Annotated in this window: 117 protein-coding genes and 3 pseudogenes (2 of these 120 running past the window's edge); 69 read left to right on the top strand and 51 right to left on the bottom strand. The window is 52.3% G+C overall.

What is annotated here, in order from left to right; all coding sequences use genetic code 11:
- The 3 genes from yicI to KWG64_RS16020 all read right to left on the bottom strand — a co-directional run.
- Positions 1–781: the 5' end (the start) of an alpha-xylosidase gene (yicI, locus tag KWG64_RS16030; RefSeq protein ID WP_218522434.1), read on the bottom strand. 1,544 nt of this gene lie to the left of the window's left edge; 781 of the gene's 2,325 nt are visible here — the first part of the coding sequence; its start codon is at positions 779–781; the stop codon falls past the left edge of the window.
- Between the two features lie 34 nt (positions 782–815).
- Entirely contained in the window at positions 816–2,183 is a 1,368-nt protein-coding gene (locus KWG64_RS16025; protein ID WP_195814624.1) for a glycoside-pentoside-hexuronide family transporter, read from the bottom strand.
- A gap of 182 nt (positions 2,184–2,365) precedes the next feature.
- The gene (locus KWG64_RS16020) at positions 2,366–3,439 is read right to left on the bottom strand and encodes a sugar ABC transporter substrate-binding protein (RefSeq protein WP_218522433.1); all 1,074 of its coding nucleotides are present in this window, start codon (positions 3,437–3,439) and stop codon (positions 2,366–2,368) included.
- A 297-nt stretch (positions 3,440–3,736) separates the two neighbouring features.
- Here KWG64_RS16020 and KWG64_RS16015 point away from each other — a divergent pair, with 297 nt between their 5' ends.
- Positions 3,737–4,891 carry a PQQ-dependent sugar dehydrogenase gene (locus KWG64_RS16015; RefSeq protein WP_218522432.1) on the top strand — a complete coding sequence of 385 codons (1,155 nt, stop codon included), beginning with the start codon at positions 3,737–3,739 and terminating at the stop codon, positions 4,889–4,891.
- Positions 4,892–4,944: 53 nt separating this feature from the next.
- On the opposite strand, the gene KWG64_RS16010 is transcribed toward KWG64_RS16015, so the two are convergent.
- The 3 genes from KWG64_RS16010 to KWG64_RS16000 all read right to left on the bottom strand — a co-directional run bounded on the left by KWG64_RS16010 (position 4,945) and on the right by KWG64_RS16000 (position 8,415).
- On the bottom strand, positions 4,945–5,565 hold the full coding sequence (locus KWG64_RS16010; protein WP_218522431.1) for a glutathione S-transferase family protein: 621 nt from the start codon (positions 5,563–5,565) through the stop codon (positions 4,945–4,947).
- 148 nt (positions 5,566–5,713) lie between these two features.
- Entirely contained in the window at positions 5,714–6,997 is a 1,284-nt protein-coding gene (locus KWG64_RS16005) for an MFS transporter (protein ID WP_195823065.1), read from the bottom strand.
- A complete protein-coding gene (locus tag KWG64_RS16000; RefSeq protein WP_218522430.1) occupies positions 6,994–8,415 on the bottom strand; it encodes a M20 family metallopeptidase in 1,422 nt (473 codons plus the stop codon). The genes KWG64_RS16005 and KWG64_RS16000 overlap by 4 nt, the downstream gene beginning before the upstream one ends.
- Before the next feature lie 156 nt (positions 8,416–8,571).
- Here KWG64_RS16000 and KWG64_RS15995 point away from each other — a divergent pair, with 156 nt between their 5' ends.
- Positions 8,572–9,510 carry a LysR family transcriptional regulator gene (locus KWG64_RS15995; protein ID WP_195814630.1) on the top strand — a complete coding sequence of 313 codons (939 nt, stop codon included), beginning with the start codon at positions 8,572–8,574 and terminating at the stop codon, positions 9,508–9,510.
- A gap of 3 nt (positions 9,511–9,513) precedes the next feature.
- Here the strand turns inward: KWG64_RS15995 and KWG64_RS15990 are convergent, their stop codons facing one another.
- Positions 9,514–9,852, bottom strand: coding sequence for a GlpM family protein (locus KWG64_RS15990; RefSeq protein ID WP_152326945.1), 339 nt, complete (start codon positions 9,850–9,852; stop codon positions 9,514–9,516).
- A gap of 310 nt (positions 9,853–10,162) precedes the next feature.
- On the opposite strand from KWG64_RS15990, the gene KWG64_RS15985 reads away from it, so the two are divergent.
- Positions 10,163–11,374 carry a serine hydrolase gene (locus KWG64_RS15985; RefSeq protein WP_195814632.1) on the top strand — a complete coding sequence of 404 codons (1,212 nt, stop codon included), beginning with the start codon at positions 10,163–10,165 and terminating at the stop codon, positions 11,372–11,374.
- Between the two features lie 83 nt (positions 11,375–11,457).
- Here KWG64_RS15985 and ybjG read toward each other — a convergent pair whose 3' ends face one another.
- Both ybjG and KWG64_RS15975 read right to left on the bottom strand, forming a co-directional pair.
- The gene (gene ybjG, locus KWG64_RS15980) at positions 11,458–12,063 is read right to left on the bottom strand and encodes an undecaprenyl-diphosphate phosphatase (protein WP_195814633.1); all 606 of its coding nucleotides are present in this window, start codon (positions 12,061–12,063) and stop codon (positions 11,458–11,460) included.
- Positions 12,064–12,368: 305 nt separating this feature from the next.
- The gene (locus tag KWG64_RS15975) at positions 12,369–13,103 is read right to left on the bottom strand and encodes a bifunctional 2-polyprenyl-6-hydroxyphenol methylase/3-demethylubiquinol 3-O-methyltransferase UbiG (protein WP_218522429.1); all 735 of its coding nucleotides are present in this window, start codon (positions 13,101–13,103) and stop codon (positions 12,369–12,371) included.
- Between the two features lie 86 nt (positions 13,104–13,189).
- Here KWG64_RS15975 and KWG64_RS15970 point away from each other — a divergent pair, with 86 nt between their 5' ends.
- The 4 genes from KWG64_RS15970 to KWG64_RS15955 all read left to right on the top strand — a co-directional run bounded on the left by KWG64_RS15970 (position 13,190) and on the right by KWG64_RS15955 (position 16,129).
- Positions 13,190–13,705: a GNAT family N-acetyltransferase gene (locus tag KWG64_RS15970; RefSeq protein ID WP_152326949.1), complete on the top strand. Its 516-nt coding sequence runs from the start codon at positions 13,190–13,192 to the stop codon at positions 13,703–13,705.
- The gene (locus tag KWG64_RS15965) at positions 13,698–13,985 is read left to right on the top strand and encodes a hypothetical protein (RefSeq protein ID WP_152326950.1); all 288 of its coding nucleotides are present in this window, start codon (positions 13,698–13,700) and stop codon (positions 13,983–13,985) included. Before KWG64_RS15970 ends, KWG64_RS15965 begins: the two co-directional genes overlap by 8 nt.
- A gap of 498 nt (positions 13,986–14,483) precedes the next feature.
- The gene (gene ompC / locus KWG64_RS15960) at positions 14,484–15,593 is read left to right on the top strand and encodes a porin OmpC (RefSeq protein WP_218522487.1); all 1,110 of its coding nucleotides are present in this window, start codon (positions 14,484–14,486) and stop codon (positions 15,591–15,593) included.
- Positions 15,594–15,769: 176 nt separating this feature from the next.
- Positions 15,770–16,129 carry a bleomycin resistance protein gene (locus tag KWG64_RS15955; protein WP_218522428.1) on the top strand — a complete coding sequence of 120 codons (360 nt, stop codon included), beginning with the start codon at positions 15,770–15,772 and terminating at the stop codon, positions 16,127–16,129.
- 59 nt (positions 16,130–16,188) lie between these two features.
- Here KWG64_RS15955 and KWG64_RS15950 read toward each other — a convergent pair whose 3' ends face one another.
- The 4 genes from KWG64_RS15950 to KWG64_RS15935 form a co-directional block, all read right to left on the bottom strand.
- On the bottom strand, positions 16,189–17,139 hold the full coding sequence (locus tag KWG64_RS15950) for a helix-turn-helix domain-containing GNAT family N-acetyltransferase (RefSeq protein WP_218522427.1): 951 nt from the start codon (positions 17,137–17,139) through the stop codon (positions 16,189–16,191).
- Positions 17,140–17,325: 186 nt separating this feature from the next.
- Positions 17,326–18,381 (bottom strand): tyrosine-type recombinase/integrase, encoded by a 1,056-nt coding sequence (locus tag KWG64_RS15945; RefSeq protein ID WP_218522426.1) that lies wholly within the window; start codon positions 18,379–18,381, stop codon positions 17,326–17,328.
- 78 nt (positions 18,382–18,459) lie between these two features.
- On the bottom strand, positions 18,460–20,451 hold the full coding sequence (locus tag KWG64_RS15940; protein WP_218522425.1) for an AAA family ATPase: 1,992 nt from the start codon (positions 20,449–20,451) through the stop codon (positions 18,460–18,462).
- Between the two features lie 13 nt (positions 20,452–20,464).
- Positions 20,465–21,031, bottom strand: coding sequence for a phage repressor protein CI (locus tag KWG64_RS15935; protein WP_218522424.1), 567 nt, complete (start codon positions 21,029–21,031; stop codon positions 20,465–20,467).
- Positions 21,032–21,172: 141 nt separating this feature from the next.
- On the opposite strand from KWG64_RS15935, the gene KWG64_RS15930 reads away from it, so the two are divergent.
- The 8 genes from KWG64_RS15930 (at position 21,173) to KWG64_RS15895 (ending at position 25,721) form a co-directional block, all read left to right on the top strand.
- Complete coding sequence (locus KWG64_RS15930) at positions 21,173–21,394, top strand: hypothetical protein (protein WP_013575857.1); 222 nt, start codon at positions 21,173–21,175, stop codon at positions 21,392–21,394.
- A gap of 32 nt (positions 21,395–21,426) precedes the next feature.
- Positions 21,427–21,936, top strand: coding sequence for a phage regulatory CII family protein (locus tag KWG64_RS15925; protein WP_218522423.1), 510 nt, complete (start codon positions 21,427–21,429; stop codon positions 21,934–21,936).
- Between the two features lie 9 nt (positions 21,937–21,945).
- On the top strand, positions 21,946–22,149 hold the full coding sequence (locus KWG64_RS15920) for a phage filamentation protein Fil family protein (protein WP_218522422.1): 204 nt from the start codon (positions 21,946–21,948) through the stop codon (positions 22,147–22,149).
- 2 nt (positions 22,150–22,151) lie between these two features.
- Positions 22,152–22,478 (top strand): hypothetical protein, encoded by a 327-nt coding sequence (locus tag KWG64_RS15915; RefSeq protein ID WP_218522421.1) that lies wholly within the window; start codon positions 22,152–22,154, stop codon positions 22,476–22,478.
- On the top strand, positions 22,429–22,917 hold the full coding sequence (locus KWG64_RS15910; protein WP_370628692.1) for a hypothetical protein: 489 nt from the start codon (positions 22,429–22,431) through the stop codon (positions 22,915–22,917). The genes KWG64_RS15915 and KWG64_RS15910 overlap by 50 nt, the downstream gene beginning before the upstream one ends.
- A gap of 73 nt (positions 22,918–22,990) precedes the next feature.
- Positions 22,991–23,251, top strand: coding sequence for a DUF2732 family protein (locus tag KWG64_RS15905; RefSeq protein ID WP_218522420.1), 261 nt, complete (start codon positions 22,991–22,993; stop codon positions 23,249–23,251).
- Positions 23,251–25,413 carry a replication endonuclease gene (locus KWG64_RS15900; RefSeq protein WP_218522419.1) on the top strand — a complete coding sequence of 721 codons (2,163 nt, stop codon included), beginning with the start codon at positions 23,251–23,253 and terminating at the stop codon, positions 25,411–25,413. The genes KWG64_RS15905 and KWG64_RS15900 overlap by 1 nt, the downstream gene beginning before the upstream one ends.
- Positions 25,414–25,514: 101 nt before the next feature.
- Positions 25,515–25,721, top strand: coding sequence for a hypothetical protein (locus KWG64_RS15895; protein ID WP_218522418.1), 207 nt, complete (start codon positions 25,515–25,517; stop codon positions 25,719–25,721).
- Here the strand turns inward: KWG64_RS15895 and KWG64_RS15890 are convergent.
- From KWG64_RS15890 to KWG64_RS15880, 3 genes are read right to left on the bottom strand one after another with little or no spacing between them, the layout of a single operon-like run.
- Entirely contained in the window at positions 25,704–26,018 is a 315-nt protein-coding gene (locus tag KWG64_RS15890) for an ogr/Delta-like zinc finger family protein (RefSeq protein ID WP_218522417.1), read from the bottom strand. The genes KWG64_RS15895 and KWG64_RS15890 overlap by 18 nt on opposite strands.
- Complete coding sequence (locus tag KWG64_RS15885; RefSeq protein ID WP_218522416.1) at positions 26,015–27,046, bottom strand: phage portal protein; 1,032 nt, start codon at positions 27,044–27,046, stop codon at positions 26,015–26,017. The genes KWG64_RS15890 and KWG64_RS15885 overlap by 4 nt, the downstream gene beginning before the upstream one ends.
- Positions 27,043–28,830: a terminase large subunit domain-containing protein gene (locus KWG64_RS15880; RefSeq protein ID WP_218522415.1), complete on the bottom strand. Its 1,788-nt coding sequence runs from the start codon at positions 28,828–28,830 to the stop codon at positions 27,043–27,045. The genes KWG64_RS15885 and KWG64_RS15880 overlap by 4 nt, the downstream gene beginning before the upstream one ends.
- Before the next feature lie 150 nt (positions 28,831–28,980).
- Here KWG64_RS15880 and KWG64_RS15875 point away from each other — a divergent pair, with 150 nt between their 5' ends.
- The 22 genes and pseudogenes from KWG64_RS15875 (at position 28,981) to KWG64_RS15770 (ending at position 48,561) form a co-directional block, all read left to right on the top strand.
- Entirely contained in the window at positions 28,981–29,820 is an 840-nt protein-coding gene (locus KWG64_RS15875) for a GPO family capsid scaffolding protein (RefSeq protein ID WP_218522414.1), read from the top strand.
- A 66-nt stretch (positions 29,821–29,886) separates the two neighbouring features.
- Positions 29,887–30,924: a phage major capsid protein, P2 family gene (locus KWG64_RS15870; protein ID WP_131638226.1), complete on the top strand. Its 1,038-nt coding sequence runs from the start codon at positions 29,887–29,889 to the stop codon at positions 30,922–30,924.
- Positions 30,925–30,926: 2 nt separating this feature from the next.
- Positions 30,927–31,622 (top strand): phage terminase small subunit, encoded by a 696-nt coding sequence (gpM, locus tag KWG64_RS15865; RefSeq protein ID WP_218522413.1) that lies wholly within the window; start codon positions 30,927–30,929, stop codon positions 31,620–31,622.
- Positions 31,623–31,715: 93 nt separating this feature from the next.
- The gene (locus KWG64_RS15860) at positions 31,716–32,168 is read left to right on the top strand and encodes a head completion/stabilization protein (protein WP_218522412.1); all 453 of its coding nucleotides are present in this window, start codon (positions 31,716–31,718) and stop codon (positions 32,166–32,168) included.
- Positions 32,165–32,671 carry a phage tail protein gene (locus KWG64_RS15855; protein ID WP_218522411.1) on the top strand — a complete coding sequence of 169 codons (507 nt, stop codon included), beginning with the start codon at positions 32,165–32,167 and terminating at the stop codon, positions 32,669–32,671. Before KWG64_RS15860 ends, KWG64_RS15855 begins: the two co-directional genes overlap by 4 nt.
- Positions 32,668–33,357, top strand: coding sequence for a hypothetical protein (locus tag KWG64_RS15850; RefSeq protein ID WP_218522410.1), 690 nt, complete (start codon positions 32,668–32,670; stop codon positions 33,355–33,357). Before KWG64_RS15855 ends, KWG64_RS15850 begins: the two co-directional genes overlap by 4 nt.
- Before the next feature lie 9 nt (positions 33,358–33,366).
- Positions 33,367–34,494, top strand: coding sequence for a DUF2586 domain-containing protein (locus KWG64_RS15845; RefSeq protein WP_218522409.1), 1,128 nt, complete (start codon positions 33,367–33,369; stop codon positions 34,492–34,494).
- 2 nt (positions 34,495–34,496) lie between these two features.
- Positions 34,497–34,949 carry a phage protein gene (locus KWG64_RS15840; protein ID WP_218522408.1) on the top strand — a complete coding sequence of 151 codons (453 nt, stop codon included), beginning with the start codon at positions 34,497–34,499 and terminating at the stop codon, positions 34,947–34,949.
- A gap of 13 nt (positions 34,950–34,962) precedes the next feature.
- On the top strand, positions 34,963–35,259 hold the full coding sequence (locus tag KWG64_RS15835; RefSeq protein WP_129952933.1) for a phage holin family protein: 297 nt from the start codon (positions 34,963–34,965) through the stop codon (positions 35,257–35,259).
- The gene (locus tag KWG64_RS15830) at positions 35,256–35,597 is read left to right on the top strand and encodes a M15 family metallopeptidase (protein WP_218522407.1); all 342 of its coding nucleotides are present in this window, start codon (positions 35,256–35,258) and stop codon (positions 35,595–35,597) included. Before KWG64_RS15835 ends, KWG64_RS15830 begins: the two co-directional genes overlap by 4 nt.
- Positions 35,594–35,968, top strand: a complete 375-nt coding sequence (locus tag KWG64_RS15825) for a hypothetical protein (protein WP_218522406.1) — start codon at positions 35,594–35,596, stop codon at positions 35,966–35,968. The genes KWG64_RS15830 and KWG64_RS15825 overlap by 4 nt, the downstream gene beginning before the upstream one ends.
- 120 nt (positions 35,969–36,088) lie before the next feature.
- Positions 36,089–36,346: a putative phage tail assembly chaperone gene (locus KWG64_RS15820; RefSeq protein ID WP_013575834.1), complete on the top strand. Its 258-nt coding sequence runs from the start codon at positions 36,089–36,091 to the stop codon at positions 36,344–36,346.
- Positions 36,347–36,605: 259 nt separating this feature from the next.
- Complete coding sequence (locus KWG64_RS15815; protein WP_255562198.1) at positions 36,606–38,849, top strand: phage tail tape measure protein; 2,244 nt, start codon at positions 36,606–36,608, stop codon at positions 38,847–38,849.
- Positions 38,849–39,181 carry a DUF2590 family protein gene (locus tag KWG64_RS15810; RefSeq protein WP_218522404.1) on the top strand — a complete coding sequence of 111 codons (333 nt, stop codon included), beginning with the start codon at positions 38,849–38,851 and terminating at the stop codon, positions 39,179–39,181. Before KWG64_RS15815 ends, KWG64_RS15810 begins: the two co-directional genes overlap by 1 nt.
- A complete protein-coding gene (locus KWG64_RS15805) occupies positions 39,174–40,358 on the top strand; it encodes a baseplate J/gp47 family protein (protein WP_218522403.1) in 1,185 nt (394 codons plus the stop codon). The genes KWG64_RS15810 and KWG64_RS15805 overlap by 8 nt, the downstream gene beginning before the upstream one ends.
- A gap of 13 nt (positions 40,359–40,371) precedes the next feature.
- On the top strand, positions 40,372–40,938 hold the full coding sequence (locus tag KWG64_RS15800) for a hypothetical protein (protein ID WP_370628695.1): 567 nt from the start codon (positions 40,372–40,374) through the stop codon (positions 40,936–40,938).
- Positions 40,939–40,947: 9 nt separating this feature from the next.
- Positions 40,948–41,850: pseudogene (locus KWG64_RS15795) on the top strand (phage tail protein); the annotation flags it as partial.
- Positions 41,851–43,868: 2,018 nt separating this feature from the next.
- Entirely contained in the window at positions 43,869–44,315 is a 447-nt protein-coding gene (locus tag KWG64_RS15790) for a tail fiber assembly protein (RefSeq protein ID WP_218522401.1), read from the top strand.
- A 25-nt stretch (positions 44,316–44,340) separates the two neighbouring features.
- Complete coding sequence (locus tag KWG64_RS15785; protein ID WP_255562197.1) at positions 44,341–45,027, top strand: hypothetical protein; 687 nt, start codon at positions 44,341–44,343, stop codon at positions 45,025–45,027.
- Positions 45,002–45,541, top strand: a complete 540-nt coding sequence (locus tag KWG64_RS15780) for a hypothetical protein (protein WP_218522399.1) — start codon at positions 45,002–45,004, stop codon at positions 45,539–45,541. The genes KWG64_RS15785 and KWG64_RS15780 overlap by 26 nt, the downstream gene beginning before the upstream one ends.
- Before the next feature lie 4 nt (positions 45,542–45,545).
- On the top strand, positions 45,546–47,201 hold the full coding sequence (locus tag KWG64_RS15775) for a hypothetical protein (protein ID WP_218522398.1): 1,656 nt from the start codon (positions 45,546–45,548) through the stop codon (positions 47,199–47,201).
- A gap of 640 nt (positions 47,202–47,841) precedes the next feature.
- A complete protein-coding gene (locus KWG64_RS15770; protein ID WP_218522397.1) occupies positions 47,842–48,561 on the top strand; it encodes a hypothetical protein in 720 nt (239 codons plus the stop codon).
- A 46-nt stretch (positions 48,562–48,607) separates the two neighbouring features.
- Here KWG64_RS15770 and KWG64_RS15765 read toward each other — a convergent pair whose 3' ends face one another.
- Positions 48,608–48,994: a hypothetical protein gene (locus tag KWG64_RS15765; RefSeq protein ID WP_218522396.1), complete on the bottom strand. Its 387-nt coding sequence runs from the start codon at positions 48,992–48,994 to the stop codon at positions 48,608–48,610.
- A 447-nt stretch (positions 48,995–49,441) separates the two neighbouring features.
- Entirely contained in the window at positions 49,442–51,124 is a 1,683-nt protein-coding gene (locus tag KWG64_RS15760) for an aspartate:alanine antiporter (RefSeq protein WP_152326953.1), read from the bottom strand.
- Between the two features lie 328 nt (positions 51,125–51,452).
- Between KWG64_RS15760 and ybjM the strand changes: the two genes are divergently transcribed.
- Positions 51,453–51,827: an inner membrane protein YbjM gene (gene ybjM / locus KWG64_RS15755; RefSeq protein WP_195814639.1), complete on the top strand. Its 375-nt coding sequence runs from the start codon at positions 51,453–51,455 to the stop codon at positions 51,825–51,827.
- A 63-nt stretch (positions 51,828–51,890) separates the two neighbouring features.
- On the opposite strand, the gene KWG64_RS15750 is transcribed toward ybjM, so the two are convergent.
- A complete protein-coding gene (locus KWG64_RS15750; RefSeq protein ID WP_013575818.1) occupies positions 51,891–52,157 on the bottom strand; it encodes a GrxA family glutaredoxin in 267 nt (88 codons plus the stop codon).
- 285 nt (positions 52,158–52,442) lie between these two features.
- Here KWG64_RS15750 and nfsA point away from each other — a divergent pair, with 285 nt between their 5' ends.
- The 11 genes from nfsA to KWG64_RS15695 all read left to right on the top strand — a co-directional run bounded on the left by nfsA (position 52,443) and on the right by KWG64_RS15695 (position 63,751).
- Positions 52,443–53,165, top strand: a complete 723-nt coding sequence (gene nfsA, locus KWG64_RS15745; protein ID WP_218522395.1) for an oxygen-insensitive NADPH nitroreductase — start codon at positions 52,443–52,445, stop codon at positions 53,163–53,165.
- Positions 53,166–53,183: 18 nt separating this feature from the next.
- Positions 53,184–54,086 carry a 30S ribosomal protein S6--L-glutamate ligase gene (gene rimK, locus KWG64_RS15740; RefSeq protein WP_165057894.1) on the top strand — a complete coding sequence of 301 codons (903 nt, stop codon included), beginning with the start codon at positions 53,184–53,186 and terminating at the stop codon, positions 54,084–54,086.
- 148 nt (positions 54,087–54,234) lie between these two features.
- Positions 54,235–54,717 (top strand): YbjN domain-containing protein, encoded by a 483-nt coding sequence (locus KWG64_RS15735; RefSeq protein ID WP_152326957.1) that lies wholly within the window; start codon positions 54,235–54,237, stop codon positions 54,715–54,717.
- A 424-nt stretch (positions 54,718–55,141) separates the two neighbouring features.
- On the top strand, positions 55,142–56,251 hold the full coding sequence (potF, locus tag KWG64_RS15730; RefSeq protein ID WP_218522394.1) for a spermidine/putrescine ABC transporter substrate-binding protein PotF: 1,110 nt from the start codon (positions 55,142–55,144) through the stop codon (positions 56,249–56,251).
- A gap of 268 nt (positions 56,252–56,519) precedes the next feature.
- Positions 56,520–57,653 carry a putrescine ABC transporter ATP-binding subunit PotG gene (gene potG / locus KWG64_RS15725; protein ID WP_195814642.1) on the top strand — a complete coding sequence of 378 codons (1,134 nt, stop codon included), beginning with the start codon at positions 56,520–56,522 and terminating at the stop codon, positions 57,651–57,653.
- Positions 57,654–57,663: 10 nt separating this feature from the next.
- Positions 57,664–58,617 carry a putrescine ABC transporter permease PotH gene (gene potH, locus KWG64_RS15720; protein ID WP_195823098.1) on the top strand — a complete coding sequence of 318 codons (954 nt, stop codon included), beginning with the start codon at positions 57,664–57,666 and terminating at the stop codon, positions 58,615–58,617.
- A complete protein-coding gene (gene potI, locus KWG64_RS15715) occupies positions 58,614–59,459 on the top strand; it encodes a putrescine ABC transporter permease PotI (RefSeq protein ID WP_195823099.1) in 846 nt (281 codons plus the stop codon). Before potH ends, potI begins: the two co-directional genes overlap by 4 nt.
- A gap of 165 nt (positions 59,460–59,624) precedes the next feature.
- On the top strand, positions 59,625–60,071 hold the full coding sequence (locus KWG64_RS15710) for a YbjO family protein (RefSeq protein ID WP_195814644.1): 447 nt from the start codon (positions 59,625–59,627) through the stop codon (positions 60,069–60,071).
- 86 nt (positions 60,072–60,157) lie between these two features.
- Positions 60,158–61,291 carry a 23S rRNA (uracil(747)-C(5))-methyltransferase RlmC gene (gene rlmC, locus KWG64_RS15705; RefSeq protein WP_218522393.1) on the top strand — a complete coding sequence of 378 codons (1,134 nt, stop codon included), beginning with the start codon at positions 60,158–60,160 and terminating at the stop codon, positions 61,289–61,291.
- Between the two features lie 338 nt (positions 61,292–61,629).
- A complete protein-coding gene (locus KWG64_RS15700; protein ID WP_218522392.1) occupies positions 61,630–62,925 on the top strand; it encodes an OprD family outer membrane porin in 1,296 nt (431 codons plus the stop codon).
- Positions 62,926–62,950: 25 nt separating this feature from the next.
- Positions 62,951–63,751, top strand: a complete 801-nt coding sequence (locus KWG64_RS15695) for a histidine phosphatase family protein (protein WP_218522391.1) — start codon at positions 62,951–62,953, stop codon at positions 63,749–63,751.
- Here KWG64_RS15695 and fliR read toward each other — a convergent pair.
- The 13 genes from fliR to fliF all read right to left on the bottom strand — a co-directional run bounded on the left by fliR (position 63,748) and on the right by fliF (position 75,041).
- A complete protein-coding gene (gene fliR / locus KWG64_RS15690; protein ID WP_218522390.1) occupies positions 63,748–64,533 on the bottom strand; it encodes a flagellar biosynthetic protein FliR in 786 nt (261 codons plus the stop codon). The genes KWG64_RS15695 and fliR overlap by 4 nt on opposite strands.
- Before the next feature lie 3 nt (positions 64,534–64,536).
- Positions 64,537–64,806, bottom strand: a complete 270-nt coding sequence (gene fliQ / locus KWG64_RS15685; protein WP_104922231.1) for a flagellar biosynthesis protein FliQ — start codon at positions 64,804–64,806, stop codon at positions 64,537–64,539.
- A 160-nt stretch (positions 64,807–64,966) separates the two neighbouring features.
- On the bottom strand, positions 64,967–65,740 hold the full coding sequence (fliP, locus tag KWG64_RS15680; RefSeq protein ID WP_255562205.1) for a flagellar type III secretion system pore protein FliP: 774 nt from the start codon (positions 65,738–65,740) through the stop codon (positions 64,967–64,969).
- Positions 65,741–65,763: 23 nt separating this feature from the next.
- Positions 65,764–66,201: a flagellar biosynthetic protein FliO gene (gene fliO, locus KWG64_RS15675; RefSeq protein ID WP_218522389.1), complete on the bottom strand. Its 438-nt coding sequence runs from the start codon at positions 66,199–66,201 to the stop codon at positions 65,764–65,766.
- On the bottom strand, positions 66,201–66,617 hold the full coding sequence (gene fliN / locus KWG64_RS15670; protein ID WP_104922229.1) for a flagellar motor switch protein FliN: 417 nt from the start codon (positions 66,615–66,617) through the stop codon (positions 66,201–66,203). Before fliN ends, fliO begins: the two co-directional genes overlap by 1 nt.
- The gene (fliM, locus tag KWG64_RS15665; protein ID WP_152326967.1) at positions 66,610–67,626 is read right to left on the bottom strand and encodes a flagellar motor switch protein FliM; all 1,017 of its coding nucleotides are present in this window, start codon (positions 67,624–67,626) and stop codon (positions 66,610–66,612) included. Before fliM ends, fliN begins: the two co-directional genes overlap by 8 nt.
- A gap of 7 nt (positions 67,627–67,633) precedes the next feature.
- Positions 67,634–68,134 (bottom strand): flagellar basal body-associated protein FliL, encoded by a 501-nt coding sequence (gene fliL / locus KWG64_RS15660; protein ID WP_152326968.1) that lies wholly within the window; start codon positions 68,132–68,134, stop codon positions 67,634–67,636.
- A gap of 214 nt (positions 68,135–68,348) precedes the next feature.
- Positions 68,349–69,737 (bottom strand): flagellar hook-length control protein FliK, encoded by a 1,389-nt coding sequence (locus KWG64_RS15655; protein WP_218522388.1) that lies wholly within the window; start codon positions 69,735–69,737, stop codon positions 68,349–68,351.
- Positions 69,734–70,180, bottom strand: a complete 447-nt coding sequence (gene fliJ / locus KWG64_RS15650; protein ID WP_195814651.1) for a flagellar export protein FliJ — start codon at positions 70,178–70,180, stop codon at positions 69,734–69,736. The genes KWG64_RS15655 and fliJ overlap by 4 nt, the downstream gene beginning before the upstream one ends.
- Before the next feature lie 26 nt (positions 70,181–70,206).
- Positions 70,207–71,571 (bottom strand): flagellar protein export ATPase FliI, encoded by a 1,365-nt coding sequence (gene fliI, locus KWG64_RS15645; RefSeq protein WP_195814652.1) that lies wholly within the window; start codon positions 71,569–71,571, stop codon positions 70,207–70,209.
- Positions 71,571–72,326: a flagellar assembly protein FliH gene (fliH, locus tag KWG64_RS15640; RefSeq protein ID WP_218522484.1), complete on the bottom strand. Its 756-nt coding sequence runs from the start codon at positions 72,324–72,326 to the stop codon at positions 71,571–71,573. The genes fliI and fliH overlap by 1 nt, the downstream gene beginning before the upstream one ends.
- Before the next feature lie 7 nt (positions 72,327–72,333).
- Entirely contained in the window at positions 72,334–73,329 is a 996-nt protein-coding gene (fliG, locus tag KWG64_RS15635) for a flagellar motor switch protein FliG (RefSeq protein WP_193333183.1), read from the bottom strand.
- A complete protein-coding gene (fliF, locus tag KWG64_RS15630; RefSeq protein WP_218522387.1) occupies positions 73,323–75,041 on the bottom strand; it encodes a flagellar basal-body MS-ring/collar protein FliF in 1,719 nt (572 codons plus the stop codon). Before fliF ends, fliG begins: the two co-directional genes overlap by 7 nt.
- Before the next feature lie 282 nt (positions 75,042–75,323).
- Here fliF and fliE point away from each other — a divergent pair, with 282 nt between their 5' ends.
- The 3 genes from fliE to KWG64_RS15615 all read left to right on the top strand — a co-directional run bounded on the left by fliE (position 75,324) and on the right by KWG64_RS15615 (position 77,517).
- Entirely contained in the window at positions 75,324–75,638 is a 315-nt protein-coding gene (fliE, locus tag KWG64_RS15625) for a flagellar hook-basal body complex protein FliE (protein ID WP_152326975.1), read from the top strand.
- A 588-nt stretch (positions 75,639–76,226) separates the two neighbouring features.
- The gene (locus KWG64_RS15620) at positions 76,227–77,132 is read left to right on the top strand and encodes a bestrophin family protein (protein WP_195814654.1); all 906 of its coding nucleotides are present in this window, start codon (positions 76,227–76,229) and stop codon (positions 77,130–77,132) included.
- A gap of 145 nt (positions 77,133–77,277) precedes the next feature.
- Complete coding sequence (locus tag KWG64_RS15615; protein WP_195823109.1) at positions 77,278–77,517, top strand: hypothetical protein; 240 nt, start codon at positions 77,278–77,280, stop codon at positions 77,515–77,517.
- Positions 77,518–77,602: 85 nt separating this feature from the next.
- Here the strand turns inward: KWG64_RS15615 and KWG64_RS15610 are convergent, their stop codons facing one another.
- On the bottom strand, positions 77,603–78,082 hold the full coding sequence (locus tag KWG64_RS15610; protein ID WP_195814656.1) for a GNAT family N-acetyltransferase: 480 nt from the start codon (positions 78,080–78,082) through the stop codon (positions 77,603–77,605).
- A 331-nt stretch (positions 78,083–78,413) separates the two neighbouring features.
- Between KWG64_RS15610 and KWG64_RS15605 the strand changes: the two genes are divergently transcribed.
- Positions 78,414–78,587 carry a hypothetical protein gene (locus tag KWG64_RS15605; RefSeq protein WP_165057865.1) on the top strand — a complete coding sequence of 58 codons (174 nt, stop codon included), beginning with the start codon at positions 78,414–78,416 and terminating at the stop codon, positions 78,585–78,587.
- A 63-nt stretch (positions 78,588–78,650) separates the two neighbouring features.
- Here KWG64_RS15605 and KWG64_RS15600 read toward each other — a convergent pair whose 3' ends face one another.
- Entirely contained in the window at positions 78,651–78,851 is a 201-nt protein-coding gene (locus KWG64_RS15600; protein ID WP_218522386.1) for a hypothetical protein, read from the bottom strand.
- Between the two features lie 184 nt (positions 78,852–79,035).
- Here KWG64_RS15600 and KWG64_RS15595 point away from each other — a divergent pair, with 184 nt between their 5' ends.
- Positions 79,036–79,305 carry a hypothetical protein gene (locus KWG64_RS15595; protein ID WP_152326980.1) on the top strand — a complete coding sequence of 90 codons (270 nt, stop codon included), beginning with the start codon at positions 79,036–79,038 and terminating at the stop codon, positions 79,303–79,305.
- Positions 79,306–79,411: 106 nt separating this feature from the next.
- Here KWG64_RS15595 and KWG64_RS15590 read toward each other — a convergent pair whose 3' ends face one another.
- Together KWG64_RS15590 and KWG64_RS15585 are read right to left on the bottom strand one after the other, a co-directional pair.
- Positions 79,412–79,687 carry a hypothetical protein gene (locus tag KWG64_RS15590; protein WP_195814658.1) on the bottom strand — a complete coding sequence of 92 codons (276 nt, stop codon included), beginning with the start codon at positions 79,685–79,687 and terminating at the stop codon, positions 79,412–79,414.
- Positions 79,688–79,925: 238 nt separating this feature from the next.
- Positions 79,926–80,351 carry a DUF4186 domain-containing protein gene (locus KWG64_RS15585; protein WP_218522483.1) on the bottom strand — a complete coding sequence of 142 codons (426 nt, stop codon included), beginning with the start codon at positions 80,349–80,351 and terminating at the stop codon, positions 79,926–79,928.
- Positions 80,352–80,491: 140 nt separating this feature from the next.
- Here KWG64_RS15585 and KWG64_RS15580 point away from each other — a divergent pair, with 140 nt between their 5' ends.
- Both KWG64_RS15580 and KWG64_RS15575 read left to right on the top strand, forming a co-directional pair.
- The gene (locus tag KWG64_RS15580; RefSeq protein ID WP_195814660.1) at positions 80,492–80,746 is read left to right on the top strand and encodes a hypothetical protein; all 255 of its coding nucleotides are present in this window, start codon (positions 80,492–80,494) and stop codon (positions 80,744–80,746) included.
- A gap of 70 nt (positions 80,747–80,816) precedes the next feature.
- Positions 80,817–80,975: a YqaE/Pmp3 family membrane protein gene (locus tag KWG64_RS15575; RefSeq protein ID WP_152326983.1), complete on the top strand. Its 159-nt coding sequence runs from the start codon at positions 80,817–80,819 to the stop codon at positions 80,973–80,975.
- Between the two features lie 82 nt (positions 80,976–81,057).
- Here the strand turns inward: KWG64_RS15575 and KWG64_RS15570 are convergent, their stop codons facing one another.
- From KWG64_RS15570 to fliD, 5 genes are all read right to left on the bottom strand, one after another.
- Positions 81,058–81,234, bottom strand: a complete 177-nt coding sequence (locus tag KWG64_RS15570) for a GhoT/OrtT family toxin (RefSeq protein WP_095922224.1) — start codon at positions 81,232–81,234, stop codon at positions 81,058–81,060.
- Between the two features lie 111 nt (positions 81,235–81,345).
- Positions 81,346–82,083 carry an AraC family transcriptional regulator gene (locus KWG64_RS15565; RefSeq protein ID WP_255562195.1) on the bottom strand — a complete coding sequence of 246 codons (738 nt, stop codon included), beginning with the start codon at positions 82,081–82,083 and terminating at the stop codon, positions 81,346–81,348.
- Positions 82,084–82,411: 328 nt separating this feature from the next.
- Positions 82,412–82,774, bottom strand: coding sequence for a flagella biosynthesis regulatory protein FliT (gene fliT / locus KWG64_RS15560; RefSeq protein WP_152326985.1), 363 nt, complete (start codon positions 82,772–82,774; stop codon positions 82,412–82,414).
- Complete coding sequence (gene fliS, locus KWG64_RS15555; protein WP_152326986.1) at positions 82,749–83,186, bottom strand: flagellar export chaperone FliS; 438 nt, start codon at positions 83,184–83,186, stop codon at positions 82,749–82,751. The genes fliT and fliS overlap by 26 nt, the downstream gene beginning before the upstream one ends.
- Positions 83,187–83,200: 14 nt before the next feature.
- Positions 83,201–84,637 carry a flagellar filament capping protein FliD gene (gene fliD, locus KWG64_RS15550; RefSeq protein WP_218522385.1) on the bottom strand — a complete coding sequence of 479 codons (1,437 nt, stop codon included), beginning with the start codon at positions 84,635–84,637 and terminating at the stop codon, positions 83,201–83,203.
- Positions 84,638–85,014: 377 nt separating this feature from the next.
- Here fliD and KWG64_RS15545 point away from each other — a divergent pair, with 377 nt between their 5' ends.
- The 7 genes from KWG64_RS15545 (at position 85,015) to tcyN (ending at position 91,508) form a co-directional block, all read left to right on the top strand.
- The gene (locus tag KWG64_RS15545; protein WP_218522384.1) at positions 85,015–86,295 is read left to right on the top strand and encodes a FliC/FljB family flagellin; all 1,281 of its coding nucleotides are present in this window, start codon (positions 85,015–85,017) and stop codon (positions 86,293–86,295) included.
- 306 nt (positions 86,296–86,601) lie between these two features.
- Positions 86,602–87,324: an RNA polymerase sigma factor FliA gene (locus tag KWG64_RS15540; protein ID WP_195814664.1), complete on the top strand. Its 723-nt coding sequence runs from the start codon at positions 86,602–86,604 to the stop codon at positions 87,322–87,324.
- A gap of 54 nt (positions 87,325–87,378) precedes the next feature.
- Positions 87,379–87,885: a flagella biosynthesis regulatory protein FliZ gene (gene fliZ, locus KWG64_RS15535; protein ID WP_095922218.1), complete on the top strand. Its 507-nt coding sequence runs from the start codon at positions 87,379–87,381 to the stop codon at positions 87,883–87,885.
- Positions 87,886–88,073: 188 nt separating this feature from the next.
- Positions 88,074–89,084, top strand: a complete 1,011-nt coding sequence (locus KWG64_RS15530) for a D-cysteine desulfhydrase (protein ID WP_195823115.1) — start codon at positions 88,074–88,076, stop codon at positions 89,082–89,084.
- A 134-nt stretch (positions 89,085–89,218) separates the two neighbouring features.
- Complete coding sequence (tcyJ, locus tag KWG64_RS15525; protein WP_152326990.1) at positions 89,219–90,019, top strand: cystine ABC transporter substrate-binding protein; 801 nt, start codon at positions 89,219–89,221, stop codon at positions 90,017–90,019.
- 71 nt (positions 90,020–90,090) lie between these two features.
- On the top strand, positions 90,091–90,759 hold the full coding sequence (gene tcyL / locus KWG64_RS15520; protein ID WP_101076710.1) for a cystine ABC transporter permease: 669 nt from the start codon (positions 90,091–90,093) through the stop codon (positions 90,757–90,759).
- Positions 90,756–91,508 (top strand): L-cystine ABC transporter ATP-binding protein TcyN, encoded by a 753-nt coding sequence (gene tcyN / locus KWG64_RS15515; protein ID WP_195823117.1) that lies wholly within the window; start codon positions 90,756–90,758, stop codon positions 91,506–91,508. The genes tcyL and tcyN overlap by 4 nt, the downstream gene beginning before the upstream one ends.
- An 854-nt stretch (positions 91,509–92,362) precedes the next feature.
- On the opposite strand, the gene KWG64_RS15510 is transcribed toward tcyN, so the two are convergent.
- Positions 92,363–93,283 (bottom strand): L,D-transpeptidase family protein, encoded by a 921-nt coding sequence (locus KWG64_RS15510; RefSeq protein WP_152327030.1) that lies wholly within the window; start codon positions 93,281–93,283, stop codon positions 92,363–92,365.
- A 265-nt stretch (positions 93,284–93,548) separates the two neighbouring features.
- Positions 93,549–95,102: a DHA2 family efflux MFS transporter permease subunit gene (locus tag KWG64_RS15505; RefSeq protein ID WP_218522383.1), complete on the bottom strand. Its 1,554-nt coding sequence runs from the start codon at positions 95,100–95,102 to the stop codon at positions 93,549–93,551.
- 81 nt (positions 95,103–95,183) lie between these two features.
- Here KWG64_RS15505 and KWG64_RS15500 point away from each other — a divergent pair, with 81 nt between their 5' ends.
- Together KWG64_RS15500 and KWG64_RS15495 are read left to right on the top strand one after the other, a co-directional pair.
- Positions 95,184–96,308, top strand: coding sequence for an HlyD family secretion protein (locus KWG64_RS15500; RefSeq protein WP_218522382.1), 1,125 nt, complete (start codon positions 95,184–95,186; stop codon positions 96,306–96,308).
- A gap of 38 nt (positions 96,309–96,346) precedes the next feature.
- Positions 96,347–96,952, top strand: a complete 606-nt coding sequence (locus KWG64_RS15495) for a TetR/AcrR family transcriptional regulator (RefSeq protein ID WP_218522381.1) — start codon at positions 96,347–96,349, stop codon at positions 96,950–96,952.
- Positions 96,953–97,040: 88 nt separating this feature from the next.
- Here KWG64_RS15495 and KWG64_RS15490 read toward each other — a convergent pair whose 3' ends face one another.
- From KWG64_RS15490 to KWG64_RS15470, 5 genes and pseudogenes are all read right to left on the bottom strand, one after another.
- Entirely contained in the window at positions 97,041–99,158 is a 2,118-nt protein-coding gene (locus tag KWG64_RS15490) for a TonB-dependent siderophore receptor (RefSeq protein WP_218522380.1), read from the bottom strand.
- 399 nt (positions 99,159–99,557) lie between these two features.
- The gene (locus KWG64_RS15485; RefSeq protein WP_218522379.1) at positions 99,558–101,519 is read right to left on the bottom strand and encodes a glycoside hydrolase family 3 protein; all 1,962 of its coding nucleotides are present in this window, start codon (positions 101,517–101,519) and stop codon (positions 99,558–99,560) included.
- 268 nt (positions 101,520–101,787) lie between these two features.
- Positions 101,788–101,988 (bottom strand): annotated as a pseudogene (locus KWG64_RS15480) (tyrosine-type recombinase/integrase); the annotation flags it as partial.
- A gap of 739 nt (positions 101,989–102,727) precedes the next feature.
- Positions 102,728–105,415 (bottom strand): ParA family protein, encoded by a 2,688-nt coding sequence (locus tag KWG64_RS15475; RefSeq protein WP_218522378.1) that lies wholly within the window; start codon positions 105,413–105,415, stop codon positions 102,728–102,730.
- 1 nt (position 105,416) lies between these two features.
- A complete protein-coding gene (locus tag KWG64_RS15470; RefSeq protein WP_218522377.1) occupies positions 105,417–105,851 on the bottom strand; it encodes a hypothetical protein in 435 nt (144 codons plus the stop codon).
- Positions 105,852–106,145: 294 nt separating this feature from the next.
- On the opposite strand from KWG64_RS15470, the pseudogene KWG64_RS15465 reads away from it, so the two are divergent.
- Positions 106,146–107,261, top strand: a pseudogene (locus tag KWG64_RS15465) (contractile injection system protein, VgrG/Pvc8 family).
- Positions 107,262–107,307: 46 nt separating this feature from the next.
- The gene (locus KWG64_RS25700) at positions 107,308–107,421 is read left to right on the top strand and encodes an ogr/Delta-like zinc finger family protein (protein WP_255562194.1); all 114 of its coding nucleotides are present in this window, start codon (positions 107,308–107,310) and stop codon (positions 107,419–107,421) included.
- 261 nt (positions 107,422–107,682) lie between these two features.
- On the opposite strand, the gene KWG64_RS15455 is transcribed toward KWG64_RS25700, so the two are convergent.
- Both KWG64_RS15455 and KWG64_RS15450 read right to left on the bottom strand, forming a co-directional pair.
- Complete coding sequence (locus tag KWG64_RS15455; RefSeq protein ID WP_370628688.1) at positions 107,683–108,201, bottom strand: chromate transporter; 519 nt, start codon at positions 108,199–108,201, stop codon at positions 107,683–107,685.
- On the bottom strand, positions 108,201–108,785 hold the full coding sequence (locus KWG64_RS15450; protein WP_195815357.1) for a chromate transporter: 585 nt from the start codon (positions 108,783–108,785) through the stop codon (positions 108,201–108,203). Before KWG64_RS15450 ends, KWG64_RS15455 begins: the two co-directional genes overlap by 1 nt.
- 123 nt (positions 108,786–108,908) lie before the next feature.
- Between KWG64_RS15450 and KWG64_RS15445 the strand changes: the two genes are divergently transcribed.
- The gene (locus KWG64_RS15445; RefSeq protein WP_218522480.1) at positions 108,909–109,826 is read left to right on the top strand and encodes a LysR family transcriptional regulator; all 918 of its coding nucleotides are present in this window, start codon (positions 108,909–108,911) and stop codon (positions 109,824–109,826) included.
- Here KWG64_RS15445 and KWG64_RS15440 read toward each other — a convergent pair.
- Positions 109,823–110,176, bottom strand: a complete 354-nt coding sequence (locus tag KWG64_RS15440; RefSeq protein ID WP_152327037.1) for a helix-turn-helix transcriptional regulator — start codon at positions 110,174–110,176, stop codon at positions 109,823–109,825. The two genes, KWG64_RS15445 and KWG64_RS15440, sit on opposite strands and share 4 nt — an antisense overlap.
- Before the next feature lie 381 nt (positions 110,177–110,557).
- Between KWG64_RS15440 and fusA the strand changes: the two genes are divergently transcribed.
- A protein-coding gene (gene fusA / locus KWG64_RS15435) for an elongation factor G (protein WP_195823124.1) crosses the window boundary here: on the top strand, positions 110,558–112,126 show its 5' portion. Its footprint extends 537 nt past the window's final position; only the first 1,569 of its 2,106 coding nucleotides appear in the window; its start codon is at positions 110,558–110,560; its stop codon lies beyond the right edge, outside the window.

Below are 112,126 nucleotides of genomic sequence, written 5' to 3'. Positions count from 1 at the left end.
GGCGGCCGGTCAGGCGCGTGTAGCGGTCGAGCACTTTTTTCGGCGTCGGGCCGTCGATGACGAAATATTCGAGGTATTCACCTTCCACGCTGAACTGCACTTTCGACACTTTCTCAGAACCGACTTCAAACGACACGCATTCCGGGTGGTTCACCAGCACGCCGTAGCCGCGGTTGGTCAGATAAAACGGAATGTTTTTGTAGGATTGCTCGGTGCTGGTGCCGCCGTCGCGGTTCCAGGTTTCGACGGTTTGCCCGTTTTTAACCAGCGCGGTAAAGCGTTCTCCCAGCCCGTAAACCGTTTCGCCGACGCCCAGATCCAGCCGCTCCATCATGTAGGTTTTCAGCGTATTGCTGTCCTGCACGTAACCGTTGGATTTCGCCACGCTGCCGGTAATTCGGCGGCCATCGCGCAGGAAATCGAGCGTCCAGTTATCGCCTTTGGTCACGCGGACGCTCAGCGAGCCGCTGTGCAAGGCGGCGAATTCCGCATTGTCTTCGAAGCGCAGTTCCGGTGTCTCGGATTGGATCAACGGATAATGCGGGCCTTTGTCCGTTTCGCCGTCAAAATGGGTAATGCGTACGCCAATCACGCCGGTTTGCGGCGAGAAAAAACGCAGCGTAAACAGCGGGGAATCGAGCTGGCTGGCGCGCTCAGAGGCATCTTTCGGTGCCGCGTAAATCACCATTTCGTTCCCGGTGCGCTGAACTTCGAATACCTGTAAAGGGTGCGTGAGCACTAAACCTTCCTGGATCAACCAGTTACCGTCGCTGATTTTCATGTTCTGCTCCTTTTAAACTTCATCTCAATCAAATTCATTTCATAAATTCTTGCTGATTGCGGCGGATGCCTTGCGCGACTTCGTCAAGGATGCGGCGCAGCAGCGGCGTGCGCAGAATGTAATAACGCTTACAGATGATGGCGCTCAGCAGGTAACAGGCGGCGGGCACCAGTGTGAACAGCGCGACGATGCAGGCCATTGTGGTCGCGTTCTGCGTGGCAGCACCGGACTGATAACCGGCACCGGCCAGCATCCAGCCGATCATCGCGCCCGCTAACGCCAGACCGAGTTTGAGCACAAATAAGGTGCCCGCAAAGCTGATGCCGGTCAGGCGTTTGCCGTCGTTCCATTCACCGTAATCCACGGTGTCGGACATCATGACCCACTGAATTGGCGTCACCAGCTGGTGCAGTACGCCGATAACAAAGATGAACGCAAACATCGCGATGCTGCCATGAACCGGCAGGAAGAACATGGCGACGCTGAGTACGGCCAGAATGGCGTTGGTCCACCAGAACACGCTCACTTTGCATTTCCAGTCGGTGAGCGGTTTGGCGAGCGCGCTGCCGAACAGATTGCCGACGGAATAGACGCCGAGGAACCAGACGAACAGCAAAGGATTGCCGAGAATATAGGTGACGTAATACATCATGGCGCCGCCGCGAACTGCCACGGCGATGATGTTAAGGATGGTCAGCAGACCCACAATGCGCCATTGATCGTTATGCCAGATGTCGCGCAAATCCTCGCGCATGGTGCCGGTCGGTTTGCCCGGATCGATACGTTCTTTGGTGGTGGCAAAACAGATTGCCAGCATGATGGCCGCGACAATCGCCAGTACGGCAATGCCGCCCTGATAACCCAGCGCCTGATTTTCGCCGCCAATGAGTTTTACCAGCGGCATCATCAGCACGGTGCTCAGCATGCCGCCCGCCGTCGCCAGCACGAAGCGGTAGGATTGCAGCGAAATACGCTGTGTCGGGTTCGAGGTGATCACGCCGCCGAGTGCGCAATACGGAATGTTGACCACGGTATACATCAGCGTGAGCAGCGTGTAAGTGATGGCGGCGTAGATCATTTTGCCGGTCATGCTCAGTTCCGGCGTGGTGTAGGTGAAGACGCAGACGATGCCGAAAGGGATCGCGCCGAAGAGCACGTAAGGGCGGAATTTGCCCCAGCGCGTACGGGTGCGGTCAGCCAGCAATCCCATGCAGGGGTCAGAGATAGCATCGAGTGCGCGGGCCAGCAGGAACATGGTGCCGACGTATCCGGCGGGAATGCCGAAAATGTCGGTGTAGAAAAACATCATGTACAGCATGACATTATCAAAAATGATATGACTGGCGGCGTCGCCTAATCCATATCCAATCTTTTCCTTGACCGAAAGGATTTCTGTACTCATTGCTTCAATGTCCATATGAAAAGGGAGAGTACAGGTTTTAACGGTTGTAAGCGGTTGCGGCTATTGAGATTTTTAATTCTGAAATTATGTTTCTTTATTTCTGTGATCGCAGGGGGGAAACGGGAACGCAAGGAGGGGATAAGTGATGAAATAACCTCCCGTTTCCGGGAGGTCTGAGGCGATTACTTTTTGTATTTTGCTTCCAGCGTGGCAAACCATGGCGCGGTAAAATCTTCTGATTTCCCCCAGCCCGGAATGATTTTGCTCAGGCCGCTGACGTTCAGGCCATCCGGCTGGCTGATCAGCAGGGATTGCGGAATGGTCTGCGCCGGGAATTCATAAGTCTGTGGCGTTTTTTCGCCGGCAATTTTCAGCGCCACAATACGCAGGTTCACGGCGCCGATCAGCTGTGTATCCACCGCCGCCGTGAACAACCACGGGCTGCCTTTCTCGCGCATCAGTTGCAGATCCTGATTCGAGGCATCGATGCTGTAGAGTTTGATTTCAGTCCGGCCATTCTCTTTCAGCGCTTTGTAAGCACCCTGGCTGAAGGCATCCCAGGAACCCCAGATGGCATCAATCTGGCCTTTCGGATATTTCGCCAGAATCGCCCCGACTTTGTTGGCGGTGTCGCCCTGAACGTCCGAAGATACCGCACCGATAGACTCAAGCTGATGAATGCCCGGGTTTTCTTTCAGGATGGCTTCGTAGGTTTTCTGGCGGCGTTCCATTGGCGGGAACCCGGCCACCCACAGTTTGATGATGTTGGCTTTGCCGTTGAAATCTTTCACCAGCTGGCCGACCGAGGCTTTCGCCAGAGACGCGTCGTCCTGGCGGGTGACGGTGACGCCCGGAATGGTATCCGGTACTTCGGTATCAAACGCGGAAACTGCAATGCCCGCGGCGGCAATACGTTTTGCCAGCGCTTCAGAATACGGACCGCGACCCTGCGACAGAATAATGCCGTCGTATTTCTGGCTGATGGCCTGATTCACGAAATCCTGAAACTTAGCGTCGTCGCCGTTACTCAGGAATGTATCGACTTTAAAGCCCAGCGCGTGGCCTTGCTTGATGGCACCCGCCAGAAATTGCGTGGTGTTGTCATCGGAGCCAAGATTACGGATCACGGCAATGCGCACCGGGCCGTTGTGTTGTGCAATCGCAGCCGGAACCGGTGCCAGCTGGGCATCAGCGGCAAACGCGGGCAGGGCGGAGAACAGGCTAAGTGCCAGCAGGGATGCGGATATTTTTTTCATTATTTAACAACTCCGTCGTCGGGTGCGATGTGTGTTTCACAGGTGTTTTTTGGCATAAAAATTCGGAACAAAAAGAACGGACCAAATTGAGGATGTTTGGAAGTCCGTCTGTCTGGACGTCCATTGTGACAACGCAGTCTACCGGTATGTTAAGAAGGAGGGAATGCTTTGTTGATAGTATATTTCCGGCTGGCGTTATTCCTGTTGGTTATAGAACGCAGAGTGGTGCTGAGCAAAATCAGGCACATGGCCTAAACTGAACATTCAACGCTGATCAACGTCTCCGGGAGAAGCCTGATGTCCTGTTCTTTCCGCGCTGCCGCTTTATTCGTTTTCTCAACCTCTCTTCTGGCGTCTCACGCATTTGCCGCGCCGAAATCGCCGGTTCCCTTTGCGGTTGCCCGCACGGAGGTCACCGAACTGGCAAGAGGCCTGGATCACCCGTGGTCGCTGGCGTTTCTGCCTGATTCGCAGGGCGCGCTGATCACCGAGCGCAGCGGCCAGCTGCGTCTGTGGCAGCCAGACCAAAAACTTTCCGCGCCGCTCAAAGGCGTGCCGCGTGTGTGGGTCAGCGGGCAGGCGGGGCTGTGGGATGTGCGCCTGTCGCCGGATTTTGCGAAAAACCGCCGGATTTATCTCTCTTTCGCGCAGCCGGGTGAAAAGGGTGAGCCTCACGGGGCGCTGGGTTACGGCACGCTGTCGGCAGACAAACAAAGTCTGACCGATTTTAAAGTGATTTTCGTGCAGCAACCGGCGCTGGAAAGCGGCATTAATCTGGGCGGGCGTATGGCGTTCGATGCACAGGGCAATATTTTTCTGTCCGTCGGGGATAATAATCAGCGCATCAATGCGCAGCATCTGAATCAGCTGCAAGGCAAGATTTTGCGTCTGACGCCGGAAGGCGGCATTCCGCAGGATAATCCGTTTACCGGTGACAAAAACGCGAAACCGGAGATCTGGACTTATGGCAACCGCAATCCGCAGGGGCTGGCGGTGGATCCGTGGAGCGGTGCATTATGGGAAACGGAGCACGGGCCGCGCGGCGGGGATGAAGTGAATCTGCCGAAAGCGGGAAAAAATTACGGCTGGCCGCTGGCGACGTTTGGGATTAACTATTCCGGGCAGCCTATCCCGGAAGCGAAAGGCACCACGCTGGCAGGCGCTGAAGCTCCGATTTATTACTGGGCGATTTCTCCGGCGCTGAGCGGCATGGCGTTTTATAACGCGCAGAAATTCCCGCAGTGGAAAAACTCGCTGTTTGTGGGCGCGCTGGCCGGGAAATCGCTGATCCGCCTGACAGTAGACGGCGAAAAAATTACCCATGAAGAACGTCTGTTAAGCGAGCGCAATGAGCGTATTCGCGAAGTTCAGGTCGGGCCGGATGGATTTGTGTATGTGCTGACGGATGAAAGTGACGGGAAACTGCTGAAGGTGTCGCCGGGCAACAAATGAGTGCCGCAGGCTAAAAAAGGCGTGTCGTTGCGGCACGCCTTTTGTGTTTACGTCTAGGTCAGCGGGATCATCACGCGTTTCTGGAAATCCGGGCGCTGTGTGATTTGTTGATACCAGCGTTCCACATTCGGATGGGCCTGACGTTCAATATTCAGCCCGTACCAGGCATAGGCGTAGATCGCCAGCGGAATATCGCCGAGCCCGAAATGTTCGCCTGATAACCATGGCTGCTGCGCCAGCACTTTGTCGACAACCGCCCAGTGTTTTTCAAATGCCGCCATGCCGGTGGCCACCAGATCCATATCACGCTCCGGTTCGGGAACGCGAACCAGCGTCAGAAAGACCTGACGGAAAGGAACGGTCAGGCTGTTTGCGGTCCAGTCCAGCCATTTATCCGCGCTGGCGCGAGCCCGCAGATCGGAAGGCCAGAACGTTTCATCGCCTGCGCGTTCGGCGAGATAACGCAAAATGGCATTCGATTCCCACAGGACAAAATCATCATCCTGTATGCAAGGCACCAGCCCGTTCGGATTGAGTGACAGATAAAGCGGCTCATGGTTTTTGCCGTAAGCGCCCCCGGCGTTAATTTGCTGAAAAGGCAGTTTAAGTTCGTCCAGCAACCACAGCACTTTTTTCACATTAGTTGAGTTATCGCGGCCCCACAGGGTGATCATTCAGAACTCCTCGTTTGAAAAGGGTAAATAAACAGAACGTTAGCCAGCACAATGGCAATGACTATAGGGCAGGTGAAGGGGTTTTGCGAAGGGTTAAGCGTAACACTCAGCGACAGGTTTCCCCGTCGCTGAGGGGGATTACGGGAAATCAGCGCTGTGTTTTCTGCGCCTTAAACAGTGCCCAGACGCTGAGCAGGGCGACCATCATCAGGTAGTAACCTGGCGCCAGGCTGCTGCCGGTGGCGGAAATCAGCAGGGTACAGATGAATGGTGCAAAGCCGCCGAACACGGTGACCGCCACGTTGTAGCTGATCGCCATGCCGCTGGCGCGGGTGGTGATCGGGAACAAATCCGCCATCATCGACGGCACGGTGGAGAAATACACCGATTTCAGCAGTGCCAGCCAGCTTATCAGCAGCAGTAAAGACAGCGCCGATGTGTATTGCAGCATCAGCCAGAACGCCGGATAAATGGTCAGCAACAGCAGGATAAGCGAACCCCACATCAGCGGCAGACGCCCGATTTTCTCCGCCCACAGCCCCATAACTGGCGTGACGACGGTCAGGATAATCCCCGCCGATAATGTGGCGCTAAAGCCCGCCGAGGCAGGCAGATGCAACGTTTTTGTGGCGTACGTCGGCACGTAGTTCAGCATGTAGTTGATGGCGGTGGACACCACCATCAGGCCGATAGCCGTAAAGAACAGGCCTTTTTGCGAGCGCACGATTTCTTTCAGCGGCGACGCGGTTTTCTCGGCTTTGCTGAAGCTTTCCGATTCTTTGATATGGCGGCGGATATACAAACCCACCGGGCCAATCAGCAGACCGAAAATAAACGGAATGCGCCATCCCCAGTCCTGCAACTGCGTTTCACTCAGAATGGCAGACAACCCCAGGCCAAATGCCGAAGCCAGCAAGGTGCTCGCGCCCTGCGTGGCGAACTGCCAGCTGGCGATAAACGCTTTACGTTCGGGGAAATGTTCAACCAGAAATGCCGTTGAGCTGCCGAACTCACCTCCCGCCGAAAAGCCCTGAATCAGACGTGCCGCGAGGATCAGCAGCGGCGCGGCCATGCCGATAGTGGCGTAGGAGGGTGTGATGACAATGATTAAGCCGCCAATCATCATCAGGCTGATGGACATCAGCAGTGACGCTTTACGCCCGTGTTTGTCGGCATACGCACCGAGAACGATTGCGCCGAGCGGCCGGATCAGGAATGAAACCCCGAAGCTGCCAAACGCCAGCAACAGTGAAACGGTCGGATCGGACGTCGGGAAATACGCATGCGCAATATAGCTGGCGAAAAAGCCGTAAATGGCGATATCAAACCACTCCAGCGCGTTCCCGATACAGGTCGCAAAGAGGGTTTTCATCAGGCTTGGTTTTTCAGCCGTAGTGCTGACGGAAGCGGAGCTGGCGCTTAACTGGCTCATTGCGCACCTCCTGTATGGGCGTGGTGACGGGCCAGCACGGCGGCACCGTTTTCACCAAGATCCCACAGCAGATGGGTCATGATCGCCAGCCCCTCGCGTGCCACGGAAATCAGCATGTGTTCATTCACGCCGTGCTGACCGCAGGCCGGATAAGAGTGCGGCACCCATAACGTCGGTAAACCGAGAATATCGGCGAAGACATCATTAGGCAGAGATCCGCCGAGGTTCGGCAGCAATGCCGGTTTTTTACCGTTTGTTTTTTGCATGATATTCAGCGCCCAGTCCACCAGAGGATCGGTCGGGTCGAAGCGGGTGGCCGGTGAGCCACGCATAAATTCCACCTCAACCTGCGGGAAACCCTGTGCATCGAGGTGCGCACGGACGTGCTCTGCCAGATGTTGCCAGTCGGTGCCGACGACAAAACGCAGCTGACATACCGCCGTCGCCGAGCCGGGAATGGCGTTCATCGGGCGCTGCGGATTACCGGTCAGGAACGACAGCACTTCCAGCGTATTCCACGCATAGAGACGCTCGGCAGGCGTGAGACCTTCCTCGCCCCAGTTCAGATCAATCTGCGGATCGTTTTTGCCATCGCCGACGTCAACATCGCTGAGAATTTCGCGGATAGCCTCACTGACTGCCGGCGGTTTCAGCGCAGAAACCTGCAACTGGCCGTGCTGATTCACCAGACAGGCCAGCGCGTTTGCCAGCTGCGTCCCCGGATTGGTCAGCAGCCCGCCCCAGTTGCCGGAGTGATAGGCGTTGTCGCGGGCATTGATGGTGAGACGGAAATTCACCGCACCGCGTGAACCGAGGAACAGCGTCGGGCGCACGGCGCTCAGGCGCGGGCCGTCGGAGGCGAGGAAAATATCGGCGCTGAGCTCTTCCTGATATTCACGGCAAAGTTCGGCCAGCCCCGGTGAGCTGATTTCTTCACCCATTTCGAACAGCAGTTTGCAGTTAAAACCGAGGCTTCCGCCGCGGGCCTGGTAGATTTGCTCCAGCGCGGCAATGTTGATGCTGTGCTGGCCTTTGTTGTCGGCACTGCCACGTCCGTACCAGCGGTCGCCGTCCTCTTTGAGTTCCCACGGCGATAAGTCGCTGCGCCAGTTTTCATCGTCGCCGAACACCACGTCGCCGTGGCCGTAACTCAGGATTGTGGGCAACGCATCGTCTTCAATGCGGGTGGCGATCAAAAAAGGACGGTTAGCGGCATACGCATTTTCGACGCTCAGCAGGCTGAAACCCATCGCCGCGAGTGCCGGTTTAATCTCTTTATCGAGATAACGCGCCAGTTCGGCGTCCCGCTGATTACTCTGGCTTTCGGAGGCAATCGCCACCCTGCGCGCCAGCGTGCGCTGGTATTCACCCTGATCGAACCAGGCTAACGCCTGTTCAACGATATTTTCCGCTGTCATGAGGATCCTGCTTTTGTTGTGTTTGTGATTTTATTGTTGGTTTTTTTAGCAGTTTCACTCTAAGCGCTGCGTCAGCGTTGCCACAATAATAATAATTGCAAGTTAGCGTTGCTTTTATTGTAATGCTCATCTGCACAGTGATGAGGCAATACGGTCATGCAAAGTACGGAGATTCGCTATTTTCTGGCGGTGGCCAATACCGGCTCGCTGAGCGCGGCCAGTAAGCAATTATTTGTGGCGGTGTCGGCCATCAGCCGTCAGATCCAGCGTCTGGAAGAACGCATCGGCGCGCCGCTGTTTGAACGCCACGCGCGCGGGATGGTGCTCAACGATGCCGGGCAGATTCTGGAAAACCATGTGCGTAAAAGCATGATGGAAATGGAGCACGCGATTGCGGAAATTCAGGGGCTGAACGCCGTGAGGCGAACCGTGATCCGCATGGCCTGTACTGACGGGCTGGCGTTTGATTTACTGCCGCAGCTGTTCTCACGGTTTCGCAAGATCAATCCGGGCGTGATGTTTTATCTCAACGTCGGCACGGCGGTGGAAGTGTCGGAAATGATCCACAACGGCGAAGTGGAACTGGCGTTACAGTTCAGCCTGGTGGCGGAGCGCGGTGTGGACATCATGGCGTCTTTCCCTGCGCCGGTACGCATGGTGATGCGCCCGGATCATCCGCTGGCGGATAAGGACGTTTTGCTGACAGATTTACATCCGTTCCCGCTGGCGATGAACGAGCAGGGCAGCACCATCCGCCAGCTGTTTGATTTGTCGTGCCGGATGAGCGGAATTTTTCTGGAACCCGCAGTGAGCTGTAACCGTTTTTCGACGCTTTACGATTTTATGGTACAGACGCCGGGGGCGATTGTCGCGTGCAGCCACTTTTCCATTATGTATAAAGCGCGGCGCGATAATTTGCGGGTCAAACCGGTGAACATTGAACAGCTGAGCCAGCGGACGTTGCAGTTGCAGTCACCCGCCGGTAAAAGGCGTTCGGCGGCGCTCGGCCAGTTTGTCGATTTTATCCGTGACGAACTGGTACGGGAAAACGACGCCTTTATCCGTGATTTCAGTCTGAATACTGCCCGGTCATAAAAGTCAGGCGTGAAAACGCGTCCACAGGCTGATCAGCAGCCACGCCGCCAGCGACCAGCAAACGACGGCGCAGAGCAGGGCGTAAGGCAGTTTCATCGAGCCGATGAAAAAATAGAGTGAAATCAGGTACACCATATAAGGAATGACGGCCCACAGGCCGAAGACAATCGTGGTTCGCAGTGCCTCGATGCTGCGTTCCGTGCCCACAATGTAGTGAGCAATTAAGGCGAACGTAGGAAAAAGCGGGACCAGCCCGGCGATATAATAGTTTCGGGTTTTGGACAGCACCCCGATTAAAATCACGACCAGCGCTCCGATCAGCGCCTTAATTACCAGTCCCATTTCTGCCCCTGCGGCTCGTTCATCGTCGTTGAAGCGCCGTTGCGATTAAGCCGTTTATTGTTATAGATATTTTATATGAATCTTCACCCCAAACTGACGCACATGAATGAATTGGTCAAGTGCTGACTGCTGTTTTTATCGCCGGTTGAATCAGCGCAAGCAGTGGAAATCTCTACTATTCTTAAGATCTTTACACTATTTAGGTTTATTCCAGACCCAGAACGCAGTAGGTTTTACGTCAGACAGAGTTGTACAATCTGTTTGAAAGATAAGATAAATTTCAGTTACCCGGACAAAAGCGCTGATACCTATGACTATTTCTTCCCAATTCAAACGGACTTTCATTTACGCGCTGGGCGGTGGAGTAATGCTGCTGGCGCTTCCTGCCGCTCAGGCGGACAACGGCCCCGTCGCACCACAGATTAATGCCAAATCCTGGGTGCTAATGGATTACAACAGCGGGAAGATCCTGACTGAATCGAATCCTGACGCGCGCCTCGACCCGGCCAGCCTGAGCAAAATCATGGTCAGCTACGTGGTCGGCCAGGCCATTAAATCCGGCAAAATCAAATCCGACGATCTGGTTTCTGTCGGTAACGATGCCTGGGCAACCGGCAATCCGGTGCTGCGCGGATCGTCCCTGATGTTCCTCAAACCCGGTGACCGCGTGCCGGTTTCCGAGCTGAATAAAGGGATTGTGATCCAGTCGGGTAACGACGCGAGTATTGCGCTGGCCGATTTTGTGGCGGGGAGCCAGGATTCCTTCGTGAATCTGATGAACCGCTACGGCGAACAGCTGAAACTGCAAAATACGCATTTTAAAACCGTTCACGGGCTGGATGCGGACGGGCAGTACACGTCGGCAACGGATATGGCACTGCTTTCGCAGGCGCTGATCCGTGATACGCCGGACGAATATGCGCTGCATAAAGAGAAAGAATTCACCTTCAACCACATCAAACAGATTAACCGTAACCGCCTGTTGTGGAGTTCGAATCTGAATGTGGACGGCATTAAAACCGGCTTCACGTCCGGCGCGGGGTATAACCTGGTGTCTTCCGCCAGCGACCCGACCGGTATGCGCCTGATTGCGGTGGTCATGGGCGCGCCGAGCGACCGAATCCGTTTCAGCGAGAGCGAAAGTCTGCTGACCTGGGGTTTCCGTTTCTTTGAAACGCTGACGCCAATTAAAGCCGGTGATGCATTCACCAGCCAGCGCGTCTGGTTTGGTGATGAAAAAATGGTTCCGCTGGGTGTGGCTGAAAACGCCTCACTGACGATGCCGAAAGGCCAGCTGAAAAACCTGAAAGCCAGCTTCACGCTGACCAATAAGCAGCTTGAAGCGCCGCTGGCGAAGAATCAGGTTGTGGGAACCGTGGATTTCAGTCTGGACGGCAAAGTTATTGAACAGCGTCCGCTGGTGGCGTTGCAGGAAGTGAAGGAAGCGGGCTTCTTTGGCCGTATCTGGGACTTTGTGATGATGAAAATCAGCGGCCTGTTTGGCAGCATTTTCGGCAAGTAACTGCGGCTTAATCCCTGAAATTGAAACAAAAAAAGCGAGGCCAACAAAGCCTCGCTTTTTTTTATGCCTGAATGGCCGGAAAATCAGTTCTGCACCCAGCCTTTCCTGATCGGGAAGGCGAACCCGAAACGGTACACTTTGCACATCACCGCGTTAATCTGCTCACCAAACAGGTTCCACACCAGCTGCGCGAACAGGCAACCGAGCATACCAACCAGTAATCCGCCCAGCATATCCAGCGGCCAGTGAATGCCTAAATAAATACGTGACCAGGCGATGGCGATGGCGGTCACCATCAGCAGCGCGCCGGACCAGATGCGGTGCCAGAACAGGAATGACAGCGCGAAAGTGAAAATCGCCGTGCCGTGGTCACTCGGGAAAGAGTCATCCGGCGCGTGATGCAGGAAGTTATAACCAAAACCTTCAACGAAAGGGCGCGCGTGGGGGAAAAGCATCGAGAGCGTTTTGGCCGTCGTCATCGCAAAGAGCAGCGCAATGGTGGTTTTACTGACCAGTTCACGTTGCTGGCCGATCTGGTCGCGCTGACCCCAAAGCCAGAGCCCGACAATCAGAAGCGGGACGATGATAATCAGATCATTGGCCAGAAAAGCCGCCAGACTGATCAGCGCGTGCGGCGAAGCGGGCGTCGCGTTGATCCATAAAAACACCAGATGATTCAGCTGCTCCATAAAACTACCCTCGTATGTACAGGCCAGACAGACAGGCCAAATAAACAGGCCAAAATAGTGATCACAAATTTCCGGTAACCCACTGACAACCGGCAAAAAACGTGGAGGCCACGTTAGTTTGTGCTGCCTGTGAGGTAAAGGGGGTATCGTCTGAATATCCGCACTCGTTGAACGGCGGTATAGTTTCGCGATGAAATAGAGTGTAAAGAGAAGAACTTAAGGAAGCCTTAAGCAGGCGGGAGGACGAGCCTCCCGGCGCAATTGCCTGACTGAAAAAATGAAAGGAAAAGTGTCTGAGAAGACGATTAGCGAGGTTTCTGGACGGACATCAGGAACAGCATCGGACGTTCAGCTTCTTCGGCCAGCGCCGGTTGTGCGGCAATTTGTTCTGCCGACGGACCCCACTCATTAAGCTCGCGGATAACGAAACCCGCATCAGTGAGCAGGCGGATGTAAGTTCCCAGCGTGCGGTGCTGCTTGACCACACCTTCGGCAAACCAGTTTGTGACACGCTTGCCTTCATGCTGATAACCATCGACCGGCCAGGTTTTTTGCCCGCCTTCATTGATCAGCCACGCGGGGCTTGAAGGTGCGGTATAGATCGGGTGCTCAGCTGAGAAGACAAAACTGCCGCCCGGTTTGAGCGCGTGAAACACCGTTTGCAAAAGCGCGGGCAGGGCGTCGATGTAATGAAGCGTGAGCGAGCTGTAGGCCAGATCGAAAGCGGCTTCCGGCAGTGTCAGGCTTTCAAGATCCTGGCGGGCATAATGAATCGCATCGTCGCGGGTCATCGACCGGGCTTTTTCGAGCATTTTCTCTGAAACGTCGAGCCCTGAAACTTCTGCAGCACCGGCATCGCGCGCAGCACGGCAAAACCAGCCGTAGCCACACCCCAGATCGATGATGCGTGCGCCCTGCATATCAGGCAGCATGGCTTTGAGTGAAGGCCATTCCGGCGCGCCTTCCAGCCCGAACTGCGAGCGCCCGAGTTGCGCGTAGCCTTCAAAAAAGGCCGGATCATCGTAAATATTTTGCGTCATTTGAATGACTCCTATAAAAATAATCTTAATTGCCAATCCACTTTGGCCCGAACATTGTAGTAAAAAACAGACAGGAGAGCAGCAAAATGGACATTCGTCAGGCTACGCTGGCCGACCAGCGCGAACTGCAAACGCTGGGTCGTGAGACCTATCGCCACTATTTTGGTGACCTGTGGCAAAATAGTGACGAGCTGGAACAGTTTCTGGCCGATGATTTCAGTAACGAAGAAATGGAAAACACGCTTGAGAGCCCGGATCACCGCTGGCTGGTGTTACAGGAACAGGGTGACGCGGTTGGTTTTGCAAAAGTGCATTTCAATCAGCCTCTTGAGGGCGCGGAAGGGCACGGGGCGAAGTTGTGTAAACTGTATTTCAAACCCCAAAGCCGGGCACGCGGGCTGGGCGCGATGTTATTTGACGCCGTAGAAACCGCCGCCCGTGAAAACGGACAATCGTGCTTGTGGCTGACGGTTTTGCAAAGTAATCTCCCGGCTATCGGATTTTATCAGCGTCAGCGCATGCATCAGGTCGCTGAAACGGCCTATGTGACGGCAACGCAAACCACTCCATTGTGGATCATGAAAAAGGATATCAATGATTAAATTACGTCTTGGCGGTCTGTTTATCACGCTCGAAGCCGGGGAAGATATTCCCTATGCGCCGGAGTTTTGTGAGCATTACACCTACCTTATTCATCCGGCGGAAGACGGTTTTGAAATATTGCGTTATGACGCGTATTCCGGCTGGCACAAACGTCCTGATCAGATATTTGAAGACGGGCATCAGGCATTTGTATTTGCCTATCAGGCGTATGAAAAAGAGTGGAATCAGACTGACGGACGTTTAGGCGGCAAGGATCAGCGCCTCGAACGAATTATGTAAGTAAATATCGTTATGGATAATATAAAAAATCACCTTCGGGTGATTTTTTATTTCCAGAATGACATTGCAGAAACCTGGTAATATTATACGTAACTTTACATTAATCGGATATTCCCTGACGGAAAAGACGGCTTTTAATTACGGAGGGAAATTACATTCTGAGCGGAATAATATTTTATTTTGTGAGTGTGACAAAACTGTGAATTGAATGAGTGTTGATTAAGTTGTTGTTTGTATTAATTATTATGTTATCTTTAGCGATGATTTCATTCGTTTTTTTTCGGGTTTGTTAATATGTTTAAGAGGGCTCGTTATTATCCTAAATGAACGCTAAACAAAATTTATTTCAAATGTTTTCTGGTTGCAACGGAACTTATCCTCGTTTAATTTGACGCTCATCTGCTCCGGTCCTGATGAAGAAATATAACTTCACGGTGGAGAGGAAATTAACTTTGTCGCCTAGCGACGCAGAACATTAAATAATCAAGGATATTGATGATGAAATTACGCGTACTTTCTCTGGTCATTCCGGCACTCTTGGTAGCAGGCACCGCTGGCGCTGCTGAAATCTATAACAAAGACGGCAACAAACTGGATCTCTTCGGTAAAATTGATGGTTTGCATTATTTCTCCAGCGATAAAGGCACCGATGGCGATCAGTCCTATATGCGTTTCGGTCTGCGCGGTGAAACTCAGATTAACAGCGAACTGACCGGTTACGGCGAGTGGGAATATCAGGCAGCCCTGAACTCTGCTGAAAGCGCTGATAATAACAACTTCACCCGTGTCGGTTTTGCAGGTCTGAAATTTGGCCAATGGGGTTCACTGGACTACGGCCGCAACTACGGCGTGATGTATGACGTCGCAGCCTGGACCGACGTTCTGCCAGAATTCGGTGGCGACACTTACGGCGCAGACAACTTCATGTTCCAGCGTGCAAACGGCGTGCTGACTTACCGTAACAAAGACTTCTTCGGCGCGGTCGAAGGTCTGGATGTCGCGGTTCAGTATCAGGGCAAAAATGGCAGCGCTACCGAATCTAACAACGGTCGTGACGTATTAGCTCAGAACGGCGACGGTTACGGCATGTCCCTGACTTATGACCTGGGCGAAGGTTTCAGCGCAGCGGCAGCCATGATGGCTTCTGACCGTACCAACGAGCAGAACGGCCGCAACAACCCGGCAATCATTGGTAACGGCGACAAAGCGACCGCGTATAGCGGCGGCCTGAAATACGATGCCAACAATATCTACCTGGCGGCGATGTACACCCAAAGCTACAACGCAAACCGCTTCGGTAAAGCAGGCAGTACCGCTTACGGTTATGCCGACAAAGCGCAAAACTTCGAAGCTGTGGCACAGTACCAGTTCGACTTCGGTCTGCGTCCGTCTGTTGCCTACGTGCAGTCTCACGCGCGTAATATCCCGGGTTACAGCAACCAGAACCTGACCAAATATGTTGATGTTGGCGCGTCTTATTTCTTCAACAAAAACATGCTGACCTACGTGGATTACAAAATTAACCTGATGGATGACACCCGCCTGACCCGCGATGCTGGCATCAATACCGACGACGTTGTGGCCGTAGGCCTGGTTTATCAGTTCTGATAAGCCGACGCTGCCCTGAAAGTTAAGGGCATCTGCGTCTCTCGTGTCTGAATCTCCCGCTGCAAGGCGGGAGATGACCTTTCTCACAAAATCTTATTCTCCGCACTTTCCCCTATGTTTTCGTTCAGGCATGATTCCGGCACGTGAAGTTCGTATCCGACGACTGAGAGCCGCCAATGACTGATCACGCCACACCCAATCTTCCCGCCCGGGATTTCGAAGAGACTCAACGCTTTTACAGCAGCATAGGCTTTACTACCGGCTATATCGACGACAGCTGGCTCATTATGAGCCGCGGCGGTATTACGCTGGAATTCTTCCTGCACGTCGATCTCGACCCGCTCACCAGCTGGTTCAGCTGCTGCCTGCGCGTGGATGATGCCGGTGCCATTTTTGATGAATTTATTGCCGCCGGAATAGGGCAGGACAGGAACACTCGGCCATGCATTCATCTGCCTGAAATGCAGCCGTGGGGATTCAAAATGGGTGCGCTGATTGATATCGACGGAACGTTGCTGCGGGTGATTGAGAATTAGCGAAACGGGTAACGCCAATGTCACGCCACCGAAAATCACTGCGGCGGCGTGACACTGCGTCAGCCCGCGATGCGGGTAAACTGCTGTTCCGTAACGCGGCTTCCCCACTGGTCGCCATCCCATTCTTTCGTCAGGGTAAAACCGGACGATTCATACAAACGGCGCGCGGCATCCAGCCCGCTGAAAGTCCAGAGCTGAGTGGCTGAGAATTTTTGCTGATCGCAGAAGTTTACCGCTTCGCTTAGCAGTTTTCTGCCAATACCGCCCCCCCGGCAGCCATCATCAAGAATAAACCAGCGCAAATGTGCTTCGTTATTGCCTAAATCCTGCCCGTCGATGGCGACAGAACCGACTATTTTTCCGTTCTGAACCGCGAGCCAGATTCGGTTGTTTTCATGACCGAGGCGACCGGTGAATTCCGCTAAACCCGCCGCCACTTTGCTTTCAAAAAAACTGCCAAAGTTGGCATGACGTGAATAGAAACGGGCGTGCATTTCAGAAATCCGCCCGATCATGCCCGGCTGATAACCGGAGCTGATGATCACAGGATTTTGCGGATTTGTCTGTGAACCGTCACGGCATGATTTCAGCGCGAGGGCGTAGGCAGAAATCCCTTCAGCGACGGTTTCCTGTTTTGTAGAATCAAGCCTGATCAGCGCATCTGCGACGCGCATTTTGCCATACGCATTAATCTTCAGGACGCTGGCTTTGCCCTGTTCGGTAAGCTGAAGGTGCTTCACCCGCGCGTCATCCGCAGAAACTACCTCGGTGAGTTCACCGGCCTTGATAAGTTTGCCGAGCATCCGGCTCACGCTCGACTTCTCCAGCCCGAGTTCATTCACCAGTTGCGCAGCTGTCACCGCACCCAGCCTCTCAGCCTCAAGCAACGTATGCACCGCCGACGCGGAATATTCCGTAGCGGCAAGCGTCGGGTTCATAAACCCCAGTTCACGAACCATCAACCGTGAAGCGGTACGGATGTTTTCTATAAGAAGTGCGTTATCAGTCATGAGAAAGGGCTTTTGGTGAATTGGTTGTGTTATACAACCATTTTATGGGCGAAGGTGTCAATGGGGCTAAAAGGGGGCGCGGGGGAGTTTTATAAGCAGAAAAGAAAAAACCCGGTAATGTCACCGGGTCTTTAAAATCAATAAATTACATATTTTTCAGGATGTTGATTATGTGGCGATGGGTGACTAATCAGGACTATTGCCTTCCTTTGTCGCCACTTTGTCGCCAGTTTTCATAGTGGCTAAGGGGTTGAAGTGCAGGGCGGTTTCGAGGTGCTCGGGCGCAAAGTGAGCATAGCGCATTGTCATCTGAATATCAGAGTGACCAAGGATTCTTTGCAACACGAGTATGTTGCCACCGGACATCATAAAGTGCGCTGCGAAGGTATGGCGTAGAACATGTGTTAACTGGCCACGTGGTAATACAATATCTGTTGAGTCAATTGCTGCCATAAATCGAAAGTAGCACTCACTGAAAAATCGGTCACCTTCTTGTGCAACAATTTCTTCATAAAGCTCTTTGCTGATCGGCACGCTTCGGTTTTTCTTACTCTTGGTTCGGACAAAAGTGATTTTATGCGGGGTAACTTGCGACCGGGTCAATTTCTCCGCTTCACGCCAGCGTGAGCCAGTGCTTAAACAAATTTTGACTACTAAGGGCAGGTCTGGTCTTCCCTTACTGCAAGCATCAAGCAAAATGTTGATTTGCTCATGTGTGAGCCATGACATTTCTTTTTCAGCAGTTGCGAATTTTCGCAGCGTCTCAAGCGGGTTGGGTTGTTTCCATTCCCCCAAACGAATTAACTCGCTAAACATCCCACTAAAATGACTTTGTTCAAGGTTCACCGTAGTTGGGTCAGCACCTTGGCGCCAACGTTCTGAAAAGTAAATTTCTCCGTTTAAGCGTTTATCACGGTAGTGGGCAAAGTCTTTTGCGGTGAAAGTTGTAGCGGGGGGATTTCCTAAAGCATCAACCATTAAGCAAATTTTTTTATAGGTCTTTGAGCCTGCGGTGAGTGCCTGGCCATGTAGGTTGTACCAGAGCTTAGCGACATCTTGCAGGGTCCGGCGATCAGCTTTCTCGCCGAGCCATGGCTTGTTCTCAGCTTCATCCATCGTATGGCGTTCAAAGGCCAGTGCTTCCCCTTTGGTTGCAAACTGTTTACGTACCCTGCGGCCAGAACGGCCAGCAGGGTAGCATTCACAAATCCATTGACCGGTTGTAAGTTTACGAACTGCCATGTGTTTCCCTCTAAAAAGAGGGAATATTTAACTGTATATAATAACAGTGGTCAATGTATGGCTATAAAAAAATAAACATTAAAGTAAGCTATCGTCATCGTTGAAAAAATCAACAATTTCACACATCCATGAAGGGGTTCTTATGTCCTCACTTTCATAAACTATGTCGCAATATATATCGCAAAAATTCACCTTCATGCCAGGAAGATTTAGATAGTTATAAATAGCGTCACGTTGAGTAGTAGTAATATCTAAAATGCCTGCGGAAACATCGCAATCTAGCGGAGTTGTGTTTTCGATGAATTCAAAGTCATCGTTCCCCTGCTCATATAATTTATAAATAGTTTCATAGAAGAATAACCCATTTAATGAGTCCTCTATTTCAGTTTGAGGACTGGCTCTATTATCCGTCGTTTTTAATAAATCAACATTCCCGCTTGATTTATTAAAAAGAAGTCTTCTTATTCTTATGTTGGGAATAGAGTCTGTGCTTTGATAGGCGCTATGTGCTTGATCTGTATCTAAAAGACAATACACTTTACCTTTTATGGTTTTTTTTCTGTCTTTCAATGCAAGCGTTAGATAACTGTAGATATCTTTGACAGCGAACGAACCGCCGACAGACAGCACTATCAAATTTGGTATGTTTTCAATTTCAAGATGCGCCTCAAGATATTTTTTATCTGTTTTTCCTTCACATAGCAACCAGTTATAGTTATTTGTTGATGTAATCGAAGCAATGATTGATTGCACTAAATCATGGGTGCTTTTGACTTCTAAAGTATCAAGATAAACGCCATTGGATTCTTTGACAAAATTACTAATTTCATCTTTAAAAGATGATAGATTAAGCAGCTTTATATGGTTTTGATTGGGGGATATATATATTGCAGAGCCAACACCAGCGACAGGAAGAAATCCATACCAATGAGTGGTAACGAGTGTTTGGATGCCTAAGCCGCTAATTTTTTTTAATTTTTCGAATTGTTTAAAGCATGCTGTAGCATGTAATGAAAGTTCGGGTTCATCTATTGCAAATACGGTCTGAGACGAAGATTTTTTTGGGTTTGCTTTTAGGAATGCAAAAGCCAAGTCCAAAAGTGCCTTGCGTTTCTCACCTGAGCTAAGATTATTTATCGGAGTATCTCTTCCATCAACAGAGCGGTGTAATATTTTATCGGTAAAATAGGTTTCTATTATTTTTAATATCATATGCCTTTGTGTGAAAAGAGTTTGACGCTGGGATGGTTTTTTAAAATGATAGGAGTTATCAAGTAATTTGGAAACATCTGAGATGTATTCATTTAAATGTTTATTTATTTCATCAATGTCTTTCTTTTTAATTATTTTTTGTATCTTGTTCTGAATGTCATCCCCTAATAGGGATTGGGATAATTCTCCTTCGATTTTTGAGTAGCTGTCAACTGTTATTTCTGCTGGTAGATAAATGAAAGAATATAGCTCCTTTATGAAATCTAAAACTTTAGATTTAATTTCCTCGAGAGGATTTTTTTTTAACCACGATACGTTAGGAAATAATTCAGGTAATTCTAATAACTCCTCTTCATAAAATGGTATTGATTCGAAAATCGACATAGATGGAACCGGAGTTTCATTAGCTTTCTTTTTAATAAAGCCAATTGGAATCAAAAAATACCTAGAATCATCGAAAGACTTAGCTAGTTTATCTTTGTGTTCGATAAATCTTTCTGCAAAGGATTTCTGAAACGTAGAAGTGAAATCATGTGACTCAAGCTGCCATGTGATATTGCTTATTATTTCTAATGTTTTTGCCATTAAAGCGTTACGTTTTACTTTTTCTTTTTCTATTAAAAAAACAGGTACTATAAATGGCTCTCTTGTGTCCAGTCCTAAGCTTCGAGTTTCATTATTAATGTCTAGTCGGTTAATATCACTGTGATTTAATAAGGTGTTCAGCGCAGAGAGAATTGTGCTCTTACCTACACCATTTTCACCGATAAAATATGTTGCTCTACTATCAAGTGTTATAGGAATGTAATGTTGATTCCTAAAGGATTTATAATTTCTAAGAAGCAGTCCGGCAATCATTATTAGATATCCTTTAAAAAACTGTGTTAATACTGATTTTAACCTTTCCCTTAAATGCAATGTCGTTTATTGATGCCTCAAAATTCCGACTTCCTGTTTCGATCTTTATTCTTTCAGATGGAAGTCTTGTTATTTCGCGTAGACTTTCATTTCCATCAATGCTTACCAACCATAAACCATCGTTAATAGCATTAAAATGAGCTTCTATTATATAAGTGCTACCGTTATCTATAAGAACCGTTGGCGAGATAAACTCTTCGCTAAACAGTGATTTATCGAACAAAGTGTATCCACAGCTATACAGTTTTCCATCAATAAGTTTCGATTTAGGAATCGTAAGTAAATCTGAAAGGCCATTTTCAAAAATTGGTCCCACACCGGAGACAAGCCATTTTAGGGAGGCATTTGTTTCAAGTGCACATTGAATTACCCATTCGGCAGGGAAAATATCCCTCATAAATCTGGTCGCAAGGGTGCTTTTTGATACACCTAGATGATCACACAGCATCTGACGTGTTGAGAATCCATAAGCCTCAACAAGCCGCAAAATCACCTGTTGCCCACCTGTTTTAAAATCCATCAAGTTCGCTCCCAAGAACAAAATTCAGTTGACAGATTCCCAAAGCGATCTTAATGTTCGCCATGAAGTTCGATTTGGGAAACTTCACTTGTAATCACTATTAATTGAGGCTCGCCACAAGCCAAAAGGAGATGTTGCCCCATGAGACCTAACATTTCAATCACTCTGATCACCCCTCACGTCACAATTGAACGTTACAGCGAACTCACTGGTTTAGCTGAGGATACGATCAACGACATGCTTGCTGATGGACGTCTGCCTCGTCATCGTCTGCGCAAAGATATGAAGCGCGAAAAAGTGATGATCAACATCGCCGCTTTAACCGTTGACGCGTTATCAAATTGTGACCTTTCGGTTGCTTAGTTCGATATTGCAATATCACTGAGGTCACAGCCATGTTTGATTATCAAACTTCAATACATCCGCATCTTGATACTGCTTGTCGGCGTTTCTCTTTGGCGCACAACCTAACCGAGGTTGCCGCTGTTATGGGGGTTTCTGCCCAGGTGTTACGTAACAAGCTGAATCCAGAGCAGCCACACCGTTTAACGGTAAACGAGCTGATCTTACTGACAGATATCACTGATGATTCGGCGGTTCTGGATGGTTTGCTGGCACAGCTGAAATGCTTGCCTGCTGTGCCGGTGAATGAGGCGAAACCTAATAATTTACCAATGCACGCTTTGAGTGCCACGGCCGCAATCGGTGTTATTGCCGGTGAAGCCATATCCCCTGGGCCTATGACGCAATCACGTAGAAACGCCATTTTAGACCGAGCCAATCAGGCGATCCGCGATCTGTCCTTGCTCGTTGTGTCTGTTGAGTCGCGTTTTCACACCACGCCTGCGCTGGCCACTGCAATGGACGTTTTAAGTTCATGCGGTGTCATGCCTGGCCTGAACTGAGGCTATTCGATGAAAGTATTCGCACAACTATTAAAACAGCAATCGCCCACCGCACAGTTGCAAAGCTATGGCCACGGCTGGCTTGAATTGCCGAACGGTCAGCGGTGGCAACCGGCAGCCAGCAAAGTGGCGTTTCTAAGTGGTCAGCGTCACCCGGTGGTGAAGATTAAGCGCCGTCCGTGGTGGTTTCGCTTGATGGGGTTGAGGGGGTAAGTGTGGAACAGCAAGTACCGAAATGGATCCACGAAGCCCGGAAGATGATTTCAGGCAGTGAAAACCGGGTGAAACATTATTGGGAAAATCTTCCAGAAGATGAGCGCCGCGATCTCTGTTTCCTCTCCCAGCTGAAAAGCCGCCATGTGAAATGCGCCTGGGATGATTTGACCGAAGCGGAAAAAATTGCGCTGTGGCATGGCGTTTTGAAGGTCAGAAAAATGCAGCAACAAACCCGATTGCTGACACCGGAAGATTTTAAAGGTGTTGTCGTTTGTAGTGTCAGCCGCCGAGCTGATGAACCAAAAATTTCAAATCCAATGCATTGAGGAAAGTATGAAAATTATCACGGTAGATGAAAAAGGTTTGATCGAATCATTCGCGGATTTCGGCGTTAAGTTTAACTACAGCCGTTTATTCCTGAATAAATGCCATGTGTCTGGCGGTCGCGTTGCGCTGACGCCATTCATGTTTAATGACACCGTTCACCTTGATAACCCGCACCAATGGTTTGCGGCCAATGTTGCGTTTTGGGTTCGCGCTTATCGTGAGTCGGAAACGCTGGTTGAGCAAATTGAAACGATGGCCAGCATCCGCGCTCTGTATTTTGTGGCCGGTTCCCTGGGGCAAGGTCACGCCCATGCGCTGATTAGTACCTGGTTTGATAAAACCAAGGAATTGCACGGCATGGGGGCGCTTAACCTGTCACCGCTTGCGCCGCTGCCTAAAAAGTACGAAACAACAGTTTCCCCGCTTAGTTTCCATTAATTAAACCCCTTGAACGCCCACGGCTTCCACCTGGTTGCCGGGGTTTCTTGCTGCCTAAATTTGGAGTTATGCCATGAATCTAACCCGAAATGACCGCCCGAAACGCACGCCAGTGCTGCGAGGTTTTGACCAATCATCACCGGCTTATCAGGAAACTGATCGCCTGGCCAGTATGTTGAAGAACGCCCGCGCAGAGTCTATGGCTGATGCCGCTGTTAAATACTCCGGCCGCCTTGAGCGCTTGGCGGCATACATCGTGACCGAGGGATTAAACGCATCGGAAGCCGTGGAGCTGCTCCTGCAGGAATCGGAACAGTTTGGCCGCGCCTGTTAATGAAGCTTTTGGCTTTTAACGGGCAGCATCATGAAACCCGCCAGTGGCAGCAAGAGCAATTTGCCCCTGGCGCACCTGATGAAATCAGCCTGACTGAGCGTCAGCTATGGCACCTGAATAAAACCGACCACGATTGGCGTGCTGAATATCTTGGTGAAATGCCGGATTTCTTAGCGCGCTATTTTGGCGATCGCTACAGCAAGTTATTGGAGGGTGGCCATAATGGCCGCCGCCGTGCCAATACGTTTTTGCGCACTACGGTGGGTAAGAGCGTATTGCCACGTCTGCGCAATGTCTGCGAGCAGTACACGACTGAACACCAGGCTGCGGGGGTAATTCCGTTTCCGTTCCTGGCTGACCTGGAAAAACTTCCCACCTTTGGCCGTGATGAGCTGCGTAATTTGGCGCACCGCATTGCTGATTTTATGTCTGAGTCATTCACCGATTTCATTGATTTAGCTTTTGATGGTGCGGCTGCTGATCAGAAAGAAATGACACGCCGCTCATATGCCACGTTCAAACACCTGGGCAAACTCACCAAGATGGCGGGCATCACGCCTCCGTACTGGCAGCAATTTCTTTCAGGTCGCACTTTCACAACTCGTACCGCGGAATCCGGTTTATTGCGCATGGTGGCACCGGAGTGGTGGCGTACTAAGTTGAAGCGCCGCCGTGATCTGCAGCGTGAACATATGGCCATCGCCGTTGGCCAGGTGCAAAAGGCGGCATCGGCTTACGTCAGCCGTTCCACGCAGGGAGAATGGATGGAACAAAAGAAACGTAACCGAGAGTTTTTTAAATCGTGTGATCTGCAGAATCAGGAGACGGGTGAGCGCCTTTCTCTGGCTGAGATGGTAGACGGCAGCAACGCCAACCCGGCAAAGCGCCGCTGTGAACTTATGGTTCGTATGCGTGGGTTTGAAGATTTGGCCACGGAAATGGGGATGGCCGGTGAGTTTTACACGATCACCGCGCCGTCTAAATATCACGCCGTCCACAGCAAGGGCGGGTTCGTGTCTCAGTGGAACGCGGCCAGCCCGCAGCAAACACAAAAATATCTTTGTGGCGTGTGGGCCAAAGTCCGCGCTGCGTTTTCCCGCGCCGGGATCCACGTCTTTGGTTTTCGCGTAGTTGAACCCCATCACGATGGGACACCGCACTGGCATATGTTGCTGTTTATGCGGCCGTCAGATGTTGCCGAGGTGCGGGATATTCTCTGTTATTACTCCCGTCTTGAAGATTCTGAGGAGCTGCAATCTGCATACGCGCTAAAGGCGCGTTTTCACGTTGAGCCTATCGATCCAGAGAAGGGCAGCGCAACTGGCTACATTGCCAAATACATTTCCAAAAATATTGATGGCTACGCCCTGGATGGAGAAGCCGACGACGAAACCGGCGAAAATCTCAAAGATATGGCCAAGGCCGTTTCAGCCTGGGCAAGCCGCTGGCGGATCCGTCAGTTTCAGCAAATCGGTGGTGCGCCGGTAACCGTCTGGCGTGAGCTGCGTCGCATGCGAGATATCACCCTGGAAAACAAATCTATGGATGCCGTGCTGGTCGCTGCGGATGTGGGGTGCTGGGCATCCTACACCCAGGCGCAGGGCGGTGCGTTGGTGGCTCGTCGTGATCTGGTTGTGCGCGTGATTTATGAAATCACTGAATGCGGTAATGAATACGGGGAAGCCGTTCAACGCATTCAAGGGGTTTATTCGCCGTTATCTGGCCAGGAGTCAGAGGTATTAACACGCCTGGTCAAATGGGCAATTGTTCCGAAGTTGGCCGACAGCGCAGCGGAGGCTGCTTTTCCTGGCGGCACCGCCGCCCCTTGGAGTTCTGTCAATAACTGTACTCAAAGTACGATCAGCGAGTTGAAAAAGGGCATCGGTATTCAGTCCCAGGATGCTGGCCAGATGGCCAAAGCGTTGGCCAGGGGCAATATCGTGCCGCTGGATCGGGAAACAGAAATGCAATTAGAAGGTAACCGGCTGGTGGTGAGGCGGAGAAAGCAATATTGCAGGAACAAGAATTGCGGGGAGGTCATTACGCCTGAAAACGAGTCCTTTGATTCCCCTGGCATGTGCTGGGGATGCGCGGATGGTCAGGTTTTGCAGGGCGATCAGAGTGATGCCGTTAACCGGGCGTTTGAGGCGTTGGGAATTTAATGCAAGCTGAAAACTCGCAAAAGCGCGCGCAGTTTGCTTTTATTCTGTAACATTTTGCGATACTGTACATTCATACAGTAAATGATTAGGGAGGTTGGGGGATGCAGGATTTGTTTTTTGAGGAAATCGCTGTGCAACGGATGGCTTTGTTTTCGCGGTTGGTCGCTGTTGGGGACTGTGATCAGGAAGAAAAAACGTTAGCACTGGGTTGGTTAGCTGAGTTGAATGCTGAGTTGTTGAAAAATCTGCGGCAGGGAGAAAAGAAAAACCCCCAAAGTGGGGGCAGTGATTCAGGCTTGTTGCAGTAGCGAAAGCAACATTTGCTTATCGTCGGATTTCAGTGAATCCACAAGGCCACGCAGTAAGCTACCCTGGCTTTTTGCGCTTGGGCTGATGGTGTGGGAAAACGTCATATTCATTACAAACGTATGGCCACATTCGAAGTCAGAGCACGAACAGTAAAGGTCTGAAATTTTCCGATGCTTGCGTGCCGTTTTCTTAATGACTGAGTTCGCGCCGCATTCGGGGCAAATAACTGTCGGTACGCGCATTTTGTTGGCTCCGGGGAAGTGATAACCCCGTGATTTTAGCCTGTTGCGGCTCATTTTTCATCCTCTGATGTTGTGTCAAAAGCAAAGTTAAGCCGCAGGTGTGGCGGAATTTCCAGATCACTGTTGACCGCATTCATGATCATGCGCTGCAACGGGATCACTTCATCCTTTCGGTATGTTGTCCGGGACTTTTCCGGGTCGGGTAAACCGGCCGCATTTTGCGGAATAATGCCCGCCAGGCCAGCCGGGAACCGGTGGGCGTTCAGTACATCCTGTGCGCTGATGTTCTTCACGTTGTTGAATTCGTCGTTCGCCCCGATATCCCCCACCGGAATAAACTGGATCGCCTTTTCCCCGCCCTGGGGAATGTTCACAAAGATGGTGGAGAAGTTACCGATCCCCTTGCTGCTTTCCAGGCGCTGCGCAATTTCTTCCTCTACTTCGTCGGTCATGTTCGCGTCATTGGTGTAGATGATGCCCCCGGTGTGCGCCCCGTTGTGGTAGTAGCGACGGCGGAAAATGGTTGCCTCGCTATTGAGTAACGCCGAATGAATGCCGCTGATGTAATCTGGCAGACCGTAAATCTGTTGCTGCGGATCGTACTGTTTCATGAAAATGACATCATCCGGGTTGTACACCAGCGGTTCACCGTCCTGTAAAACCACAAATTCCCCTGTTTTACGCACGCGCAGATACAGCGACGGCAGCGGCAGCAAATCCACCACATCCCCCCAGCCCGAACGCACTTTTAAAATGGCCAGGTCACCGCAGGATAAATAATCGAATACGCCGCCGCGCAGCTGCTCATGCGTCAGGCCGCCGCCCAGGTAATCCGATGCCACCATATTATGGCGGGCATAAATTACGCCGCCGTGCTGGCTGTTGAGGTTGGTCAGTTGAACCAGTGCCAGCCGGTCAATCGGCAGGGTGTAGTGATCGAATTCATTGTCATACCAGATATCCCGGTAATTGGTGCCGGTGGTCAGGATGGGTTCCGGCCGCCCCATGCTGATGATGCTCATTTTCTTGCTGCGGTCAGGCTGTTCTTTCTTTGCCTGGCGGGCTGGTTTGCGTTTGCTCATGCTGCTTTTTTCCCTAAGTTCCATTTAGATTTACGCTTATGCTCAAAGTTGATCGGCTCGTTAATGATGGCGTGCGCGATTGCCCAAAAGGCATCGGCGTGGCCGGTTTCAACCGTGCGATCGGCTTTGAACGTCATGGCGTTGCCGCTGGCCGTGCTGGTGTGTCGGATGGACAGGAAAGACGCGGCAATTTCCCGGTTGTCTTTGTTCCATTCCAGGCGTTTTGCGCCGATGACGTCGATCATCTTTAAGACCAGGCGCGTTTTGGTTTCCATACCGTAATGAATGGCCACCGCCTCACGCAGGGCAAAATGTTCAATCAGCTCAAATACGCCCCGGCCAATGCCGGTCACGTCTACGCCTATGTAAGTCATGTTGTACTTCCCGAACAGCTTTTTGATCTGCGCCGCCTGGTACGCGAAATTCATCCCTTTCCAGTGGAAAAGGCAGAGCACGCGGAATTTTTCCACCGCATAAAGTGGCGGGGCAACGATGGCAAACGTGGATGTGTCGCCGGAACGCGCCGGGTCAAAGCCTCCCCATACCTCACGGTTACCGAACGGCCGTTCAGCGTTTGCGTCATGGTCTTGCCAGTCGGCCACGTCCACGCCGCAGATTTCCAGGTCACTGAATTTGAAAACGCTGTCTTTACTGTCCACGAACACGCACATATACAGCATGTTGAACGTGTCACGGTTGTAGCGGTTGCGCAGCTTGTCGATGCTGGCACGGTTAAACCCGCCTTTAACTGCGTCCTCCATCGTGATGACATACCGCCACTGTCCATCGGGGCAGGGTCGGCCGCCGTCGCGCATTTCATCAAATGATGGGAAAACGGCGGTTTGGCGTTCTTTGTCTCCCTGCTTCCATTCTTCCCCTGTCCAGAAGGGGTAAGCCTGGTGCGTTTTGGCGCTGGGCGTTGAAAAGTAGGTGGTTCGCCAATGGTCGTGTGTGGCCATTGCGCTGGCCACCTCGTTAAGCTTGGCGAAGTTCGGCACCCAAAAGTATTCGTCGCAGTACAAATGGCCGCTGTAGGACTGCGCGGTGTTTTTATTGGTGGACAGAAAACGCAGCTCTGCGCCGTTGCTTAGTCTGATCGGATTGCCGGTCAGCGTGATACCGAAATACTGCTCTGCGATGTTGACGATATAAGAGCGGAATACTTCCGCCTGGGCTTTTGATGCCGAAAGGAAAATTTGCGGGTCGCCGGTCATGACCGCATTTTCGAATGCCTCAATCGCAAAGTACCAGGTGGCACCAATCTGGCGGCTTTTCAGGATGTTCCTGATCTGCTGTGCCAGGTTGTTGCGCAGGTGCTTCTGATAGCCGAATAAATGTTCCTCTGCGAAAGCGTCAAAATCTTCCTGCGTCATGCCGGAGATGTCGTTTTTCTTATATTTACGCTTCTTCACCGGCTCTGTGCCGTCACCGTTCCCGCCTTGGCTGTCATATCCTCCCTGGTTGCCAGATTTGGCGGCGGCCATCTTTTCTTTATGCTTATTTGTCTGCGCACGCAATTTCACGGCGTGCGTAATCAGTACATCAATCTCTTTTAATTCCAGCTCTGTTTTTTTATCCCGGCCAACTAATAATTGGTAACGGCGTTCAATGGCTTCCTCTGTTGATTCGTGGCTGAGTAAATCAGCCCAATTCCCTTTTTCCGCCCAGTAGTAAATGATCCGCGCATTCGGCAGATTTAAATCCTGAGCAATTTCCTTTGGCGTGGCGCGGCGCAAATATAAAGCGCGTGCAACGTCTTTTAGTTCGTCTGTGTATTTAGCCATTGGGGCATTATGCGGGGATGTTTCAGCTATTTCGTTAATTAAATATCTGATGTGGTCGGATATAGGGTTATATCCGAAATCATCTTGGTGCGGGGGCGTTAATTATTGGCGATACTGCAACTCACGGAAACAACGGAGGTTAATTCCGGTATGTCAGATTCACATTTAATGACGAATTGGCTCTGTATCGCAACCGAAGGGGAAACGGTTGATAAGCGTTTTTTAACCAGGGAAATGTTAATTGACGCGGCGGAAACGTATGACCCCAAAAATATGTATACCGCACTGCTGTGGCCTGAGCATGAGCGCTGGTGTGGTAATGCCGGTGAGGTGCTGGAAGTTGAGGCAAGCGAAGATGATTCTGGATTGGTAAAGCTCTATGCGCGGTTGTGTCCTTCCACTGATCTGGTACAGGCGAACCGCAACGGAAAGCTTTTATTCACGTCTGTTGAATTAACGCCTGATGGCAACTTTCGCGGCACTGGCCGTTACTACCTGGAAGGGCTGGGCGTCACCGATGAACCCGCAAGCGTAGGCACTACGCGAATGCGATTTAATAAGCGGAAAGACAATTACTTTATTGGTAATAGCACGCCGCTGGTAATAAACGAAATCAAGGATATTAACATGGCAGGGAAGGATAAGAATAAATCGAAATGGCGCAGTCTTTTCAGTATTGAAGACGAAACCCAAACGCCGGATGAAACACCGCAGGACGGCGATAAATTACAAGCGTTGGCCGAGGTTGTTGCTTCTTTGGAAACTCGTATTGCTGCGCTGGAAACAAAAACGGAAGCAACGGATACAACGGTTGAAGATATTCAAAGTGATGTTGAAACCGTGAAAGAAGTGGTGGATACGGAAGAATTTGCCCGCCTGCGCGATGAATTACCAAATATCGTCAGCAAATTTAGCAAGCTGGATAAAAAGGTAACCACGTTGCCGAATAAGAATCCGAAAGGTTCACGTAAACCGTTCCAGTTCTTGTAAGCATTTATCAGGCTTTCGCCAGGGAAAAACATTAACCGCTGAATAGCGATTAAGGATGAATAAATAATGATTTTAAATGCAAAAGCGCGTGGCTTTTTAAAGCAATTCGGCGCGGGACTTGCGGCGGCTAACGGTCTGGACGGTGGCGAGGAAAGTAATTATTTCTCACTGTCTGACCCGAAGGAAACGCAGCTGCGTGATGCGCTGCTGGAAAGTTCGGATTTCCTGAACTGGATCACCGTGGCCGATGTTGACCAGCTTTCTGGCCAGGTTGTCAGCGTGGGCGCGTCCGGTCTGCATACCGGCCGTATTGCTGACGGCCGTTTTCGTCGCAACGTTGGCGTTTCGGGTAATGAGTACAAGCTGGTTGAAACGGATTCGTGCGCCGCACTGCGTTGGGATCTGCTTTCCATCTGGGCAAATGCGGGGTCTGAGGAAGAATTTTTCCAGATGGTGACCGCATTTACCACGCAGACCTTTGCCCTGGATATGTTGCGTATCGGCTTTAACGGTAAGTCAGTGGCGGAATCTACTGACTATAAAGAAAACCCGAACGGCGAAGATGTGAATATTGGTTGGCATGAAATTGTTCGCAAATATAAAGACGGCAAACAAATCATGACTGATGCGGTCACGCTGGATCAAAACGGTGATTACAAGTCACTGGATGCGATGGCGTCAGACCTTATCAACACCAAAATTCCGCAGCAATTCCGTAATGATCCGCGTCTGGTGGTATTGGTCGGTTCTGACCTGGTGGCGGCTGAACAGTATCGCCTGTATCAGGCGGCTGATCGTCCGAGCGAAAAAATCGCGGCGCAGATGTTGCAGGACTCCATTGCAGGCCGTCAGGCGATTATCCCGCCATTTATGCCGGGCAAACGCATGGTGGTGACCACGCTCGCTAACCTGCATATCTATACGCAGCGTAATACCCGTCAGCGTAAAGCGGAATTTGTTGAAGACCGTAAGCAGTACGAAAACAAATATCTGCGTAACGAAGGTTACGCCGTCGAAGAAATGGAGCTGTATGCGGCGATTGATGAATCCGCCGTGACGATTGGCACCGTTGCCGAGCCATCCGAACCCGTAGGCGGAGAGTAAAAATGAGCCTGTCACCCGCGCAGCGACACAGTGCCCGCATTGCGGCGCAAACGAAGTTAAAGCAACGCCAGGCATTGGAAGGGGCAGACAGCTTGCACGTTCTGAGTGCGGCGCTGGCCAACGATGTGGACATGTTGCACGGGCTGACATTGGCGCAAAAGGTGGCGTTAAAGCGTGATGAATTATTACCAAAATGGATGCCCACCGTTGAAAAGTACCTGAATGGCGGGGAGGTCTACCGCAATCCGATCCTGGCATGGTGTGTGATTTGGCTTTTTGACGTAGGCGACATGGACGCCGCGCTTAGTTTGGCGGATATCGCCATTGAGCAGGGGCAGGAAACCCCGGTTGAGTTGAAAAGCAATTTCCCCACCTTTGTGGCGGATACCGTCCTGAAATGGGCGGAAGTACAGGCCAGGGATGGCCACCCTATTGAGCCTTATTTTTCCCGCACATTTACCGATGTGGCGGAAAAGTGGGAGCTGTATGAAGTGATCCAGGCCAAGTGGTTCAAGTTCGCCGGTATGTATCAGCTATTTGACGAGGGAGGCGTACCGCGTGCTACGTCCACCGCGGATGTGGGGCTGTTGCGAAGCGTGGACGCGCTGCTGGCCACGGCCGAAAAGCTGCATTCACAGTGTGGCGTGGGAACGATGCGTAAACAGATTGCCGCACGTATCCGATCACTGAGTAAGTAAAGACTACCGCAAGCCGGAACGGGCGCGGGGAAGGTAATACCCTAGGGTTATGTACCGTGGATCCCGGTCTGCCCGTTTCTTACGGAGAATTTTATGTTTAGCGGCACGCCGATTGATTACCAGGATGAACCGTTAACGAATGACGGATTTTGGCCAGATTTAAATCTGGCGGATTTCCAGGAACAGCGCAGCATCCCCGCCGATGTAGACGCCGGGACAGTAGCCGAGGCGTTGCTGACGGCGGCCGGGGAAGTGAATGACCTGTTGCAGGCCGTCAAGGATGGGTATGTGGCCAAGGGATTTGGCCAGGCCAGCGCGGTGCCGGGTATCGGTCGCCCTGGCGAAAACCTGCTTTGTGCTCGTTATAAAAAAGCAGTGTTTGCCCGCGCAAAGGCCGATCTGATCCCTGAGTTCGCAAGCCAGGGGCGCAGGGAGTCGCACCCAGGCCAGGAAAGCGCGGAAACCCGCGCCGGGTTGCTGGCCGAAGGTTCGATCATCATCCGGGCAATCAAGGGATTGCGCCGCGTGACGGTAAGGAAGATATGAGCCAGCTGGATGCGTTGAGTGATTTCATCACCAAAAGTATGCCCGCCAGGACGTTCAAGGGGGCAGGTTTTTCCAGCTATATGGATGAACTGAGTTTTATCCCCGCGCAACGGGATTTAGGGCTGGAACAGTACCGCCTGGCGGTGATCCGCTACAACGCGGTATTGGCCTGGGACAGATTCCCTTACCGGCTGTATGACCCGCGCAACCTGGCGGCGCTGCTGCTGGTGTGGCTGATGGAATCAGACCGGGAACTGTTTGAAGAATTCGGCATAGACACCGAGTTACCTGATTTTGATATCGATCTGGTGGATGAGGAAACCGCCGTGGTGGTTATCACCTTGCCGATGGTGGAAGCGTTAAACCTGGTGAAGGACGTCAAAGGCAATATCCCCCTGGACGGGGAGCAATGGCGACTTGCGGATCCGACTATTTGGTTTGCCAGTGAAGCCGTGGTGTACGGCGTTGATGAACAGGGCGCACCGCTGGGCAGTGAAAAATGATTATCCGGGGTGAGTTAGACCGGGCGCAGCTCAAAGCGGTACGTAAACAGCTGGACAGCCTGGAATTGCCCCCGGCTAAGCGTAAACGGCTGATGTGGCGGCTGGGGAAATACGGACTGATCCCGGCTGCTAAACGTAATGTCAGAAATCAGGCCAGCCCGGATGGCCAGAAATGGCAGGGACGCCAGACGAAGCGCAAAGGCAAGATGCTGCGCAATATGCCAAAGCTGCTGCATATCCGGGAAATGCCGGAAATCGACGGGGTGCGGATTTACCTGAGCGGCGGCGGGTATCGCAACGGCAAAAAGAGCGTGGCGGCGGGAACGGTGGGTTACGCCCAACAAAACGGCATGAATGTGACGGTCAGCCGTCGTCAGGTTGAACGCAAAGGCAGGGCGGAGAGTTTGCCCGCAAGTCTCAGACAGGCCAAACGCCTGCGGGCGCTGGGGTACAAGGTTAAAAAGGGTAAGCGCTGGCGAAAGCCGCCGTTTAAAGAAATTCAGGAAGGGTTGACGATGGCCAAAGCCGGGCTGTTGATCCGGACATTATCGGGGAAAGCGGCGAAAGCCTCCTGGTCAGTCGATGTTCCATCCCGTCCTTTCCTGGGCATCACGGAAGACGATTTTAATAAAGCGTTAGCGCGGCAACTCCAGGGCATCGGATTTGGCGCAGGCGCAGGACACTAAGGGGAAGTTATGACGTGGCCAACGGTCGATGTAAATCAGGTCAATCAGCTACAGGGTGAAACAAACGAGATTGAGCGCGTCGTGCTCTATGTCGGTACGGGGACAATCAACGCGGGCAAAACGTTGGCGATGAATACCCAAAGTGATTTTGATGCGCTGCTGGGCGCACAGGACAGCGTTTTAAAAAGCAACGTGAACGCGGCCATGCTCAACGCCGGATCCAACTGGAACGGTTACGTGCATGTGCTGGCAGATGATGCCGGGGAAAATGCTTGGGTGGATGCGGTACTGGCTGCGCAATCCCTTTGCTCTGTTGAAGGTGTGGTGTTGCTGGATGATATCGCCACGAAAACGCCTATCAACAAAGCGGCGGAGCTGCGTGCCAAATTGCTGGCCAACTTCTCACGCTGGAACTGGTTCATCCTTTCCGTGCAGGCACCGCAGGCCGAGGAAGATTGGGCAGAATATTTGGTTCGCATGGTGGCCTTACAGGAGCAGATTTCTGCCCCGTCCGTGCAACTGGTGCCGCGTTTGTTCGGCAATGAGCCTGGCGTGCTGGCTGGTCGTCTGTGCAGTCGTGCGGTGACTATTGCTGACAGCCCGGCGCGGGTAAAAACCGGGGCGCTGGTGTCGTTAGGCAGTGATGAAATGCCGGTAGATGGCACCGGCGCGGCGCTGGAGCTGGTCACCTTGCAAGCGTTGCAGGCGCAGCGTTTTAGCGTGCCAATGTGGTACGCAGATTATGACGGGTATTACTGGGCAGATGGCGTAACGCTGGACGCGGAAGGGGGTGATTACCAGGCGATTGAGTACCTGCGTATTGCCGATAAAGCCGCCCGTCGCGTGCGTTTGCAGGCGATTGCGAAGATTGGCGACCGTTCGTTAAACAGCACGCCGTCCAGCATTGCCGCCCACCAGGCGTATTTTGCCAAGGTGCTGCGTGAGATGTCGATTTCCAGCCAGATTAACGGCATCACCTTCCCCGGCGAAGTGAAGCCGCCGCAGGATGATGATGTGACGATCACCTGGCTGTCAGCCACCAAAGTGGCGGTGTATATCGTGATCCGTCCGTATGAATGCCCGAAAGGCATCACGGTGAGCTTGTTGCTGGACACCAGCCTGACAGGGAGTAATTAACGATGAAACGTATTTCAGGCCAGTCCACCGATGTGCGTATTGATGGTGACCTGGTTCACATTGAAAAGGTCAGTTTGGATATCACGGATAACACGGCGGCGGCATCTACTCAGGGTGTGCCTGATGGTCATGTGTCCGGGGATGTGGCGGCCGAGGGTGAAATTGAAATCTCTACCAAAGTGCTGACGCAGCTGACCGCCATTGCACGGCGTGCAGGTTCATGGCGGGGTATTGACCCGGTGGATCTGATGTTCTACGCCAAGGCCGGTAGTGAAGAGCTGAAAATTGAAGCCTTTGGCTGCAAATTGGTGGTGAGCAACCTTCTGGATAACGATCCGAAAGGCGGAAGCACGCTGAGCCATAAAATCAAATATATGGTCACCAGCCCGCAGTTTGTGCGCATTAACGGCGTGCCGTATCTGGAAGATGAAGATACCCGCAACCTGATCGGATAAGGACATTGCACGGATGCAAGAGCACGAAAAAAGTTTGTTAAGCCTGATCCTGCTGGGCGCACTTATCGCCCTGGGACAGATGTTGGTGAGCAGTGAGCCAATGACCGGAAAGCTGTTTTTTGGTCGCATTATCCTGGGTTCTGCCACCTCAATGGTGGCGGCGGCGGCGCTGATTTGGATCCCGGATATTTCCCCGCTGGCCATCGCGGGGTTGGGTGCCGCGCTGGGGATTGCTGGCCACCAGGCCGTTGAAATCTGGCTACGCAAAAAGGGAAGTCGTTATTTACCAGGGAAAGGAAAACTGAAATGACACTGAGCGAAAAACAACAGTTGTTCACGCAGCTGATTGCCCAACTGATCGAGTGGGCAGGTAATCACGGTTACCGGCTGACCTTTGGCGAAGCCTACCGCACGCCTGAGCAGGCCAAACTTAATGCCAAAAGCGGCGCGGGCATTGCCAATAGCTTGCACACGCAGCGTCTGGCTGTGGATTTTAACCTGTTCATCAACGGTCAATACCAGACCAGTACCGAGGCGTATACGCCACTGGGTGAATATTGGGAATCCCTGGGCGGCGTGTGGGGCGGTCGATTCAAAAGCCGCCCGGACGGCAACCATTTCAGCCTGGAACACAACGGGGTGAAATGATGGGAAAGCAGCTGGTGATTGCCGCCCTGGCGTTGTTGGCTGCGTTCGCAGCGGGTTGGCAGGTGAATACCTGGTACAGCGATAGCCTGGAATTAGTGATCAACAATGCCGCACACGCGGCGGGGGAAGCCTCCCGCGTTGCCGGTGAGCAGATGGCCAGTGAATCAGGCCGCAAGCTTGAAAATACGTTGGAGGCGTTGCGAAATGCGCAACCTGTGGAAATCCGCACGGAAGTGGTTAAGCCTGTGTTTACTAATGTGTGCGTGTCTGCTGATTTTGTCAGCCTGTACAACGCCGCCGCCGACAAAGCCGAACGTGCCTTATCAGGAAAATCTGTTAACCAAATGCCCGGAAAAACTCCCGCGCATTAAAGGTCTAACGGGTAAAGATATTACCGAACCCTTATTAATACTCACGCCGCAATATTCAGAGTGTGCGGCACGTCATAATCAATTAGTTGACGAAATAAACCAACGGAAGGAAATAAAACAATGAGCAAAATTACTATGGCTGTAAATGGCACCGCGCTGACTTTTGAACCAAACGCCACCGCGTATAATAAATTCATTAACGAAATGGCGATGGATAATAAAGTTGCACCGGCAAATAACTATCTGCGCCGCATTGTTCACGTTGAATGCAAAGAAGCGCTGGATACCATTTTGGATATTCCCGGTTCTGCCCTGCAAATTTGCAGTTTCGTGAATGACCAGTTCGCGCCGAAATTAGAGATTGAACTAAAAAACTAACGGCGCGGGTACGCGCAATTGAAAATAATGGCCTTGAACAATACCTGATTTTGCGCCGCCATTATTTACCGCATGAAAATGACGATCCCGAAAACTTAGCCCGTGCCGTGTGGCTGGATAACCGGCATTGGGATAATCAACGCATAGCTGTAGCAAATGGCATTGCCCTGGCATTTAAAGGCGAATAATGGCTGATTTAGATTTTACACTCAGTTTAATTGACAACATGACGCGCCCACTTCGCCAGGTGCAATCCTCTGTGAGCGGGTTCGCTCAGGAAAGTGCGGCCAGCTTTGGCAAGGTGGCCATCGGTGCCGCTGCGCTGTGGGGCGTGGGTGCCTCCATCAAGGCCGCATTGGATCCGGCCATTCAGATGTTTGATGCCATGCAGGAAGCCAGCGCGCGCGGCATTAGCGATGATGCGCTGGCTAAGGTCACGGACGACGCCCTGAAATTCAGTGTGCGCTACGGGGAATCGGCGGTGGAGTTTGTGAAATCCTCCGCGGATATCAACGCCGCCGTGGCCGGGCTGACGAACGCCGAATTGCCCCGCGTTACCGTGGTGGCCAATACCGCCGCCAAAGCGCTGAAAAGTACGGCCGGGGAAGCGTCGGAATTCATGGGGCAAATGTTTACCCAGTTCAGCGGCTACGCGGCCGAGGTGGGCAAGGTGCAGTTTGCGGAAGAACTGGCGGGCAAAATGGCCTACATGAAAAACCAGTTCGGCACGGACATGGCCACCATTAAAGACCTCATGGAAGGGGCACGGGGTGTCGGTTCCAACTATGGCGTGGGGATGGATGAACAGCTGGCCGTGTTGGGTGAGTTGCAGCGTTCACTAGGCACGGAAGCCAGCGGCTCTTATGAGGGATTTCTGAGCGGTGCCGCAGCCGGTGCGCAAAAGTTGGGGCTGAGTTTCCAGGATGCCCAGGGAAAAATGCTGTCCATGCCTGCCATGCTGGAAAAACTCCAGGGCAAATACGGTAAGAGCATTGAGGGTAATCTCAAGGCACAGGCTGAATTAGATGCCGCCTTTGGTGACAGCGCGGCGGTGATTAAACAGCTTTACGGCAACGTTGATCTGCTGAAACGCAACATTACCGAGCTGGGCAGCAATGACGGCATGAAACGCGCCACGGAAATGGCCGAGAAAATGACGCGCCCCTGGGACAGGCTGACGGCGATCTGGTTCGCCATGCGTGCCGCCATCGGCTCAACGCTGTTGCCGGTGCTGTATCCGCTGGTGAATAAAATCGCGGACGGTGGCGAAAAACTGACGCGCTGGATGCGGCTATTCCCCAACATTGCCCGCGTGATCGGTTATGCCACGGTGGCGTTGCTGAGTTTTGCGGCCGTGGGGGCAATCGCCAATATCGTGATGGGCGTTCACGGGTTCGTGATGATGGGCGTTACGCGTTTGCTGGCACCAATGGCCAGGTTGTTGGGAATTAACCGGCTGGCGATGGTGGCCAGTAATGCCGTGACGCAGCTATTCAGTGCCGGATTGCGTGGCCTGCGTGCCACCTTGCTGGCCGCCAGTATTGCTGCCCGCATGGGTTCAGCGTCCTTTCTGCTGATGATTGCGCCGGTAGTGGCCATCGCGGCCGCCATTGCTGCGGTGGTTATTGCGGTGATTAAGTTCTGGCAGCCTATCAAAGCGTTTGTGAGCGGGTTTATCGGCGGGTTCGGCCAGGCGGCCGGTGCGCTGTCGCCTTTCAGTGGCTTATTTTCCGGTATTGCCAAGGCGGTGGGCTGGGTGTGGGACGGCGTGAAAATGCTGGTGGGCTGGTTTGGTAACCTGCTGACGCCGATCCAAATGACGGAAGGTCAGCTGACCAACGTCACCAGCGCGGGCGAAACGTTCGGGCGGATTGTGGCGGGGGCAATCAACATCATTCTGACGCCGTTTGAGCTGGTGTATAACGCGGTCAGTCTGCTGATCGATTTGTTCAGCATTGTGATTAAAGGCTGGATTGATGTCGTTAAATCCTTTGATATCAATTCTCCGGTGGAGTCCTTTGAGAAAATTGCCCGCGTGATCGGGGACGTATTCGGCAAGCTGTGGGACACGCTGAAATCGTCTTTCACCGGGACGTACAATTGGATTGTTGAGAAGTTAAATAACATTCCCGGCGTCAATATTGAGCTGAAAGAAGTCCCTGTGGCGGCAACGCCAAAAGGAATGCCACCGGCCAGCGCGATGCCTAACGCGGCGGCCTTGGCGGGAACGCCTGCGGGTATGCCGCCAGGATTTAGCGGGGTGGCGGGGCAAATCCCCGTTGCAGGGAATAAAACCCCTGTGCCGCAGCCGCCGCAGCCCATCGGCAGCGATATTCTGACGGGTGGCGTGGTTAAAGGTGTGGAACGTGGGGGTTTGAAAAAGGAAATCAATACCAACGCTAAAACCTCAATTGATAACAGTAAGCAAATCGGCACCGTGAATATTCATCCTTCCAAAGGATTAACACCGGCCGAGCTAATGGAATGGCAGGAATTAAATTAATGACGGATTTACTGTATATCGATCTCCTGATAACCGGGCGGGATTTTACGCTGAACGCAGGTAATGAACCGGGCTTGTGTAATAACCGGATCAGCATTGCCCAGGATATTGTCCACGCCATTATTGAAAGCGGGCTGACGACATTATTAGTGGCAGAGCGTAGTCCGACATTACGCGCCGATGTGATCACGCAGCTGATTTTATTAATTGAAAGTGATGAACGCATTATTCCCGGCACGGTGAATATCACGGAAGAATCCGCAAAACGCCTGTGGGCGACGGCGGAAACGTATGACTTTGGCAAGATTTCCACCGGGGTGAATTATGAGTGAGAAACCGACGATTGATTTTGAGGCGGTGCTGAGTGAAAGCGGAATGCCGGTTACGCAGGACGAAATCAGCCAGCAGTTTACGGCCATCGTGAAAGCGGAAGGGATGATTACCAATACGTCCCGCATGTCACCGTTCTGGCGACTCATTACCGCCATTGTGACCACGCCCGTGCTGTGGATTAAAGATGTTTTAGTAAATACCGTGCTGGCCAATATGTACCTGGCCACGGCCAGCGGTGCCATGTTACGGATGCTGGCCTGGGGCGTAAACCTCACGGCCAAGCCCGCCAGCGCAGCGCAGGGCGTGATCCGCTTTTACAAAGAAACCGCCAGTCAGGCGGTGACCGTGGCGGCCGGAACCCTTATCCAGACTGAGCGAATTAATGGCGTGACCTACGCGGTGGCGGTCGATGCGGATGTGACGCTGGCGGCGGGCGTGGCCAGTGCGCTGATCCCGGTCACGGCGACGGCGGCCGGGAACGCTTTCAACCTGGCACCCGGCTATTTTCGTATTTTGCCGGTGGCGGTGGCCGGTATCAGTAAGGCAGTGAATGAGGATGATTGGCTGTTAGCGCCGGGCGCGGATGAAGAATCCGACGACGATTTACGGGACAGGTGCCGTAATCAGTTCAACCTGGTGGGCAACTATCATACCGATGCGGTGTATCGCAGCATGATTGCAGGCGTGGTCGGGCTGAGTGTGGATCGCATTTTCTTTGTGCATGACGCGCCGCGCGGTGCCGGAACGGCAAACGCCTATTTGCTGCTTGATAGTGGGGAGACGTCCCAGCCGTTTATTGATGCCGTGAATGAGTACATCAATACGCAGGGGCATCACGGCCACGGTGACGATCTGCAATGCATGGCCATGCCGGAAACGCAGCACAATTTAACCGTTACGGTATACGTGACCAACCCGGACAACATGACGGCGGAAGAAAACGCCGCTCTGATTTCCGGCGTCAGCAATCTGATCCGCAGCGCATTCCGGCAAAACGCCGAATATGACGTAAAGCGTACCTGGCCATATTCGCGCTTCTCTTTTTCCAATCTGGCCAGGGAGCTGCATAAGGAGTTTGGTGTGGTGGAATCCCTGTCATTTTCCCTGACCGATATCGTCAGTGAGCTGAGCGTGCCGCGTCTGGCCACGCTGAAAGTGGAGGTGAAAGGTGCCTGATTTCGCCACAAAAATGAAAAGCCTGAAATTGCCTTCCTGGATGAACCGGGGCGAACCGGCCAAATTTCTGAAAGCTGCCGTGAAGTTCTGGACAGGGATTGCGGAGTGGGTGACCTGGCCATTACAGCAGTTTGATCCGCTGACCTGCGCCGAACCGCTGTTAAACCTCATGGCCTATGACCGTGATATTGCGCGGTTTAACGGTGAACCGCTGTCACTGTTTCGCAAGCGTGTGGCGTTCGCGTTCATCAATGCGCAGGACGCGGGTTCAGTTTCCGGGTTTATTGCCATCTTTGAACGCCTGGGAATTGGCTACGTTGAATTGCTGGAACGCCAGGCGGGCATTGATTGGGATGTGATCATTGTCCGGGTGACGGACAGTCAGATTTCTGACAACGCTGATTTGCTCTTGCAGATTATCCGCCAGTACGGCCGCACCTGCCGCCGTTATCAGTTTGAAGTGATCACCACGTCCGGGCTGCGTATTCGCGCCGGTTGGAACCAGGGCGAATACGTTTGTTACCCCGCCAGTCTGGGCGTGACAGAAACAGGAACCGCCACGTTCGGCGCGAAGTTATAAGGAAATAACATGTCACAAACCGTCATTACACAAGCCTTTGAACAATGGAAAGCGCAGCAGGCTACTAATGGCCAGGCCGTTGTACTGGACGAATTTGTATTCGCCAATGTGCCAAATCTGGACGTTAACGCCCCGATTAACCGCGCCGAAGTGGTGCCGCCCGCGGCGCAAATTGTTTACCGCCAGGCTGTTGAAAAGACCGGTCTGGTTAATCTGAATGCCGTCGTGTATTCGGTGACGCTGGGCGCGGATGTGGGGGATTTCTCGTTTAACTGGATCGGGCTGATTAACAAGGCCACCGGCACGCTGGCGATGGTGGTACACGCGCCGTTGCAAAGCAAAGTGAAGAATGCCAACGGTCAGCAGGGCAACGTGTTAACCCGTTCTTTCCTGATGGAGTACAACGGCGCAGAAAGCCAGACGTTGATCAGCACACCGGCCGAAACCTGGCAGATTGATTTTACGGCACGCCTGGCCGGTATGGATGAATCTCTGCGCCTGGCTAATCTGGATATTTACGGCGCTGGGGCATTTTTCGATAACGGCTTTTTAGTGGCCAAAACCGGCACGCAATTTTTTGTGACGGCGGGGCTGGGGTATGTGGGAGGGCTGCGTGCCAACCTGGCGGCAAAAACCAACATCACCGTAACCACAAAACCGATGACAGTGTGGGCGGATGTGAGCTATCAGGGAACACTGACCAGTGAATACAAAACGGCGATTAAGTTCACGCTGGCCACCACGCTGAAAGACTACGTTCAAAGCGGCGTTGCGCACTACGTTTTTGCCCTGGCCAGTATTGACGCCAACGGTGTGATCACCGATTTGCGCCCAAAAGGCAGCAGTCTGTATCTGCGCCGGGATAAGAACCTGGGAGACATTGCCGATACGGCCGCGGCGCTGAATACGCTCAACGGCGTACCGAAAACGCGCACGGTAAATAAAAAGCCGCTAACCGCTGACATTACCCTGACCCCGGCAGATGTGGGCGCAATCAGTAATGTGATGCCTAACGTGGATAACACCACGGTGACCAAGCTTTACGATCCGTCCATTGTCAGCCTGTCAGGCGGCGTGACGCTGGCCGGTTACTTTAGCGATCACCCGTTGGGGGAAACCTTCCAGGCCGCTGACACGTTGGTAAGCCATCGCCGCTGGTTCAACGCCGGTGCGGCGCTGACGCAATATCTACATTGCCGTACAGGCACTATTTACGTGCGGATCGGCAATGTCAGTACGACAGAGGCAAGCGGCTGGGCATGGGTACAGACGAGTGCAAGCCCTCTGCCGTTTGGGTGGAGAAAGTTTTTTGATAGCAGCAGCCTGGAATTGGCTGATTTAACGCGGCTGGGCGTTGCTAAGTCCGGGGATAATTCAGATATCACCAGCCTGGGCAAGCTGACCAGCATTGCATCCAGCGTGAAGATGGCGGCCAATCTTGAGGTGGCCAGTTCTATTCAGGCAAATTATCGGGTGGGTGTGCTCCGCGCCGGAGAGTTTGAGGCGTATATGTCTTTTACAAGCCGTGCCGGGAAAGTTTCTGCGGCGGATTTGCCCGCATCGTTAACGTCAATGGGGAATATTTATTTTCGTTTGCCGAATACGCTCACTGAAACCGATCCTCATGCGGGGCGGGCGTTAGGTGGCCATTCTGCTGCTGTGTATCCGACAGGTGAAGGTGTCATGCGAATGGACGCCAGGGACGAAGCCGGTGCAATCAAGGCGCGTATTGTCTGTGATGGGCAAACCGATAGCGTACATGTGTCGAACGGTGTTTTACGGCCAGAATGGGGTATGACTCTTAGCTCTACTAATGCCAACTCAGTGATCCGGGGGCGTAATGATGCCGTCATTCTGCGTGATCATAACAATGGCAATATTACCCTGTCCGCCAGTCTGAAAGACGCGGGTATGCAAATTGGTGGGACGCTCTACATTGGGTATAACCGGCCGGAAGCGAATATTTTTACCTCGGCTGTTTCGGTCGATACGCCTTTAACCGTCAACGAAACCATGAAAGTTGTTAAGGATTCGACCTTTGCCGGGGCGATGACCGTTGGCGGAGAGGTCAATTTTAACGGATTGGTGAAATTCAACCGACATGAGGCAACGTGTCAGTTTAGCTCGTCAGACGCGGCCTATCCGTTGATGAATGTTAATTACTCGAATGCCGGTAACTTTGGCTTTTGGGATGCAACAAACGGTAAATGGGTGCTGCGTAAAAGAGCGTCAAACCTGACGACGGGGAATGCTGACAACTGGGTTATGGAAAGCGGCGGTCTTGAGATTACCGGCGCATATGGCCTGACGTTATCAACTGCGCTGCCGATCGCCAGCGGGGGTACCGGCGCGAAAACCGCAGAGCAGGCACGAAGCAATATTGGTGCTTATCCTCAGTCTGGTGGCAATGTGGGCGGGTATGTGAATGCCACTTATCTGAGCGCTACCCAACCACCAAATCCAGGGAAAGAAGTTCAGGGAACGTTTATTGGATGGAATGAAACAGGCGGTCAAGGCGAGTCGGATTTCGTTAATAACCGTGGCGGGGGCGTTGGCGGATTCATTTTCCGTACGGTAACAACTAACAATTCAGCAGAAACGGGGAGGGTAACATTTAGCGGTACGGGTGATGTGTATCCGGGGCGTGACATAAATACGGGCGGGTATATCTACGAAAGGTCACAGCGCGTATACAGCCCAAGTAATCCCCAGCCATACCCTACGGATTTTAACGGAATAAATACATACGTTTGGGCGTATTCAGTAAATGCCCGCAACCCAGGCGATCTCGTTTCTGGTTCAGAACTACAGCCTGCCACCGGCGATGGCTCCACCGTAGGCTGGACACTGGGCGGGACATGGCGATGCATGGGATTTGCTACAACAACGAACGCCGCGCACAGGTCAACATTGTGGCTGAGGGTAGGATAATGGCTAAAAAGATTAGATTGCCGCGTACAGCGGATATTAATAAATATATTGATTGTGATGTGAAGACTGATAATGGTGAGTTTGTGCCATTTACGGCGGTGCCGGGTGACAGCCTTGGTGATGAGATTTATCAAAAGGCAAAGGCCGGTGAATACGGCGTTGTTTCAATCGCCCCGTCAGCTGGATATGCCTGGAACGGAAAAAAATGGGCGGCCGTTCCCTTGGCGCAATTGGTGGCTACTGCCGAATTACAGCGAAATGCTTTATTTACAAAAGCGGCGGAGAGCATGGCACCGTTGCAAGATGCGGTTGATATTGGTGAAGCCACGGATAAGGAGCTGGCGACCCTTTCAACATGGAAAAAATACCGAGTGGCCTTAAATCGCCTGGATTTATCTGTAGCCCCTGATATTACCTGGCCAGAGATGCCAACCGATGTGGCGTAAGGCAACGCTGAGCATCCCAGAGGACATGAGCGCATTAACCTGTTCGGTACTGCCGGTTCATCCGTGGGTTTATGGCGTTGGCCAGGCCGCTGGCGACAGCAGTTATTTAAGCCCGGTTAACGCCACGGAATACCTGGCCAAAAAACTGGAAAGCTTGAGCGGTGAAACCAGCGTAGTGGTGCATATGCTCAATGCCCCAACGCACGGGGAATTTATGGCGATGCTGTCCGATTATTCCAGCGTGCTGCCCTTGCCGGTGATTGCCCAGGTAAAGCGCCGGGCAGAGGAAGCGGCCGCGCTGGCCATCACCAAAATGCAAATCCCTGCAAAATTATCCGGGGGTTTACCTGCGGCGTTGCCGTTGTCCACGTCCACTAATCGCCTGGCGGTAAACGCCCAGCGCATTGCGGCCGCTAAGGCGGAGGCGGCAACCGGGGCAAGCGCGGCCGGATTGCTGTCTGCGCTCAAAGATTTCACCAAGGCGCGGGGATCTGCCCTGGCGGCGGCGGCCGATGCGTTATCCGCCCTGAAAGGCAAAACGTCACCGGCGTGGGTTTTTACGGCCAAAGGGAACGGCGCGTTCCTGGCCGGAGAACTGCGCAAAAACATCCCGAACCAGGATTCGGTGTATACCCTGGCCACGTTGTTTAGCGGGGCTGATTTATCCACGTTGGAGGCGATGATCCATGACGATAACCACGTTCGCACTTAATGGCGAGGCCATCCCGCTGATGAATCTGAAGGTCACGCCAACGATGCAGTTTGCGGAAAAAGACCAGTCCGGGCAGTCATCGAGCACGGCCAATGCAGAACAGGGAATTAAGGCCAAAGAATTGCGCGTTTCCGGGACGGTATCCTTTCGGGACGCGGCCACGTTGAAGCGGTTGTTTGAGCTGGCAGAGGCAAAATCTGCCAGTGGTTCATTGCAGGTTTACCGCGTGGCTAACCTGATCGCCCAGACGATTAATTTTCGTGAAGGGACGTTCACCGGCGCGATTGATGCGCCGCAGCAGGATAATAAAATGGCCTGGCTGGTCACGTTCACCCTGCGCGAAAAAATCAGCGTAGCCGAGAAGAAAGAAGCCCGGGCAGGCAGTAAAACGGCGGCAACAAAACAGGGGGCAGGTGGTGCCAATGGAAGTGGCAACGCGGCGGCCGAGAGTGACGAAAAACTGACGTGGTTTGAGCGCAAAGTGCTGAAACCGGTCAATGAAGCATTGGGGTAAAGGGATGAAACCCATTAAGCGGTTGTATTTGTCGAGCGCGGCCACGCACCTGGTGGACGCAAACCTGGCGTTAGAGTTAAACGCCTGCGGTCGGGGATTTATCACCGCGCAGACGGATGAAGATTACACCGGCAAACTTGTGCGCCTGGACGTGGGCTATCACGATCTGGTGTTGCGATGGTTTACCGGTTTTGTGGAGCGTTCGCAGCCTGCGGAAAATGGCTATCAGCGGCTTTTTGTCCGGGAGCTGGTCGGCATATTTGAGCGCCTTTGGCCGTGCTCTTTTCAGCATCCCACGCTGCGACAAATCACCGGCTGGCTGACCGAGGAAAGCGGGCTGGAATTCACGCTGGCCAGCGGTGCGTCCTACGCCGATACGCCGATCCCACATTTCACCCATTCCGGCACCGGCTATCAGCTGTTAGCCAACCTGGGCAAAGCATTCAGTATTACCGATTACGTGTGGTATCAGCTGCCCGATGGTGGCGTTTTTGTCGGTGCGGCCGCTGATGCACTGTTTGCCGGTAAGCCGGTAGAAATCCCCGCCGAATTTAACCAAAGCGTAGCCGGTGGCAATGCCATGACCGTGCCGCTGATCCAGTCTTTACGTCCAGGCGTAGAGGTGAACGGTCAGCGATTGACGAAGGTCAGATTGCATAATGATGATATGGAAATCACCTGGACGCCGCGCAATAAAGCCACCGGCCAGGCATTGCAGAAAACCCCGTTTCAACGCCAGGTTGAAAGCAGTTATCCAGAGCTGGCCAGCGGCTTGCACCTGCCGCAGTTCGCCAGGGTGGAAGCGCCCAGCGAAGACGTGAGCAACGGAAACATTGCCGATCCGTTCAGGCCGCGTTATGCCGTGGACTTGCAGCTGTTAGACGCAGACGGCAATCCCGCAAAAGATACGCCGCTTTATCCGGCTGTGCCGCTGCCGTTGCCGATGGCGGGCGGGGAATCCGGGATGTTCCAGTTTCCCCCGGCCGGTACGCTGGTAGAAGTCGGGTTTAATGGTGGCCGCGCCGATAAGCCGTTTGTGCGTCAAACTCTTGCCCAGGGCAACAGCCTGCCCGCCGTGAAGTATGGCGAACAGCTGCAACAGCAGCGTGATGGTGTATCACAGCGGGTGACGGTGGCGGGCGATTGGGAACGCCAGACCGATCAGGTTATCCGTGAAACGTCCATGAGCCGGGTTGTCACGGCCGATGATGAAACCCGCACGTTGGTGGCCAGAGAAACAACCGTGCAGGCCACGGACAAAACCACTGTGCTGGGCAAAGCCACCTTGCTGGCCGGTGCAATCCAGCAGATTGCCCAGGGGGATTACAGCCTGGCCACGCAAGCTAATTATGTGGCCAGTATCCAGGGCAATGCAGAAACCAACGTGATCGGCCAGCTGATTGAAAAGGTCGGTATGTTACGCAGCAGCGTGGCCGGTGTGCGTCAGGAAGTGATTGCGCCGGTAGTGTGGATTGGTAGCCAGTCGGTGAACGTGTGCCAACTGATGCTTGATACCCTGGACGTGGTGAAACAGCTGGCACAGCTGACGGCTGCACACACTCACAACAATACCGGCACGCCACTTAATGCCCTGGCGATTACCGACACCGGCACCAAAGCCACTACGCTAAAAGAGAAATACGATCCAGTTATCGGATAAGTATTTCATGCCCACGAAAGCCCGCCGCGTGCGGGTTTTTTATTGCCCGCAGATAACCCGCCCCAATCGCACGCAGTGCCGTGCAACATCGCATTCAATGCCCTGAACCCTTTCAAAACGATCAAGCCGCCTGCGTGAGCCAGTGCGGCCGTGCGCCCACGAAACAAAGCAAGACCAGACGGAAATTGCACTACACCGCACCCGCCTGCCCTTTTTGTGTTGGTAATTTTTTTCAGTTTTAAAATTCTACAAACCAACCTGCCAGGCCGCACCGTGCCTGGGATTCTCCTGTCATTCTCAAACTGAAAAGATTGAAAAGGATTTCAGTAAATTTCAGTTTTCTGGATCTCAATAGGATCGAAGAAGAAAACTATACAATTGAAATTAAAGACTTTTACCTGCTTTTTGTCTGATTAGTGGATCGCTCAGCAGATCAAGTTCGTGAGCCGTAGAGGTGCAGGGAGGCCAGACACGGGGCAGCCTGTAAGAGATTAATGAGCAATTTGTAAAACTGAAATTTGTGTAACTGATGTGAGTGAGCGATAAGGCAAGGTGTTGTTTCAGATGTCTAAAAGTTAGCGACTATATTTTCCTTTATTAATGAGATAATCTTCTGAAAAAGCAGGTGAAAGAGGGCAAGATGAAATTATCTGATGGTGTTATAGTTTTGATTATTACAGCATGCGCATATTTGTTTTCCTATTCGTATTCGTTCGGATATTTTACAGCAAAAGAAATACCTATTGAGTTTATAAATATTAGCCTGATATCTCTGTTGAAAATGGGGTTTGGGCTGATAGCAATATTTTGTCTCTTATCAAATCTGATGGATTTTATATTTTCACAAGATGATGATATTGTTATAAGTGATGAAGTTAAACGTTTTCTGATAAGGAACTCCATAGGGTTTGTTACCGCGTTTTTATTTTTGTTTGATTTCTTTCTTAAAGTGGATTTTGTTAAGCTGATATTATTCTTCCTTTTGGTGTATATAACTATTATTATTGAGTTTGATGTGAAGGAGATGACAGGCAGTCGAATTTTCTATAAAAAAAGATACTCATTTAAGCTAAAAAAACTAAAGCCTTTAGCATCACTTCGCATTGCTGAAAAACTCAATGTCAGAATTTATTATGTCTATCTCACTTGGTTTCTAGCTTCATTTTTTTTAATGTACAATCTTGGGAGTGTATCAGCAAGCTTGACCCATGAAACACTAATGTGTAATAAGGATATGTATGTAATTCAAATGAATGATGATAGCGCACTCATAACAGATGATTATAAAAAATTCTCATTTATTGAGAAAACAAAGTGCAATTTTACTATCATAAAACCAACTGGTAAAAAGAATAAGTAGTTAACATATTTAACGCCAGGATGTGATCCTGGCATTGTATAAGCATCTATTTATTGTTTTCAGAGTTGTCAGGTGAGTTCAGTTTAGATGATTGGGTAAATCGCATGGAGTCGGCAGCAGCTAATATTTTCAGTGCATCATCACTTGAATATCCATTCAACTTTATTGAATTACCATCTTTAGATACCGTGATATCAACACTATGCTTTTTCTGAAATGCTTCTAGAACATTTAGTAGAAGAGGCGCAAAAGTATACAGTTTTTCAGAGATTTTACGGAAGATTCCCACGTAGTCAGGTGAATCTTTTGAGAAGCACTTAACATAGCCCGCATCTAAGCCAACCGACTTACAATCTTCTACAAACTCACCTTGAAGTTCAAAAGGAACATAGCAAGCAATTGAATCGTACATGGCAGTGTTTATTTTATCCATTCTCTTTCCTTACATAAAAGTTGCGTAACAAGTCACAATTACTCAAGGGTCAAAAAAAACAAGGGTGGACTTATAGTATTAAAACGAGGCTATAACCTTTCGCGACAGACTAGGCTACAGAACTTTTCATTTGAATGTACAAACGTTAACGAAAAGGGAAGGTTATCGCAAACCGGCTATGATTTCCCATCGCCACTTTGTCGCCATAAGGAATGTGTTGTTTGCATAATTAATTGATTTTAAAGTATTTGATTCTTATAAAAGAAAAAACCCGGCAATCTTGAACCTAAAAAGGCGGGATTGACGGGCTCTCCAAATTTGGGGACTTCAAAGAAAAGCAGTGGCACTAATTAAGACTTCGCTCCACTTTAAAAGTTCGCGCAATGTGGCAAAAATATAAAAAAATTATTGATTTTTTTTTGCCACATTTGTGATCAACAACTTACGTCACGCACCTGGCCAGATGATGACGATCAGCGTCCCCGCGAGTGTCAGTAATACGTTAGCAATGGCGTAGGTTCCTGCATAACCCAGTGCCGGAATGTTGCTGCGGGCGGTGTCGCTGATGATTTCCATCGCCGGTGCGCAGGTTCGTGCGCCCATGATGGCGCCAAACAGGAGTGCCCGGTTCATCCGCAGAACGTAGGCGCCGAAGATGAAGCAAATCACCACCGGCACCAGGCTGACAATCAGGCCGGACAGCAACATTTGTCCGCCGACGGCGCCAAGCCCGTTGTTGATCCCCGCACCGGCGCTGAGGCCGACGCCTGCCATAAACACCATCAGCCCGAACTCTTTGACCATGTTCAGCGCACCCTGCGGAATGTAGCCGAAAGTAGGGTGGTTGGCGCGCAGGAAGCCGAGCATGATACCGGCGAACAGCAGGCCCGCGGCGTTACCAATCCCGAAGCTGAAGCTTTTGAACTGGAAGGTGATAAGACCGATCATCAAACCGACGATGAAGAAGGCGCAGAAGGCGAGTAAATCGGTGAGCTGGCTGTGAACGGAGATAAAGCCGATGCGCTCTGCCACGCTTTTCACACGACGTGCGTCGCCGCTGACCTGCAACACATCGCCTTTGTTGAGCACGATGCTGTCATCAATAGGCATTTCAATCTGGCTGCGGATCACGCGGTTAAGGAAACAACCCTGATCGGTCAGGTTAAGCTGGCTCAGACGTTTGCCGACGGCGTGATTGTTTTTCACCACCACTTCTTCCGTCACGATACGCATATCGAGCAGGTCACGGTCGAAAACTTCTTTCCCGTTACGGAAACTCGGATCAAGGCGTGAATGTGCGTCCGGATAGCCGACCAGCGAAATTTCATCGCCGACCTGCAACACCGCGTCGCCGTCCGGCGTCGCGAGAATTCCATTGCGACGGATACGTTCGATATAACAACCTGTCTGGCGATAAATGCCCAGTTCACGCAGGTTTTTGCCATCTGCCCAGGCGACCAGTTCCTGCCCGACGCGGTAAGCGCGGATCACCGGAAGATAAACTTTTCGCTTACTGTCTGTGTCCAGACCACGTTCGCGGGCGATTTGCTGCGCACTGGTTGGCAGATCCTGATGTTGCAGTTTTGGCAAATAGCGTGCGCCGAAAATCAGGCTGACCAGCCCGATAAGATACGTCAATGCGTAGCCGAGGCTCAGATTATCCAGCGCGGGGCTGAGCGTATTACTGCCCGCGAGGGTATTGCGCAGCGTGTCTCCTGCACCCACCAGAACCGGCGTGGAGGTCATGGATCCGGCGAGCATACCGGCGGTGAGACCGATGTCCCAGCCGAATGCCTTGCCAAGGCCGAGCGCAAGGAGCATCGCGCTGCCGACCATCACCAGCGCCAGCATCAGATAATTTTTGCCATCCCGGAAGAAAATTGAAAAAAAGTTGGGTCCGGCTTCGACGCCCACGCAAAAAATAAACAGCATAAAACCGAGGTTGAGCGCTTCCGTATTAATGCTGAAATGTTGCTGGCCTAAAAGCAGGGAAACCACTAATACGCCAATAGAATTTCCGAGCTGAACGGAGCCCAGGCGAATTTTCCCCAGGCACAAGCCCAGTGCCAAAACCACAAATAATAACAGGATGTAATTCCCGTTTAACAAACTAGCGACGTTTATATTCACAAGGATAACTTATTGTTTACCAACAAATTCTTGATATAGGAGAATGTAAAGGATAAATTCAGATCCAGAAAATTCCTACTTTTTTAAACACCTTTGGTTTCTCAAATCGTGAATTAGAAAAGCAGGTTTCGGGCGTCATTTTAGTCATAGAACGTCTCTTCAGCCAGAGAAAAGCCCGTATAAATCAACTGAACGCTTTTTTTGTGTTTCGCGGGATTGCGGAACGCGTCAGGGAAGTGAGCCGGCAAGGCTCTGTCAGGTAAAAATGAACGCATTGCGTGCAGTGCAGACGGCCTGTGAATCTCGCCAACTTTAAGGAGGAAGTCAGATGGCATTTTGGCGAAAGTTAATAGCCCCGCTATTTTGTTGCATTATATTTGTAGTTACTTTTATTTCGTTAAAAAATAGCTGGATAGTTGTTAGAGATATAACACCTGGTCCGGAATATGGTCTGTTATTATTTTTATTGCCGGGTTTGCTGACCGGGCTGATATATCGCGATTCGCCGATATTTTCATCATTCGTTGGCGCGCTGATTTCTGTGCCGGTTTGTACCGCGCTGCGTATGATGTTTTATCCGCGCGTGCGTCCGCTGGTGCAGGAAGTGGCTTACGCTACCAGCGCAATTTTCTGGTGTGTGCTGGGCGCGATGCTGATTCAGCTGCTCTTTACCGCGTATAAACAGTTCCGACAGCACCGGTAAACATTTTCCGATGCCATAAAAAAAGGCGCTCAGTGAGCGCCTTTTTGCTGAGTTCAGAACCACTTAGTTACTGAACAGAGCCAGATGTTCTTTGGCATAGGCTTCAAAATCAGTGCAGCCGCCAATGTGTTTCTGATCGAGGAAAATTTGTGGAACGGTTTCAACAGGTTTACCCACTGTTTTTTCCAGGTCAGCTTTGGTGATGCCTTCCGCATGGATATCGATGTAGCGGAAATTGAAATCATCACGTTCTTCAGTCAGTTTTTCAGCCAACTCTTTAGCACGTACACAATAAGGACAGCCAGGACGCCCGAAAATTACTGCAAACATGGAGACTCCTTTGTTAATACCAGCGAGATAAATGAAAAGGGAGTGACTATTTTTGTTATGCACGTCACCTTTTTGATGTCGATACTATGCCTGTTGCAAGCCACAAAAAAAAGCAGGAATTACCTGTCGGTCTGATACCTTCTGCCTATCCAAATGATGAATCAGGGTTTTTTGGGCTCCGCACACTGTTACAGCATTTGATGTCACAAGCCTTGCAAACAGGGCGCACAGCATGAATGATTGCAGCATCTGTTTTCGCTTTTTCATCCGTTCAGGAATTTTTTAATGACGCCGACTATCGATCTTCTGCGCTCACACCGTTCTATCCGTTCTTTTACCGGCCAGCCGGTATCCGATGAACAGCGTGAGGCGATCATTGCTGCCGCGCAATCTGCCTCGACTTCCAGCTTTTTGCAGTGTTCATCGATTATCCGCGTTACCGATCCGGCGCTGCGCGAAACGTTGGTGCAGTACACCGGCGGGCAGCAATACGTGGCCAGTGCCGCTGAATTTTGGGTCTTCTGTGCCGATTTCAACCGCAACTTGCAGATTAACCCCGAGGCCGAACTGGGGCTGGCGGAGCAATTACTGCTCGGCTGCGTGGATACCGCGCTGATGGCGCAAAACGCTATGACCGCCGCCGAATCACTCGGGTTGGGGGGCGTGTTTATCGGCGGGATCCGTAATCAGGTGGAAGACGTTGTCGCGCTGCTGAAATTACCGAAATTCGTAATGCCGCTGTTCGGTTTTTGTATCGGCACGCCGGCGCAGGATCATCAGGTCAAGCCGCGTATGCCGCAGTCCATGCTGGTTCATGAAAACAGCTATCAGCCGCTGGATAAAGAACTTCTGGCGCAATATGACGAAGAACTCAGCGCGTATTATCTGCAACGCGACAGCAATGCCCGCCGCGATACCTGGAGCGCACTGATTATCCGTACCCTGAAAAAGGAACAGCGTCCGTTTATGCTGGACGTATTACATAAGCAAGGCTGGGCAACACGCTAATCGGCGATGGAGTGTCGGATGAAGATTGCAATTCTTTCCCGTGACGGGTCTTTGTATTCGTGTAAACGGCTGCGTGAAGCCGCAGAGGCCCGGGGGCATGAGATCGACATCATCGATCCGCTTTCCTGCTATATGAACATCAATCCGGCTGCGCCGAGTGTGCATTATCGCGGGCGTCAGCTGGATAAATACCAGGCGGTGATCCCGCGCATTGGCTCAGCCATTACGTTCTACGGCACCGCGGTATTGCGCCAGTTTGAGATGCTCGGGAGTTTTCCTCTCAATGAATCTGTGGCGATTACCCGTGCGCGCGATAAGTTGCGTTCGATGCAGATTCTGGCGCGCGAAGGTATTGATTTGCCGATCACCGGTTTTGCGAATGCACCGGACGACACCTCAGATCTCATTGCGCTGGTCGGCGGTGCGCCGCTGGTGGTCAAGCTGGTCGAAGGTACGCAGGGCATCGGCGTGGTGCTGGCTGAAACCCGCCAGGCGGCGGAAAGTGTGATTGACGCCTTCCGCGGGCTGAATGCGCACATTCTGGTTCAGGAATATATCCGCGAAGCCGAAGGGCGCGACATCCGTTGTCTGGTGGTGGGTAAACGCGTGGTGGCGGCGATTGAACGTCAGGCCAAACCGGGCGATTTCCGCTCCAATCTTCATCGCGGCGGAACCGCGACCAACGTCAAAATCACGCCCGAAGAGAAAGAAATTGCGGTGAAAGCGGCGCTGACGCTGGGGCTCGACGTTGCCGGTGTCGATATTTTGCGTGCGCACCGGGGGCCGCTGGTGATGGAAGTTAACGCGTCACCGGGGCTGGAAGGCATCGAAACCACAACCGGCCTGGATATTGCGGGCATGATGATTGATTACATCGAACAGCGGGCGAAGCCGGGATTCAGGCTCAAATCCGGCGGCTAAATCTTAATTACCGGCGCTAATGTGCATCAAAAGGCCTTTGGTCGTAGCGCTGACCGGTAATATTCCGTAAGCTATGACCCCCTTCGTAACGCTGCGGGTGTTGCGAAGGCGTGGTTATTCTCGTTGTTTTGAACTTGTGAGGCATTCTATGGATTCGCTCATCGTCCCTGATTTGGCGCTGCTGCGGCGCTGGCTGGATCAGCTGGGCATTTCTTTTTTCGAGTGTGATTCCTGTCAGGCTCTCCATTTGCCGCATATGCAGAATTTTGATGGCATTTTTGATGCCAAACTCGATATCGTGGATAACGTGATTTTGTTCTCCGCGCTGGCCGAAGTGAAACCCACGGCGCTGATCCCGCTGGTCGCTGATTTAAGCTCGATTAACGCCAGCTCGCTGACCATCAAGGCCTTTGTCGATATTCAGGATGACAATTTGCCGAAACTGATTGTTTGCCAGTCGCTGACGATTGCCGTGGGCGTGACTGAAGAGCAATTCGCTTTCTTCCTGCAACAGGCGGAAGAGCAGATGTCGATGATTATTCTTGAAGCCCACGCCAACGATTTACTGTTCCTTGGCGATGATGAAGAAGGCACACCGGCCGTTTCCGTGAACCTGCCTTTGTTGCACTAAAGCCCGTTAGTTATTTCTCTCCCTCTGAAGATCCTTTCCTGCGAGCCGTGTTTATTGCGGCTCCGCTGCCTTTATTCGCTTTCGCCATAAGTTATGCTGCGTTTGTGCTGGTGTTGCCAGATATTTCACTTTGTTAAAAGCCAAAATGCCAGACGGTATAGACCAAATCTGCATAAATAATCGATAAACGCCGGTTTTGTCTCAGGAGGCTGGTACACGGGGGTTGCAGGCGCTATGCTTCTGACTCTGCACCACGCGTGATTACGTCGTAAAACCAAACGGTTAATTCGCAGGCAGCGTATGCGTCAGCGTTGAATGCCTATGCAAGTGTGATGGGTGAACGTTGGCATTGTGTGAAAGGTTTTGTATCAGTCTGAGTGATACAAATTCAATTTATATTCCCCTGTCTTGGAGGTAGTAACGGATGTTCACCCTGCGTAAAAAGTGGTTATCGGGTGTTGTCGCCGGTCTGGTTATGGCCGCGTCCGTCACAGCGTCTGCGGAAGAGAAAACGCTGCATATCTATAACTGGTCCGATTATATCGCGCCAAACACCGTGCCTGATTTCCAGAAAGAAACCGGCATCAAAGTGGTGTACGACGTGTTTGACTCCAACGAAGTGCTGGAAGGCAAACTGATGGCAGGGAGCACCGGTTTCGATCTGGTTGTGCCGTCGGCAAGCTTCCTCGAGCGCCAGCTGTCCGCAGGCGTATTCCAGCCGCTGGATAAGAGCAAACTGCCAAACTACAAAAACCTCGATCCTGATTTGCTCAAAATGGTGGCGCAGCATGATCCGGGCAACAAATACGCGATCCCTTATCTCTGGGCGACCACCGGCATCGGCTATAACGTCGATAAAGTGAAAGCCGTGCTGGGTAAAGACGCGCCGGTAGACAGCTGGGATCTGGTGCTCAAACCTGAAAACTTAGAGAAACTGAAAAGCTGCGGCGTTTCATTCCTCGACGCACCGGCTGAAATTTACGCTACCGTGCTGAATTATTTGCATCTCGATCCCAACAGCACCAAAGCGTCGGATTACACCGGTGCCGCGAACGATCTGCTGCTGAAACTGCGTCCGAACATTCGTTATTTCCACTCTTCCCAGTACATCAACGATCTGGCCAACGGCGACATTTGTGTGGCGATTGGCTGGGCGGGCGATGTGATGCAGGCGTCTAACCGCGCGAAAGAAGCGAAAAACGGCGTGAACGTGGCGTACAGCATTCCGAAAGAGGGCGCGCTGGCATTCTTTGACGTCTTCGCGATTCCGGCGGATGCTAAAAACCTCGACGAAGCGTACCAGTTCCTCAACTACCTGATGGAACCGAAAGTGATCGCGCAAATCAGTAACACCGTTTACTACGCGAGCGGCAACAAAGCGGCTACGCCACTGGTGAATGAAGATGTGCGTAACAACCCGGGCATTTATCCACCAGCCGATGTGCAGGCCAAACTCTTCAGCCTGAAAGTTCAGGATCCGAAGATTGACCGTGTCATCACCCGTTCGTGGACTAAGGTAAAAACCGGCAAGTAAATACTCTTCATCCTTCAGGCCGCCTCTGCGTTGGCTGCGTGAACGCGCCCCGGTCACTGACTTGTGTCTGCTCCCGGGGACTTGCTCACTTGCCGCCTTGATGCAACCAGAATGATTTTGAGTATTACGTTAGCGGCTCCGCACAATCACTGCGGGGCCGCTGGCATTTTGTTCCGGGCCGCTTTTGGGCATAGAAATCAGGCACTTTTCCCCCTGACTGTTATGCTTATTTGATACTGCTTCATTTTGATACCGGAGATTCCTCTGAGTGAACGACGCCATTCCACGCCCTCAGCCTAAGTCCCAGAAAGGTTTCACGCCTTTGCTGGAGATCCGCAATTTAACCAAGTCTTTTGACGGCCAGGCCGCCGTGGATGATGTCAGCCTGACCATCTATAAAGGGGAGATTTTCGCACTGCTCGGCGCGTCCGGTTGTGGGAAATCGACTCTGTTGCGCATGCTCGCCGGTTTTGAGCAGCCCACACAGGGGCAGATTGTGCTCGATGGCGTGGACCTCTCGCAGGTGCCGCCGTATCAGCGTCCGATCAACATGATGTTCCAGTCCTACGCGCTGTTCCCGCACATGACGGTTGAACAAAACATCGCGTTCGGACTTAAGCAGGACAAATTGCCGTCGGCGGAAATCAAAAGCCGCGTGGCAGAAATGCTGACGCTGGTCCACATGCAGGAATTCGCTAAACGTAAACCGCACCAGCTTTCCGGCGGTCAGCGTCAGCGCGTGGCGTTAGCCCGCAGTCTGGCAAAACGACCAAAATTATTGCTGCTCGACGAACCGATGGGCGCGCTGGATAAAAAACTGCGTGACCGTATGCAACTCGAAGTGGTCGATATTCTTGAGCGCGTCGGCGCGACCTGCGTGATGGTGACGCACGATCAGGAAGAAGCCATGACCATGGCGGGGCGTATTGCCATCATGAACCGCGGCAAGTTTGTGCAAATCGGTGAACCGGAAGAAATCTACGAGCACCCGACCAGCCGTTTCAGCGCCGAATTTATCGGTTCGGTGAACGTGTTTGAAGGCGTGCTGAAAGAACGTCTGGATGATGCGTTAGTGCTGACATCGCCGGGGCTTTTGCATCCGCTGAAAGTGGATCCGGATGTCTCGGTGGTGGACGGCGTACCGGTGTTTGTCGCGCTGCGTCCGGAAAAAATCATGCTCTGCGAAGAGGTGCCGGAAGACGGCTGCAACTTTGCAGTGGGCGAAGTCGTGAACATTGCGTATCTGGGCGACCTGTCGATTTACCACGTCAAACTGCACAGCGGCCAGATGATTACGGCGCAATTGCAAAACGGCCACCGTTTCCGCAAAGGTATGCCGACCTGGGGCGACGAAGTGCGTCTGTGCTGGCAAGCCGACAGCTGCGTCGTGCTGACAGTTTAAGGGGGCGATGATGTCTGTGATTTCTGAAGTGACCACCGCGAAACCTCCGGGCGGATTCAAAGCCGTGATCGGCCGCCTGCAACAACGTCATGGCCGCAAGCTGGTGATTTTATTGCCGCTGGTGTGGTTCCTGCTGCTCTTTTTACTGCCGTTCCTGATTGTTTTTAAAATCAGTTTCGCCGAGATGGCGCGCGCCATTCCGCCGTATACCGATCTGGTCACCTGGTCAGACGGCATGCTCGATATTGCGCTCAATATCGGTAACTACATCGGGCTCACGCAGGATCCGCTTTATATTGATGCCTATCTGCAATCGCTGGAAGTGGCCGCCATTTCCACGATTCTGTGCCTGCTGATCGGTTATCCGCTGGCATGGGCCGTGGCGCACAGCAGCAAATCCATGCGTAACATTTTGCTGTTGCTGGTGATCCTGCCGTCGTGGACGTCATTCCTGATCCGCGTTTACGCCTGGATTGGCATCCTCAAAGACAACGGTGTGCTGAACAACGTGCTGCTCTGGCTGCACGTCATCGACCAGCCGCTGGTGATTTTGCACACCAATCTGGCGGTGTATATCGGGATTGTTTATTCGTATCTGCCGTTTATGATCCTGCCGATTTACACCGCGCTGACCCGCATGGATTATTCGCTGGTGGAAGCGGCGTCCGATCTCGGTGCGCGCCCGATGAAAACCTTCTTCAAAGTGATTATGCCGCTGACCAAAGGCGGGATTATCGCCGGTTCCATGCTGGTGTTTATTCCGGCGGTCGGCGAATACGTGATCCCTGAACTGCTCGGTGGCCCGGACAGCAACATGATCGGGCGCGTGTTGTGGCAGGAATTCTTCAATAACCGCGACTGGCCGGTGGCCTCTGCGGTGGCGGTGGTCATGCTGTTGCTGCTGATCATGCCGATCCTGTGGTTCCAGAAATACCAAAATAAAGAGCTGGGAGAAAAAGAATGAATCAGTTGCCGGTTGTCCGTTCGCCGTGGCGAATTCTTATTCTCGTGCTCGGCTTTACGTTTTTGTATGCGCCGATGCTGATGCTGGTTATTTATTCGTTTAACAGCTCCAAGCTTGTTACGGTCTGGGCGGGCTGGTCTACCCGCTGGTATACTCAGCTTTTCCACGATTCTGCGATGATTAGCGCGGTGGGTATGAGCCTGACGATTGCTACCGCAGCCGCCACCATGGCAGTGATTGTCGGTACGCTGGCGGCAGTCGTGATGGTGCGCTTCCAGCGCTTTCGTGGCTCGACGGGTTTTGCGTTTATGCTGACCGCTCCGCTGGTTATGCCCGATGTGATCACCGGTCTGGCGCTGCTGCTGCTGTTTGTGGCGATGGGGCACGCTTTTGGCTGGCCTGCTGAGCGCGGCATGTTCACCATATGGCTGGCGCATGTGACGTTTTGTAGTGCGTATGTGGCGGTGGTGGTGTCGGCGAGATTGCGCGAACTGGATCGTTCCATCGAGGAAGCCGCAATGGATTTAGGCGCGGCGCCGGTGAAAGTCTTCTTCATCATTACGCTGCCGATGATCCTGCCCGCGCTGATTTCCGGCTGGCTGCTGGCGTTTACGCTGTCGCTCGACGATCTGGTTATCGCCAGTTTTGTCGCCGGGCCGGGCGCAACGACCTTGCCAATGCTGGTCTTCGCCAGTGTGCGTATGGGCGTTAACCCGGAAATCAACGCCCTGGCGACGCTCATCCTGCTGGTGGTAGGCATCATCGGCATGATTGCCTGGTGGTTTATGTCGCGTGCCGAAAAGCAAAGAATCAGGGACATCCAGCGCGCGCAGCGTAGCTAAATCCCCGTCATCCTTCGAGCTGCCTCAGCGTTGGCTGTCTTCGTAAAGCCCGGTCACATACTCATGTATGCTCCCGGGCTTTACTTAGTTGCCGCCTTGATGCCGCTCAAATGATTTGAGGGATTTGGGGTTGAATACAACAAGAAAAGGACACGACACGGAAGTATGAAACTGGCATTTATCCCTGTTCCCGTCATGATTGCAGCCTCGGCGATTGTTGCCACGCGCTGCCTTGAGTTTATTTTGCTGTTTGACGCCATGGGTTTTTCAGGGCTGATGAGCTTTATCGAAGTCAGCGCAGAGTCGTGGCTGAACTGTTTTATTCTGCTGGCGAGTTTGCTGATTGTGCTGATTGAATGCCGTGCGGCGTACGCGATGATGCGTGCGCGGATCTGGGGGCGTCGGGCGTTTATTGGCTGCCAGATAATTGTCGTCGGTTACATGCTGCTGGCGTCTTTCGAATGGTTCGGGCCGCGCATTTTTCGCTTTGATGTCGAGACACAGGGCGAGTTTCTCACCGCGCTGCTGGTGCAAAAAATCCCCGATATTGTGGTTCTGCTCCTGCTTTTCGTGCCAGCCAGCAGCCGTCGCTACTTTGCGAAACGTAAATAGCACCTGCCGCAGGTGAGCCTTTCAGGCCGCGTGGTGATACACTGCGCGCCAGATTTTTCCCCGTATTCGATGACCGGAATTCTTTCATGCACTGCGCACTTTATACCGCCGGAACCTGCCGCTCATGTCAGTGGCTCGACACGCCTTACTCGCAACAGTTAGCCGACAAACAGCGGGATTTACATTCTCTGCTGGAAGGTTTGCCGGTGGGAGAATGGCGCGAACCGGTGACCGGGCCGGAAAGTGCGTTTCGCAATAAAGCGAAAATGGTGGTCAGCGGCAGCGTGGAGCGCCCGTTGCTCGGCATGTTGCACCGCGACGGCACGCCGGTAGATTTGTGCGAATGTCCGCTGTATCCCGCCCGTTTTCCGGCCGTATTTTCAGTGCTCAAAACCTTTATCGCCCGCGCTGGCCTGACGCCGTACAACGTGGCGCGCAAACGTGGCGAACTGAAATTCCTGCTGCTGACCGAAAGCCAGAAAGACGGCGGCATGATGCTGCGTTTTGTTCTGCGTTCAGAAGCCAAACTTGCCCAGCTGCGCGCCGCGCTGCCTTGGCTGCAACAGCAGTTGCCACAGCTGACCGTGATTTCGGCCAATATCCAGCCGGTGCACATGGCGATCCTCGAAGGCGACACCGAAATCCCGCTGACGGACGTGCAACGTCTCGAAGAAGAATTTAACCATGTGCCGCTGTTTATCCGTCCGCAGAGCTTCTTCCAGACCAATCCGCAGGTGGCTGAACGGCTTTACGCCACCGCGCGTGACTGGGTACATGAGCGAGGCAATATTGCCAGCATGTGGGATCTGTTCTGTGGTGTCGGCGGCTTTGGCCTGCATTGCGCCACGCCAGAGATGAAACTGACCGGCATTGAAATCAGCGCGGAAGCCATCGCCTGTGCGAAGGAATCAGCCAGCCGTCTGGGTCTGAAAAACGTCGAATTCCAGGCGCTGGACTCCACCGGTTTTGCGACCGGAAAAGGCGAAGTTCCGGATCTGGTTCTGGTGAATCCGCCGCGCCGCGGCATCGGCAAAACGCTGTGTGATTACCTGAGCCAGATGGCGCCGGACACCATTTTGTATTCCAGCTGTAACGCGCAGACGATGGCAAAGGATCTGGCTTTGTTGCCGGGCTACGCAATTGCGCGCGTCCAGCTTTTCGACATGTTCCCCCATACCGCGCATTACGAAGTGATGGCGCTGCTGACGCGGGAAATATAAGCGTATTAATGGGCTGATGTTATTACGTTTCCGTATTATGGATTTCTCCTAATAGAAACGGTAAAGAGATTAGCTATTAATTTCCCCGCCGGTTAAGAAAAACGGTTATTGCGCGGAATAAAGTTGATTCGCTTCACAAAAATTTATTTTAATCCTTAAATTCATCCTGCCGCACTGTTTTTTATTCCCAAACCGGTTATGTTTATTTCCGGATTGTTACTGCATAGGCAGGCAAAACCTGAACTGAAATTTCCCGCTTCCCGGGAGATATCGGCTCAGGTTTTTTTTTGCCTTTTATAAATGCACCCTGAAAAAACTGGCCTGATGGAACATTCGCTATGGAAAAGCACGCTCTGGCACTGATAACCGGTATTCTATGTTCACCCTCGCTGGCCTTTGCCGGTATAGATGACCTCGCGGAAACCGGTTTTATAAAAAACAGCTCCCTCGATTTAGGAACGCATAATATATGGAAATATCTTGATGAAGGTGAAACGGATAAACGCAATGTTCACTCCGCGTGGGGGCAGGGGCTGGCACTGGATTATAAGTCAGGCTATTTAGCCGACGCTGTTGGCGTCGATGCCTCTTATTATGGCGTGATTAAACTGGCGGCTGCCGATAATTTTGCGTCAAGAGGGATTTTGTATGATGACGATGGTCAGGCTAAAGGCTTTAATAAACTGGGGCAGTTTTTCGGTAAAGCGAAATTCTCGCAGTCAGGCGTCGAAGGCAATCTGTATGGCGGCTGGAAACTCATCAAACTGGGTGTGCTGACCACCTCAATGCGCGCCGCGCCCAACACGTATAACGGCTGGAGCGGCGACCTGACTTATGACGCCTACCGACTGCGGCTGGCGTATCTGACCAAATCGCTGAACCGTGATTCGCCGGATAAAGTGAATTTCATGACCAGCGACGGCCATGCGATTGACTCGATTTACACCGGCGATGTTCAGTTCAAAACCGACATCCTGACGGCGCTCTATTTCTACGGTGAGAGTGAGGACTATTTACGCAGAAACGGGCTTGAGCTGAATCTGAAACAAAACAAATCGTTGTCCTACAGCGTGCAGATTTATATGACGCAGGCGCTGGATAAATGGGACAGCATGGCGAATAACAAAAAGGACTTCGATCATCGCGCCAGTCATTATGCCGCGGACATGACGTGGAAATATAACGGCTGGACAACCAAAGGCGGGCTGGCTTATACCGACGCGAATAAAGAGGGCGGGATCGGCATGTATCCCCGACATATGAGTAAAAACTCGCGCGGTACGTTTAATTCGATGACCACGGCCGGGCTCGATTATATGCGCGACGAGGAAAAAGTATTGTCGCTGGATGTTGGCTATCACATCACACCGGAATTAGTCCTGGGTATCAATACACATTACGGCTTCTTTGATTTCCAGGGGCAGCCGGTGAAAGAGGGGGAATTAAACGTCTACACACTGTGGAAACCGGCGTCGAAAAAACTCAAGGACTTATCTGTTTTCGCCATGATAGGCCCCGGCAGAACCTATGAACATAAAGGGACTTCACCGATTGTCGATCATCACGGAAATATCAAAAGTGCCGACAGTTTTGCGGCGGAGTTTCGTCTGGATTACAAATTCAACATATTTTAATCAGCACGCTTAAAAGGACATTACGATGAAAAATACGCTCTGGAAAACACTGATCTCATTTTTAGTCTTCGGATTTATGAATGTGCAGGCCGCGCCAGTTCCTGCGTCTTCGGCGCAGGCAACGCCGGAGAAAGACGTCGTCACGTTTTACGTCACGCGTCACGGCAAAACCTTATTTAACACGGCGCACCGCGCGCAGGGCTGGTCCGATACGCCGCTCACGGCCGCCGGTGTTTCTGTGGCAGAAGATCTCGGACGTGGCCTGAAAGGCATTCCGTTTACCGCCGCCTGGTCCAGTGACTCCGGCCGCGCACGCCAGACGGCAAAAATCGCGCTGACCTTCGCCGGGCAGACGTTACCGGTGACGGAAGATGAGCGTCTGCGCGAAACGTTTTTCGGCCCTTATGAAGGCGAGCTTGACGCTGTCATGTGGGCACCCGTGGCGAAGAAACTCGGCTTTGCAGACCTCAGCGCTGTAACGCAGGCGCTGTCAAAAGGGCAGATTACCCTCGAAACCATGATGAATACGCTGGCCGCCGTTGACCCGTCGCACACCACCGAAAACGCCACGCAGGTAAAAACCCGTATGCAGGCCGCGCTGCAAGATATCGCGCAGAAAACCCTTGCCGGAGGCGGCGGTAACGTCCTCATTGTGTCGCACGGCATGGCCATTATGGCGATGCTGGAAGCCATGACGCCCGAAGAAAACCTGCGCGCGCCTTTGCAAAACGCCAGCGTCACGGTGATCACGTATAAAAGCGGTAAATTCACCGTCGGTAAAGTCGGTGATATGCAGTTTGTGGAGAAAGGGAAACTACAAAACTAATCCGCTGCAAACTGATTCATGATCAGCACAAGCTTATCCAGGATTTCACTGAAGAGATGCTCGCTGAAAGGGGCGAGCATCGGCATCATCAGGCCGATGGCCAGAATGCCGATACTGAGGGTTAACGGGAAGCCGATAACAAATACGGAAAGCTGCGGCGTAACGCGGTTTAACAGGCCGAGCGCCATGTTGAGCGTGAGCAGCAGCGTCACAATCGGTAATGCCAGCATCAGGCCACCGCTGAAGATAATGCTGCCCGCTTTCGCCACGGCCATAAAACCTTCGGCGTTGACCGGATTCGGGCTGATGGGAAGCGTGTGGAAACTGTCGGCGAGCAGGGAAATCAGCCACAGATGGGCGTTGAAACTCAGGAAAAGCAGGACGGCCAGCAGGTTCAGAAATTGCGCCAGAAGCGGGGTGTTCAGGCGGTTGCTGGGGTCGTAAAACGTTGCAAAAGAAATACCCATTTGCAGCCCCATGATTTCACCGGCCATGCGGATGGCGGCAAATGCCAGCTGCATCGTGATGCCCAGCGCGGTGCCGATCATGATTTGCTGCATCGCCAGCCACAGCGCTGGTGTGGAAAATATCGGGGTATCGACAGGCGGCAGCGAAGGCGCAATCAGAAAGGTGATCATCATGCCCAGACCGAGTTTGACGCGGTTCGGGACGGATTTCTCGCTGGTAATCGGCGCGGTGCTGATCAGGGCCAGGATCCTTAGCAGCGGCCAAAAATATAGGCTGAGCCATCCGGCCAGTTGCGTACTGTCGAAGGAAACCATGGATTAACCGATGATGTAAGGCAGGTTGGAAAACAGCGTACGCATGTAATCGAGCAGCAGATTCAGCATCCACGGACCGGCGATTACGATGGTCGCGACCACGGCCAGAATTTTAGGAATGAAGGACAACGTTTGTTCGTTGATCTGCGTCGCCGCCTGCAACAGGCTGACGATAAGCCCAGTGACCAGCGCCGCGAGAAGCAGCGGTGCGGCAACGGCCAAAGCCACTTTCATCGCTTCATTACCTAATGCCATTACCGATTCAGGAGTCATTGCACAGTTCTCATAAAAGAAGACGGCTTAGCTCCCTCCCCTGCGAAGGGGAGGGTTGGGGTGGGGTATTAATGGTATCTCAGGCGTTGCCTGCTAAACCCCCTCCCGGCCTCCCCCTTCGCAGGGGGAGGAGCAATACGCCCATCAAGTCAGGCGTTTATTAACTGTAAAAACTCTGTGCCAGTGAACCGAGCAGCAGTTGCCAGCCGTCGACGAGCACAAACAGCATCAGCTTGAAGGGGAGTGAGATGGTGGCCGGTGGCACCATCATCATCCCCAGCGCCATCAGCACGCTGGCGACGACCAGGTCGATAATCATGAACGGAATGAACACGGTGAAGCCAATCTGGAATGCCGTTTTCAGTTCGCTGGTGACATAAGCGGGCAGCAGAATACGCATCGGTACCGCTTCGGGGCCCGCCAGCGGCGGGATGTTTGCCAGACGGGCATACAGCGCGAGGTCGCTTTCACGTGTCTGACGCAGCATGAACTGGCGCAGCGGCTGAGCGCCTTTGTCCATCGCATCCTGCATGGTGATTTTGTTTTCGGTAAACGGCTGATAGGCGTCTGTGTAGATTTTGTCGAAGACCGGCGCCATTACGAAAAAGGTCAGGAACAGCCCGAGCCCCAGCAGAACCTGGTTTGGCGGCGCGGACGGCGTACCCAGCGCATTTCGCAGCAGGCCAAGTACGATAATAATGCGGGTAAAACTGGTACACATCAGCAACATGGCGGGCAGCAGCGTCAGCGTGGTGATGAACATCAGCGTCTGAATGGGCAGCGACCAGTTCTGGGCACCATTGGACATCTGCTGGCTGATAATACCGGGCAACTGTGCGAACGCGGCCGGGCTGATGAACAGCAGCAGCGGCAGGCACAGGCGGGTGAACAGGCGAACAGGGCGCTGACGGGCAGCGGTAAAGGCGGATTTCATCAATTTGTTCACGGCGGACTGGGTCATGCCTGCTTTCCCGGACGTTTCAACATTTTTTGCATCAGCTGACGGAAATCCGCAGGCTGACTGTCTGTAGTGCCTGAATCCGGCGTTGGTACTTCCGGTGGCGCGCTCAGTGTGTGCAGCGGTGTGATGTTTTGCGCGGTCACGCCCAGCACCAGCCAGGTATTATCCACTTCCACGATCACCACTTTTTCGCTGCGACCTACCTGAACACTGGCCGTCACTTTCAGCAGTTTGTTATTTTTGGACTGCGGCGCGAAGCCGGTGCGTTTGGCCACCCAGCCGATACACAGGATCAGCAGCAGAATGCCGCCGAGCACCGTACTGACCTGTGTCAGTACAGAACTGGCGGGCAGTGCCTGGGCTGAAGTCTGCGTCGTGGCATGAGTCTGAGCACCCTGAACGTACGGAGAATCCGTGGCCGCCGTCTGGCTCATCAGCGGCTCAACCGGCGCATACGCTCGGACGGCGTGATGATGTCGGTGATGCGCACGCCATATTTGTCGGCGACAACCACGACTTCACCCTGAGCAATCAGGTAACCGTTGATGAGAATATCCAGCGGCTCACCGGCCAGGCCGTCGAGTGCGACAACAGAACCCTGCGACAGACGCAGCAGTTCTTTGATGGTCATTTTGGTACGGCCTAATTCCACGGTCAGTTTCACCGGAATATCGAGGATCATGTCGATATCCTGCAAACTGCCCGCTCCGTCCTGGGCACCCAGCGCGGCGAAAACACCCTCGGTTGACGCTTTGGCGCTGCCCGCAGATTGTTGTTCGTTAAACGCATCAGCCCATAAATCGTCAACGTTATCCGATCCGGCGTCAGACGGTTTATTGGTGTCACTCATGGGGCTGTTCCTCATCTAGAGAATTTAAAATTGGGTTGATCAAATGTTCAACGCGCAGGGCGTATTGTTCGTTTATGGTGCCGTACTGGCTGGTCAGCACCGGAACGCCGTCGACGTGTGCAATCAGACGATCCGGTTTTTCAATCGGCAGAACATCACCCGGTTGCAGTTTCAGGATCTGAGACAGGCGCAACGGGATTTCAACGAAATTCGCCACCAGCTCCAGTTCAGATTGCTGAACCTGATGCACCAGGTTTTCACGCCACTGACTTTCTTCATGACGGGAGTTTTCGACCGGCGGATTGGTCAGCAACTCGCGTAACGGTTCAATCATGCTGAACGGAATACAGATGTTGAAATCACCGCTCAGCGCACCGATTTCCACGTGGAACGGCGTGGTGACCACGATATCGTTCGGGGATGAGGTGATGTTAGTGAACTTGATCTGCAATTCAGCACGGACATATTCCACGCTCAGCTTGTAAACGCCGCTCCACGCATCTTCGTAGGCGTCGAGCGCCAGCGTCAGCATGCGTTTGATAACGCGCTGTTCGGTATGAGTAAATTCGCGGCCTTCCACTTTTGTCGGGAAACGGCCATCACCGCCAAACAGGTTATCCACCGCGATGAAGACCAGGCTTGGCGCGAACACAAACAGCGCCGTGCCGCGTAAGGGCTTCAGGTGGATCAGGTTCAGGTTGGTCGGCACCGGCAGGTTGCGGGCAAAGTCATGGTAAGGCTGGATTTTGATCGGCCCGACCGTGATATCCGGGCTGCGACGCAACAGGTTGAACAGCCCCATACGGAAGTGACGGGCAAAACGCTCGTTAATGATTTCCAGCGCCTGCAACCGCTCACGCACAACGCGACGTTGCGTCGTGGGGTCAAAAGGTTTTACACCGTCGTCCGACGCTTTGGCTTGTGCCGCGCTTGCCGACTCGGCTGCGCTGTCACTGTCGCCATTAAGCAGTGCGTCGATCTCGGCCTGTGAAAGAATGCTGTCGCCCATAATTTGTTTATCGCAGTATGAAAGCAGTGAAAAGCACGTCGTTGATCACCTGAGGTGGCTGACCTTTGACCAGTGGCGCGTCCAGAACCTGTTTGATGTCCTGCACCAGTTGTTGTTTGCCGGTTTCGCTGGCGAGATCCGCCGTCTTCTGGCGGGACAGGAGCAGCAGCAGACGGCTGCGAACTTCAGGCAGGTATTCATTGAGAATAGCCCGATTCTGTTCATCGGGCAGACGCAGGGTCAGGCCGATGTACAACACGCGGTCAGGATCATTATCCGGCGTTTGCAGGTTAACGGTAAAGGTATCCAGTGCCAGGAAGATCGGCGCCGCAGGGGGCTCGCTCTTCTTCACTTCAGCCGCGCTACCGTTCGCAGGCTGCTGTTTGTGCATCATCCACCAGGCGTAACCGGCCGCACCACAGGCTCCAAGGGTAATGAGTAACAGCAGAATCATCATTAACGGCCGCTTTTTTTTCTTACGCGACGCCGTGAGAGCAGAGTCAGACATGGATGAGGCGATTTCCTGTAAGTATGAGCAGACTGGAGTGAGGAGCACCGGACTGCTGAGTCAATTCTGAGAATGATTATCCCGCTTATCCTGTTGTTCAATAGTCAGAATAGGCGGGGTAAATAAGGTCAGCTCTGCCGTTTGAATTAAGGGAGAACTGACCGGCTGCAATTATCTGAAACAATTTTGCGAGGTTTTACGCATCTGCAAAACGCTACGCAAAGATATCCACGCTGTTATTTCCGCCAATCCTTTGCGCAATAGAAGCCGGAACCGGCAGGGCGTCACCGGCCGATGTACTGCTGCCGGAATTGAAAGCCGCCCAGCTTGATGCGTCACCCTGAGGCGTGCCGGACTGCGAACTTTGCTGCTGAGCCTGCTGCCATTGCGAACTGTCACTGCCGACGCTGCTTTGCCCCAGGCTGATGCCGCTGTCGGCCAGCGCGGTTTTCAGCTCTGGCATCGCGGCTTCAAGGGCGGAACGAACGCCGCTGTGGCCGGACACAAAGTGCAGCTGCGCCTGATTGTTCTCAATCTTCATGCTGATCTGAATGGAACCCAGATCTTCAGGATGCAGACGCAGTTGCGCCGTCTGTTGTCCCTGACGGTTAAACATCATCACCTGCTGACCGAGCTGCTGCTGCCATTCCGGCGTGCCCAGTTGGGCGTTCAGCACCGGCGTGGACGGCGCTGTGACGACGCTGGTGGTGGTTGGCGTCGTTGGAACGGAAGCAGAAGACACGGCAACGGCGGCGGTATTGAGCTGATTCAATGCCGTCGAATTGCTGTCGAGCGTACGGCTGTCGTTTTGCTGAACGGCTGCGGTGCTGTTTGCCGCCGCGCTCATTGACGCCAGTGCGCTGCTGAAATCAGCGGCATTGGTGGACGCCGCGCTTTTGCTGCTGGCGGCATGCTGTGAAGACGTTGAGGCGACAGAGGCTGCATTACCCGAAGCGGTTGCCGCGGTTTTCGGATCGGTGTCGGTCACTGCGGCGGTTTTACCGTCGCCGGTCAGAAGCGATGACGCCGTGACGTTCAGGCCGGAAAGCAGGGTGCTGGCGTTCTGCGCGCGCGTGGTGTCGTCGCTGGCCGTCTGTGTGGCAGCCGCGGTCACGGCCTGAATCTGCTGCGCAGGCTGTTGCTGTACCGCCAGCTGGGCGAACAGCGCCTGAATGCTGGCATCCGCAGAATCGGTATCTTTGTCTTTGTCACTCAGCGCGATGTCTTTCACCGACGTTCCCTTCAGGCTGCCGGTCGGCAAAACCTGAATGGCGGCGATCATTTTGCTCAGATCGCTGTCATCGAGCATCAGACTGCCGTCTTTCTCGCCGGTGGTGACCGCCTGCGTCAGCGTGTCTTTATCCACCGTTTCTCCTTTGGCGCTGATTTGCTGCCCGAGTTTCGCCAGTGCGCTGGTGAGTTTCGGATCCAGTTTTGAGCCCAGCTGGGCTTCGAGCTGGCTGGCAAAATCTGCCGGAGACGACGCGGTGCTGTCGCCGGTCGCCGTGACGTCAGTCGCGCTGCTGGCGGATGAACTGCCGGTCGCTGCGCTCGTGGTCGTCTTTGCCGTGGTGACGGCAGCAGGCAAAATATTCAGATTCATGGATTTTTCTTCCTGTGTGCGCTGCGCTGGGCGAACTCATCGTTCTGTTTTTGATCAATCTTGTTTTCCAGAGAACGTTGCTGCTCGCTGGCCCGGGATTGCAATGTCTGGTACGCATTCAGCCGCTGTTGCTTTTCCTGCCACTGGTGAACGGCTGCATTGAGCCGCTGATCCCACTGTTGTAATTGTTTGCGGTGCTGTTCAATCGCCACTTCCAGCGTACCGATGAACTGCTGGTAGTTCTGCCAGGTGTTCGCCGCTATGCCGCCTGTCATGGTGGAATTGAGTTTTTCGCGATATTCACGCTGATAGTTGAGCAGCATCGTGAGCTGCTGTTCAGCCTGATTATGCGACTGCCTGATCTGGCCTAAATTGTTGGTCGCCTGATCCAGCGCTTTTTGCGCCAGAGAACAAAGGGTGATCAATGGTGATGCGTTTTCCATCTGATTTACCTTTATTGATTAGAGAGTTAGCCAGGGAACAACATATTGAGTTCCAGACAGGCGTCTTCGTAAGTGCTGCGTTCCATGATGTCCTGCTGGAGAAAATTCTCCATTTGCGGATACAGCCTGATGGCGCGATCCAACATCGGATCGCTGCCTGCGGCGTAGGCGCCGACGCTGACCAAATCACGGTTGCGCTGGTAGCTGGACAACAGTTGTTTGAAATTACGTACGCGCCCGTACTGGGCGTCATCGATCAGCGATGTCATGGCACGGCTGATAGAAGCTTCAATATCGATGGCCGGATAATGGCCGGATTCGGCTAAACGGCGTGACAGCACCACGTGGCCGTCGAGAATGGCGCGCGCGGAGTCGGCGATAGGATCCTGCTGGTCATCGCCTTCAGTCAGTACGGTATAAAACGCCGTGATCGAGCCGCCGCCGGTGATGCCGTTACCGGCGCGTTCAACCAGCGCGGGCAATTTGGCAAACACGGAAGGCGGATAGCCTTTGGTCGCGGGCGGTTCGCCGATGGCCAGCGCGATTTCACGCTGCGCCATGGCATAACGGGTCAGGGAATCCATGATCAGCAAAACGTGCTGGCCGCGGTCGCGGAAATCTTCGGCGATGCGCGTGGCATAGGCGGCGCCCTGCATGCGCAGAAGTGGCGAAACGTCGGCGGGCGCGGCGATAACCACCGAACGGGCGCGACCTTCGTCACCTAAAATATTTTCGATAAAATCTTTCACTTCGCGGCCACGTTCACCAATCAGCCCGACCACGATGACGTCGGCTTTGGTGTAGCGCGCCATCATGCCGAGCAGCACGGATTTCCCGACGCCGGAACCGGCGAACAGGCCCATACGCTGGCCACGCCCGACGGTCAGCAATGCGTTAATGGCGCGCACGCCGACGTCAAGTACGTCGGTGATCGGCGTACGTTGCAGCGGGTTAAACGGCGGAGTGATGAGCGCAGCGCGATAGCCGGTGTCCGGCGGCGGTAAACCGTCGAGCGGTTTGGCACTGCCGTCGAGTACGCGACCAAGCAACTGCGGGCCGAGCGGAAGTTGTTTACCGGCAGTCTGGCCGTCGGCGGCAATCCGGGCATAAACCCGTGCGCCCGGCAAAATTCCTTCGACTTCTTCCAGCGGCATCAGAAACAGGCTCTGGCCGTTAAAACCGACCACTTCACTTTCCACTTCCTGCACCACCGGGCCGTCGTGACGTTCAATCAGACAGGTCGCGCCCAGCGGTAACTGCAATCCGGTGGCTTCCAGCACCAGACCGGTCGCCCGCGTCAGACGGCCGTAGCGGCGGACGGACGGCGTGCGGGCCATGCGCTTTTCCGCATCATCCAGCGTTTTCAGCAGGCGGCTCAGGCGGGCGGTCATCAGAGATCTCCCGGTGCGGCAAGGCGGCACAGTTCATGCCAGCGGGTTGCCAGCGAGGCATCCATATCGCCATCTTCTGCGCTGACTTTGCAGCCACCGGCGTGGATCTGGCTGTCGGCCAGCAGACGCCAGCCGTTCATGCTCAGGGTGGAACCAAGCTGTTGTTCGACGCGCTCGAAATCTGCCGGATTAACGCGCAGCTGCGGTTTGCCCTTGAACATCGGTTCCTGCTGAATCAGCTGCTGTATCTGGTTGAGCAGGGCAGAACCGTCACAAATCGGTGCCTGCCCGATAATCTGTTTGGCCGCCGTCAGCGCCATCTGCATCAGGCGCGAGGCGATCACGCTGTCCAGCGCGTCCAGCGTTTGCTGGAAATCGGACACCATGTGCTGCCAGTGTTCGGTCAGAACGGCCTGCTGTTGCTGGCCTTCCTGTATTCCCTGCTGCTGTCCGGCTTCCTGACCCTGCTGAAAACCGGCGGCGTAACCCTGTTTCTGCCCGGCTTCCAGACCTTGCTGGAAACCCTGCTGTTCAGCGCGACGTTGCAGGTTAAGCAACTCATTCTGATCCACCTGAAGTTTTGGCAGACCGTCGTCCTGTTCTTCTTCGCCTTCGGCCAGCAAAGGTTCGTCAGGCGTGGTGAACACCGGCACGGCCAGGTCACCCGGTTTCCAGGGCTGCCACGGCAGGGCGTTGATGCGCTCGGCATTACGCTCTTCGGCGGTTTTCTTTTCCGGAGCAGGCTGGCCGGACATCGGATTATCAGACATAAGAATCCTCGCCGCCGCCAACCATCATTTCGCCGGACTCTGCTAAGCGGCGAACCGTTTGCAGAATCGCTTTCTGTTCGTTCTCGACCAGAGACATACGCATCGGCCCGCGGTTTGCCAGGTCGTCGCGCAGGATATCCGCCGCACGCTGGGACATGTTGCGCAGGAACTTGTCGCGCAGTGGCTGTTCCGCACCTTTCAATGCAACCAGCAACGATTCGCCTTCGACTTCCTGCAACAGGCGCTGGATGCTGCGGTCGTCCACGTCCACCAGGTTTTCGAACAGGAACATCTCGTCGATAATTTTCTGTGCCAGTTCGCCGTCGTAACCACGAACCGCTTCGATAACGGCTTCTTCCTGCTGCGTTTTCATCAGGTTGATGATTTCTGCCGCAGTACGAACACCACCCATCTTCGCCCGTTTGAGGTTCTGTCCGTCGAGCAGGTTGTTCAGCACTTCGGTCAGTTCCGCCAGCGCCGCCGGCTGGACACCGCCGAAGGTGGCGATACGCAGCATCACGTCGTTGCGCAGACGCTCGTCGAACAGGGCCAGAATATCGGCAGCCTGACCGCGTTTGAGATGGACCAGGATGGTGGCGATAATCTGCGGATGTTCGTCGCGGATAAGATCGGCCGCCATCTGCGGTTCCATAAAGTTGAGCGTTTCCATGCCGCTGGTGGTTTCGCGCGATTCCAGAATATCTTCCAGCAGGCTGGAGGCACGTTCCTCGCCCAGCGCTTTGGTCAGAACCGAACGCAGGTATTCGCTGGTGTTGACGCTCAGCGCAGCGTACTGCTCTGACTCGTCTTCGAACTCGTTCAGCACTTCCGCCAGCTGCTTGTTGGAAATCTGATGGATATTCGCCATCGCGCCGCTGATTTGCTGAACTTCGCGAGGGGAGAGGTGCTTGAACACCTCCACCGCACGGTCTTCACCCAGGGTTATCATCAAAATGGCGCTTTTTTCGGTGCCGGTCATAGTCATGATTGTTCGGTACTCATCCATTGGCGGATAACCAGGGCGACGATACGAGGATCCTTATCGGCCAGCTCCTGAACACGTTGGGTCTGAACTTCGACGCTGACACGCTGCTGAGAACGTTTACGTTTCTCCAGCTCGTCGTTGCTGAGTTTGACCGGCTTGCTGCCTTCAGGCTGTGGCATCGCTGCTGCGATGGCCGCGGCGGCTGCCGCATCTTTCTCTGCCTGTTGTTTGCGCAGCATCGGACGAACCATCTTGCGCCACAGCAGCCAGGCAACAATCAGCACCAGCAACCAGCGACCTGCGTTGAGCAGCTGATCGAAGAACGCCTGTTGTTTCCAGAACGGCAGCTCACCGGAATCATCAGCCGCTTCGTTGAACGGTGTATTCACCACGTTCAGCGTATCGCCACGTTCCTGCGAGAAGCCCATGGCTTCACGAACCAGATCATCAATTTTCTTCAGCTGTTCGTCGGTCAGTGGCTTCGCTTTGCCATCTGTCCCGACCTGATAGTTGACGACCACCGCCGCGGACAGGCGTTGTACGGCACCCGCGCTGTGCTGCGTATGGGTGATTGTGCGGTCAACTTCGTAGTTGGTGGTTTCATCACGACGGCTGTTCGACGGAACGGTTGAACGGTTTGCCGTGTTGTTTTGCGTATTGTTCTGTGCGTTGTTACCGGCCTGATTCTGTGCACCGTTGGCGTTGTTCGCCGCAGGAGGATTGGTGACAGGCGCGGTCGCGGCCGGCGCAGGCTGGTTGCTTAATGCACCCGGTACGCCGCCGACGGCTGTGCCGCCAATCTGGTCACTGGTGCTCAGCTGACGTGAACGGACAGCGGCTTTTTCCGGCGTACCGTTTGGCTGGTAATTCTCGTCAGTCTGTTCGCGGCTGGCGTAGTCGATTTGCGCGGTGATTTGCGCGTGAACGTTACCGTTGCCGACCACCGGCTGGAGGATAGATTCGATACGACGCTGCAGGCGGCCTTCAACTTCGTTGGCATATTTCAGCTGGGAAGCATTCAGGTCACGCCCGTTGTTGTCCGACTGCGTCAGCAGATGTCCGCTCTGATCGACCACGGTGACGTTGGCAGGCGGTAAACCTGACACGCTGCTCGACACCATATAAACGATGGCGTTGATCTGACCGTCATCCAGCGCACGACCCGGCTGTAAATTCAGGGTCACGGAAGCGGAGGGGTTTTTCTGTTCGCGGACAAACAAGGAAGGTTTTGGAATGGCTAAATGGACGCGGGCGCTGCCGACCGGGCCCAGAGTTTCGATAGTGCGGGAGAGTTCACCTTCCAGCGCGCGCTGATAGTTGATTTGCTCGCTGAACTGGCTGATGCCGAATTTTTCCTGATCCATCAGCTCAAAGCCGACTGCGCCACCTTTCGGCAAACCGGCGGAAGCCAGTTTCAGACGCGTTTCATACACTTTATCTGCCGGGATTAACAGGGCTGCGCCGTTTTCTGAAAACTGATAAGGGATGTTCATCTGCGTCAGTTGGGTGACTATGGCACCGCCGTCCTGATCGCCCAGATTGCTAAACAGCACCTTATAGGTGGGCTGTTTTGCCCACAGCATCATGACAACAACAATGGCCAGGGCAGCCGCAGCGGCGATGGCGATAGGAATTTTTGGGTTGGCGCGCAGGCGATTAAGCAACGCAGTAAAACCGTTTGGAGAGGTTTCTGCGCCGGCTATTGCGGAACTCATACAAGATCCCTATTTAGCTGTTGAATGGTGATGTTCATGTTGTCTCTTAACAAAACAGACTCCCAAGTGCGCAATCGTTGAAGCGTGACATTTTTCAGTCCTCCGTACAGGCAGGCCTATTTTCTAGGTGAGCCATTATTTGCCGCTAAAGGCAAAGTTAATGGCCCGATAAGCCATGGTTTTTAGGTTCAATTACCGCGTTTAGGAAAAAACTGATGTGATAGGGTGTCATTCCATGAAAGAAGCCTTTTGTTCACCGACACAGCAATAAGCGGAGAAAACATGTCAATTCAAGGCATTGAGAGCGTTTTACAGCAGATGCAGGCCACCGCCATCAAGGCAGGCGCAACCCCTCAGACGGATACGACGTCAGAAGCGGGTTTTGCCAGCGAACTGAAAGCGGCATTAGGCAAAATCAGCGAGACGCAAAACAACGCAAAACTGGAATCCGAAAAGCTGGAGATGGGCGTTCCCGGCGTAAGCCTGAACGACGTGATGGTGGATTTGCAGAAATCGTCAATTTCACTGCAACTGGGTATTCAGGTGAGAAATAAACTGGTGACGGCGTACCAGGATGTCATGAATATGTCGGTGTAAGCCGCTAACCTGCTGAAAATTCTATAGATGAGTTGTTACCTGTGGCCTGAAAGGGCATGGCGGGGACAACGTCATGGGTTTTTTGGCAGGAAAAACGAAAAGGAAGGGCACTGCGAAGCATTACGCAAAAAAATTAATAATCATCTTCCGAGTCTTTTGCTGCCGACCTGAAGATAAACCAGGCTGCTAACCCGATAATCGCCAACGCGATGAGTACTATAAGAATAATTTTCACTGGTATGCCCGCTCTCAATTTTCCGCGATCGTCTCGCGAATAGGCCTGTAATTCCAATGGGTATAACCGATCGTTATCATTATTTTGATCGTCAGTACCGATCAATTCTGAGAGCATTCACGCCATGCCGGGACATGTATTCTCTCAGTCTAGATTGTTATCGGACATTACCATGCCAAACATTATGTTTCCGTTACGGTTTGTACAAAGTGATCACCTGCGCTTGTAAACGAAAACCGTGATTCTCAAAATAAATGTTACCGGTGTCACAAAATTGTCCTTTGCATGTGCAGGTTTATTTGCAAGAATCGCAAAAAAAATCGCTTCACCTGCAAAAGCACCTCCATAAAAAAATGATAATCCGTCCTCCGCGTCACTGGTTCTTGCGTTTGTTCGCCTGGCATGGCTCTGTGCTGCCCAGCATTATGTTCCGCCTCAGTCTGAATTTATTGATGTCACTCGCTGCCATTCTCAGCCTTCCCTGGTATGAGACGCTCGGCGTTAAGCTCACGCTGGCGCCGTTCAGTTTGCTGGGTGTGTCGATTGCGATCTTCCTCGGGTTTCGTAACAGCGTGGCGTATTCGCGGTATATCGAGGCGCGCCAGCTGTGGGGCGGGTTGCTGATTGCCTGCCGAACGATGCAAAGCCAGGTAATGGCGGTGTGTCCGGGCGAAGCGCAGCGCGTGACGACCCTGCTGCTGGCGTTCTGCTACAGCCTTAAACATCAGCTGCGTCACAGCGATCCGCGGCCTGATCTCGAACGCCTTTTGGGAGAAGATGCAGAAGATATTTTGTCACGCCGCGCGCCGACCAATATGGTGCAGCTGAGGATGTCGCAGTGGCTGGCCGAACGGCGCCGCAGCGGGGAGTTGTCGGATATCGTCTACACCCACATGGACACCACGCTGTTGCAGCTTTCGCAGGTCGTCGGCGGGTGCGAGCGTATTGTCAGCATGCCAATCCCGTTTGCTTACGGGCTTTTGCTGCACCGCACGGTCTATCTGTTCTGTAGCTTATTGCCGTTCGCGCTGGTGGTGGATTTGCATTACATGACGCTGCTGGTTTCAGGGTTTATTTCGTACAGTTTCCTGTCGCTCGATACGCTGGCGGAAGAGCTGGAAATGCCTTTCGGCTATGCCAATAACCATCTGCCGATGGACGCGATGTGTACCAATATCGAAATTAATCTGCGTGAGATGAACAACCAGACTCAGTTGCCGGATACGCCGGTGCCGGATCGTCATTACCGTCTTTCCTGATTTTTTAACGGGCGCACGGAATGGTTATTTTGTGCGCTAAAGCGTGGCACTTTTCTGAAGGTTCACGATACTGTCATAATGATGAAACAAAAGTGAAATAGGATATTCGGGCAATTACAACTCCCTCCATTCTCACGAGGTATTTATGTCAGTCGTTCAGGCCAAATCATTAAACGAAGCCGAAGAGCTGCTTAATTCCGGTATGGTGAAAAAAGTCGAACTGGCTTTTAGTATTAACAGTGATGAGTTTTTCAAACTTGCGCTGGAATGTGGCGACCGCGGTGCCAAGATCACTAAAGGCAAAAAATTCTTCGTTATCACCCTGAAAAAATGGGTTATTCCTTCCAATGAAATCCCTGCCTCGAAAAGCAATGTCCTGATGTAATCTGCTTTTCACGTCTCCATAACCCTGTCACAAGGCAGCGTTATGGAGATATTTTTCTGTCTATCCCCGGTGTTTCTTCGCTTTCTCAGGCCACCGATTTCATCATATACACGCTGAGCGGATCCGGCGAGATACGATAATCGCCAAACGCTTCTGTGCGCGCGTACCCCAGCTTTTCATACAGCGTAATGGCTTTTTCCTGAAACACGCCGGTTTCTAAAAACAAATCCCGATAGCCCAGGGCTTTCAGTTTGCTTTCCATTGCGTCAACCAGCAGTGAGGCAATGCCTTGCCCGCGATAAAGCGGATTCACATAGACCCGTTTCATCTCAGCAATCGGTTTTTCATGCCCTTCAGGCCGCGAAATATACAAACATGCGCATCCTGCCCAGTCATCGTCTACCCGCGCCATAAAACAGAAAATTTCACCCGCATCGAGCGTGGTGACGTTAATTCCCTGAAAGGATTCCGGCGGGTAGAGCGGGTATTGATAAGCATCCAGCTCTGCAATCAGTCGTGTCAGATGCGGATGATTCGCATCGGTTTCAAAAATCTGGGCACTCACAGCGCGGGCTCTCAATGCAACAAAATGGATTCATATTCTTAACCGAAATTACATCGAAAACAAGCGGCTGGGGGAGTGCAGCGAAGCCTGTATCCGGCATTTGCCCCGAAAGAGTGTAAAAATTGATGACGTCTTGCGCATGTCTGTCAGAGTTGTCTGATTTGATCAAATATTGATCTTTTTATCGCGTATCTGTACTTCTTTTATGCAACATTTATCGGGAGTGATTAATGTATGTAATGAAATCACTCGGTGTGATTAATAGTTGATGTATGATTACTTCTGTAGGTAAAGCAGTACATTATAAGAGCATGATTGAAAGGATAAAATTATGGCTGTCTATCCTGTTGGCGTTTTTGTCACGCTTACTTTTACACCAGGTTTGTTTGAAGTTATCGCTGTTCTGGATGAAGTGACGCCGGTGCAGTATCAGGTCATTAATGTGGAAACGGGAAATGTGATCCGGGTGAATGAGAATTTCATACGCGGAATAGTCAAACCGTAGCCATGCTGGTTAAGTCAGGTATCAGGCCGGCCGAGGACACTCCTTTGGCCGGCCTTATTGTTATCACTCTGGCATTAAATTGTTAAAATCGTCTTCGTAGAGCGCTCGACATTCCCCGATAAACTCCGGGTATCCCAGCTCTGACGTCTGAACTTCCCGCCCCAGTCGTTTTTGCAAATCTTCGTGAAATCCTTCGAATTCGCCATGCAGGATCCCGGTAAATCCGGTCAGGATAATGCATTGCTCTGGCGTTAATTTTTTCACGGCGGATCCTTATCAATGGTGTAGAACTACGTTTTACGCGGCAACGCGAGGACAACAGCGGTGTACGAAACGTCGTTCATAAAAAAAATGCGTAAAGAGAGAAGTGCTTCACGCCGGTATCCGGCAGGACGCGGCAACATATTCTATCCTGTAATTAATCCCACTGGAAAACAAGGAGTCACCTATGGATCAGGATCTGTTTGAACAGGCACCACTGCCGCTGCTTACCCGGTTTCAGGTGGGCGATCGCGTAAAATTACTCACTTTCCCGGTGGGCGTTCATCCGGCCAGTTATCAGCTGGATGTGGCGATTACGCAAATTCAGGACGGGGAATTCGAAGGGGAGATTGTCCGTATTGCGCCGCTCGGGCGTTTAGGGCATCACGAAGCGCATTTCACGATTGGTGGGCACGTCGCCTTTTACGCCCGAAACATTCAGGGCATGGCCGCCTGAATTCATGGGCTGAATGTCTGACGGCCGAAAGCCCTCAGAAAGCAAAAACCCCGCTTAAAAGGGCGGGGTTCGTTTAGGCTCGTACTTTTGGATATACTTTTGTTTCTTACATCATCGGCTTAACGTGTTTGGTGAGCGCCTGGGTGGTCAGTTCATCGGCCTGAATTTTCGAACAATTTCCGCAATAACCGACCAGATACCAGTTTCCGTCAGCCCCTTTTTCAGGCTTCACTTTATAGCGCTCGTTCTGTTTACCGTAAAATTCACGTTCTGCGTTTTGTGATGCATCTTCCCAAAAACACAACGAAAACTGATGTTGTTTATCAACATGCCGTTGTCCGTTGCGGCTTCCACCTATCAATAAATAATGATACTCAGACATGCATCCTCCTTTTCCCAATGGGGGGTAATAATCCTCACTACAGTGTAAAACTCATTTCACCTGGATAACTCACCCGAAAGACTGCACAAGAAGACAACAAAAGGGCGCGAAAAAGGCTGCCCGGCAGAAAACTGTCTTATTCCTTAAAATTATAGAGTACAGACGCAGCAAGGTACTTAAATCCTGAAAAACTGTGACTGCTGTCACTCTTTATTTTTTTACCACTGTGATGCGCTTCTTACAATAAATCCATTTGTTGTGGGTCAGATTTTTTTGGTTTTGCTTTCCGCGGTTTAGCGGCGGGCGCGGGACGCTGCATTTCCTGATGTATCCAGCGCAGGATCACGGCAACCGTATAATCCTGCTGCGTTTGTGTCATCTCTGCGTGCGCCGGAATACGATGCCATTTTTCCAGACATCCGCGACAGCAGGTGGCGGTGGCGTGCTGGGCGATAAATACCGGATGGCCGCGCATCGGCGTCTGTTTGCCGTCGGCCTGCGGTTGCGCGGGCGCGAGCCTCCGGTTAATGAAATCGGCGGCGTGCTGCGCCACGGTATCGGGCCCGTGATTCATGCAATATTCGTATTCTTTCAGGCCAAGATGAAAGCGCTGGCGAAAGGGGGAAGACGCCAGACGCTGAAAAACGTCGTCGGTTGAAAACATAGTGATGGTGTCCATGCGCAGGTTAGACGCAGAAATAGCGGGTGTTTTTGCATCAGCTGTCGGCTTTGACCGAACTGTTGCCATGCTAGTCTGGTTTTAATGACTTTCCCACCGACTTTTCACGACATCAGGAACACGCAATGGCAGAAAAACAGGTATTCGATTTGGTGATGTCGGTTAACAAACATGCTGAAGAAACTGCCATGCAACATCTGATGCTGCGCAATTTTATCATCGTGATGTGCCGCAATATGACGGACGAGCAAAAAACGCAGGTGAGATGGCAGATGCGCCAGATCCATCAGATAACCGATGCCGAGTACCGCGCAGGCGATGTCGAATTGCTGGATAAAGTGCGTCGTGACGTGGAAGTTATGCTGGATCTGATCAATTAAGGTTCATCTGATAGGCGGCTTTGTTTCCCTGAACTATCATTAACTTAATGATAACCAAAGGGAGATAAACATGGGATTCTGGAGAGTTTTGATCACCATCCTGGTACCGCCGTTGGGCGTACTGATTGGTAACGGTTTCGGCGGTGCTTTCTTGCTGAATATTATCCTGACACTGTGCGGTTATCTGCCGGGTCTGATCCACGGCTTTTGGGTGCAAACCCGTAATTAGCAGCAACGTTAACAGCAGCAAAAATAGTTTTACTGAACCCGGCCTGAAAGCCGGGTTTTTTAATGAGCGCAGTTTTACAGCGTCAGAACAGAGAGAAGAGCAGAACGACGGGAAGGCTCATCGGCCAGGTAAACCCGATAATGCCGGACGTTAACAAGCGTATTTTAATCGTGTCGCGGCTCACGAGAAGCGTCACTAATGCCGCAATACCCAATCCACCCCAATAAATCGTTTTAATCACTTCCCACCAAACGTGCACTGCCAGCCCCTGATCACCCGTAAATTAACGGCGTGTATGATATTCGGTTAACATCTGGTAATCAATTATTGTGTGATGTTACTCATGATTTAGCATTGTAGTACTTAGGAGTTAGTTGTTATAAGTCATCGTTTGTGATGAGAGGGGGCGCATATGTCCGCGGATCGCGGTCGGTGCGAAGCCAAAACGTTTCCGAAAACGTTCCGCAAAACGGGAGCCGCTTTCGTAACCGACCTGATGGGCAATATTGGAAATCGCCAGATCGGTGCATTGCAGCAACCGCAGCGCCTGTGTCATGCGGACATCAATCATCAGATTGCGCAGAACACAATCCTCGGCAGCCAGCCGGCGGCGCAGCATCACTTCATTCATCATCAGCTGTTCTGCCACTTCCGCCGCAGTAAATGATTTATGCAGATTATCTGTCAGCAATTCGCGCACACGCTGCGTCATGCTTTCGCTATGTTGCAGCGAATAACGCACACCCAGCTGCGACAACCAGAGCAATTGTTCCAGCATGCGATGGCGGGTAATGGGCGCGGGCAGGCCGTGATGCCAGAGAATGGCGCTGTGGGTATCGGTAAAACTCTGTTTAAAAGCCACCGGGATATGCGGAATAACCTGTAGCGTTTCAACGGCAAGCAGGGGGGCAGAAAAGCCCGTGGCATGAAGGCCCGCATCACTGAGCAACTGGTGATCCCAGGCCATAATGGCGCAGCTGAAAGGGCCATTGTCTGAGAGATGGTGGGTGAGGCTCAGCGTTTGTCCGCTGTTGAGCACCAGCATTTCGCCCGCCTGTAGCGAGAATTGCTGTTCCTGGTTAGTAATAGAAAGACTTCCATTCTGCACGAGGATTAATTGCGGCTTATTAATATAGACATCGTGAATAAAAAGCTCACTATGCTGAATAAGTAGCGAAATAGTGCCTATCCCTGGAGTCACTTTTATTTTACGAACCATATCGATGATGCCCGAAATGACGACCGCAACCTGTTGTTTGCTGCCTGATATAAAACTTCCCGCTTATGCCAATACAAACAGGCTGCCGGTTTAGGCGAGTGTTACGGAAGGAGACAGAGAGAATCAGCCCTGGTAGCCGTACGCTCTCTGCCCCTGAAACCTTATTTTTGCACAAGAAATATTGGAAAAAAATAAATCAAAAGAAGTACTTTAATAATTATTGGTGATCGCCAAAAGCGATCGAACGGAGATCAATTTTTCCGTACGTCGTGTTCACTTGTTGTTGTCGGGACGACTGACCAATCAGCTGGGTGAGCGTATTCATCCGAGCCTGTAATAACGTTTTAATCAAATTTTCATTGTCGAGAATGATACGTAAATAACGGCGAATATCATTCTGAACCATTATCGAGGTCTGTTCTGACATCGGTAATTTGGTGGTCGCTTCCACGGCTTTCACATAACTGACTTCGAGCTCGACCAGCTCATCCCATTTTTCATCTTGCGCCAGCCGCAACATCTGCTCGCTTAAAGACAGGATCAGTTGATATTCATTAACCAGATACTGATGTTGATCCATTATATTGGTCCTGCGACGGGTGGTGGTTTGGGCCGATTTGCCGCCAGGCATCGGCGATATTTTCAAGCAAGGCCAACACCTCGGTGATGGCCTCTTGATCGTTGTGTAAATTTGCATGTAATAAACGGCGGACCATATAGGAATAAAGCGCTTCCAGGTTATCCACTAATTCCGGATCTCCTTTGTCACGACTTAATCCGGCTTTTAATCCGCTGTCGATAATATTGATGGCCATGGACAGGGATTTGCCTTTTTCGGCAATGCTTCCCTGTTGAATAAATATGCGTGCACGGATCAGGGCGCTACGCGCCCCGTCAAATAACATCGTGACTAACTGATAAGGCGACGCACTCATGACTGCGCTTTCTACGCCAACCTGCGCGTAGGCCTGTGTTCCTTTAGCGTTATACATAATCTGTTTCCTTACTAGCTTGAACTTGATGAGGACATGGCTTCGAACTGCTGCGTCAGATACGTCGCAGTGCTGTTGAGCTTTTGAATCGAAACATCAAGTGCAGTGAATTGCGTTTTGTAACGGGCGATGGTGGTGTTGATGCTGTCATTGACCTTGTTGTACTGGGTCGTCAGGTTTTTAAGCGTGGAGTTAACCGCCGTCTGCGCGTTAGCAATGGTGCCGTTGGTGCTGTTCAGGAAACCGGTATTCAGGTTGCTGATATTGGTCATCACACCGGTGGTTTTGCCGTCACCCACCATCATGGTTTGCACCGCGTTCGGGTTGCTGGTCAGCGCCGTGTTGAGTTTGGTGCTGTCAATTTCCAGTTTGCCGGTGTCCGGATCGGTGGTGATACCAATGCTGGATAATGAAGTGATCGTGCCTGAACCGGAAACCCCTGAAATCGCAGATTTGAGACGCGTCTGGATAGTACGCAACGCGCTGTCACCCAGTAATGCGCCGTTGGTGGAGTCAGCCGTATCTGAGTTAGTTGCCGTCGCCGTAAATTTGGTCAGGCTGGCGAACGTATCCTGCAACGAGTTATACGCATCAACAAAAGTCTGGACAGCCGTGCTCGCGGTGCTGGTGTCTTTTGCCACGGTCAGCGTTGCGGCAGTAGACGTCGTGCCGGTCAGGCTTAACGTAATCCCATCCTGTGCATCGCTGATGGTGTTGCTCTGACGTTCCAGATCGATACCGTTGAAGGTCAGTTGCGCATTTGCTGCTGCGGCGTTTTGTGTCATCGCACCTGTGCCGGTGGAAGAGTTATAACCGATGATGTTATTCAGGGTGTCATCACCGGTAACCGCCACGGTCATTTCAGAATTTGTACCGGTATTGTTCGCGCTCAGCACCAGCTTGTAGCTGCTGTCGGTGACTTTAACGATACTGGCCGTGACGTTGCCGCCTGACTTATTAATTGCATCGCGGACACCGGTCAGTGACGTCTGGCTGTCAGTCAGTTTAATGCTCAGCGGCGTGCTGCCGTCGCCCTGGCTGATGGTTAACGTGCGTGTGTTGTCGGTTGTCGTTGCGCCCAACGCTGCGGTGCTGCTGGATTGTGTGCCGGAAATCAGGGATTGAGCAGACGCAAGTTGTGTCACGGAAACGGAATACTTACCCGCAGCCGCGCCGGTGCTGGTAGTTGCGCTGAAGGCTGCCGTGTTGTTTGACGTTGCCGTTGTCGCACCATAGGTATTGGTAGAAGACAACGCGGTGGCTGCATCGGCGAACGTCTGAACAGCACTTTTCAGCGTACCGTAGGCGGTCAGCTGAGCACTGTAGCTGGTCTGTGCCGTGGTGATCGGCGTTAAACGCGCTTTTTCTGCGGTTGTCAGATTATCCAGCAGGTCAGAGAGCTGTAAGCCTGAGCCTATACCTAATGAAGAGATCGTGCCTGAAGTCGCCATAATTATCCTTTACTGTTTGATTGCCTGAAGTTCATGAGTTCGCAGTTGCTGATGCTTCGTTCGTTCACCGTGTTCCCTGAATCTCGTCAGTTCACCCGGGCCACTCACTCGCCGCTTTGCTGCCACTCCGGTTACCTTCGGTATAAAAGAGTCTTTAAGCCCTATCGGCACGACGGAGGAAAAGTTTAATAGATCGCAACAAAAAGTAATGGCGTGAATAGCGCGTATAAGGAAGGGTAATTCTCAAAGTAAGAAATCGGGATTTTTTGAGAAATAATTCTAAAGGTTGCCGGTGTAGCGCCGATACAAGTTTGGACGGTGATGAACGCCGTGGGCAATAAGCCCGAACCCTTAACCAGATTTGAAGGAATACACTCATGGCTCAAGTTATCAATACCAACACGCTGTCTCTGATGACTCAGAACAACCTGAACAAATCCCAGTCCGCACTGAGCACCGCTATCGAGCGTCTGTCCTCCGGTCTGCGTATCAACAGCGCAAAAGATGACGCTGCTGGTCAGGCGATTGCTAACCGCTTCACTTCAAACATCAATGGTCTGACTCAGGCTTCACGTAACGCCAACGACGGTATCTCCGTTGCGCAGACCACTGAAGGTTCACTGAGCGAAATCAACAACAACTTACAACGTATCCGTGAGCTGTCCGTTCAGGCTGCTAACGGCACCAACTCCTCTTCTGACCTGACCTCAATCCAGGACGAAATCACATCCCGTCTGTCTGAAATCGACCGTGTATCTGGTCAGACTCAGTTCAACGGCGTGAACGTACTGGCTTCTAACCAGACTATGAAAATTCAGGTTGGCGCAAACGACGGCCAGACTATCGATATCGACCTGCAGAAAATTGACTCAACTACTCTGGGTCTGAACGGTTTCTCTGTATCAAGCAACGCACTGAAAACCAGCGATGCTATCACTCAGGTTGGCGCAAGCGGCTCCCTGAAAAACGTTGACCTGTCTGCTGCTGCAACTTCTCTGGGCCTGGACGCAAGCAAACTGTCTCTGAAAAACGTTCAGACAGCAGCTGGTGCAGCAACTGCAACTTACGTTGTTTCTGATGGTACCAGCAACTACGCTGCATCCGTTGATGACACTACCGGTAAAGTGACTCTGAATACCACCGACGTTTCTTACACCGACACTGATAACGGCGTAACTGCAGGTACTCAGACTGGCAAACTGGTTAAAGTTGGCGCAGATGCTACTGGTGCAGCAGTTGGTTACGTTACCGTTCAGGGTAAAGACTACAAAACTGCTGCAGCTGCAATCGTTGACGGCGGCGCTGGCGGTACTGCAGGTGTTGCAAGCACCATCGGCGACATCGCTGACACTGCGAACGCCAACGCTTACACCGGTGTTGCAACTTCTGACCCACTGAAAGCAATCGACGCTGCAATCGCTAAAGTTGACACCTTCCGTTCTTCACTGGGTGCGGTTCAGAACCGTTTCGATTCTGCAATCACCAACCTGGACAACACCACGACTAACCTGTCTTCTGCACAGAGCCGTATTCAGGATGCTGACTACGCAACTGAAGTTTCTGCAATGTCTAAAGCGCAGATCCTGCAGCAGGCTGGTACTTCAGTATTGTCTAAAGCTAACCAGGTTCCTCAGTCTGTACTGTCCCTGCTGCAATAATTGTCGCTGGCGACAATATAAGCAGTCCGGTTACAAACAGAACAAACCCCGCTTCGGCGGGGTTTTTTTTAACCAAAATTTACCTTTTTCCACGATTAATGAAACGCATTCGCTGGTATAATTTAGGATAATCTTTATGTTGTGATTGTTTTTTAAGCGATTGCGAACCCGGTAATCCTGCGGGGCTGAAACAGAAAGTGCGAGACATAATCAAAATAACCGCGCTTTTCAGTCCTTATTCAGGCGATTGAATGGGGATTACCACTGGCACAATGATACTGACCCTCAATTTGCCAGGTTACGACAGTGAGCGATCTGTATACCGCCGACGGCGTGATAGACAAAAATTCTTTATGGCAGCGCTATGTTCCGCTCGTGCGCCATGAAGCCCTGCGTTTGCAGGTGCGGCTTCCCGCCAGCGTAGAGCTTGATGATCTACTGCAAGCGGGAGGGATCGGCCTGTTAAATGCGGTTGAGCGTTTTGATGCGATGCAGGGAACGGCGTTTACAACTTACGCCGTTCAGCGTATACGTGGCGCGATGCTCGATGAGCTTCGCAGCCGCGACTGGGTACCGCGCAGCGTCAGACGTAATGCGCGTGAAGTGTCTCAGGCGATGCATCACGCAGAACAAAAATTAGGGCGACCACCGAGTGAAGGAGAGGTGGCGCAGGCACTGGATATTCCCATCGAGGAATACCGGCAGATATTAATGGATACGAACAGTAGCCAGTTGTTTTCTTATGACGAATGGCGCGAAGAGCACGGCGATACTGCCGAGGCATTGATGGAAGGGCACGAAGAGGCCAACCCGTTACATCATCTGTTGGAGGGCAATTTACGCCACCGGGTGATGGAAGCTATCGATGCGTTACCAGAACGGGAAAAGATGGTACTTACGCTTTACTACCAGGAAGAGTTGAATTTAAAAGAGATCGGGGCGGTGCTGGATGTCGGGGAATCCCGCGTAAGCCAGCTCCACAGTCAGGCGATTAAGCGTTTACGCAGCCGCCTGGCCAACGACCACTGATCCGCTTTTTCCTGGCCGGTTATACATTTTATATCCCTTATCAGGAATAAATTTATGCCAGCGGGAATCAAAACAAGGCCTTTAAGCCGTTATCTTAAAGATTTTAAACACAGTCAGACTCATTGCTCACAGTGTGCAAAAGAACTCGACAGGATGGCACTGGTGTTTCGCGGGCAAATCATCAATAAAGAGGCCATCGCCAAGATGGATCAGCCTATAGATGATGACGTGTGGCACAACCTGTCGCAGGAACTGACCGCTCTGTGTCGTTTTTGCAGTGAGATAAGCTGTAACAGCCATTCGTCATATTTTGACATCATGGCGTTTAAGCAATATCTGTTCGAGCAGACAGAGATGAACCATAGCACGGTGCGCGAGTATGTTGTCCGCCTCCGCCGTCTGGACGAAATCTTGTCAGCAAACAACTATCCTCTCGATAAGCTTTCAGGGGACAGCATCCACCAGCGGATCATCAGTGATTTGCCGGTGGCGGGCCACGATAACTACCGTATTGCTTTGCGCAAATACGACCAGTATCTGGCCTGGCAAAAATCCGCGTAAGCGGCGCTCTTACAGACTGACACACAAAACGCAAACAGGCGCCTTCGGGGGCCTGTTTTTTTGTCTTGAATCTGTCCGCATAAAGTATTAATTCTTTATATACTTATTTCATAACCATTCTGCGCAAATACATCTGCTTCGACTATCACGACTTCGCCGGCCTTGCGGCTGTGCGTCAGGGGAACACTGTGCCTGCTAAAATTGCTTTGCTTAAAACCCGGCTGGAAGCCTTTGATCGTATTGATTTACTGGGCAACTGCACGCCATTAGAAAAACTCCACCGTCTTTCTGAGTTCACGGGCCGTGACATCTATATTAAACGCGACGACATTACGCCGCTGGCGATGGGCGGTAACAAGCTCAGAAAACTGGAATATCTGGCCGCCGCTGCGCTGGCAGAAGGTGCGGATACGCTGGTGACGGCAGGCGCAATTCAGTCCAACCACGTTCGCCAGACGGCCGCAGTTGCCGCGAAACTGGGCCTGAAATGCGTTGCGTTGCTGGAAAACCCGATTGGCACTACCGAAGCCAACTATCTGACTAACGGCAACCGCCTGTTGCTGGATTTATTCAATGCCGAAGTGGTGATGTGCGATGAACTGCACGACCCGACGGCGCAGCTGGCAGAATTAGCTGAGCGTCTGGAAGGGCAAGGTTTTCGTCCGTACGTTGTGCCGGTCGGCGGCTCAAACGCGCTGGGTGCGCTGGGTTATGTCCAGTGCGCGCTGGAAATCGCTGAGCAGTCTTCCGCGAGTTTCGTCGATTTCAGCGCAATCGTGGTGGCTTCCGGCAGTGCGGGGACACACGCCGGGCTGGCGGTCGCATTGCAGCATTTAATGCCGGATACGCAACTGATCGGCGTGACGGTGTCACGTAAAGCCGACGCGCAGCGTCCGAAGGTGGAAACGATTGCCCGTGACGTCGCTGCCAGTTTGCAGTTTGATGAAAAAATACCGCAGATCGTTTTGTGGGATGACTATTTTGCACCGCGCTACGGCGAGCCGAATGAAGCGGGAATGGCGGCGGTGAAACTGCTGGCGGAGCAGGAAGCGATGCTGCTGGATCCGGTGTATACCGGCAAGGCGATGGCCGGTTTGCTCGACGGCATCGAACGCGGATTATTCCCGGACGAAGGCCCGATCCTGTTCATTCATACCGGCGGTGCGCCGGCACTGTTTGCGTATCATCCGCAAGTGTGATGCCATACAGTACGCTTATGCAATTTTGCGCTAAGATTATGAAATTATATTCCTGATAACTCTCGCGCCGGGTGCTACTGTGCGCAAATCGTCAGATATATAACTTTCTAACATCGATAATAACTGAGGTGTATATGGTTTTTTCCACATTGCGTCGTCGTTTACTTCTGGGTGCCGTGGCCGTCAGCCTGACAGCCGGTATGGTCACCAACAGCTTTGCTGATGAAGGTTTACTGAAAAAAGTGAAAGACCGCGGCACGCTGATCGTCGGTCTGGAAGGGACTTACCCTCCGTTCAGTTTCCAGGGTGAAGACGGCAAACTGACCGGTTTTGAAGTGGAATTCGCCGATGCGCTGGCACAGCACATGGGCGTGAAAGCGAAGCTGCAACCGACCAAATGGGACGGCATGCTGGCTTCACTGGAATCCAAACGTATTGACGTTGTCATCAACCAGGTGACCATTTCCCCTGAGCGTGAGAAGAAATATGACTTCTCCACGCCGTACACCGTTTCTGGTATTCAGGCGCTGACCAAAAAAGGTAACGAAGGCTCAATCACCAAGCCGGAAGACCTCAAAGGTAAGAAAGTGGGCGTGGGTCTGGGCAGCAACTACGAGCAGTGGTTACGCGCCAATGTTCAGGGCGTAGACGTTCGTACCTATGATGATGACCCGACGAAATATCAGGATCTGCGCGTAGGCCGTACCGATGCGATTCTGGTTGACCGCCTGGCCGCGCTGGATCTGGTGAAGAAAACCAACAACACATTAGCCGTTGCCGGTGCGCCGTTCTCCCGTCTGGAATCCGGTGTTGCGATCCGTAAAGACAACCCTGAATTGCTGGCCGCCATCAACAAAGCGATTGCAGAAATGCAAAAAGATGGTTCTTTAGCCAAAATTTCCGAAAAATGGTTCGGGGCTGACGTCACCAAATAATTATCCGTTAAACCCGGAGCAGATCTTGCTCCGGGTTGTTTGAGGATACACATCCAAAAGGTCTTTATCGGATGCAAGAAAGTATTCAACTGGTGCTGGATTCAGCACCATTTTTATTGAAAGGAACCCTGTTTACCCTCCAGCTGAGTCTGGGCGGTATGGTCTTCGGGTTAATTTTAGGCTTTATGCTGGCGCTGATGCGCCTTTCGCATTTCTGGCCGCTGTCGTGGCTGTCACGTTTTTACGTCTCCGTATTTCGCGGTACGCCACTGATTGCGCAGCTGTTTATGATTTACTACGGTTTGCCACAGTTTGGTATCGAGCTGGATCCTATTCCGGCGGCTATGATTGGCCTCTCACTCAACACCGCGGCTTATACTTCTGAAACCCTGCGAGCGGCGATTTCTTCAATCGAAAAAGGGCAGTGGGAAGCGGCGGCAAGTATCGGCATGAACCCCTGGCAGACGATGCGCCGCGTGATTTTACCGCAGGCGGCACGTACTGCGTTGCCACCGCTGGGCAACAGCTTTATCGGATTAGTGAAAGACACCTCGCTGGCGGCGACCATTCAGGTGCCGGAACTGTTCCGTCAGGCGCAGCTGGTCACCTCCCGCACGCTGGAAGTCTTCACCATGTATCTGGCCGCATCCATTATTTACTGGGTGCTGGCGACCGTTTTATCCTTCCTGCAAAACCGTCTGGAAGACCGTGTTAACCGCCAGGATCAGGAGCCTTCATGAGTACCATTGACGTTAAGCAACTGACGAAGAAATTCCACGGCCAGACGGTTTTGCACGGTATCGATTTACAGGTCAATGCCGGTGAAGTCGTTGCGATTATCGGGCCGAGCGGTTCGGGAAAAACGACGCTTCTGCGCAGCATTAACCTGCTGGAAGAGCCGGACGGCGGCACGATCAAAGTCGGCAATATCGAAATTGACGGCAACAAGCCGATCAGCAAACAAAAAAACAAAGTCCGCGAACTGCGTCAGCAGGTTGGCTTTGTGTTCCAGAACTTCAACCTGTTCCCGCACCGTTCTGTGCTCGAAAACATTATCGAAGGCCCGGTGATTGTGAAGGGCGAACCGAAGGCGAAAGCCATCGCCACGGCGCGTCAGCTGCTGGAGAAAGTCGGATTAAGCGGCAAGGAAAACGCTTACCCGCGTCGTCTTTCCGGCGGTCAGCAACAACGTGTAGCTATTGCCCGCGCGCTGGCGATGAGCCCGGAAGTGATCCTGTTCGATGAACCGACCTCCGCCCTCGACCCGGAACTGGTAGGCGAAGTGCTCAACACCATCCGCGCGCTGGCGCTCGAGCACCGCACTATGGTCATCGTGACCCACGAGATGAGCTTTGCGCGCGATGTCGCGGACAGAGCGATCTTTATGGATCAGGGGAAGATCGTAGAGCAGGGGCCTGCGAAGGAGCTATTCTCGAACCCGCAGCATGCGAGGACGAAACAGTTCCTTGAGAAGTTTCTGGCGCATTAAGCGCATGGTGGTGGGCGCCAGCCCACTGCGGTTATCTGTTTATACGAGTTCAAGTCGATTTCGGTTTTTCACTTGCAGTGAGGGCTGACAATTGACCGAGAAGATTTCGGTTTCTCACTTGCAGTGAGGGCTGGCAGCTGACCGAGTAAATTTCGGTTTCTCAATAACTGTGTTCACTTAACACGCTGCGCCGAAACCGACAAAGAGGGAGGAAAGCGCCTCCCTCTTTGATCTCCCACGCTTTTTCTCAACACGCGCTACCGCTCGCTGGCCATGTTTCAGGTGCCACAGCTATTGCCGCAAAATCCCGCCGCTGCGCGGTTCCCTCCACTCGGGTTACAAACCGCGCGAAAAGATACGCGGTTTTCCACCTCTCGCTTTGGCGTGATTTTTGAAAGCGGCTGGAGGCTTACCTAAATTCAAATGCTGTCTGGTTTTGTCTTTTAAATAAGTGGGATGGCGCGCTCAGAAATTTTGCTGACTGAGGGTTCGAGACCGCAAGGCTCGAAGCCCGTAGGGAAGGCACCGCGCAGCGGCAAGATTTCGCGCCACACGCGGAAGTTGCAGAACATGTCCGTCGTCCCAGCGGTAGCGCGCAGTAAAAAAGACGCGGAGAGTCCAGAGAGGGCCCGTCCTGGCCCTCTCTGGTCGGTTTCGGCGCCAGCCGCTGAGCGATCACTGCTACTAAAAAACCGAAATTTTCTCGGTCTTTCGACATCGCCTCACTGCAAGTGAGAAACCGAAATCTTCTCAATCAGGCTTATGAAAACGGGTCTTAGGGGAACCCCTAAAAAAATCCCAAAAAAAAGCCCCGAAACTGTTTCGGGGCTTTCTAAATCAGCAACAAATCAATGTTAGTTGATTTGCACCGGCATACCTGCACGCATCTCGATCGCGCGCTGAACCACAGTCTGGTTAACAGACGGAGACGATGCAACGGTGTTTGCGCTGCCGGTCAGTGTGATCGGAATCGGCTGCTGGGAATCAAACTCTTCCTGGTTGGAAGACAGCGGGTTGTGGATCTCAATATAACGTTTGCCGTCCGGCTCAACAGTGGCTTTCACCGGCTCGTTGATGAACTGAACGCGGGTGTCTTGCGGCACATTGTCGTACAGCCATTTGATGTCCGCGTCACGCAGACGCACACAACCGTGGCTTACACGCAGGCCGATACCGAAGTTGGCATTGGTACCATGAACCGCATACAGACGGCCAACGTACAGCGCGTACAGACCCATCGGGTTGTCCGGGCCAGCAGGGAAGACGGCTGGCAGGAATTCACCGCGGGCGGCATATTCCTGATGCATTTTTGCAGTCGGGGTCCAGGTCGGGCCCGCTTTTTTACGCTGAACAGTCGTCACCCAGTTCATCGGGGTGTCTTTGCCCAGTTCGCCGATACCGATTGGCAGAACGACAACGGTATTGGTGCCTTTCGGATAGTAATACAGACGCATTTCAGCACTGTTGATGACAATGCCTTCGTGTGGCGTTTCCGGCAGGATCAGTTGCTGAGGGATAGTCAGCACGGTGCCCGGTGTAGGCAGGAACGGGTCAACGCCAGGGTTGGCTTCAAGCATGTTGCTCAAACCCATCTGGTATTGCGCTGCAAAATGTTCCAGCGGCAGGCTGCTGCCCTGCGGAACGGTTACCGTAATGTTTTCACCGACCAGACGACCATTGTTCGCCGGAAGAGGATAGACCACAGCAAAAGACGCCTGGCTATATGCAGCAACTGCCAAAACCAGGGTAAGGATTGCGCGAATGCTCATTTTCATATTTTCGTTGGTCGTTAATGCCACACTGGCAGTTGTTGTCAGGATGTTGATTTCCCCCCGATGCGGAAGTTTCCGCCCGGAGGAATAGTGTACTTGCACATAGCTCTTGAAAGGGACTCAGTAACTGTAACGAATCGCATTTCAGGGCCGCCAATTATAAGGATTTATTTCAAACAGGCCAAAGCTTTCTCACCCTGTTCGAAAAGTTCCCTTCCGCAAACGCATTTTATGAGTGCAACTGCACAATTCCTTCACATTTCTACCCTCATTTACGGCAAAACGGCACCATCACCAGCGCGGCAATAAACATCCACGCCATGACCTGGAAGATATCGTTGAAAGCCAGTGTCAGGGATTGCGCCGCCACTTTTGCGCCGAACAAACCTTTGGCCATCAGCAGCGCGTGTGCGGTGTCCGGCGTCAGGTGGCCGATTTTCTGCGCCAGTGATCCAATCACGTCCTGCGCGTGGTCGCCGTATTGCCCCAGACTTTCACCGAAACGCGCCGCATGAACGCGCGTCCAGTCCTGCAACCAGGTATTCACCGTCGCAATACCGACAGCGCCGCCCAGATTTCGCATCAGGTTAAACAGGCCTGACGCATAGCGCAGTTCCGGCCCCTGAAAGGCGGTCAGCGCCATATTCACGCTCGGCACGATGCATAACATAATGAATAACCCGCGCACTACCTGCGGCCAGAAAAACTGTTCCGCACCCCAGTAAGGCGTGACGGCGGTCGTCAGCCATAAGCTCAGCGCGAAACCGGATAATCCCACGGTGATTAATATCCGGCGATCCACACGATTGATCAGACGCGCGGCGATAATCGTGCTGAAAAACTGCCCGACACCGACGACAAAGACCGTTGTGCCAATCTCCAGACTGTTGAAATCACGGATACGGCCGAGGAAAACCGGCGTCAGGTAGGTCGAGGCGTACAAACCAAAACCGACGACCAGATTGAATAAACAGGCAAAGGTAAAGGTCGGATCGCGAAAGGGCGTCAGGCGCACAATCGGGTTTTTGGAATAGAAGGAACGCTCGAGAAACAGAACAAAGGCCACCAGCGAAAACCAGGCGGAAATCTGGATCTGCGGATCGCTGAACCAGTTTTTACGCGGGCCTTCTTCGAGCACGTATTCCAGGCAGCCGAGTGCCACGGCCATCGAAAACAGATGCACCCAGTCGATACGTTTAAGCATGGAAAAATCCGCTTTATCAACGTGGATGAACATCACCGCGCCGGTCGCCACCAGCACGCCGGGTAATATGTTGATGAAGAAGATCCAGCGCCAGTCGAGAACCTGCGTCACCACGCCGCCCACGGTCGGCCCAAGCGTCGGTGCCAGTACGCTGACCATCCCGAGGATCGCCGGAATAATCGCCTGCTGTTTGCCCTTAAACATGGCGAAGCCGGTCGCGAAAACCGTCGGCACCATCGCGCCGCCGGTAAAGCCCTGTAACGCGCGGAAGAAGATCATCGATTCAATATTCCACGACAATCCGCAGCCGATGCTGCTGAGCGTAAACAGGGCGGCAGACGCGCTGAACAGCCAGCGGGTCGAAAGCGCCTGCGCCAGAAATGCTGAGAACGGGATCATCACCAGCTCGGCGATCAGGTAGGAGGTCTGCACCCAGCTGATTTCATCGGGCCCGGCGGAAAGCCCGGCCTGAACATCATTGAGCGAGGCGGCAACGATCTGGATGTCGATCAGTGCCAGAAACATGCCGAACGCCATTATGCTGAAGATCAGATACTTGCGTGATGTCGGGTAATCCGCTGGCGAGATCGCGGCGGGGTGATTCAGGGTGGCTGACATTTTTGTGAGATCCCGGGACTTGTTTATATGATGATCATCATATTAATATGATAGCCATCATGCAATGAGGTGCGAAAAAAAATGAGCGAAGCAACAGTGGATGACGGGGTTGTGGCCCCGCAGCCAAAAGTGAATAAGCGATCAAAACGGATCTGGGTGGTCAGTGCGGTTGCGCTGGCTGTGGCGCTCGGCGGGGCGGCCTGGTTGCTGGCGGCGCCTTCATCAGAATCCACAGATGACGCGTATCTGACGGCCGACGCGACCACCGTTGCGCCAAAAGTGAAAGGCTTTGTGTCGCAGGTGCTGGTGCGGCACAACCAGCAGGTTCATGCGGGCGATAAGCTTGTGTTTATCGACAGCGAAGAATTTACGGCGCGATTAGCCGCCGCGCGGGGCGATCTGGATGATGCCCGTGCGCAGGTCGCGCAGCAGCAGGCGGCGTTGCTCAGCCAGCAGGCGCAGGAACAACTGGCGCTGACGCAAATCGATGCAGCGCGAACCGCCATCCGATCCTCGAAAGCCGAACAACAGCATGCCGAGGCCGAGCAACAACGCTATCAGTCGCTGGCGGTCAGCGGTGCGACGTCCCGTAATGATGCGGACCGCTATAGAACCGTGGCGGTGACGGCGGAACAGACCTCGGCACACGCGGCTGCCATGCTGAATGTCGCACAAAATCAGGCGGCGGTGACGCACGCGCAGCGGGCTGAAATTGAAGCGGCGCTGGCGCTGGCAAATGCGGCGGTAGTAAAAGCGCAGGCGGCAGAAGATCTGGCGCAACAGGATCTTAGCCACACGACAATTTTTGCGGCGGTGGATGGCGTGGTCGGAAACCGTCAGGTGCAGGTCGGCGATTACGTGACGCCCGGCCAGCGGCTGATGGCGCTGGTGCCCGATGAAGGGATTTACGTCACCGCCAATTTTAAAGAGACACAGACCGGCAGAATGCAGCCCGGCCAGAAAGCCGATGTGCAGGTGGATGCGCTGCCCGGCGTGACGTTCCGCGGGGAAGTGGACAGCCTCGCGCCCGGTTCCGGCTCAACGTTTGCGCTGCTGCCGTTTGAGCCCGGTACTGGCAATTTCACCAAAATTGTCCAGCGCGTGCCGGTGCGTATTCGTCTGGATCCCGGTCAGCCGGAAGCCAGCGCACTGAGGCCGGGGTTATCTGTCGATGCGCGCGTTTCGTTAACGGAACCGGTCAGGTAAACTGAGGCGGCAATTTATTCGATTATCAGGGTCTTACTATGCGCTACGAAAGTGAACATAAGCCAAAAATCCGCGAGCGGATTGTGAAGGAAGCGGCAAAAGCCATCCGAGCCAAAGGGCCGTTGCAGGTCAGCGTGGCGGGCGTGATGAGCAAAGCCGGGCTGACGCATGGCGGATTTTATGCGCACTTTGCCTCGAAAGACGCCCTGATCGAAGCCGCCATTCAGCAGATGTTTAATCAGGTGATGCAGCGCTGGGACAAAGATAATCAGGGGCTGAGTTCGCCGCAGCAACTGGCGGGATACATCGATTTTTATCTGTCGCCGTGGCATCGCGATAACCGTTCGCAGGGTTGTCCGGTGTCGGCGCTGGCTTCTGAAGCACCGCGCATGACCGCGCCTTGTCAGGCCGAATTTGCGCGCGGGATTGAAAGAATTCGCGGCATGATTATCCGCCAGCTGACTGAAATGGGCGTGGAAGATCCGCAGGCGACGGCGGTGTCAGTCAGTTCGGAGTTGATGGGCAGTTTATCACTGGCGCGATGCGAACCCGACCGGCAGGCCTCGGACGCTTTGCTGCACAGTGCAAAGGAAAATCTCAAAGCACGGCTGCATTTACCTGTGCAGAACATACCGGCGCAATAGAAAAGAAAAAGCCCTGAAAATTCAGGGCTTTTTTATCACGGAAATTTGAGGGGACGTGTGAAGGTTTTCCCTTTTCCGCCGTCAGCTATCAGAAATCATAACCGACTGTGGCGACCACGGTACGTTCCTGACCCCAGTAGCAATAGCTGGTGCCGTAACAGGCCGCGACGTATTTTTTGTCGAACAGGTTGTTGGCGTTCAGCTGCACATACGCACCTTTGAGCTGCGGATTGAACTGCACCAGATTCATACGCAGTGACGCATCAACCAGCGTTGCGGATGGCATATGCAGGGTGTTTTCATTATCCGCCCACTGCGTGCCGATGTAACGAACGCCTGCGCCCACATCCACGCCGATTGGCGATTTGTACTGACCCCAGATGGAAGCCATCTGTTTTGGTGTCACGTACGGCGTGTTGCCGTTGTTCTGCGCCGCGTCGCGGATACGCACTTTATTGTAGGTATAACCCGCCATCACGTTGAAACGCTCGGTGACCTGTTTCTTGGCTTCCAGTTCCAGACCCTGTGAACGGATTTTACCCGCCGGCTCGTAGTAGCTGCCCACAACCACGCGGTTACCCACGTCTTTTTGCGTCAGGTCATACAGCGCCGCGGTGTACATATCGGACGTACCAACCGGCTGGTATTTGATCCCCGCTTCGTATTGCTCACTTTGCATTGGTTTCAGCAGTGTGCCGTCCGGGCCCGGCAGGGCAGACGGCGTCATGGCCTGGCTGTAGCTGACGTACGGAGAAATCCCGCTGTCGAATGCATAAAGCAGGGAAGCGCGGCTGCTGAAGTGTTCGTCTTTACGTTCGCTGTTGGAGGTTTGCGCGTAAATACTTTCGTAGCTGCGGCTCGAGGTTTTCAGGGTGTCGTAACGGCCGGATAATGTCAGGAACCACTTGTTCCAGCTCATTTCGTCCTGCAGATAAGTCCCCATCTGCTCGTAACGGTTTTTGCCGCGCGAATGGCTGTAGTAATCCAGCGCATCGCCACCCACACCGGTGTACGGGTTAAGCGTCTCAGCCGTTGCGCCGTCAGATTTCACGTCGTTGATGAAGTGAGAATAGTCAAAGCCCAGCACCACTTTGTGCGCAATTTCGCCGGTGGCGAAATCAGCTTCCAGCTGGTTATCGATAGCAAACGTGTCGAGGGACGATTTCTCACCGGAATAGTAACGGTTCATCAGCGTGCGATCCGCGTTCCAGCCTGCCTGATACACCTGATCCAGTTCGGTATTGGAATGGGTGTAGTTGGTGTTCTGGCGGAATGACCAGACGTCGTTAAACGTGTGCTGGAATTCGTAGCTGTAAATTTGTTCCCAGCGTTTGAACTGGTTGTAGGTGCTTTCGCCGTCAAAGAAACCACGACTCAGTTTCTGGCCGTACAGGCTGCCGTCGGCCGGAACTGCGGCGTGATAACCGCCGGACGGATCTTTTTGCAGATACGCGCGCAGCAACAGGGAGGTGTTTTCATCCGGCGTCCACAGCAGTTGCGGGGAGATCGCATAACGTTCTTCACGCTGATGATCGTACTGCGTGTCGCTGCTGCGGGTCATACCGGTCAGACGGAATGCCAGCGTATCGCTGAGCGCATTGGTGTAATCGAACGCGCCGCCTTTGGTGTTTTGCGTCCCGCCGGAAAGCTGGAAGTGACCTTCTTCAGCAAATTGCGGACGTTTGGTGGATTCCACCACGACACCGCCGGGAATGCTCTGGCCGTAAAGCGCAGAAGACGGGCCTTTGACCACATCAATACGCTCAAGGAACCACGGGTCAACCTGAATGGAGTTGTAAGTTGCGCCGTCGCTCAGAATACGCAGGCCATCAAGGAATGTGTTGTTGACGTCACCGCCGTGGAAACCGCGCAGGGAGATGGTGTCATAACGCGTTGCGCCACCGGCAAAGTTGGTGAAAACGCCCGGCGTATAGTTCAGTGCCGCATTGACGGTTGTGGCGTTCTGGTCAGTCATTTGCTGACGCGTGACCACAGAAACTGCCTGACCGGTGGTGATTAACGGCTGATCCGTTTTGGTCGCGCTTTTACTGGTTTTCGCACTGTAACCCTGCGTCGGAGCATCTGCGGTATCAGCAGGCGCGGCTTTGACAACGACGGTATCTTCGGCTGCAAGAGAAGCTGCCGGAACGGACAGCGCCATAGCGCACAGAAGCACCGAGCGTTTGAGGGGGAAAGCCAACAACATATTCATAGTCCCTATAAATAACCCGATAAATAATCGAGTAATTAATTGATGCGAGTGTATTGATGCGTGTGTATAGACCCAAAAGCCAACAACGTTCCGTACTAAAGCGCCTGTACAGAAAATGACAGGGATTAACAGAAACGAGACGAATGTTAAACTTAATGATAATTGTTATCATTATTATTTTACAAATTCAAGTGAACTTTCTGCAAAAAGTGTGAAGTGGCGACATTTTATCCGCATGAAATGAATGGGTTTTTTGATTATTTAACGGGCAAAGGGGCAATTTTGCGGGCTGATTTCTGTTACAAATGCGCAGGAGAACAGGAGGGAATAGGGGAAATTTTCCAAAGGACCGTCCGCGGCAAAGGCCGGGACGGCAGGGAGTTGAAGGACAGTTTACCGCGCCAGCCCGAAGCCAATCTCAAATAACGGTGATTCGCTGTCATGCGGCATATCCGACTTCTGTTGCAAAACGGCTTCCATGGAAGAAGGCAGTTCGAAAGGCAGTTTTCCGGTATAGGCTTCCGTTCCGGTGAGGCGGGTAAACAGCACGGTATCACTGACGCCAAAATTGCCGATAACCGCTTTGGCTTTATCGACGACGTTGGTGAGAATCGCCGGGCGATCCAGATAAACCGTCACGAGGGTCGGGACGGATTTGCTGGCTTTCACGATGGCCTGATAATCGGTGTTGTCTTCAGTGAACGCCAGCGAACCTTCATGATGGCGTTTGCCGAAGAACCACTGCTTATGCGGCTGTTCATACGGCGCTTGTGCGCGGATCAGCGCCACATCAGCTTTTTCCGGGGAATCCACGACGGTGAAACCCGCTGCCTGCGCGGCTTTCGGTTCGATGCCGTGCAGCCAGATTTTTTTGCCTTTTTTCAGCGGCAAAATCTCATCTTTGTTTTGCAGCAGAACCAGCGAATGGCCTTGCGCCGCATTCGCTTCTTTCTGCCAGCTCTCGCGGCCCACGGTTTGCACCGCTTTCTGTGCGTCCACATACGGATTTTCAAACAGGCCGGTCTGGAATTTCTGTACCAGAATGCGGGTCACGGATTCATCCAGACGTTGCTCGGTCAGCTGTTTCTCATTAACTGCGTTCACCAGCAGTTGCGAATCGGTCACGCCACCGAACTGATCGACACCGGCTTTCACCGCTTTGGCGAAACGCTCCTGTGGCGTCAGGTTTTCCACGCCCCAAGACATGCCGCCCGGCACCGGTTCTTTTCCTTCCGGCGCGCCGTTCAGGCATTCATCGCTGCAATCATTGGTGATCAGCCAGTCGCTGAGGATCACGCCTTTAAAACCGTACTGCCCGCGTAAAATATCGTTCAGCAACTGATGGCTGAACCCGGCACCGACCTGTTCCAGCGGTTTGCCTTCGAACATGGCATTTTTCAGGATGGAATAGGTGGGCATGACGCTGGCGACGTTGGCTTCAAACGCACCGGTAAACGGGTAGATATGTTCTTTCAGATTGTTGCCGGGGAAGATGGCGTTCTTGCCATACACGTTGTGGCTGTCGTAGCCGTTTTCCGCCGCGCCGTAGCCGACCCAGTGTTTTACCACCGAAATGACGCTGCCGCTGTTCAGCCCGTCTGGCCCGTTTTGCATGCCTTCGATGTAACCGCGCACCATGTTATGTACGCGCGCCGGATCTTCGCCAAAAGTACCGCTGATGCGCGCCCAGCGGGGTTCGGTTGCCAGATCGGCCTGCGGCGAAAGTGCTTCGCGAATACCGACCGCCAGGTATTCCTGACGCACAATATCGGCGTAACGGCGGGTGACTTTTTCATCACCAATCGCCGCCAGCCCGAGCGTTTCCGGCCATTGGGTGAATTTGCCGGATGAAGTGCTTGCGCCAATCAGATATTCAAAGGAATTACGCGGATCGCTGCTGATGGTCACCGGGATCCCCAGCCGTGTCCCTTCGGCAATCTGCTGAAGCTTGTTGTTTTCTTCGGCCATAATGGCCGGATCTTCCGCCGAAAGACGGGTGATGAGGCTGTTGACTTTGGCACCGGCGATCATCTTTTTCGCGGCGTCGATATCGTAATGTGTCCCGGCTCCAATCGGGCTATTGGCCGTTGGCGCCGAGCCGTGCATCATCACGCCCGCTTTTTCTTCCAGCGTCATACGTTTGACCAGATCCGCCGCACGCGCTTCCGGCGTCAGCCGCCAGTCCTCGTAAGGTTCCAGCATGCCCGAATGATTGAGGTCTTTGAATTTCAGGCCGTCAACGGTGAGTAACGTGGTTTCACGCTGGCTGAGTTCAGGCTGAGTGTCACTGGCGAAAACGGTCGGGGCGGAAAGCAGCAGGGCAGAAACAGCAAGGCTCAGAGGTTTGATCTTCATTATCATCCTTAATGATTGATATATATAGATACTCAATCCTCAATCAATAACCTATTTGCGGGCTGGATATTGCGATCGGGTTCGCAAATAAAAATCCTCGGGTGTTATGGGGCATTGCGCCCTTTTTGTTGTTCTTCTAAAACAACAAGTTATATCTAAATCAATCAGTTAACCCTCCATTGAAATCAATCAAAACACCTCTAAATCAATCCTGTGTGGTCAAAATGTGGATCAGCAGTTTTCTGCATGTGATCATTTTGGGTAGCGATTAATCGAGGTTGACTAGAGGGTTTAACGTAGCCGCATCCGCCAGGTGATCGGGGGAGAAGTGCGCGTAAACCATCGTCTGGTTAATGCTGGAATGCCCAAGAATGCGCTGTAGAACGAGCATGTTTCCGCCGTTCGCCATAAAGTGGCTGGCAAAGGTATGGCGGAAAACATGTGTTGCCTGTCCTGCGGGGATTTCTGGAGCAACGCGCTTTAGAATTTTACGGGCAAGATCGTGTAAGTATCCCGCGTAACCGAACCATTTACTTTTAGAGATCTTCCGACATATTGATTATGTCACCTGAGGAGATCGCTATGCGTAAGATCCGATTCACCGAGCACCAGATCCGGGGCCTGAACAGTTCAAAATTGGTCAGTTAACACGCGAACAGCGAAAACAGATCTAAGAGAGTCTGCATAACCATAAACCGCAGCGGCGAAAATCACCTGCTGATGAGTTTGAGGCACTGGCGATCGCAATAACAAGTGGCGACTGTTCCGACTATGACAACAGAAGAGCAGAGAGCTATCTCAAAGTGGCCCACGCTATCAGGCAGCAAGAGCAGGTTTATCACCGGCAATCGCTGGTCTGGCGGGGCTGGTTCAGCCATGGGCTAAGATTAAGAAGGTGCATATCAGTAAGCCGCAGGCCATTCAACTGGAGCGCGGACCGTGCTTGATAATATGTATCGTGTGAATCCAATTACTGGAGAGCATATTGTCATAGGGGGTGATATAAATTGGCGGAAAATGATATCCCGGCATTTAACTCTTGAGCTTATTTCACGATGGAAAGAAGCACTAAGTTCAATTTGAGATTAATATTTAGAATTGCGGGGAGGCGTTGTAACCACCTGTATTTATTAGCGTATTTGTTATATGGCCATCACGGTGTGAATGTGATGACCATATATGACTACATTAAATTGATACAGGGGATATTAAAATGGAATACCTCCCAAGTTTCTTTTCAATAAAGCTTGTACTCGTGGTCTTCCCCCGCCAGCTGACGTAAAATCAAGACCCCATCTGTATATTTCTGGCAAGAAATATCGATCATCTGAAATTTGATCTTTATCTTCGTAAATAATTCCTAACTCTTTAAGAGAGTTTAAGAGTTCTAATGATAACCCAACATCTAATGGGTTAAATGGCACTTTTTTTACTTCCTTTGGTATTTTCTCAAGAATTGTACGCCAGTCATTCAAAGATTTTATTTCACTTGCCGTTTCTGAAACTTTTTCCGCACTACATGCTGGCAAAGATTTTCGTATGGCTTCTGGAGCAAGAACACGATCTGACCAGAGTTCATTTTTTATTGCCATGCTTTGTGTTTGCAACATAGCTTCTGCAGAAAACTTCAAAAATCTAACGATATCTCTTGCTTGCAATTTCCCATTCAAATCACAAATTGCAGCAAATACCCATCTTGCTGTATTAGCTTCTTTCGAGTTATCTCTACCTAATTTTTTTCCCCACAATTTTTCAAGAGCAATCAAGAGGCTTTCGCTATTTAATTTGTCTGCTGCATGAGGATCAGCATCAATAATAAATGATTTACCTGCAACCCAATATGCTAAGCGAAGAAATGACTCGGGCGTCCATTCAAGTCTAAATGGTTGATATCTTGAAACAAATTGTGAGAAGTTTTGTTTAATGACAGTTTGTACATAATCTGCTCGGATAAAACATATCAGTCCAAGTTTCCTATCAGTTATCTCTGCGAGTGCATTAGGTAATTGTAGCAGTGCCTTGATAGCGTTTCTTTGGACTTCATTCGTATCAGGTGAGTCAAATAAATCTTCAATTCCATCTACTAATAAAAGTAATGACTTTTCTCTAGAAATAAGCAGTTCATTTAGTTCTGAAAGGGATTTAGCTTCCCCTCCAAGTTCAGACAGGAGAAATTGAATCCAAAATTCATCCCAATTAATATCAGGGCCATCTAAGGCCGCTTTGACTTTTTTTGCGGCCGCATCAAGATTAGTTTCAGATTTAAATCCTAAAGTAGATAAAGATTCTTTCCTGATTGAACGAACCTTTTCACCAGCGGCATCAAGATTTGTTGAAGCGAGCAAAGGAAATACAATTGCATCAGTGGCTGAAATAACTCCAGTATTGATCTTCCTATGGAACTTGCTCCAATTTCCAGAAAGACATATTTGAATATAAGTGAATGTTTTACCCGCCCCTTTTGCACCTATGGATATGGCATTAGGAATGGTGTCTGTATAATGTTTTGCCAGATTTCGAAGCGGATCTGTGACAAGCATGTCATTTGCGTCTATATTTTCTGCAAACTGAAACTTACTACATGTTTCATATAGTTTTTGTACATCTGAAATATTTATATTATTTGGGCTGTTAAGAACTTGTGCTACTAATTCATTCTCAGATGATTGTAATGAATCTGCCCAGTCTCTCGCAGCAGTATAAAGCGTAGATTGTGATAATGCTTGATATGCATCTCTGATAGAAGACAAGCTCATTAATGACTGATTGAAATCAACTTCAAGCCATTCAATTCCTTGCCCCAAAATATCTGAATCCTCAGTTGGATAAGCAGAGTTCAACATTTCGGTGGCTGTAGTATATGCCGGTAGTTTTCTAAGTTGATCCGTTAATAAACTAACAATAACCGATGGTTTTTCCTTTTCAGCTATAAAATCGGTTAACATAGACTGAGAATTGTGTAAGCGAGATAATATTTCAGACATCCCCTTCACAGATTGAGCTGCTACAGTAGTAACAAAATAGTGCTCAATGCGAGGGTCAAAAATTATTGGACTGGCAAGTTCACTGAGGCCAGCTCTCAAATCAATCAGGACAGCATCAACATCTAAGGCTTGACCTAATTTCATGAGATATTCACTCAATATCCATGGGTTTTCTAAATTTTTAGATAAATGCTCAGGTGTGACTGGCATATCCATTACGGCAGTGAGGTCAAGAGATGAAGGTAATATAAAAATCTCTTTGCTTGGGCCATCGATATTAATGGATGTTTTTCTGAGCTCACTTGCGAAATAATCTATTACTTCACCTTGTGAGCTAGGTGAATAATGTATAGCTTCGACATAATTTATAAATGAAACTGTAGGTTTATTCTCATCATCTAGCCAAAAACTTATGCCGGGAGCTTCTAAATCTGCATCAATCAATAGAACCTTTGCACGTTCTTTAGCATTGAGCATAGCTGTTGCATATGTCATCAACGATGTGGTTCTACCAACGCCTCCTTTGAAAGAATGAAAAGCAGCCATATGAGGCCCCTCTCTCCATTCTTCAGGAGAGTTTGTACCTATTCCAGGATTGTAAACATGTTCTTTCCAAAGTGGATAAACAGGTTTTAGATTGTTTTTTTCACTAACGGTTGATATAAACTCAATAGGGTAAATTTCTTTGTTCAAATCAAACCGAATATAAGGTTCATCAACAAACGAAATATTTTTCCCAAAAGCAGCTCCTAACCACTCTAAGGTATGTAAAAGATCACCAGAGTACTCAATTTCCATCCCTGAGCTATAGCAATAAATTGCATGAATGAAATCAGGATACTGTGTTTTATTATTGCTAACTCTTTTTAGCTGCCTCTCGACATCTAACCAGGTTATTAATTTTCCATCCATATCATAATTCCTTATTAATCCAAGCATTTATCTGTACAAGTTTCTGTTCTAAGACTAGGTCTGTAATAGTTCCTGGCCCATTTAACTTCCCCCCATAGCGCCATACCTGATTTAATTGGCTGACATGGCAGTTTCTGGGTGTAGAGGTCTTATTAATGTTGCAATTTTTCATCGAAACACCCTCAGGGAGCTGTTGGGTTTTGGGCAGAAGAACAAGATCGGCGATTTTATTTAAGTCATGTGATAGTAAGCCAGCGTTCACTTCATCAATGATGTCTAAATTTCTTTGTGTGAGAAAAACAGCTTTTAAACCGCACTCTACAGCATAAAAAAGAAGCAGCCTGTGTGGATTCTGTCGTGGCTCAACATTCGAAACTGCTGTTGCATCTCTCCAGGCTCGTGTGAGCTCTTGTTTTGTAAAAGGTAGCTTAGCCATTGTCAGTCGTTGTCCTTGGCAAAAAATATATGAGTATGTTTATACCAACACAATTTGAGTTGAGTGCCTGTGGATCATTCTTCACCATAGTAAATATCAACACAAAAATACGCAAAGTTTATCAACATCGCATACCTGCATAAATTCATACTTAATTGCACAATTTTTTCGATGGTACTTTTGCCAGACAAGCCCAGGCGCGGCGCGGCCTGCCGTGATCTGCATGTTTGCACAAAAAGACGGGGTTTTTGTGTGCGGGCGAGGCGGGGGAACCATTGCGCGCTGAGGGGGTAGTTGGATGATGATGCGCGTTATTCGCCCCGCCCGGCGTTCAGTATTCAGATTGAGGGCAAGCAGCTCACCGCGCTGAATGACCGTTTGATCTCGTTGTCGCTGACGGACAATCGGGGGTTTGAAGCGGATACGCTTGATCTCACGCTGGATGATTCAGACGGACAGATCGTTATGCCATTGCGTGGCGCGAAGATTTCCGTTTCGCTGGGCTGGGATAATGACCCGCTGATATTTAAAGGGCTGTACACAGTTGATGAGGTTGCGCACCGTGGCCCGCCAGATCAGCTCACCATCAGCGCCCGCAGCGCAGATTTTCGCGACACGTTCAACGTGAAGCGTGAATACTCTTGGCACGATATTACCGTTGGCGATGTGGTTGCCTGTATCGCCAGCCGGTACGACCTGCGCGCCGGTGTGAGCGAGGAACTGGCGAAGATTGAGATCGATCACGCAGACCAGTGAATCAGATATCAGCTTTCTCACAAGAATGGCGGATATGCTGGGCGCAGTTGCCACCGACAAAAATGGCATGTTGCTGTTCATCACGCTGGCGCAGGGCCTAACCCAAAGCGGTAAACCATTATCGGCGATCAGCATTGTGCGGGCCAGCGGCGATAAGCACAGCTTTAGCATTGCCGATCGTGATGCTTATACCGGCGTTACTGCCTACTGTTGGATCTGAATTTCGGGAAGAAGCCTGCCACCACGGTACAAACAAACACCCGCAGACGTCGCAGAACAACCCAGCCGAAGAAGCCGAAAGAACCCGCCTCAAGCAGCAAGAAAGGGGATTACATGGCGGGCGCGGAGTGTAACGTATTCGTGATCCGCAAGACGTTTAAAACCGAGAAGGCTGCGAAGCGGGCAGCGGCGGCGAAGTGGAGCCAGTTAAAGCGTGGCGCGGCGTCAATCTCCATCATGCTGGCGCGGGGCCGGGCGGATTTGTACCCAGAACAACCGGCAAGCGTATCGGACTTTAAGTCCACGATTGACGGTTACTGGACGATTATCCGATGTGTGCATGATATCGGCAGCGGCGGCTTTACCACCTCGCTGGAGTTGGAAGTTAAGATCGATGAATGGACGGCTGAGGCGGGTGACGAATCAACGGGTTAAGCGTTATACTTGACGTGATATTAACCAGTCCAGAGGAGGCCCGCGTATGGCAATACGCTGTCCTCGCTGCCATGCAGTTGCGAAAACTCGTACCAGTGTAGAGTTGAGTGATTTAGTGCGGCGCAGTTATCACCAGTGTCAAAACATGTTGTGCGGCTAATGCTTTACCAGCATGACGCAAATAGACGAATCATCAAACCAGACTCAGTCTGTTCCAGGAGCTATGGTTCCACAAAGCGCTTTCCCGCGAAGTCACCACGGTGATGACCAGCTAAGTTTGGTTCTGTAGGTGTCCAACAAAGCCCCAGACTATCGGGGCTTTTATTTTTTAAAGTCAAAATGTGGTCAGTGTTTTTATTAATTTCAATAGAAACAGAAACATATTCTCTGTGTGACGGGGCATTGCGCCCCGTAAAATAATTCAGCTCAACGCCATACCCAATACCGCGCCCACCGCCAGCACCCATAACGGATGGATGCGTTTGTTCAGAGCCATCAGTGTACACAGCGCAATCACACCGGCGAGGGGCAATGTGGTGGCGGAGGCTTTGGCGATTAACAATCCGCTGGAAACCACCAGCCCGACGGTGACCGGCACCAGGCCGCGCTGGATCACCTGCCGCCACGGTTTATCTTTGTAACGCTTCCAGCCGCCCATGACGACAATTGTCACAATGGAAGACGGGCCGAATTTTGCCAGCGAAGACACCAGCAGCCCGGACCACCCGGCGACCTGCCAGCCAATGAGCGGCACGATCATCATATTCGGGCCCGGCGCGGCCTGCGCCAGGGCAAACAGGGCGCTGAACTCCTGCGCGCTCATCCAGTGATGGATATCCACCACCGCGCGCTGCATCTCGGGGAGAATGGTATTTCCGCCGCCAAACGCCAGGAGGGAAAGTTCGGTAAACAACAGGGCGAGTGAGAGTAAAACGGCCATCAGTTTTTACTCCGTGCGCAGATAAAAATGCTGACCGGTGCCAGCACCAGCATGACCGGCAGCATCGGGATACGGAACGCGGCGATGGCGATGACGCCCGCGGCGACCAGTGCCAGTTGCAGCCATTTTCCCCACAGCGGCGCGAGCATTTTGAGGCCGGTGGAGAGCAGCAATCCCGCCGCCGCCGCGGCCATACCGGCGAACAGATGTTCTACCAGCGGTTCATTCTGATAACGCGCATAGACCAGACCCAGCAGCACGACGCAAATCGTCGGCGCGAGGATCAGCCCGAGAATGGCGGAAAGCGCACCGCGCAGCCCGCGAAATTCCATCCCTAAGGCGACCGATAAATTGATGATATTGCCGCCGGGCAAAAACTGGCACAGCCCGAGCAGTTCAGTGAACTGTGCGGCAGTCAGCCAGCGGCGTTTATCCACCAGCATGTGCCGCGCCATCGGCAGCACACCGCCAAAGCCCGTCAGACCTAAAATGAAAAAGCCCATGAAAAGTTGTCCGCAATCGGGTGCGGGCGCAGTCTGGTCTTCGGTACTGAGCATGATTTTTTCCTGCGTGTAATCGGCCATCTCGACACTCTCCCTCAAATGTAATTCAAAGCCGCCAGAGGCGTAAATTTCGTTACGGATCATGCGCGCTGTCGTGACATGATGTCTAATGCCTTTAATAATGAGGAAAGATACCCTGTGAGTATGGCAATGATTGAACTGAAACGGCTTAACGCCTTTGTCACCGTGGTGGAAGCCGGCAGTATTACCCGCGCTGCGGAGTTGTTGTTTATTCAGCAGCCACCGCTGACGCGCCTGTTGCAGGGGCTGGAGCAGGATTTTGGCGTGCCTTTATTGCAGCGTTTGCCGCGCGGGGTGATCCCGACCGAAGCCGGTGAAGTGTTGTTGCAGGAAGCGCGCGCGGTGCTGGCGCGGGCGGAGCAACTGAATGCGGCGATGCGTCGCGCGGCACAGGGCGAACAGGGGCGCATCCGGATTGGGTTCACCAGCTCGGCGGCGCTGCATACGTTTGTGCCCGCGCTATTGCGCCGGTATCGCGAGATTTATCCGTCTGTCAGCACGCAGCTTGAGGAAAGCGGCAGCGGCGAGTTGCTGGAAGCCGTGGTCGCCGGGCAACTTGACGTGGCGTTTGTGCGCATGCCGGTCAAAGACATGCCGGAACTGGAGATGGAAAAGGTGCTGGAAGAGCCGATGTGGGTCGCCGTTCCCGCCGGACACCGGCTGGCGGCGCGGGTTTCCGGTCAGCCGCTGAAACTCGAAGAACTGAGCAACGAACCCTTTGTGCTTTACCGCCGCCGCGCCGGGCAGGGGTTGTACGATGCGATACTCGCGGCGTATGTCCGCGCCGGATTCAGCCCGCATATTGTGCAGGAAGCGCCACGGCTGACGTCGTGCCTGAGTCTGGTCGGCGCGGGGCTGGGGATTTCGATTGTTCCGGCGTCTATGACCCGGCTGGGCGGCGACGGCGTGGTATTTTTGCCGCTCGATGCCAGCACGCAGCTCAGCGCGCCGTTATATCTCGCACGCCGGGAAGACAGCCATGCATCGTCTATAATAAGTACGTTTTGTCAGCTGGTCAGAAGGCTGCAGGCCGGAGATTAAAGGTGTTGCTCGGAGATGTGTTTTTGCGTGGATTCGACGGTAATGCCGTCGGATTCGATGGCGCTGAGCAGACAATCGAGCAGGCCGGGGAAACGGGCGTCCAGATCTTCACGGCGCAGGGAAAGTAAGTTAGCGCGTCCGTCCGGCCGCTGCCAGATCACGCCGCTGTCACGCAAGACGCGCCAGTGGTGAGTCAGCGTCGATTTCGATAAGCCCTGCAACAGGGTGCCGCACGGGTGTTCGCCGCCTTTCGCTAAGGTGCGGATCACCGCCAGACGTAGCGGATTTCCCAGCGCAGTCAGCACATTTTCGAGACGAATCTGCTCGCGTTCGGGGTGGTTAGCTATCATCGGATCATCCTCAGTTTTACCCGTCATACTTCAGGTTGCAGATGCGTTGGCGGCTCTCATTCACCCGAATCACTTACCGGAGTAAGCTCATCGGGATTCTTTCGTTTGCCGCCTTCCTGCAACCCGAATTATTTTGGGTAAATGTGTTAAGCACATTATCGCGGCCGCGCAATATAACTTATCCGTCTGCGGCTGTACAACGCGACGGCCTCTGACCGATTTCATCAATAGAATAAAATTATTGTACGACTATACACGTACAATTGTAGTATGCTCTCCGCATTAAGAATTTTAGTAGTCACTTTATTTCTTAACTCAACTTTGTGACGGGATGTGAAATCACTCTCCGCCAACTTAGCCATCAACCAGTAAGGACGTTATATGGCTCGCAAAACGCCAATCGAGCGCTACCGCAATATCGGTATCTCAGCACACATCGACGCAGGTAAAACCACCACCACCGAGCGTATTCTTTTCTATACCGGCATGAACCATAAGCTGGGAGAAGTGCATGACGGCGGTGCGACCACAGACTGGATGGCTCAGGAACAGGAACGCGGCATTACGATTACGTCCGCTGCGGTGACCTGTTTCTGGCGCGGGATGGATCACTCGTTTGATGAGCATCGCATTAATATTATCGACACCCCGGGGCACGTGGATTTCACCATTGAAGTGGAACGTTCCATGCGTGTGCTCGACGGTGCGGTAATGGTGTACGACGCCGTGGGCGGCGTGCAGCCACAGTCTGAAACCGTCTGGCGTCAGGCAAATAAATACAAAGTGCCGCGTCTGGCCTTCGTTAACAAAATGGACCGTCAGGGTGCAGACTTCTTCCGCGTTCGCCAGATGATGGTTGACCGCCTGAAGGCCAATCCGGTGCCGATTGTGATTCCGATTGGCAGTGAAGAGCATTTCACCGGCGTGGTGGATTTGCGCAAAATGCGCGCCATCCTGTGGGATGACGAGACGCAGGGTATGACGTTTACCTATGAACCGATCCCGGCTGATTTACAGGCGCTTGCGGAAGAATGGCGCGAAAAGATGGTCTCAGCGGCGGCGGAAGCCAATGATGAGCTGATGGATAAATATCTCGAAGAAGGCACGCTGACTGAGGATGAAATTACTCAGGGTCTGCGTCTGCGCACCATCGCCGGTGAAATCCAGCCGATGCTGTGTGGCAGTGCGTTCAAGAATAAAGGTGTTCAGCGCATGCTCGACGCCGTGGTTGAACTGATGCCGTCGCCGCTGGATATTCCGCCGGTTGCCGGTACGGACGAAGACGGCAACGAAGTGTTCCGTCATTCCGACGATAACGAGAAGTTCTCGGCGCTGGCGTTCAAACTGATGACTGACCCGTATGTCGGCCAGCTGACGTTTGTCCGCGTTTATTCCGGCGTGCTGAAAAAAGGCGACAGCGTCTACAACCCGGTGCGCGGCAAGAAAGAACGCATCGGGCGTATTGTGCAGATGCATGCCAACGACCGCATCGAGATAGATGAAATCCGCGCCGGTGATATCGCGGCCTGTGTCGGCCTGAAAGATGTCACTACCGGTGAAACGCTGTGTGACCCGAGCGACATCATTACGCTGGTGCGCATGGAGTTCCCGGATCCGGTGATTTCGCAGGCGATTGAACCGAAGACCAAGGCCGACCAGGAAAAAATGGGGATTGCGCTGTCGCGGCTGGCGTCGGAAGACCCGTCGTTCCGCATCCGCACTGACGAGGAATCCGGCCAGACGATTATTTCCGGGATGGGCGAGTTGCATCTGGAAATCATCGTTGACCGTATGAAACGTGAGTTTGGCGTGGAAGCCAACATCGGTAAACCGCAGGTCACGTACCGCGAAACCGTGCGCAAAACCGTTCAGGATGTTGAAGGGAAATTTGTGCGCCAGTCCGGCGGTAAAGGCCAGTACGGCCACGTTGTCTTCACGCTCGAACCGTTG

Origin of the sequence: Rahnella sp. PD12R (assembly GCF_019200965.1) — a bacterium.
In the GTDB taxonomy this organism is placed as follows: domain Bacteria; phylum Pseudomonadota; class Gammaproteobacteria; order Enterobacterales; family Enterobacteriaceae; genus Rahnella; species Rahnella laticis.
This window is presented reverse-complemented; position numbering and strand designations above follow the sequence as displayed.

What these genes read in the sequence shown, in the direction of transcription:
- KWG64_RS16025 (WP_195814624.1), bottom strand. Translation starts at nt 2,183, where the DNA reads ATGAGTACAGAAATCCTTTCGGTCAAGGAAAAGATTGGATATGGATTA.
- KWG64_RS16020 (WP_218522433.1), bottom strand. Translation starts at nt 3,439, where the DNA reads ATGAAAAAAATATCCGCATCCCTGCTGGCACTTAGCCTGTTCTCCGCC.
- KWG64_RS16015 (WP_218522432.1), top strand. Translation starts at nt 3,737, where the DNA reads ATGTCCTGTTCTTTCCGCGCTGCCGCTTTATTCGTTTTCTCAACCTCT.
- KWG64_RS16010 (WP_218522431.1), bottom strand. Translation starts at nt 5,565, where the DNA reads ATGATCACCCTGTGGGGCCGCGATAACTCAACTAATGTGAAAAAAGTG.
- KWG64_RS16005 (WP_195823065.1), bottom strand. Translation starts at nt 6,997, where the DNA reads ATGAGCCAGTTAAGCGCCAGCTCCGCTTCCGTCAGCACTACGGCTGAA.
- KWG64_RS16000 (WP_218522430.1), bottom strand. Translation starts at nt 8,415, where the DNA reads ATGACAGCGGAAAATATCGTTGAACAGGCGTTAGCCTGGTTCGATCAG.
- KWG64_RS15995 (WP_195814630.1), top strand. Translation starts at nt 8,572, where the DNA reads ATGCAAAGTACGGAGATTCGCTATTTTCTGGCGGTGGCCAATACCGGC.
- KWG64_RS15990 (WP_152326945.1), bottom strand. Translation starts at nt 9,852, where the DNA reads ATGGGACTGGTAATTAAGGCGCTGATCGGAGCGCTGGTCGTGATTTTA.
- KWG64_RS15985 (WP_195814632.1), top strand. Translation starts at nt 10,163, where the DNA reads ATGACTATTTCTTCCCAATTCAAACGGACTTTCATTTACGCGCTGGGC.
- ybjG (WP_195814633.1), bottom strand. Translation starts at nt 12,063, where the DNA reads ATGGAGCAGCTGAATCATCTGGTGTTTTTATGGATCAACGCGACGCCC.
- KWG64_RS15975 (WP_218522429.1), bottom strand. Translation starts at nt 13,103, where the DNA reads ATGACGCAAAATATTTACGATGATCCGGCCTTTTTTGAAGGCTACGCG.
- KWG64_RS15970 (WP_152326949.1), top strand. Translation starts at nt 13,190, where the DNA reads ATGGACATTCGTCAGGCTACGCTGGCCGACCAGCGCGAACTGCAAACG.
- KWG64_RS15965 (WP_152326950.1), top strand. Translation starts at nt 13,698, where the DNA reads ATGATTAAATTACGTCTTGGCGGTCTGTTTATCACGCTCGAAGCCGGG.
- ompC (WP_218522487.1), top strand. Translation starts at nt 14,484, where the DNA reads ATGAAATTACGCGTACTTTCTCTGGTCATTCCGGCACTCTTGGTAGCA.
- KWG64_RS15955 (WP_218522428.1), top strand. Translation starts at nt 15,770, where the DNA reads ATGACTGATCACGCCACACCCAATCTTCCCGCCCGGGATTTCGAAGAG.
- KWG64_RS15950 (WP_218522427.1), bottom strand. Translation starts at nt 17,139, where the DNA reads ATGACTGATAACGCACTTCTTATAGAAAACATCCGTACCGCTTCACGG.
- KWG64_RS15945 (WP_218522426.1), bottom strand. Translation starts at nt 18,381, where the DNA reads ATGGCAGTTCGTAAACTTACAACCGGTCAATGGATTTGTGAATGCTAC.
- KWG64_RS15940 (WP_218522425.1), bottom strand. Translation starts at nt 20,451, where the DNA reads ATGATTGCCGGACTGCTTCTTAGAAATTATAAATCCTTTAGGAATCAA.
- KWG64_RS15935 (WP_218522424.1), bottom strand. Translation starts at nt 21,031, where the DNA reads ATGGATTTTAAAACAGGTGGGCAACAGGTGATTTTGCGGCTTGTTGAG.
- KWG64_RS15930 (WP_013575857.1), top strand. Translation starts at nt 21,173, where the DNA reads ATGAGACCTAACATTTCAATCACTCTGATCACCCCTCACGTCACAATT.
- KWG64_RS15925 (WP_218522423.1), top strand. Translation starts at nt 21,427, where the DNA reads ATGTTTGATTATCAAACTTCAATACATCCGCATCTTGATACTGCTTGT.
- KWG64_RS15920 (WP_218522422.1), top strand. Translation starts at nt 21,946, where the DNA reads ATGAAAGTATTCGCACAACTATTAAAACAGCAATCGCCCACCGCACAG.
- KWG64_RS15905 (WP_218522420.1), top strand. Translation starts at nt 22,991, where the DNA reads ATGAATCTAACCCGAAATGACCGCCCGAAACGCACGCCAGTGCTGCGA.
- KWG64_RS15900 (WP_218522419.1), top strand. Translation starts at nt 23,251, where the DNA reads ATGAAGCTTTTGGCTTTTAACGGGCAGCATCATGAAACCCGCCAGTGG.
- KWG64_RS15895 (WP_218522418.1), top strand. Translation starts at nt 25,515, where the DNA reads ATGCAGGATTTGTTTTTTGAGGAAATCGCTGTGCAACGGATGGCTTTG.
- KWG64_RS15890 (WP_218522417.1), bottom strand. Translation starts at nt 26,018, where the DNA reads ATGAGCCGCAACAGGCTAAAATCACGGGGTTATCACTTCCCCGGAGCC.
- KWG64_RS15885 (WP_218522416.1), bottom strand. Translation starts at nt 27,046, where the DNA reads ATGAGCAAACGCAAACCAGCCCGCCAGGCAAAGAAAGAACAGCCTGAC.
- KWG64_RS15880 (WP_218522415.1), bottom strand. Translation starts at nt 28,830, where the DNA reads ATGGCTAAATACACAGACGAACTAAAAGACGTTGCACGCGCTTTATAT.
- KWG64_RS15875 (WP_218522414.1), top strand. Translation starts at nt 28,981, where the DNA reads ATGTCAGATTCACATTTAATGACGAATTGGCTCTGTATCGCAACCGAA.
- KWG64_RS15870 (WP_131638226.1), top strand. Translation starts at nt 29,887, where the DNA reads ATGATTTTAAATGCAAAAGCGCGTGGCTTTTTAAAGCAATTCGGCGCG.
- gpM (WP_218522413.1), top strand. Translation starts at nt 30,927, where the DNA reads ATGAGCCTGTCACCCGCGCAGCGACACAGTGCCCGCATTGCGGCGCAA.
- KWG64_RS15860 (WP_218522412.1), top strand. Translation starts at nt 31,716, where the DNA reads ATGTTTAGCGGCACGCCGATTGATTACCAGGATGAACCGTTAACGAAT.
- KWG64_RS15855 (WP_218522411.1), top strand. Translation starts at nt 32,165, where the DNA reads ATGAGCCAGCTGGATGCGTTGAGTGATTTCATCACCAAAAGTATGCCC.
- KWG64_RS15850 (WP_218522410.1), top strand. Translation starts at nt 32,668, where the DNA reads ATGATTATCCGGGGTGAGTTAGACCGGGCGCAGCTCAAAGCGGTACGT.
- KWG64_RS15845 (WP_218522409.1), top strand. Translation starts at nt 33,367, where the DNA reads ATGACGTGGCCAACGGTCGATGTAAATCAGGTCAATCAGCTACAGGGT.
- KWG64_RS15840 (WP_218522408.1), top strand. Translation starts at nt 34,497, where the DNA reads ATGAAACGTATTTCAGGCCAGTCCACCGATGTGCGTATTGATGGTGAC.
- KWG64_RS15835 (WP_129952933.1), top strand. Translation starts at nt 34,963, where the DNA reads ATGCAAGAGCACGAAAAAAGTTTGTTAAGCCTGATCCTGCTGGGCGCA.
- KWG64_RS15830 (WP_218522407.1), top strand. Translation starts at nt 35,256, where the DNA reads ATGACACTGAGCGAAAAACAACAGTTGTTCACGCAGCTGATTGCCCAA.
- KWG64_RS15825 (WP_218522406.1), top strand. Translation starts at nt 35,594, where the DNA reads ATGATGGGAAAGCAGCTGGTGATTGCCGCCCTGGCGTTGTTGGCTGCG.
- KWG64_RS15820 (WP_013575834.1), top strand. Translation starts at nt 36,089, where the DNA reads ATGAGCAAAATTACTATGGCTGTAAATGGCACCGCGCTGACTTTTGAA.
- KWG64_RS15810 (WP_218522404.1), top strand. Translation starts at nt 38,849, where the DNA reads ATGACGGATTTACTGTATATCGATCTCCTGATAACCGGGCGGGATTTT.
- KWG64_RS15805 (WP_218522403.1), top strand. Translation starts at nt 39,174, where the DNA reads ATGAGTGAGAAACCGACGATTGATTTTGAGGCGGTGCTGAGTGAAAGC.
- KWG64_RS15800 (WP_370628695.1), top strand. Translation starts at nt 40,372, where the DNA reads ATGAAAAGCCTGAAATTGCCTTCCTGGATGAACCGGGGCGAACCGGCC.
- KWG64_RS15790 (WP_218522401.1), top strand. Translation starts at nt 43,869, where the DNA reads ATGGCTAAAAAGATTAGATTGCCGCGTACAGCGGATATTAATAAATAT.
- KWG64_RS15785 (WP_255562197.1), top strand. Translation starts at nt 44,341, where the DNA reads ATGAGCGCATTAACCTGTTCGGTACTGCCGGTTCATCCGTGGGTTTAT.
- KWG64_RS15780 (WP_218522399.1), top strand. Translation starts at nt 45,002, where the DNA reads ATGACGATAACCACGTTCGCACTTAATGGCGAGGCCATCCCGCTGATG.
- KWG64_RS15775 (WP_218522398.1), top strand. Translation starts at nt 45,546, where the DNA reads ATGAAACCCATTAAGCGGTTGTATTTGTCGAGCGCGGCCACGCACCTG.
- KWG64_RS15770 (WP_218522397.1), top strand. Translation starts at nt 47,842, where the DNA reads ATGAAATTATCTGATGGTGTTATAGTTTTGATTATTACAGCATGCGCA.
- KWG64_RS15765 (WP_218522396.1), bottom strand. Translation starts at nt 48,994, where the DNA reads ATGGATAAAATAAACACTGCCATGTACGATTCAATTGCTTGCTATGTT.
- ybjM (WP_195814639.1), top strand. Translation starts at nt 51,453, where the DNA reads ATGGCATTTTGGCGAAAGTTAATAGCCCCGCTATTTTGTTGCATTATA.
- KWG64_RS15750 (WP_013575818.1), bottom strand. Translation starts at nt 52,157, where the DNA reads ATGTTTGCAGTAATTTTCGGGCGTCCTGGCTGTCCTTATTGTGTACGT.
- nfsA (WP_218522395.1), top strand. Translation starts at nt 52,443, where the DNA reads ATGACGCCGACTATCGATCTTCTGCGCTCACACCGTTCTATCCGTTCT.
- rimK (WP_165057894.1), top strand. Translation starts at nt 53,184, where the DNA reads ATGAAGATTGCAATTCTTTCCCGTGACGGGTCTTTGTATTCGTGTAAA.
- KWG64_RS15735 (WP_152326957.1), top strand. Translation starts at nt 54,235, where the DNA reads ATGGATTCGCTCATCGTCCCTGATTTGGCGCTGCTGCGGCGCTGGCTG.
- potF (WP_218522394.1), top strand. Translation starts at nt 55,142, where the DNA reads ATGTTCACCCTGCGTAAAAAGTGGTTATCGGGTGTTGTCGCCGGTCTG.
- potH (WP_195823098.1), top strand. Translation starts at nt 57,664, where the DNA reads ATGTCTGTGATTTCTGAAGTGACCACCGCGAAACCTCCGGGCGGATTC.
- potI (WP_195823099.1), top strand. Translation starts at nt 58,614, where the DNA reads ATGAATCAGTTGCCGGTTGTCCGTTCGCCGTGGCGAATTCTTATTCTC.
- KWG64_RS15710 (WP_195814644.1), top strand. Translation starts at nt 59,625, where the DNA reads ATGAAACTGGCATTTATCCCTGTTCCCGTCATGATTGCAGCCTCGGCG.
- rlmC (WP_218522393.1), top strand. Translation starts at nt 60,158, where the DNA reads ATGCACTGCGCACTTTATACCGCCGGAACCTGCCGCTCATGTCAGTGG.
- KWG64_RS15700 (WP_218522392.1), top strand. Translation starts at nt 61,630, where the DNA reads ATGGAAAAGCACGCTCTGGCACTGATAACCGGTATTCTATGTTCACCC.
- KWG64_RS15695 (WP_218522391.1), top strand. Translation starts at nt 62,951, where the DNA reads ATGAAAAATACGCTCTGGAAAACACTGATCTCATTTTTAGTCTTCGGA.
- fliR (WP_218522390.1), bottom strand. Translation starts at nt 64,533, where the DNA reads ATGGTTTCCTTCGACAGTACGCAACTGGCCGGATGGCTCAGCCTATAT.
- fliQ (WP_104922231.1), bottom strand. Translation starts at nt 64,806, where the DNA reads ATGACTCCTGAATCGGTAATGGCATTAGGTAATGAAGCGATGAAAGTG.
- fliP (WP_255562205.1), bottom strand. Translation starts at nt 65,740, where the DNA reads ATGAAATCCGCCTTTACCGCTGCCCGTCAGCGCCCTGTTCGCCTGTTC.
- fliO (WP_218522389.1), bottom strand. Translation starts at nt 66,201, where the DNA reads ATGAGCCAGACGGCGGCCACGGATTCTCCGTACGTTCAGGGTGCTCAG.
- fliN (WP_104922229.1), bottom strand. Translation starts at nt 66,617, where the DNA reads ATGAGTGACACCAATAAACCGTCTGACGCCGGATCGGATAACGTTGAC.
- fliM (WP_152326967.1), bottom strand. Translation starts at nt 67,626, where the DNA reads ATGGGCGACAGCATTCTTTCACAGGCCGAGATCGACGCACTGCTTAAT.
- fliL (WP_152326968.1), bottom strand. Translation starts at nt 68,134, where the DNA reads ATGTCTGACTCTGCTCTCACGGCGTCGCGTAAGAAAAAAAAGCGGCCG.
- KWG64_RS15655 (WP_218522388.1), bottom strand. Translation starts at nt 69,737, where the DNA reads ATGAATCTGAATATTTTGCCTGCTGCCGTCACCACGGCAAAGACGACC.
- fliJ (WP_195814651.1), bottom strand. Translation starts at nt 70,180, where the DNA reads ATGGAAAACGCATCACCATTGATCACCCTTTGTTCTCTGGCGCAAAAA.
- fliI (WP_195814652.1), bottom strand. Translation starts at nt 71,571, where the DNA reads ATGACCGCCCGCCTGAGCCGCCTGCTGAAAACGCTGGATGATGCGGAA.
- fliH (WP_218522484.1), bottom strand. Translation starts at nt 72,326, where the DNA reads ATGTCCGGCCAGCCTGCTCCGGAAAAGAAAACCGCCGAAGAGCGTAAT.
- fliF (WP_218522387.1), bottom strand. Translation starts at nt 75,041, where the DNA reads ATGAGTTCCGCAATAGCCGGCGCAGAAACCTCTCCAAACGGTTTTACT.
- fliE (WP_152326975.1), top strand. Translation starts at nt 75,324, where the DNA reads ATGTCAATTCAAGGCATTGAGAGCGTTTTACAGCAGATGCAGGCCACC.
- KWG64_RS15620 (WP_195814654.1), top strand. Translation starts at nt 76,227, where the DNA reads ATGATAATCCGTCCTCCGCGTCACTGGTTCTTGCGTTTGTTCGCCTGG.
- KWG64_RS15615 (WP_195823109.1), top strand. Translation starts at nt 77,278, where the DNA reads ATGTCAGTCGTTCAGGCCAAATCATTAAACGAAGCCGAAGAGCTGCTT.
- KWG64_RS15605 (WP_165057865.1), top strand. Translation starts at nt 78,414, where the DNA reads ATGGCTGTCTATCCTGTTGGCGTTTTTGTCACGCTTACTTTTACACCA.
- KWG64_RS15595 (WP_152326980.1), top strand. Translation starts at nt 79,036, where the DNA reads ATGGATCAGGATCTGTTTGAACAGGCACCACTGCCGCTGCTTACCCGG.
- KWG64_RS15590 (WP_195814658.1), bottom strand. Translation starts at nt 79,687, where the DNA reads ATGTCTGAGTATCATTATTTATTGATAGGTGGAAGCCGCAACGGACAA.
- KWG64_RS15585 (WP_218522483.1), bottom strand. Translation starts at nt 80,351, where the DNA reads ATGTTTTCAACCGACGACGTTTTTCAGCGTCTGGCGTCTTCCCCCTTT.
- KWG64_RS15580 (WP_195814660.1), top strand. Translation starts at nt 80,492, where the DNA reads ATGGCAGAAAAACAGGTATTCGATTTGGTGATGTCGGTTAACAAACAT.
- KWG64_RS15575 (WP_152326983.1), top strand. Translation starts at nt 80,817, where the DNA reads ATGGGATTCTGGAGAGTTTTGATCACCATCCTGGTACCGCCGTTGGGC.
- fliT (WP_152326985.1), bottom strand. Translation starts at nt 82,774, where the DNA reads ATGGATCAACATCAGTATCTGGTTAATGAATATCAACTGATCCTGTCT.
- fliS (WP_152326986.1), bottom strand. Translation starts at nt 83,186, where the DNA reads ATGTATAACGCTAAAGGAACACAGGCCTACGCGCAGGTTGGCGTAGAA.
- fliD (WP_218522385.1), bottom strand. Translation starts at nt 84,637, where the DNA reads ATGGCGACTTCAGGCACGATCTCTTCATTAGGTATAGGCTCAGGCTTA.
- KWG64_RS15545 (WP_218522384.1), top strand. Translation starts at nt 85,015, where the DNA reads ATGGCTCAAGTTATCAATACCAACACGCTGTCTCTGATGACTCAGAAC.
- fliZ (WP_095922218.1), top strand. Translation starts at nt 87,379, where the DNA reads ATGCCAGCGGGAATCAAAACAAGGCCTTTAAGCCGTTATCTTAAAGAT.
- tcyJ (WP_152326990.1), top strand. Translation starts at nt 89,219, where the DNA reads ATGGTTTTTTCCACATTGCGTCGTCGTTTACTTCTGGGTGCCGTGGCC.
- tcyL (WP_101076710.1), top strand. Translation starts at nt 90,091, where the DNA reads ATGCAAGAAAGTATTCAACTGGTGCTGGATTCAGCACCATTTTTATTG.
- tcyN (WP_195823117.1), top strand. Translation starts at nt 90,756, where the DNA reads ATGAGTACCATTGACGTTAAGCAACTGACGAAGAAATTCCACGGCCAG.
- KWG64_RS15510 (WP_152327030.1), bottom strand. Translation starts at nt 93,283, where the DNA reads ATGAAAATGAGCATTCGCGCAATCCTTACCCTGGTTTTGGCAGTTGCT.
- KWG64_RS15505 (WP_218522383.1), bottom strand. Translation starts at nt 95,102, where the DNA reads ATGTCAGCCACCCTGAATCACCCCGCCGCGATCTCGCCAGCGGATTAC.
- KWG64_RS15500 (WP_218522382.1), top strand. Translation starts at nt 95,184, where the DNA reads ATGAGCGAAGCAACAGTGGATGACGGGGTTGTGGCCCCGCAGCCAAAA.
- KWG64_RS15495 (WP_218522381.1), top strand. Translation starts at nt 96,347, where the DNA reads ATGCGCTACGAAAGTGAACATAAGCCAAAAATCCGCGAGCGGATTGTG.
- KWG64_RS15490 (WP_218522380.1), bottom strand. Translation starts at nt 99,158, where the DNA reads ATGTTGTTGGCTTTCCCCCTCAAACGCTCGGTGCTTCTGTGCGCTATG.
- KWG64_RS15485 (WP_218522379.1), bottom strand. Translation starts at nt 101,519, where the DNA reads ATGAAGATCAAACCTCTGAGCCTTGCTGTTTCTGCCCTGCTGCTTTCC.
- KWG64_RS15475 (WP_218522378.1), bottom strand. Translation starts at nt 105,415, where the DNA reads ATGGATGGAAAATTAATAACCTGGTTAGATGTCGAGAGGCAGCTAAAA.
- KWG64_RS15470 (WP_218522377.1), bottom strand. Translation starts at nt 105,851, where the DNA reads ATGGCTAAGCTACCTTTTACAAAACAAGAGCTCACACGAGCCTGGAGA.
- KWG64_RS25700 (WP_255562194.1), top strand. Translation starts at nt 107,308, where the DNA reads ATGGCAATACGCTGTCCTCGCTGCCATGCAGTTGCGAAAACTCGTACC.
- KWG64_RS15455 (WP_370628688.1), bottom strand. Translation starts at nt 108,201, where the DNA reads ATGGCCGTTTTACTCTCACTCGCCCTGTTGTTTACCGAACTTTCCCTC.
- KWG64_RS15450 (WP_195815357.1), bottom strand. Translation starts at nt 108,785, where the DNA reads ATGGCCGATTACACGCAGGAAAAAATCATGCTCAGTACCGAAGACCAG.
- KWG64_RS15445 (WP_218522480.1), top strand. Translation starts at nt 108,909, where the DNA reads ATGGCAATGATTGAACTGAAACGGCTTAACGCCTTTGTCACCGTGGTG.
- KWG64_RS15440 (WP_152327037.1), bottom strand. Translation starts at nt 110,176, where the DNA reads ATGATAGCTAACCACCCCGAACGCGAGCAGATTCGTCTCGAAAATGTG.